Origin of the sequence: Enterobacter sp. MALB-1 (assembly GCF_041021625.1) — a bacterium.
Classification (GTDB): Bacteria; Pseudomonadota; Gammaproteobacteria; order Enterobacterales; family Enterobacteriaceae; genus Enterobacter; species Enterobacter oligotrophicus.
In genome coordinates, this window is sequence record NZ_JBDPJL010000001.1 from 2,521,754 (window position 1) to 2,633,534 (window position 111,781).

Consider the following 111,781-nt stretch of genomic DNA (forward strand, 5'->3'; position numbering starts at 1 on the left):
CGGACGAGGAACAGCATTATCACATGCTGCTTGGTCTGCTCTTCGAACGCTAACGTTATGAACAGCAGTGACGCAGAGCGACTGATTGACCAGCTTATCGGAGACGCTGTTCTTTCTCTTCTGAAAGAGTGGGAACCGCTGACCATCGATCGCTTAGTTCAGCGCCTGCGGGATATGAAAGCACATGAACATAATCCCCAGCGGCGGGAGACTCTCGCGAAGGCGATCGCCGAAATCGGTGAGAACATTATCGCCTTCAGACGCGGCAGAACCGCACAGGGAAGAACCCTCAGAGAGGGACCTCTCAGAGATAACAAAGACAATGTAGTGCCGTTATTGGGTAATGGAAAACCATCCGATCCAAAGAAAATACATTGACTACCACTTTACAGCTACGGTGAAAAGAAATGAGACAACACATTCAGCTTCAACCCAAATACCATTCCGCCTTTTTAGATAGCGCGTTATCGGAGTATTTCCGTCACGCCGGCGATCGTTTTGCTGAAGAGTCCGCCATTTTTGCTACTGCAGTACGTTGTGTTCTTGCTTCCGAAGGCCACCTTACCAATAAAGCGATCATTCTTTGGCTGATCCAGACGCTGGAAACAACTGACGACGTTGTGAAGGCGGATGTTATTCGTAAAACGCTGGAAATTGTCGTGGGTTATACCATGGATGATCTGTAACCTCCCCTTCACCAACCCTTGCTAACGTGTCATCGTCAGTTTTGACGAAGCGCCTGACGATGACACGCTCCCCCTCTTCATAACTCCCTGTAAAACAACAAAAGACAATGTGGCATGGTTTCTGCTAGCTCTCCCCTACGGGACTGGGCTATCCAGTTAAACATCGCTTCATTTCTTAACAGGTCTGTTATTGATGAAAAAAATCGCTAGCGTCTGCCCTTACTGTGGTGCGGGCTGTAAATTAACTCTCGTTGTAGAAAATAACCGCATTATCCGTGCCGAAGCCGCGAATGGTGTAACCAATCAGGGCACCCTGTGTCTGAAAGGGTATTACGGTTGGGACTTCCTGAACGATACGCGTCTGCTGACTCCCCGCTTAACGCAACCCATGATCCGCTATCATAAAGGCGCTGCTTTTACGCCTGTTACATGGGAAGAAGCTATCCGCTATACCGCGCAAAAACTCAATAATATCAAAGCCCAGTTTGGCCCCCGCACAATCATGACGACGGGTTCATCAAGGGGAACCGGGAATGAAACCAACTATGTCATGCAAAAATTTGCCCGCGCGGTGCTTCACACCAATAACGTCGACTGCTGCGCGCGCGTCTGCCATGGCCCCTCTGTTGCTGGTTTACAGGAAACGCTCGGCAACGGGGCGATGAGTAATTCCATAAATGATATTGAACACTCAAAGTGCCTGCTGGTGTTTGGCTACAACTGTGCTGATTCCCATCCGATCGTCGCCAGACGGGTGCTTAAAGCGCGCGAGAACGGCGCGAAAATCATCGTCTGCGATCCGCGTCGCATTGAAACGGCACGCATCGCCGATCAGCATCTGCAACTGAAAAACGGCAGTAATATGGCCCTGGTCAACGCGTTTGGCTATGTGCTGCTGGAGGAAGAGCTGTACGACAAAAACTACGTTGCGCGCTTCACGGAAGGTCTGGATATGTATCGCCAGATGGTCAGCGATTACGCGCCGGAGAAAGTGGAACACCTTACAGGCATTCCTGCGCAGGAGGTTCGTCAGGCGATGCGTACCTTTGCCGCAGCGCCTTCCGCAACGGTGATGTGGGGAATGGGCGTAACGCAGTTTGGTCAGGCAGTGGACGTCGTGAAAGGTCTTTCCAGCCTGGCGCTATTGACCGGCAACCTGGGTCGCCCTGCCGTGGGTGTCGGCCCGGTTCGCGGGCAGAATAACGTTCAGGGTGCCTGTGACATGGGCGTTCTGCCCAATATGTTCCCCGGCTATCAGGACGTTACTGACCCGGCAGTCAGGCAAAAGTTTGCCGATGCGTGGGGGATAGACGTCAATAACATGGACGATCGTGTCGGAACGCGTATCACAGAAGTACCGCACCTTGCGCTGGAGGGGAAGGTCAAAGCCTACTACATCATGGGGGAAGATCCGCTTCAGACCGAGGCCGATCTCGGCCTGGTCCGCCGCGGTTTCGAGGCTCTCGATTTTGTCGTCGTGCAGGACATTTTCATGACCAAAACGGCGGAAGTGGCGGATGTGCTGCTGCCTGCAACCTCCTGGGGTGAACACGGCGGCGTCTTTACCTGCGCTGACCGGGGCTTTCAGCGTTTCGGCAAAGCCATTGACGCCAGCGGTAACGTGAAGCGGGACTGGGAAATCATCAGTCTGCTGGCCACTGAGATGGGCTACCCGATGCAGTACAGCTCTAACCAGCAGATCTGGGATGAGATGCGCGAGCTGTGCCCGCTGTTCTATGGCGTTACGTATGAGAAAATGGGCGAGATGGGCCATGTGCAGTGGCCGTGTCCGACGCTCGATCATCCGGGGACGCCGTACCTGTATAAAAATAATCAGTTCGATACGCCGACTGGCAAAGGACAGCTTTTCGCCGCCGCCTGGCGCGCACCGGCTGAAACTCCGGATATGGATTATCCGTTAGTGCTGTGTACCGTGCGCGAGGTCGGTCATTACTCCTGTCGTTCAATGACCGGTAACTGCGCCGCGCTGCAAAGCCTCGCCGATGAACCCGGTCAGGTGCAGATCAACCCTGCCGATGCGGATAAACGGGGCATTGCCGATGGTCAACTGGTATGGGTACGTTCACGCCGGGGTAAAGTCATCACGCGCGCCAGCATCAGCGAACGCATTAATACCGGTGCGGTGTATATGACCTATCAATGGTGGATTGGCGCATGCAACGAACTGACGCAGGATAATCTCGACCCGGTCTCCAGAACGCCGGAAACGAAGTATTGTGCAGTACAACTGGAGGCGATTGAGGACCAGCGCCGGGCGGAAGATTTTGCGGCTTCGGCGTACCAAACTATGAAATCACGGCTGATCAGCGCCGTGAACGTTTAAGGATATTGCCGGGTGAGGCGTAGCCGCCACCCGGCAATACCGTATAGCGCTTTCGCAGTCACCTCACGTTCTGTGATTCTTCGCCTGGCGCAGTCTCCCCACCGCAGGCCTGACGTACAGACGTTTCTGCATCGCTTTCTTCACTGAAATCTTTTTCCAGATAGTCACGGAAAACGTTAGGGTGACTGTTTTTTGCAACCAGCCTGTTGAGCAAAGCGATCAGTTCATAATCGCTTCGCAGGTCAAATTTCTGCATCAAAATATATTTATGGGTAAATACCGTTTTATCGCTTATCCGCAACGCTTCAGCTATCTGCATAACTGATAAACCCCGGTAAAAACTCACCATAATTCTGACTTGCTGTGGTGATAAGACTCTATGTTGACAATTCAGACAGGTATTTTTATTCCAGCTATATCCAGGTAATTGCATTTTAAGCCATGCAATAAAGAGCGTCTCGCTCACCTGGTCAAGAGAAGCGTTACGGGAAATAAATATAATATCCTGAAAACAGGATGACATCGCCTGGAAGCGAAACGCATCGTCAACCAACCCTATCACAATGCCTTTTTTGCGGTATTTAAACTCAGGGAAGCAGGTCAACATCTCACCATTACATAAAGAAAGAACGACAATATCGGCCATACTGACGCTGTCAGCCGTAAATACATAATTAAACTGGAGATGATGCTTAAAATTACGGGAAAAGAAATCCACAAGAAAATATTGTAATCCGGCTCTAAAAAACAGATCCGTTTCTTTAATCAAAATATTCAACATAGATCGTACCGATGTATCGTAATAAAAAAGACGAACAGTTCTCTTCCACTTAATTGTATTGCAGCGTAACCATCACAACTGCACTTATGCTTCCTGGCGCTACCCCACCCGATACAGATTTAACCAACGCCTGCATTGGCATAGTTGCGGTTCTGTCTGCCGCGATGTTTTGTGAGATGCTGGAACCCGTCCCCTTGAGCATGCCAGACGCCCGCTCTCTCATTGCCACCGCAACATTGGTGGCCGAACCGCTGTTCATATAATAGTCCGCGCCTGCAACAGGATCGGGCGTTCCGGTAAAGCTGGCGGTGACGGTACGCGTACCCACCGGACAATGGGTAAACACAAAATTAAATGTGACCGGATCGGACGTTGACCCTGGCGTCGCCATATTTATCGCCTGAATATTCCCAAGGTTCACATCAAGATTTGAATTCCCGCCGTTAAATACACAGGGCGAGGCCACAATATTTCCCGTGACGCTGACATTCACACCGTCTGCGGCATAGACGTTCCAGCACAATAAAGCGAGAAAGAGAAATTTCTTATATTGTATTTTCATTATCTCACCTGTTACTGGTAGGTCAACGTCAGCGTTGCTGAGGCATTTGCTGAGCCCGGTTCAATGCTCGTTAACGTTTGATAATAGCGAGCCGTTAATGGTAACGTCTCTTGCCCACCCGCAGATTGTTTTAACAGAATCCGGCTATTCATGACCAACGGTGAACCGTTATATAAAAGCTGCACACCAACGCCTTTTGCCGTACCTGCATTCCCTTGTCCTGTTAACGCCATTACGCTTGTATCAGCCACATCCGGGTTTTGTATACCACTCAGTGAAACGTTGATATTGGTTCCGGCGGAACAACTTAGTCCCAGATTTTGCGTATTCTGCGCCCCTGCCGGCGTTGTTCCCACAACAGAACCGAACATTGAAACAGGAATATCACCCATCGGAAACGTTAACTGAGACGAACTGATACTGCATGCCAGCGCGTTGATAGTCCCATCGTTAAGCTGCGTGGTGAGACCTTCGCGGTAAACTCCATCAGCCCCCTGCAGCATAACTACGCCAATGACACCAGGCATTAATACGCCTGACGACACCGGGCCGGTTACAATCAATTCAATCTTTCCGCCAAACCATTCGACATAGGATGTCTGGGCGTTATACGTAAATGTATTATTCGGACTCTCAAAGTAATTCCCGGAGGAAAACCGTATTCCAATGCCACTGATATTAGTGGCGTATACGTGGTTGCCAAAACCACTCGGTATTGCATTATTATACCGCATACTGAATCCCAACATTAACGGATTGGAACACCCCGTTAAATACGAAGTTGTCCTTGTCGCTGCACGGGAAAATATCACTGTACCGACAGGTGTATCGCGCTGAACGTTAATCGTACCGACAGACAGCGTAGAAAGTTGCGGCGTAATCGTTGTACAGGTTCCGGCATGGGCAATATTCCAGCCAGTAAACGAACACAGCAAAAATATAAAGGTTGCAATTTTCATTTTAACGGTCCTGAAGGCACTGTGCGTTTACTTCTGTTATGCCCCCATAAGATGATTGTTTTGGCAAGCTGAACTCAGCCCGACACCGTTGACCAGGTTGATTTCCCCATGTTGCTAATATTGCTCCCTGCTCGCGCATACCCGTTAAGTACACCTGTCCGCGATCGCCCACGATAAAACTGCTCTGGCTATCACCTGAGAGCGTGACCACCGCGCCAAATGGAACAAAATGGTTATTATCCGATAAGGTCATCAGAACCCGGCGACCCACTTTAGAGATATATTCGGCTTTAACCAGCGCTCCCCGCGTCGGTATTACCGTTCGGGTATTAATGTCCAGTTCAACATCGTCAGGCATATTTTCCGGATCGAGAATAACGTCATTTTTCCGGTAAACTGAAAGATTGCTGACCACCGTATAGCCTTTGTAATCCGTGCGGACACCCGGCTGATTTCGAATATCCACGCCATGAGCGCCGGGTGCTTTTACCAGTACATTTGTTTCCCCCAGCGGCTGAGAGAGTGTCACACCGTCACCATGAAGGATGATCCCACCCTGCAAACCATAATTCAGACGTGTACTGTTTTTATCGTAGCTATACCCCACCGAGGCTTCGCCGTATGTTCCTTTATAGTCACCGTTTACATTACCTGTATAACCCACGCCATCCGTACCGTAACCCTGTTGCATGTTCCAGCTCAGAGCCCGGTTCTCCAGCGCCACGCCGTTCATACCAATATTGTGCGTCGTGCCGCGATCCTTGCTCGCGTTCACGCCATAGTTAGCCCAGGTTTGCGGCAGGAATTTCTCCAACGGCACGCTGACATTAAAAGCCAGGAGCTGATCGTGGTCATAGGTTTTAGCGCTCTCGTTATTTGAGGCAGAGTGGCTGTTTTTACTGTATGTCCATGTCACGCCATAGCTGATGTTGTGCCAGTAATTGTTGTATCCGACGCTCCAGGAGACCATCGATTGAGGGGAATTCCAGTAATCTTCACGCGCAGCGCTAAGCGTCAGAGCGCCGAGGTTTCCCCCCAGCGTCTGGCTCATTGTCAGCTCCGCACGGTTACGTCTTCTGTCCTGCAGTGCAGTGCTGTCCCCGTATGAATCCAGCACGTCCTGCATCCCGTAATAGCCACTGGTCGAATAGCGGTATCCCGCAATGGAAAAATTCGTCCCGCTATTCACAAAGTTCTTGCTGTAACGCGCTCGCCAGGACTGGCCGCGCGTTTTTGCTGTTTTATTCGGTGTGGACCATGCCTGGATCACGTCTGCGGACAGTGCGCCAAAATCGCCCATGTTTTTACCTGTACCGAAAGCAAGCGACTGATATTTGCTTGATTCCTGCAGTCCCCCGTAGAGGGTAATGCCATGCTTCAGGCCATATATTCCGGTGATTTGTCCAAACGGGGTGTTATCCACACTGCTGTTATATGAGCGATATTGTCCTCCGGTGAGGGCATATTTCAGCCGCCCCTCACGCTGCAATACGGGCAGGGAGGCATAAGGCAGAGTGAAATGTTGCTCGCTTCCATCGGCTTCTTTAATCGTCACCTCAAGATCCCCTGCGCCTCCGGTGGGATACATGTCCACAATTTCAAATGCGCCAGGCGAGACATAGCTTTGATAAATCTGATACCCGTTCTGGCGCACCACAACCTGAGCATTGGTACGCGCGATACCGCGTACCACCGGCGCATAGCCTTTCAGTGAGTCTGGCAGCATGTCGTCGTCCGATGCCAGCTGTCCACCACGAAAAGGCATGCTGTCAAACACATCGGCAGGCGCAGTGCTGTCCCCTACCGTTAGCTGCGCTTTCAGGGGAATAATGGCACGCTGAACGTAGGTATAGACGGTGTCCCATTGATCCTGGCCGGATGCATCACGCGACCACGTGGAGTAATTTCGTAAACGCCACGGGCCAATATTTATCCCCGGACGCAGGTTTGCGTACTGGCTATCGCTGTTAGTGCCATTGCGCGTTTTCGCCCAATTGTTCGCGCCACTCAGACTGTAATTGAGCATTGCAGCCTGTATACCCTCATCCCACATCTCCGGCGGTACAGAGCCTCTTGCAGGCAGGCTAATTGCAGCCTGGGGGATACTGATGACCAGCCGCTGAGTGCCAAACTGAAAATCTGTGCTGGCTTGTGGAATTGCCTGAAGATTAGCGCAAACACTGTTGTCGGCTGCAATATCAGGAAAAAGATCGGTTTTCACTCCCCAGCGTTTGAGCTGTTCCACATTCAGGCAAGGCTGCAATTTTTCATTGCCATCAACGTCTTTAAGGGTATTAAAGGGGATATCAACGGTCTCGATTAACTGGTCGTCAAGAATGACGTCAACATGGTACGTTCCAGGCATCTGCGATCCTGATTCAAAGGCAGATAAATCTGCCCTGCCCATTCCAGGATTATCCAGTTCAACCAGTTCGGAATTAAACGTCTCGCTGGCATACAGAGGCTGTGCTGAACCTGTAAGCGCGATGGCGATATACGTCGCCAGGCGAGCAGGCCGCATCTTATTATTTTTTATTGTCATTGTTATAAGCCTAATCAGTACAGAAGCGCCGCTTTTTAACACTCACAAGCTGGCTTGATGTGATTTTCCGGGGCTGCCATAGTCGTTGATAATTTTAAATATGAGCGAGTTGCCACGAGCCCCTGCGGGTAATGGGAAGCGGGCTGATTCTCCTGGCAAAACATATGTCACATCGTCAATGTTTTGGCCGCCAACACTCACTTCATTAAAATTGATCACATAGCGTGTTGGGTTAGTGACCTGAAGTTCATTTCCTGTTCTTTGCCAGGTTAATTTCGTCGCTTGCTCTTCCGGTGTTGACGCACGAAGATCCTCAGGCCGATAAATGAGCTTAATACGTGTTTTAACGGCGATTTGCAGAGAATTAGCCTGGCTGGATGCAGCCGGAATGGCTTTAATATTTAGCCAGAACAACGTTTCTTTATCCTGCGGCAAGGTTCCTGTCATCACGATACGTTCCACGTTTTGTTGCCCGCCATCCAGACGGTATAAAGGTGGTGTGATAATAAAAGGCGTTTTACCGGAATGACCGTCTTTTAAATCAATCCAGGACTGAATTAAATACGGAGTGCTGTCAGGGTTAGTGACACCTATTGACGCTTCCTTTTTCGCACCATCAAAAATGATACGCGTGCCGCCAATAATCACTCCGGCATTGGCCCCTGAAAATATTAGCGGTAACGATACCGCGGCCAACCCGATTGTTCTGATAAAACGCATGTGATTCCTCATAAAACAAAGGGGCCGGGAAGCCCCCCCTTTTAATTGCTGCAAATGGCTTAGTTGTAAACAACAGAGAAATTAGCGACTGCGTTAGCCGGACCCGCCGTCACCGCTGACGCTGTTGAAATATACTGGGCATAAAAATCAAGGACATTTTCCGTCGCGCTGTTGAGCACGTAGGAGAACCCGTTGTTATCATGAAGAGGTAGATCGGCTTTATCTGCGGTCATCAGGTTAATCGCCACACCCGTTGCCGCACCAGTAATGGAGGAATCAATAGCAAGCAAACTGCTATTGGTTACATCAGGCGTACCGTCAAAGCGCACCTTTGCAGTAGTTACTGATACCGGACAGTTTTTCAGAATAATATTGAATTTTTTCGCGGCCGTTCTGGCACCTGTCGATGAAAATTCCGTTTTATTATAATCCCCCAACACCACTACCTGGTTCTGGGATGCCACATCAACATCACAGGCAGAATCCAGAATATTTCCATTAAAATTCACGGTGCCCGCTGCTGCGAAAGCGTGAGTCATTGTCAATGCAGAACTTGCTGCGAGCATAGCAATGATAATTTTCTTTTTCATGATGCCATATCCTGTATTACTTTATTTATTACTGATATTCAGGCAAAAAACATTTAATGGTTCATTCACCATTTGCGTTTTGTCCATTGTTATTTATATGCAGACAGAAACAGAACAAAATGAGTATTGCTGATACAATAAATTTCTGGCGCTCCTGTCGGCCTGATAAAACTTATCCTACTCCCTACCTGCAGACAATGTGTTTTGGAGTCTAGCTGTAGACTCGAATTTAACAAAAATAAAACATTATTATTTAGGATAATCTCAAGCCCGCCAAAAACGGTCCACTTTTAGACTGACGTAACAAAACCTATTATTTCAAACGGTTAAGGCCCTCTTTTCTGTAGGTCTATTATTAGACTCGCGCCTGATATTCCATGAGTTGCTGGTTTTTAAGATAATTCTTGGGTCGATTAGAAAGATAGTCTCTGCTGGCGAGGTAACCAATGAACACGCGAATCGCACCTGTACTCGGCGATGAACAATCTACTGTACTTGGATTAAAGCCCTATAATCACATTGAAAAAATAATTGATAACGTACTTCCATTTACTGAACGGCTCATTCTTGCAAAAGGTGAAATTATCCATTATTTCAACAATGAAATTCGTCAATGTTTTTTGCTGATACATGGCAGCGTGGCTTTACATCGTCGCGGTGACGGGATTGTTTTGAATTCAGAATCCTCACCGTTTATTCTTGGCGTAAGCAGTCAATTATCTTCAGAGCACCTTTATGTCAGGGCGGTTGAAACCTCGGAGGTAGCGAGCGTACCTCTGGAATGCTTTAATCGTGTGATTGCAGAGCATAACCTCTGGGAACATTTCTCAAACCTGCTTATCTATACTGCATCCCGTGTTTATGAACATTGCGCTCAGATTTCCCAGATGTCTGCTTATGACATCATTCGCTTTCAGCTTGTGGAATTGATGCAAGAGCCTGACGCAATAAGACAAAATATCACCGCGGCTGCTTATATTAAAAGCCGAACCTACCTCTCTCGTAGCGGTATTATGAGGATACTGGCGGAGCTGCGCACGGGAAAATACATCACAATGGAACGCGGCGTATTGCTTGATATCCACCACCTGCCGCGGAAGTACTGACCGTCAATTTATATCTGGAGATAGCTGAAGATAAGAGCGAAACTATAACGTATACGTTCTTCTCAAAGGTTATAGCCATGTCCGCTTCAGACCAGCCATTTCGCGGTTCTCCTTATGCACAGGAACTTATTTCTCATTTCTGGCCATACTGCACTCCCCGCAGAACAGGCCGCGGTGAGCAACTTGACCTTCAGGTAAACGGCCAGGCAATGTGTTATTTAATTACGGAAGGCACGATTGCAGTATACCGAAGAAGCGACAACATGATGCTTTCAACGGCGCGCAGTCCCGCGCTTTTTGGCCTGGCTAACCTTACCGGCACCTACTTCAATGACTATCTTAAAACCGTCAGCCCTTGTCTGATCGGCGTGCTTACTACCGAACGGGCAAATGAAATCATCAAAGAAAAAGGGTTATGGGGGCTTATCTCTAAGCAACTGATGTTTGTCTATGGCCGCCTTTATAACAACGTAATGCCTCAGGGTGCGCCGACCGCGTATGAGATGATTCGCCAACAGTTAATCAAGCTAATGGATGAAGATGAGAGCTACCGTTGCAGCGTAACGGCGGAAAGGTATATCAGAGAGAAAACGCAGCTTTCCCGTAGCGGCGTAATGCGAATTCTGGCGGATTTAAAAACCGGCGGGTTTATCGAAATGGATGAAGGCAGGCTTATTAAAATCAACAAACTTCCTGCTAAATACTGAATTTCAGAGACAAAAAAGGCCGCAACCGCGGCCTTTTCTTTAGCGCTTAATGGACGTGAACGCCCAACCGCCAGGCAAAGTAGATCTCTTCTTTCAGTTCATTTGAAGAGAGCGCCAGCAAATCAGCAAACTCCAGCTCAAGCTGTTTCAGTTTTTTCAGGTACTGCGCCGGAGACAGGTTGCTCTTATCGCGACGTAAATATTCGATTGCCAGTTGGGTTGGGGTTATTTCAGTATCCATGATGTCCTCGCTTATGTTCAAAACCTGACCAGTATACCACAATGCGCTGGTTAGTTTTTGACCAAAGGCAAGGCATCCGGAAACTTTACACAACCGCCGTCGTCAGACGGGACGAACAACACAGGCGTTCCTGTTCATCCAGAATATCAATCTGCCACACCTGATGACGGCTCCCGGCATGAAGCGCGCGACAAATACCGCGCACGCGGCCCCTGCGCACCGAGCGAATGTGGTTGGCGTTAACCTCCAGCCCGACGACCTTCTGCTCCCCTTCCGTACACAGATAACCCGCCACCGAGCCCAGCGTTTCAGCCAGCACAACGGACGCACCGCCGTGCAACAAGCCAAACGGCTGGTGAGTACGGTTATCGACCGGCATCGTCGCCTCCAGTTCGTTCTCACCAATACGGGTAAACTGAATATCCAGCAAACCCACCATATTCCCCTCGCCCATGGCATTCAGCGCCTGTAGCGTCACTGCACGTTTCCAGATCATCCTATAATCTCCAGTAAAGCCTGTAATGGATGGCGGACACCGTTACCCTCAACGCGTTTCACCTGGCTGCGGCAGGAGTAGCCCGTCGCCAGACAGCGGTTTCTCGGTAAGCGCTGCATCGCCTGGTGCCACGACAACTCGTAGATACCCAATGAATTAGCATGATTTTTAACTTCATGCCCGTATGTCCCCGCCATCCCGCAGCAGCCGACGCTGACGCTTTCCAGTTTCGCGCCAAAACGGGCAAAAATAGAGGCCCACTGTGCCGGTGCGCCTGGCAGCGCGGTGACTTCAGTGCAGTGGCCAAACAGATACCACGGTTCGCCGCTGACCTCTCTGTTGTCCGTCTGCTCCAGGGCGGCAGGCAGCCACTCATGCACCAGCATAACGTGGAAATCGCCGCGTTTGTCACCGAGCGTCTGCTTGTACTCATCGCGATAGCAAAGCACCAGTGCCGGATCAACACCGACCATCGGCATCCCGAGCTGCGCCACGCGGTTCAGGAAGTCCGACGTTTTCTGCGCGGTTTTCGCAAAGCGGCTCAGGAAACCTTTAATGTGCTGCGCCTTGCCGTTCGGTGAGAAGGGCAATACCACCGGCTGCCAGCCAATTTTCTCCGCCAGTCGCACAAAATCCGCCACCACCTGCGCGTCGTAGTAGCTGGTGAACGGGTCCTGAACCACCAGCACCACATTCGCTTTTTGCTCAGGGCTTAGCGCCTCAAGCTGCTCCAGCGTCATGTTCGCAGAGTGGTGCCCCACCAGCTGGCGCTGCAGCGATGGCGCAGACAGCAACGGCAAATCCACCATCCCGATATGTTTTTCGGAAAGTTTGCGCACCAGCGGTTGATTGATAAAGAAGTTAAAGGTTTTTGGCGCGCGCGCCATGAGTGGCGCATAGCTTTCCACAGTCGCCACCAGGTGGTCGCGCATCGGGCGCAGATAGCGCGTGTGGTAGAGCTGCAGGAAGCGCGAACGGAACTCCGGCACGTCTATCTTAATCGGGCACTGGGTTGAACAGGCCTTGCAGGCCAGACAGCCGGACATTGCCTCTTTTACTTCATGCGAGAAATCGTATTCGCCCTTATTCGCATGCCAGCTGTTCCGGGTACGTTCGATAAGCGAGCGCAAACTGGCCCGTTTTTCCGGCAGTTCCTGCTCAAGTTTCAGTGGATCGACGCCACGGTCGGCCAGCAGACGCAGCCATTCGCGCACCAGCGTTGCACGGCCTTTGGGGGAGTGAATGCGATTGCTGGTGATCTTCATCGACGGACACATCGGGCTTTTCACATCGAAGTTAAAGCACAACCCGTTGCCGTTACATTCCATCGCGCCGCGCCAGGATGTACGGACCGCAATCGGGATCTGACGATCGTAAGTACCACGTTTGGTGGCATCGACGCGCAGCATTGGCGCATCAACCCCTTCAGGCGGGCAAATTTTACCAGGGTTAAGACGGTTATCCGGATCGAATGCCGCTTTGACTTTGCGCAGCTCACCAAACAGTTGCTCACCGAAGAATGCCGGGCTGTATTCGGCGCGGAACCCTTTGCCGTGCTCGCCCCACAGCAGACCACCGTATTTTGCGGTTAAGGCCACTACGTCATCCGAGATCGCCTTCATCAGGATCTCCTGCTGCGGATCGCACATATCCAGCGCCGGGCGCACGTGCAGCACACCCGCATCAACGTGCCCGAACATACCGTAGCTCAGGCCGTGGCTGTCCAGCAGCGCGCGGAACTCCACAATGTAATCCGCCAGATGTTCAGGCGGCACGCAGGTATCTTCAGCAAACGGGATCGGCTTGGCGGCACCTTTGGCGTTGCCGAGCAACCCCACCGCCTTTTTGCGCATCGCGTAGATACGCTCAATACCGGAAAGATCGTTGCACAGCTGCCAGCCAATGACGCCACCTTCCCCCGCAGCAATAAGGTCGTCCAGACGCTGGCAGAGCGTACTCACCTGGCTTTCAATCAGTTCGGCGTCATCACCTGCAAATTCCACAATGTTCAGACCGAGCATCTCTTTATCTGGCACATCGGTAATCAGCTCGCTGACGGAATGCCAGACGATATCTTCGCGGGCCAGGTTAAGCACTTTCGAATCGACGGTTTCCACCGACAGCGCCCGTGCCTCCACCATAAACGGCGCATTGCGCAGTGCAGAATCGAAGGAGTTATATTTAACGTTCACCAGGCGGCGCACCTTCGGCAGCCGGGTGATATCCAGACGCGCCTCGGTGATAAACGCCAGCGTGCCTTCCGAGCCGGTCAGCACGCGTGTTAAATCGAACTGGCTCAGATCATCATTAAAGACGTGGCGCAGATCATAGCCCGTCAGGAAACGGTTCAGTTTCGGGAATTTATCGAGGATAAGCTGGCGGTTGTCGCGACAGCGTTCCAGCACGGTGCGATAAATTCGCCCGATCGTGGTGTTCTCTTTACCGAGCGTTTCGGCCAGTTCGACCGGCATCGGCTGGGTATCAAGGATATCGCCCCCCAGCAGGACCGCACGAACCCCCATCACGTGATCTGAGGTTTTCCCATAGACCAGGGAACCTTGTCCGGACGCATCGGTATTAATCATCCCGCCAATCGTGGCGCGGTTGCTGGTGGAAAGTTCCGGTGCAAAGAAGTAGCCGTAGGGTTTCAAAAATTGATTGAGCTGATCTTTGATTACGCCCGCTTCCACGCGTACCCACCCCTCTTCAGGGTTGATCTCTATGATGCGGTTCATATAGCGCGACATATCAATAATAATGCCCTGGTTCAGCGCCTGTCCGTTGGTGCCCGTACCGCCACCGCGTGGGGTAAATACCAGAGAGGTGAACCGCTCCTGCGACGCCAGACGGGCAATCAGCGCCACATCTGCGGTTGAGCGTGGAAAAACGACTGCATCGGGAAGAAGCTGGTAAATACTGTTATCGGTCGCCATCGTCAGCCTGTCGGCGTAATCCGTGGCGGTATCACCTGTAAAACCCTGTTGCTCCAGTGACTGCAAAAAATTAAGCACCAGCTGAACGACGCCAGGTGCCTGAGAAATCTGTGGGATCATTACGGTCGACCCTAATTAGAGGTGTGAAATCGTTTGCGTTGTGTCTGGAAAGTTTTATCACATTTTTTTCTTATACGCTCAGCAGAATTACAGGCAGAATCCGCCTGTCAAAAATCGCTGAAATCACTAATGATTAGTAAGACGCGGTTTACGTTTCCGTCAGCCATGCTGACGTTCATTAAAGGAAAGTTTCATTTATGGTCAATCTTCGTCAGCCCAGGGATGTTGCGCAAATTTTGCTGTCGGTGCTGTTTTTAGCCATCATGATAATTGCGTGTCTGTGGATTGTTCGCCCCTTCGTGCTCGGCTTTGCCTGGGCCGCGACCGTTGTCGTCGCCACCTGGCCCTTGCTGCTGCGTCTGCAGACGTTACTGTTTGGTCGTCGCGGGTTAGCGGTGCTGGTAATGACACTGCTGCTCTTCCTGCTGTTCATTATTCCGATTGCGCTGCTGGTGAACAGCCTGGTTGATTCCAGCGGCCCGATTATTCGTGCTGTTACCAGTGGCGACCTGACTCTGCCGGATCTCGCCTGGCTTAACAGCATTCCCGTCGTCGGGGCAAAACTCTACAGCGGCTGGCACAACCTGCTGGAGATGGGTGGCAGCGCCCTGATGGCAAAAGTGCGCCCCTATATCGGCACCACCACCACCTGGTTTGTGGGACAGGCGGCGCATATTGGTCGCTTTATGATGCACTGTACGCTGATGCTGGTCTTCAGCGCCCTGCTGTACTGGCGTGGAGAGCAAGTTGCGCTGGGTATTCGTCATTTTGCAACCCGTCTGGCGGGTAAACGTGGCGATGCCGCCGTCCTGCTGGCTGCACAGGCCGTGCGCGCGGTGGCCCTTGGCGTCGTGGTGACGGCACTGGTACAGGCGGTGCTGGGCGGTATCGGTCTCGCCATTTCAGGCGTGCCTTACGCAACCGTCTTTACCGTCGTGATGCTGATGACCTGTCTTGCGCAACTGGGGCCATTGCTGGTTCTGGTGCCGGGCATTATCTGGCTCTACTGGACAGGCGATACCACCTGGGGGACCGTTCTGCTGGTCTGGAGCTGCGTTGTCGGCACCATGGATAACGTGATTCGCCCGATACTGATCCGCATGGGGGCTGATTTGCCGCTGATCCTGATCCTCTCAGGCGTGATTGGCGGCTTAATCGCTTTTGGGATGATCGGTCTGTTTATTGGTCCGGTGCTGCTCGCCGTGACCTGGCGTCTGTTTTCTGCCTGGGTGCATGAAGTCCCACCACCGGGAACCGATCCGGACGTGATCCTCAGCGAGCTTGAAGAGCTGGAAGACAAGAACAAGCAGTAACAGCGTTGCCGGGTGGCGCTACGCTACCCGGCTTTGATTTCCTTCAGCAATACTTAAACACCGCTAAACTATTTATTCCCTGCACACTGGTCAGACCCGCCATTTCGCCCGTAAGACTGCCATTCACTCTACGAAATCTTTACGTCTCTTTAACTATTGAGACGAATCTGATCGACGCAAAAAGTTAGCATGCCTACTATTAGGACACGGTTATAAATCAACACCTTGATTTATAAGCATGGAAATCCCCTGAGTGAAAGAACGAATTGCTGTGTGTAGTCTTTGCCCATCTCCCACGATGGGCTTTTTTTTCAGTAATTTACAGTGCTATGTAGGGCTTTAGTGTGCAACTATGCGATGAGCAAAAAGTGCTATCATTCTTGTTCCCATAAAATATCAATAGCTTACGCTGTGTGCATATTGTTTCTGGTTGTTTGACAAACACAACAAGCCCCAAAAAATGGAAGCTCCAGAATCTCTTTGAACTCCTGTTCTTTCATTGTCTAGAAAGTTCCCCTGCATTCAAATTCATTAATCTTAGGCATAACAGGACCAAACACAGTGACAATAGTTAAACCATCATTCACCCAATGGACATAAAGCCTATTCTGTTCATCAAAGGTAAAGACGCTACTACCATCCTCAGCGGTTCCAGAGTGATAGTATTGCTTGCCAGCATGCTCCATAAATTCACCCTGCTTATCAGTGCCATTTTCAATAGTGGCTTTATTCCCGTTCATATCCTTACAGACAAAAGCAGAAGCGTTAGCACCTAAGGAAGCAAGTAGTGTGGCGGCAATAATGAAATGCTTCATCTTAATCCTCAACAACATAAGGAAAGTCTTTGATGAAATTATCAAAGTCAGCACGTAAGCGCATTTTCTGTTTATCAGAGCAGCCCTTATAACTACCTTTGATTATCTGGGCACTAGAAACAAATCCTTTCTCACGTTGCTCTTCATTAGGTATAAATACATCAGCTTCGTAGAAGCTATTGGTGTGAGGCTCAAAGGTGAATGTATTAGAGTTACTAGAATCCCCAGTGTTAATAATATGAGAGTCAGGCATAGCTCCCAGATAAGTGATTCCCATTAACATTGTATGGTCTACAGGGTTAATTGGCTCATAGAAAAGCTTGCCATTTGTTTTCATGAAAATTTCAGCGGATGTGTTTTTATGCAAATCCTCCTTACTTACACCCTTAGCATTACTTACGGTCCAGTCATTAAAAGTAACGACGCGGCAGAAATCAGAAGCTGTAGCTGCTGTAGACATAGCCATTAATAATACCAAAATACTCTTATTCATTTCCATCCCCTGCGAATGCCATTAAACAAACTGTAAGCCCTGCTCATGCGTTTTATTATTAACAGGGCTACAAGAGTGCTTAGTTTGATTAGATTGTCTCTGTAGTCTTTCAGCGTTTCCCGCATGGATTGGAAAGGAGCAGCAAGCGCTTCAAGTTCCATGAGTCGAATTGTTAACGCTGCTGCTCTGGGCGTGGCTAACCCCCGTGTTTTGGAATGCAGTACGATTTCAATCATTCTCTTATCGTAACGCTTCTTCCAAAAGTAGCCTTTCTTGTCTGTGTGCATTAAGTGTGCAAACTGTGTGCTCATCACTAAACCCCGAGGTTTCTAAGGATTCATTGTAAGCACCGCCATTACAGACTTCTTAGCTTTGGATGTTGCCCTTAAAGTGGGCAAGTATCCTTTTTGCCCATCTCCCACGATGGGCTTTTTTTTAAGCTGATTACGCGCGGCTGATATGACAGGTACTCAACATCCGCCACTCTTCAGGCAGCACCCGCGTCTCCCCACGCACATTCACCGTCACCACCTTGCGAATATCCGCCGACGATGCGCCAACCTGCAACTCAAATTCCCCAGGTTCGACGATTCGCTTCCCGTCCCGGCGCGTGAAATTCAGCATCTCGACGGGCAGCGTGAAGGTCAGCGTGGCGGTTTCACCTGGCGAAAGCGTAACGCGCTGGAACGCTTTTAACTCCTGCAGTGGCCGCACCTGCGTGGCGACTTTATCCCGCACGTAAACCTGCACCACTTCGCTACCACTGCGCTCGCCGGTGTTAGTGATATCAACGCTCAGCACAATATCACCTTCGACAGGCACACGGTTTTCAGCCACGCGCACCTCTCCCCAGTGGAACTGCGTCCAGCCGAGACCAAAACCAAACGGATACCGCGAGCCAAAATGGAACGCAAACGGCGTACCGCCACTTTTCAGCTTGTGGTTGTAATAATAGGGCATTGCGCCCGCACTCTTCGGCACGCTCACCACCAGCCTGCCCTGTGGCTCTGCGCGCCCCGTCAGTATATCTGCAATCGCCCAGCCCCCTTCCTGCCCCGGTGCCCAGGCCATAATCAGCGCGGCGACCTTATCTTCCAGCCCCTGCAGGTTGTACGGGCGTCCACCGGTCATAACGACAATCACTGGCTTACCGGTTGCCACCAGCGCTTCCAGTAACTGCTGCTGTACGCCTGGCAGGTTCAGGCTGTCCGTATCCGAACCTTCCCCCACGGTGCCGCTCTGGAACAATCCGGCGAGATCGCCGACGCAAGCCACCACCATGTCACTCTCTTGCGCAGCGTTTACAGCCTCGGGAATCAACGCAGCACTTTGTGAAACCGGCGATTGCTGCATCGGTTTTCCGCCGCTGTCGCCAGGGAAGACCGGCGCACCCGCCATCCTTTTTTCGATGATGTGGCACCCTTTGGCATAGCGCACCTGCGATGTGCCCAGGTACTGCTCCAGCGCTGCGCGCGGGGTCGTCACCTGAGGAGTCTCTTCAACCATATCGCTGATAATCAAGTGCACCGGGAAGCTGTAGCCGCTCAGCAAGGCAAGCGGATCGTCTGCTGTCGGTCCCACTACCGCCACGCGAGGTTGGCCACCGAGGGGCAAAATGCCGTTGTTTTCCAGCAGCGTTATCGATTTTGTTGCGACATCCCGCGCAGCCTGCCGGGTAACCTCATTTTGCAGGTCAATGCCATCTTCATCGACATACGGGTTTTCAAACAGTCCAAGACGGAATTTTTCAGCCAGAACGCGCGTCACAATCTCATCGATTTTCGTCATTGCGATCAGTCCGCGCTCTACCGCTTCCGCCAGGTGCCGCGCACAGTCATCTTTCGGCAGTTCAACATCCAGCCCGGCATTAAACGCCAGCGCTGCAGATTCAGCAGCATCATGGGAAATACCGTGATGCTGGTGCAGCAGACTGACGCCACCATAATCCGCCACGATGATCCCGTCGAATCCCCACTGTTCACGCAAAACGGTGGTCAGCAGGAAGCGATCGCTGTGCCCCGGCTGATTATCAATATCGTGGTAAGCGGGCATCACCGAACCGGCATTTGCCAGCTTCACCGCCATTTCAAACGGCAGCAGGAAGGTGTCGTTCAGCTCGCAAAAACCCAGATGTACCGGCGCATGGTTGCGCGCCCCTTCGCTGAACGAGTGACCGACGTAATGCTTAAGGGTCGCCAGCAGATCGCGTTTCTTCCCCTGTAACCCTTTGACATATGCCGTTGCCATGACGCCAACAAGCCACGGATCTTCACCGAACGTCTCTTCGGTGCGCCCCCAACGCACATCGCGGGAGACATCCAGCACCGGAGCCAGCCCCTGCTGACAGCCGACAGACCGTGCCTCCTTGCCAATCTGCTCAGCCGCATGCTGCACGAGGTCCGGGTCCCAGGTTGAACCGTAGTTCAGTGAGGACGGGAACAGTGTCGCGTCTTTGCACAGCAGGCCAACCAGACACTCTTCATGGAACAGCGCCGGAATGCCGAGCCGCGTCTCTTCAACCATCATGCGCTGCAGGCGGTTTGCCGCGCGCACGCCGGTTTTTGCATCGACGATGTGCGTACCCAGCGGGCGCGTGATCTGCCCAACGCCCAGCTTCAGACGCGCTTTTAGCGAAGCCTGTTCACTGACACCGGCAAATTCATCACTCAAATCGCTCCGCTCGCGGTGGTCGCCATTTTCATCGAGGATCAACCAGTACGCATGCATCTGGGCAAATTTCTCTTCCGGGGTCATACGCGCCAGTAGATCAGCGACGCGCTCGTGCACGGGGCGACCCGCGTCCTTATAAATAGCCGTCATGTTTTACTCCTGTATTGCGGAATGGGTTGCCGGGCTGAAGGATTCTGCATCGGGCCGTTCGTCACGTTTGCGGGCCAGTTCCCGTGCGATGGAATCCACCAGACGACTGTTCAGTTTGTAGATGGAAAGGAGCGCGACCATGCAGAGGAACAGCGCGCAAGGTATGAGGGTAAACAGCGCATTGATGGTGGAAAGTACGTGCGGTGTCTGGGTCGTCTGGCCTGGCGCGTAATCCACCATTCCCAGAACCCAACCCACAACAGCGCCCCCCAGCGCAAGCCCAAACTTGATGGCAAACAGCGCAGTTGAAAAGACCAGGCCATCCAGCCTGCGACCGCTGCGATGCTCTTCGTAATCCACCACATCCGAGAACATGGTCCACTGTAGCGGCGTGGTCAGGTTTTGAATAAAACTAAAGACGATGTTCAGGCCAAATATCAGCCAGACCTGTGACGGAGGAATGAAGAAAATCAGCGCACCGAAAATAACAAAGGAAATAATGGTCCACTGATAGGCACGCACGCGGTCATATTTCCCCAGTAAACGTTCAGATAATAATGCACCGCTTAATGACGCCACCATTCCTGAAACAATAAAAGCGAAGACCAGTTCCGGGCGCAGCAGTACATAGTTGACGTAATACATGGTCGCAGAGCCGCGCGTCACCACGGCAGTTAACAACAAAATATTAAACAGAAAAACGATACGCCACTGGCTATTTCCCGCCAGCAGTTTTAAATCTGTGAGCATGGAGCCGGAGGTATCATTACGCGGAGAATAACGTTCGCGGGTCATGAAAAAACAGCAGAAAAATAAAACGATACCCAGTAAGCCCATCAGACTCATGGCATAAAAATATCCTTTTTGCACGTTACCCTGGCCTAAATGCGAGACCAGCGGTAAGGCGATCACCGTGACGATCAACCCGCCGATAAACGACAGGCCAAAGCGCCAGGACTGCAGGGAGTGGCGCTCACGCGGGTCCAGCGTCAGTGCACCCGGCATAGCGCAGTAAGGCACATTAATGGCGGAATAGATCAGGCTTAAAATGGCATAGGTGACGCAGGCATAAACAATTTTTGCCGTTGCGCCCACATCGGGAACATAGAAGGTAATGAGACAACTTACGCCAAACGGAATGGCAAACCACAGCAGCCAGGGACGGAACCGACCGTGGCGCGTCCGGGTGCGATCCACCAGCGCACCAATACAAGGGTCGACAAAAGCATCGACCGCGCGAACCACTAAAAACATGGTTCCCATAATGGCCGCGGGTAAACCGAAAACGTCCGTATAGAAATACGCAAGAAATAACGTTGCCGTTTGCCAGACCAGCGCGCTGGCCATGTCACCTAAGCCATAGCCTATTTTATCTTTGGTACGCAAAACAGAGGAGATTGTCATTGTTATATGCCTTTTTATCAGGTTAAAACGTATTTCAACCATTTCCGCATTACGTACATCTCATGCGAAGTCAAGGCTCAAGTATTAGCAACGCGTTGCGCACTAACAATTGTCTAAATTAACAGACAAATTATGATATTTGGTTTTTTGTTTTATTTGTGATGAGGTGCAAATAAGAGGAAAAATAAAAGGGTGAGGACTATCGCCTCACCCTGAGTTTTTGCAGCCCCGTAAAACGTTACTTATTCAGTTCCGCCAGGCTTAGCCAGGTTTGCACCACGGTGTCCGGGTTCAGAGACAGGCTATCAATCCCCTCCTCCATCAGCCACGCGGCAAAGTCTTCATGGTCGGATGGACCCTGACCACAAATCCCGACGTATTTACCCTGTTTCTTCGCCGCGCGGATGGACATCGACAGCAGCGCTTTCACCGCTTCGTTGCGTTCGTCGAACAGCTCAGAGACCACGCCGGAGTCACGATCCAGCCCCAGCGCCAGCTGCGTCATATCGTTCGAGCCGATAGAGAAGCCATCGAAATGTTCCAGGAACTGCTCGGCCAGCAGGGCGTTGGAGGGGATCTCACACATCATGATGATCTTCAGCCCGTTCTCACCGCGCTTCAGCCCCTGACGCGCCAGCTCGTCCACCACCGCTTTCGCCTGATCCACGGTACGCACGAACGGGATCATGATTTCCACGTTGGTCAGCCCCATGTCGTTACGCACGCGTTTCACCGCCTCACACTCCAGGGCAAAGCAGTCGCGGAAGCTGTCAGACACGTAGCGTCCGGCACCACGGAAGCCCAGCATCGGGTTCTCTTCTTCCGGCTCGTAACGCTCACCACCCACCAGGTTGGCGTATTCGTTGGACTTGAAGTCCGACAGACGCACAATCACGCGTTTCGGGTAAAACGCTGCCCCCAGCGTGGCGATCCCTTCGGTCAGACGGCCGACGTAAAACTCTTTCGGCGAGTCGTAGCCTTTCATCATCTCGCGGATTTCATTCTGCAGTTTCGCATCCTGGTCATCAAACTCCAGCAGCGCGCGCGGGTGAACGCCGATCATGCGGTTGATGATAAACTCCAGACGCGCCAGACCAACGCCTTCATTCGGCAGGCAGGCAAAGTCAAACGCACGGTCCGGGTTCCCGACGTTCATCATGATCTTCAGCGGCAGATCCGGCATGGTATCGACGCTGGAGCTTTTCACGCTGAAGTCGAGGATATCGGCATACACGTAACCGGTATCACCTTCGGCACAGGAGACAGTGACTTTCTCGTCGTCCTTCATGCGCTCGGTGGCATCGCCACAGCCGACAACCGCAGGAATACCCAGCTCGCGGGCGATGATCGCCGCGTGACAGGTACGGCCACCACGGTTAGTCACGATAGCCGCAGCTTTCTTCATGATCGGCTCCCAGTCCGGGTCGGTCATGTCGGTCACCAGTACGTCGCCCGGCTGAATGCGGTTCATCTCGCTGATATCGTGGATCACTTTCACCGGACCGGCACCGATGCGGTGGCCAATCGCGCGGCCTTCCGCCACGATTTTGCCCTGCGCGTGCAGCGTGTAGCGCTCCATCACCTGACCACGAGAACGCACCGTTTCCGGACGTGCCTGCACAATAAACAACTTGCCAGTGTGACCGTCTTTCGCCCATTCGATATCCATCGGACGGCCGTAATGTTTCTCGATCTGCACCGCCTGCTTCGCCAGCTCCTGCACTTCAGCATCGCTCAGTGAGAAGCGATCGCGCTGCTCCTGCGGGACATCTTCAATCGTGACCTGCTTGCCATGCTCCTGCGTCGGGGCATAGATCATGCGGATTTTTTTCGAGCCCATGGTGCGGCGCACCACCGCCGGACGGTTTGCGGCAAGCGTTGGTTTGTGTACGTAGAATTCGTCAGGGTTCACGGCCCCCTGCACCACCATCTCACCCAGGCCCCACGCGGAGGTGATAAACACCACCTGGTCGAAGCCGGATTCGGTATCAATGGAGAACATCACGCCGGAGGAGCCGACATCAGAACGCACCATGCGCTGCACGCCAGCGGAGAGCGCCACGCCACGGTGGTCATAGCCCTGGTGCACACGGTAGGAGATGGCGCGGTCGTTAAACAGGGAAGCAAACACATGCTTCACCGCCACCAGCACCGCATCGTAGCCCTGGACGTTGAGGAAGGTCTCCTGCTGTCCGGCAAACGACGCATCTGGCATATCTTCAGCGGTGGCAGAGGAGCGCACGGCAAAGGAGGCCTGCGCATCGTCCGTGGAGAGCTGGTTGTAGGCGTCGTGGATGGCTTTTTCCAGTTCCGGCTGGAAAGGTGTGTCGATAATCCACTGGCGGATTTGTGCCCCGGCTTTCGCAAGCTCGGTAACATCATCAATATCCGTTTTATCCAGCAGGTCGTAAATGCGCTGGTTTACGCCGCTCTGGTCTAAAAACAGGTTAAACGCATCGGCAGTTGTGGCAAACCCGTTTGGTACGGAGACACCCATACCGGACAGATTTGTAATCATTTCACCCAGGGAGGCATTTTTGCCCCCAACTCTGTCTACATCATTCATGCCGAGTTGGTTATACCAAAGCACCAGCGGTGACGAGCCATTGTTGGACATCGAAACAATCCTTTTGTGATATTTGATCGGAGTAAGAAACACCTGACTACGTATTTATACTGGCATAATTATTTGCGCTAAAAAAACGGTGAATCGTGTAAGCAATTTAAATTTTCAACTTTTCGGACACTTTCCTGTTCCGCGCTAACCCGATGATTCCTAAAGAATCCGCAAAAAACCACAGAAACAAAGCCGCTATTTGAAAAATGAAATCCACTTTTCAGGAAAATTAAAAACACCATTTCATTTATAATTAGGATAAGTTCTTTGCTGTGGTTTTAACTTTTTTAATTTATGCTTTCAGGCAATTAGGTACGCTATTCAGGGTGGATAAAATGGATAATGCTGTCGATCGCCACGTTTTTTATATTTCTGATGGTACGGCAATCACCGCCGAGGTACTGGGGCATGCGGTGATGTCGCAATTCCCCGTTTCGATTAACAGCATCACGCTGCCGTTTGTGGAAAATGAGAGCCGCGCCAAAGCGGTTAAAGATCAGATTGACGCGATTTTCCAGCAAACCGGCGTGCGCCCGCTGGTTTTCTATTCCATTGTTATCCCTGAAATTCGCAACATCATTCTGCAAAGTGAAGGTTTTTGTCAGGATATTGTGCAGGCGCTGGTTGCGCCGCTGCAGAGCGAACTGAAGCTCGATCCAACGCCAATTGCCCACCGAACCCACGGGCTGAACCCCGGTAACCTGACCAAATACGATGCACGTATCGCTGCCATTGACTACACCCTGGCGCACGATGATGGCATTTCGCTGCGCAATCTGGACCAGGCGCAGGTGATCCTGTTAGGCGTATCACGCTGCGGTAAAACGCCGACCAGCCTCTACCTGGCGATGCAGTTTGGTATTCGCGCGGCAAACTACCCCTTTATTGCCGATGACATGGATAACCTTGTCCTGCCCGCTGCGCTCAAGCCGCTGCAACACAAGCTGTTCGGCCTGACCATCAACCCGGAGCGGCTGGCCGCTATCCGTGAAGAGCGCCGCGAGAACAGCCGCTACGCCTCAATGCGCCAGTGTCGGATGGAAGTCTCTGAAGTTGAAGCCCTGTACCGCAAAAACCAGATCCCGTGGCTGAACAGTACCAACTACTCGGTAGAAGAAATTGCGACCAAAATCCTTGATATCATGGGACTGAACCGTCGCATGTACTAATATGCTAGTACATTATTTGAGATTCAGTTATCATTATGCCCATCATCGGGGCGAATTCGCCCCGAACTTGAAATCAGCAGGGATTGGTTTAAGGTGATGCCCATCACTTCCCGGTAGTCTGCCGATGAAGCAAAAAATTTCTGAGATATCCCATGAATAAAACCGACGAACTCCGCACTGCGCGCATTGATAGCCTTGTCACTCCGGCTGAACTGGCACAGCGGCATCCCGTTTCCGCAGGCGTTGCGGAACATGTCACCGCGTCCCGCCGACGCATTGAAAAAATCCTCAATGGCGAAGACAACCGTCTGCTGGTGATCATCGGGCCGTGCTCGATCCACGATCTGGATGCGGCAATGGATTACGCCAAACGCCTTCAGGGGCTGCGTGAAAAATATCAGCATCGCCTTGAGATTGTGATGCGTACCTACTTTGAAAAACCGCGTACCGTGGTGGGCTGGAAGGGGCTGATTTCCGATCCTGACCTCAACGGCAGTTACCGCGTGAATCACGGTATTGCGCTGGCGCGCAAGCTGCTGCTGCAGGTGAACGAGCTGGGTGTACCGACCGCAACCGAATTCCTCGATATGGTGACCGGACAGTTTATCGCCGATCTGATCAGCTGGGGAGCCATTGGCGCACGCACCACCGAAAGCCAGATCCACCGCGAGATGGCGTCTGCGCTCTCCTGCCCGGTCGGCTTCAAGAACGGAACGGACGGCAACACCCGTATCGCCGTGGATGCCATTCGTGCCTCCCGCGCCAGTCACATGTTCCTCTCGCCGGATAAGAGCGGCCAGATGACCATCTACCAGACCAGTGGCAACCCGTACGGCCATATCATTATGCGCGGTGGTAAAAAACCGAACTACCACGCGGAAGATATCGCCGCGGCTTGCGAAACGCTGGCCGAGTTTGATCTGCCGGAACACCTGGTGGTGGATTTCAGCCACGGAAATTGCCAGAAACAGCACCGCCGCCAGCTGGATGTCTGCGATGAGATCTGCCAGCAGATCCGCAGCGGTTCCACTGCCGTTGCGGGCATTATGGCCGAAAGTTTTCTTAAAGAAGGTACCCAGAAGATTGTGGCCGGGCAGCAGATGGTTTACGGCCAGTCGATTACCGATCCCTGCCTGAGCTGGGAAGACAGCGAGCTGTTGGTGGAGAAACTGGCGGCGGCGGTTGACTCGCGCTTTTGATGTGATTGTCGGGTGGCGCTGCGCTTACCCGACCTACGGTTCGTGCCCCTCTCCCTCTCCCCTTGGGAGAGGGTCGGGGTGAGGGCATCAGGCCTCACCTCCCCTTCCAAATTTGATCCCGTCACACAATTTTCACAAAAACGCTTGCCGTGAATTTGCAGTTTATTGATAATGATTATCATTGTTACATTGATTGCTATTTATAAACATTATGTCACGTACGGCTAACAGTGCGGCAACGCCAGCAAATAACCACACAGCCTCTTCCCCCGCGCCTGGCGATCGCCGAATCGACAGCAAAACCCTGTTGGGTGACGAAGGGCGGGTGATCATCGAGCATGACGGCCAGCACTACCTGCTGCGCCAGACGAATGCCGGAAAACTGATCCTCACAAAATAAACTAAACAAAAAATACGCCAGCCACCCAGGTGATCCCCAGGCAGCCAGCGCTTTCGATTCTTAATGGAGAGTTGCTATGCCACACCTGCATTCCGCGTCTTTACGTCCGTCACTCCTGGCTCTGGCGATTGTCAGCACCCTGCCGGGCGTCGCGTTTGCTGCCACAGATGATATTACCGTCACCGCCACGGGCAACGCCCGTAGTGCCTTTGAAGCGCCAATGATGGTCAGCGTGATTGATGCTACCGCCCCGGAAAATAAAACGGCCAGCTCTGCCGCCGACCTGCTGCGTAAGGTGCCAGGCCTGACGCTGGACGGCACTGGCCGCACCAACGGTCAGGATGTCAACCTGCGTGGTTACGACCGCCGTGGCGTGCTGGTGCTGGTTGACGGCGTGCGTCAGGGCACCGATACCGGCCACCTCAACAGCACCTTCCTTGACCCGGCGCTGATCAAACGCATCGAAGTGGTGCGCGGCCCGTCTGCCCTGCTGTACGGCAGCGGTGCGCTGGGCGGCGTGATCTCCTACGACACTGCCGATGCCAAAGACCTGCTGGAGCCGGGGAAAAACAGCGGCTACCGCGTATTTGGTACGGGTGCGACCGGCGATCACAGCATCGGTATGGGTGCCAGCGCGTATGGCCGTACTGATACCCTGGACGGCCTGGTCGCGTGGTCGAGCCGCGATCGCGGTGATATCCGCCAGAGCGATGGCGCTACGGCCCCTAACGATGAATCGATTAACAACATGCTGGCGAAAGGGAGCTGGAAGATCGACCCGGCGCAAACCCTGAGCGGCTCCCTGCGCTACTACAACAACGACGCGCAGGAACCCAAAAACCCGCAAACCACCGACGCGGACGACAGCAGCAACCCGATGACCGACCGCTCCACCATCCAGCGCGACGCGCATCTTGGCTATAAAATAGCGCCGGAAGGTAACGACTGGCTGAACGCCGACGCGAAAGTTTACTGGTCTGAAGCCCGTATTAACGCCCAGAACATCGACGGCACCGGTGAATTCCGTAAGCAGACCACCAAAGGGGGGAAAGTGGAAAACCGTACCCGCCTGTTCAGCGACTCCTTTGCCTCGCACCTGTTGACCTACGGCGGAGAGTATTACCGTCAGGAGCAGAATCCGGGTGGCACTACAACCGGCTTCCCGGAAGCAAAAATCGATTTCAGCTCCGGCTGGCTGCAGGATGAGATCACCCTGCGCGACCTGCCTGTGACCCTCCTCGGCGGTACGCGTTATGACAACTACCGTGGCAGCAGCGAAGGCTATGACGATGTCGATGCGGATAAGTGGTCATCACGTGCCGGATTAACCGTCAGCCCAACCGACTGGCTGATGCTGTTCGGCTCTTACGCACAAGCGTTCCGCGCGCCGACGATGGGCGAGATGTATAACGACGCCAAACACTTCTCCATCGGCAGTTTCTACACCAACTACTGGGTGCCAAACCCGAACCTGCGTCCGGAAACCAACGAAACCCAGGAGTACGGTTTTGGTCTGCGCTTTGACGATCTGATGCTCGCCAACGATGCGCTGGAGTTCAAAGCCAGCTACTTTGATACCAAAGCCAAAGACTACATCTCCACCACCGTCGATTTTGCGGCAGCGACCACCATGTCCTATAACGTCCCTAACGCCAAAATCTGGGGCTGGGACGTGATGGCGAAATACTCTGCCGACCTGTTCAACCTCGACGTGGCCTATAACCGCACGCGCGGTAAAGACACCGATACGGGCGAGTACATTTCAAGCATTAACCCGGACACCGTGACCAGTAAGCTGGATATTCCGGTGGCGCAAAGTGGCTTCTCCGTGGGCTGGATCGGTACCTTTGTCGATCGCTCAACGCATATCAGCAGCAGCTACAGCAAGCAGCCTGGCTATGCGGTTAACGACTTCTACGTGAGCTATCAGGGTCAGGAGCAGTTCAAAGGCATCACCACCACTCTGGTGCTGGGCAATGCCTTCGATAAAGAATACTGGTCACCTCAGGGTATTCCGCAGGACGGCCGTAACGGTAAGATTTTTGTGAGTTATCAGTGGTAATCCCCTCGCCCCGGTTCGCCGGGGCATTTATCCGGAAGGAAGAGACAATGAATCACTACACACGCTGGCTTGAGCTAAAAGAAGAAAACCCAGGTAAGTACGCGCGTGACATCGCAGGCTTAATGAATATCAGCGAAGCGGAGTTGACCTTCGCACGCGTGGGCCACGATGCCTGGCGGCTGCACGGCGACATTCGCGAGATTTTAGGCGCGCTGGAAGCCGTGGGTGAGACAAAGTGCATCTGCCGTAACGAGTATGCCGTTCACGAACAGGTTGGCACCTTTACCAATCAGCACCTCAACGGCCACGCCGGGCTGGTACTGAACCCACGTGCGCTGGATCTGCGTCTGTTCCTCAACCAGTGGGCAAGCGTGTTTCACATCAGTGAAACGACCGCGCGTGGCGAGCGCCAGAGCATTCAGTTTTTTGACCACCAGGGCGATGCACTGCTGAAGGTATACACCACGGACAATACCGACATCTCCGCCTGGGGCGACGTGCTGACCCGCTTTATCTTTGCCGATAATCCGCCACTGGAACTGAAAGCAGCCGAAGCACCGGCTCACGCCGAATATGTCGACGCAGGCACTGTGGACAAAGAGTGGCGCGCCATGACCGACGTACACCAGTTCTTCAGCCTGCTGAAGCGTCACAACCTGAGCCGCCAGCAGGCGTTCCGTCTGGTGGGTGACGATCTCGCCTGCAGGGTAGACAACAGCGCACTGGCGCAGTTACTGGATACTGCACGTCAGGACGGCAACGAAATCATGGTGTTTGTGGGCAACCGCGGTTGCGTGCAGATTTTCACCGGCGTGGTGGAAAAGCTGGTGCCGATGAAAGGCTGGCTGAATATCTTCAACCCGAACTTTACCCTGCATCTGCTGGAAGAGACCATTGCGGAAACCTGGGTGACCCGTAAACCAACGGCTGACGGTCACGTTACCAGCCTGGAGTTATTCGCCGCCGACGGCACACAAATCGCGCAGCTCTATGGTCAGCGCACCGAAGGCGAGCCTGAGCAGAGCCAGTGGCGCAGCCAGATCGACGCCCTGACACCAAAAGGGCTGGCCGCATGAAAAAATGGCTTGCTCTGCTAAGTGCCTTACCGTTTGTCGCCTTTGCCTCTGCGCCGGAGAGGATTGTCTCTCTCGGCGGCGATGTCACAGAGATTGTCTATGCGCTTGGCGCGCAGTCTTCTCTGGTGGCGCGCGACAGTACCAGCCAGTGGCCGCAGGCGGCGAACGACCTGCCTGACGTAGGGTATTTGCGCCAGCTCAACGCCGAAGGGATTTTATCCATGCGCCCCACGCTGGTCCTGGCGAGCGCACAGGCACAACCGTCTCTGGCGTTAAAGCAGGTTGAGCAAAGTCATGTGAAGGTGATCACCGTCCCCGGCAGTAACGACCTGAGCGTCATCGACGAAAAAGTGCGGGTGATTGCTGACGCAACGCATCGCGAAGCGCAAGGGGAAACTCTGCGCAATACGCTTCGTCAGGCGCTGGCAGCGCTGCCCTCTTCACCGCTGAACAAGCGGGTGCTGTTTATCCTCAACCACGGCGGGATGACCGCGATGGCCGCCGGACAACAGACCGGTGCAGATGCAGCCATCCGCGCAGCGGGTTTGCAGAATGCGATGCAGGGTTTTACCCGCTACCAGCCGCTCTCGCAGGAAGGCGTGATCGCCAGCCAGCCGGATCTGGTGGTGATTTCGCAGGATGGCATCAACGCACTGGGTGGTGAAGCGAATCTGTGGAAGCTGCCAGGGCTGGCGCAAACCCCGGCGGGACGCAATAAGCAGGTACTGGCAATCGATGATATGGCGCTGCTGGGTTTTAGCGTGCGGACGCCACACGCGATCCAGCAGTTGCGCGCCAGAGCGGAGCAACTGCCCTGATGTCCCGGCGGGTCACGTTGTCGCTGTGGGTACTGGCTGCCCTGCTGACCGTCATGACGCTAATGGCGACCGGTTTTGGCGCGTTGCGCCTGCCGGTCAGCCTGCTGTGGAACGGCAGCGATGAGGCGCTGCGCCAGATCTGGCTGACTATCCGCCTGCCCCGCGTGTTGCTGGCACTGGTGATAGGTGGTTCGCTGGCGCTGGCAGGCTGCGTGATGCAGGGGCTGTTTCGCAACCCGCTTGCCGATCCTGGCCTGCTCGGGATCAGCAGCGGTGCGGCGCTGGCCGTTGCTCTGTGGGTGGTGCTTCCCCTCTCCTTGCCTGCGCTGGTGATGCTCTACGCCCCGATGCTCGCGGCGTTTATTGGCGCACTGGCAGCAACGGTCGTGATTTTCCTGCTCAGCCAGCAGCGTGACAGTTCCCTGTCGCGTCTGTTGCTTATCGGCATCGCCATCAACGCACTGTGCGGTGCAGCAGTCGGCGTGCTGTCCTGGGTCAGTAACGATGCTCAGTTGCGTCAGCTTTCACTCTGGGGCATGGGCAGTCTCGGCCAGGCGCAGTGGTCAACACTGCTGGCCGTCACCTCGCTGATGGTGCCCACGGTACTGGTTGTCTGGCGTCTGGCCAGCGCGCTCAATTTGCTACAGCTGGGCGAAGAAGAGGCGCATTACCTTGGCGTGGATGTCGCCGTTGTCCAGCGGATACTGCTACTGTGCAGCGCCTTGCTGGTGGCGGCCGCCGTCGCCGTCAGCGGCGTGATTGGTTTTGTGGGGCTTGTCGTACCGCACCTGATGCGTATGTGGCTGGGAGCCGATCACCGGGCCGTTATTCCAGGCTCGGTGCTGGCGGGTGCATCACTGCTGCTTGTCGCTGACACGGTAGCACGCACGTTGGTTGCCCCGGCAGAGATGCCGGTCGGTTTGTTGACCAGCATTCTCGGTGCGCCGTGGTTCCTGTGGCTTATTTTTCGGCGGGGAAGCCAGCATGGCTGAACGTTATACCGCGGAGAACGTCTCCTGTACGCTTTCCGGGCGAACGCTTATTGATGATGTTTCGCTGTCGCTATCCCAGGGAGAACTGGTGGCGTTGATTGGCCCCAACGGTGCAGGGAAATCCACACTGCTGCGGCTGCTGACCGGCTACCTGAAACCCGCCAGCGGACGATGTCTTCTGGCGGGAAAATCCCTCAGCGAATGGCACCCGGAGACGCTGTCCCGTTACCGGGCGGTCATGCGCCAGCATACGCAGCTCGGCTTTGACTGGCCGGTTGAAGGTGTCATTGGGATGGGACGAGCACCGTGGGGCCGCCAGCCCGATCGGTCTATCGTTCACGACGTGATGCAGTTGACCGGCTGTCTGCCGCTGGCAGGCAGACAGTACAATGCGCTGTCTGGCGGTGAGCAGCAGCGCGTACAGCTTGCCCGCGCGCTGGCACAGATCTGGCGCGACGGTGCTCCTCGCGGCTGGCTGTTTCTCGATGAACCCACCTCCGCGCTGGATCTTTACCACCAGCAGCATCTGCTGCGGTTGTTGAAATCGCTGACCCGTCAGGGGCATCTCCACGTCTGCGTGGTGCTGCACGATCTCAATCTGGCGGCGCTGTGGGCGGATCGCATCATGCTGCTGCACAACGGCAGGATGGTCTCCCACGGCACGCCGGAGCAGGTGCTGCAGGCTGACGTACTGGCGCGCTGGTATGGCGCGCAGGTACACGTCGGCAGGCATCCGTCCCACACCGCCCCGCAGGTTTTTCTTGCACCTTAACTTGAGCAGCTCACCTCCAGCCGCTTGCCCCAGTCTGGCGGGCGGCTGACATAATCATCCTCCCGATCGGCAAACGGCGTGCGCAACGCGATATGCAGACGGTGTAACTCGTCGTAATCGCCCCGCTCTGCCTGCTCAATCGCACGCTGTGCCAGCCAGTTTCGCAGCACCATCGCCGGATTGGCCGCCATCATTTTTGCCTGACGGGTAGCATCATCAATCTGCTCTTGCTGCAGACGCGCCCGGTATACGGTAAACCAGTCGTCAAAGGCCTGACGGTCAATAAACTCGTCGCGCAGCGGTGAGGCGGCGCTGTGTTGCTCGGTATGACCCAACATGCGGAAAGTACGGGTGTAATCGCTGCCTTCGCGCGCCATCAGCGAGAACAAGGCGTTAAGAAGGTCGTTATCGCCTTTCTCCTGCGTCAGCAGCCCCAGCTTGTTGCGCATGAGCGCACCATACTCCCGCAACAAAACCGCCTGGTAACCGTCGAGCGCATCATTCAGCGCGTCAACATCAATAAACGGCGACAAGGACTGCGCAAGGCGCTGTAAATTCCACAGCCCCACGGCAGGCTGATTATCAAAGCTGTAGCGTCCCTGATAATCTGAGTGGTTGCAGATATAGCCCGGCTGATAGTCATCCAGAAAGCCGAACGGGCCATAATCGAAGGTCAGGCCCAGCAGAGACATGTTATCGGTGTTCATCACGCCGTGTGCAAAACCCACGGTCTGCCAGCGGGCGATCGTTGAGGCGGTACGGGCAACAACATCACGGAACCAGAGGACGTATTTATCCGCCTCATTCTGCAACCGGGGCCAGTGGCGTCGGATGGCGTAATCCGCAAGCTGGCGGACTTTCTCCGGCTCGCGGCGATAGTAGAAATGTTCAAAGTGTCCGAAGCGCAGATGACTTTCAGCCACGCGCATCAGCATCGCGCCCTGCTCCATCGTCTCGCGTGCAACCGGCGTATCGCTGGTGACGACCGATAACGCGCGGGTGGTGGGAATGCCAAGTGCATGCATCGCTTCCGAGGCCAGACTTTCGCGGAGGGTTGAACGCAGCACCGCCCGGCCATCGCCCATCCGTGAATATGGCGTCAGACCAGCGCCTTTCAGATGCCAGTCGACGGTATCACCACCGGTGAGCTGTTGTTCGCCCAGCAAGATCCCCCGGCCATCACCCAGTTGTCCCGCCCAGACACCAAACTGATGTCCGCTGTAGACCTGAGCCAGAGGTTGCATTCCTGGAAGGAGCGTTTCGCCGCCCCAGACGCCAGCGCCATCGGCAGGCTGAAATAAGGCAGGCGGAATACCCAGCGAATCCGCCAGCATATCGTTGTGCCAGATCAGACGAGCATTCTGTAACGGTGTTGGTTTAAGCGCGGTGTAAAAACCTGGCAATTCATCATGCCAGTGAGCAGTAAAAGACAGGGTCATAAGTCCTCCTGCTTTTAGTGTAGAGGGTTTACCTGCACTTAAACACGGGCGAAGAAAAGGGTTATCACTGAACGAGCGTCGTTACCTGTTCTGCCGGAACCGCAGGCCAGAGATTGCCCTGCATTGCACCAACGTTAAATGACAATACGCGTTGCAACAGGTTGTGATCGTCTATACCGGAGAGGATAACGGACTGACAATGAGGCGTAATTTGCCAGAGTATCGCGCGCATAAAAGGTTCAAAAGAGAGCTCGGACGCACGCTGCTGGATAAAACCTTTATCCAGTATTACCCGTTTAAACAAACCGTCATAAACCGCTTTGAGGGTGGCGATGCCCGCACCAAAGTTAGCCAAAACCAGAGGGAAATGGATCGCCATTCTTGCCAGCATCAGATCGTCTTTGCCGTTATTTAAACCTGGATAGTTCTCATTAACACTAAACTCCAGAAATGGATAGCGTTCAAGTATTGAAACAGCGTTCCCGTCAGTTAATAAAAACTCAACAATTACAGGTGTAATATTGATCCACGCAATTAACTGATGCTGAATAAAGAACAGTTTACAGGTATCGAGCAATTGCAGTTTCTCATGAAACAGCACTAACTCTTCTTCCGGTGAAAGGTGCGGAGTAACCAGTTCAGTTGGGATTCTGACATCCGTACCTACGCCAGTAAAGTTAACCATAATTTCTAAACCTTTAAGCTCACCTGCACTATTTCGCGCCGGAAGCAGTAAAAGTTCAGACTGGTAAGCATTATCTAGCGTGACAATCATCGCGCTCGCCCCACATTAAAGATGAAAGAGGACATCCTGGAGCAATTGCAGGCACAATTCCACTGGCTTGATTTTAATAAGATTAATTTCATTCGTTCCGTATTAATTTTCAGATTTATCCCTGAATCTAAAATAATCTTATCCTGGTTACTGAATAATAGCCAGTTTTAGATAAAACAGACACATACAGACATATGTAATTCATCAGAAATTTAACTTTAATCATCCCGATGAAGAAAACCTGGCGCGGTTTATTAGACGCCAGGTCAACAGAACGGCCACACGTACATTGTCCTAAATACGTCTGGCTTGCCAGAAGTTTTTACGCCAGTAAACATTATCGAGAGAGGAGCGCATCACTCCACGACTGGTCGACGCATGAATGAACTGGTTATCGGTGTCATAAATGCCAACATGAAGGCCGCTTTCACCCGAGCCTGTTTTGAAAAACACCAGGTCGCCGGGGAGTAAATCCCCTTTATCGATTTCCGTACCAATTTCTGCCTGCTTACGCGTTTCGCGAGGCAACTGGAGATCAAATTTATCGCGAAAAGTCATCAGGACGAAGCCAGAACAATCGACACCGCCCCGGCTCATACCACCGTAACGATAAGGCGTACCGCGCCAGTTGCTCAACTGGTCGTTCAGGCTGGCAATAACCGTAATAGAATCGGAGAGCCGCGGATTAGGCGGAGGCGCACGATGGCTACTGCATCCCGCAAGAATTAATGTTGCCACAAGGAGAAACCAGCCTCGCATTTTCAGACGAATCCTCTGCTTTTTTTGCTCTTTCCGTAATTTAGCGTGCAAATGTGCACCTGCGCAAGAAACGGTTACTCCGCAGTAGTGGAAATCAGCATCTTATGCCCCTCAATATCCAGCCGACGGAACAACATGTTATACGCGGTGGCAAGGTTTGGTGGGGTCAGTACGGTATCGCGCGTTCCACTGGCAATGAGCTTGCCCCGTGCCAGCAACCACACCCGATGCGCATGGCGCAGCGTATGGTTCAAATCATGGCTGCTCATTACCACCGCCACCCCTTTGCGGGACAACGCGCTGAGCACCCTGTCCAGCGCGGCCTGCTGAGCAACGTCCAGGCCGCTCATCGGCTCGTCCAGGAGCAACAGGCAGCCGTGCGGATTGCCTGCCGGATGGATCTGCAGAATAACCGCCGCCAGACGCACGCGCTGCCACTCCCCGCCAGAAAGCTGGCTGGCGTGACGGGTGAGCTTATCTTCCAGCCCCAGCGCCGCAGCCACTTCGGTAAGCAGCGCCGTGTTATGTTTATCATGCAAATGCAGCAACAGATAGTGCCAGACAGGCATCGCAAACGGCGGTATCTGCTGTTGCACTAAATAGCTCCGCCGGTGTGCCAGCGCCACTGGTGACCAGTCGGTAAGCGCATGGCCGAGCAACGTTATCTCTCCTTGCCCGGTGGTCATGCCCGCCATGCGCGCCAGCAGCGTGCTCTTGCCTGCGCCATTCGGCCCCACAAGATGCACGATCTCTCCCGCATTGATTGTCGCAGTTATCGGCTCCAGACGCCCCTTCCCGGCGACGTCCGTGAGCTGCATCAGCAAGGTCATTATTTTGCCAGCGCCAGCTTGATAGACTCCATGACAATCGGGTCTTCAGGCGTCATATCCGGGGAAAAACGCTGGACAACCTGGCCGTCACGCCCAATCAGGAACTTCTCGAAATTCCACAGGATATCGTCAGGATAGAGCGGCGCACGCCCTTTGCTCGCCATACGCTCGTAGAAACCGCTACCCTCAGGCGCAACGGCCGTCGGCGCTGCAGCAACCAGTTTCGCATACAGCGGATGACGGTTCTCACCGTTGACATCGATTTTGCTGAACATCGGGAACGTCACGCCATAGGTGGTGCTACAGAACGTTTTGATCTCCTCTTCGCTGCCCGGCTCCTGGCCCAGGAACTGGTTGCACGGGAAGCCCAGAACGGTGAAACCGTCTTTCTCCCAGGCTTTCTGAATGTTTTCCAGTTGTTCGTATTGCGGTGTCAGACCGCATTTAGACGCCACGTTCACGATGAGCAAAACGTTGCCTTTGTAGCCTTCAAGCGTGATTTTCTCGCCGTCGATGGTGGTCACTTCGGTATTCAGAATATCAGACTGCATAGCATTCCCTCAGGTTGTCTTACGGGTAGTGATTTAACGTCCGGCTTTTAATAGTAGCCAGATAAATACCGGCGCGCCCAGCGTGGCGGTGACGACCCCGATGGGTAATTCGGCCGCCGTCAGGGCGAGCCGGGCGATAATGTCGGCGACCAGCAAGGTTGCAGCGCCTGCAACCGCCGAAGCCGGGAGTAAGATGCGGTGATCCGTTATTCCGCACAGACGCAGCATATGCGGGATGACCAGCCCGATAAAACCAATCGCCCCCGCCAGCGCCACGCTGACGCCAACCATCCAGCCGATGGCTATCACCAGTACGTTGCGCCATAACCCCAGCGACATACCGAGCTGACGGGCTGACGTTTCACCCAGCGCGAGGGTATTTAACGGCTGAGCCTGAAAACAGGTCCAGAGCATGACCGGGATCAACAGCGTCATCAACCAGCCCTGCCGCCAGTCAACGCCACCGAAGCCGCCCATCATCCAGTACATTAACTGGCGCAGATCAAAGGAGGTAGAGAAGTAGACTGCCCAGGTCATCAGCGCGCTGCAGATGATCCCCAGCGCCACCCCGGCAAGGAGTAACCGGCTTGTTGATAAATGTCGCCGGGCAAAGCGCAGTAAAATGACCGTTATCAGCAGTGCGCCGGAAATGGCGCTCAGGCTAATCCCCCAGGCGGACAGTTCGCCACCACCCAGCATGACAGCAGCAATCAGCCCTACGCCAGCGCCATTCGACACGCCGAGCAGCCCCGGTTCCGCCAGCGGATTTTCAAACAGCGCCTGCATCATTGTGCCGCACAACGCCAGCGCGGCACCGACCAGGATCACCGCCAGCGTTCGCGGCAGGCGGATCTGCCAGACAAAGAGCTGTCCGTCAGGGCTAAACCAGCTTTCCGGCCCCAGCCACCGTTCGCCCGCACACAGGCTGACCACGGCGGATGCCACAAGAAACAGCACGAGCATCCCCAGGCGGCGTCGATCGGAACGGTGCTGTTGGCGGACGAAATCAAGCATAGGCAGTGTATTTTCAGGAGTCAGATATCATTGATTTTACGGCGGGTTTGCCGGGCAGAGCAAAGAAAAAAGGCCGCTAATGCGGCCTTTTTGGTTAGTTCATATTACTCTGCTTTGGGCGTTGCGTTTTCGACACGGCTTTTTAACTTCTGGCCGGGTCTGAAGGTCACCACGCGGCGGGCTGTAATGGGAATATCTTCCCCCGTCTTCGGGTTACGGCCCGGACGTTGGTTTTTGTCTCGCAAATCAAAATTGCCAAAGCCGGAGAGTTTTACCTGCTCACCATTTTCCAGAGCACGACGGATCTCTTCGAAAAACAGCTCTACCAGCTCTTTAGCATCCCGTTTGCTAAGCCCTAGCTTATCAAACAGATATTCTGACATTTCAGCTTTTGTAAGCGCCATAGGTTCAATCCCTCAATGATGCCTGGAATCGCTCTTTTAATGCCTCTACACATTTGGCGACGGTAGCGGCAATCTCCTCTTCTTCGAGTGTACGGCTGGTATCCTGAAGGATAAGGCTAATAGCGAGGCTCTTGAAACCTTCTGCTACGCCCTTGCCGCGGTACACGTCAAATAAGTTTACGCCAACTACCTGATTTACGCCAACTTTCTTACATTCGGCCAAAATATCTGCTGCAGGCACGTTTTCCGCGACCACAACCGCGATATCGCGGCGGTTCGCCGGGAAGCGGGAGACGTCCTGCGCCTGAGGAATGACGCGGTCTGCGACCGGGTTCCACTCCAGCTCGAACACGATGGTACGGCCGTTCAGATCCAGTTTACGTTCCAGTTCAGGGTGAACAACACCAATGAAACCAACACGTTTGCCGTCTAAATAAATTGCCGCACTCTGGCCCGGATGCAGGGCTGGAATGGCTTCTGCACGGAATTCAATTTCAGATAATTTACCGGTCAGATCGAGAATCGCTTCCAGATCGCCCTTCATATCGTAGAAATCAACGGTGCCTTTTGCCAGGTCCCAGTGCTCTTCATAGCGGTTGCCGCTAATTGCACCAGCCAGCATGAGATCCTGACGGATGCCTAAATTTGCCTGATTATCCGGTACAAAGCGTAAACCGCTTTCAAAAATTCGCACACGGTTTTGCTGGCGATTCTGGTTATACACGATGGTGCCAAGCAGACCCGTCCACAGAGAAAGGCGCATTGCAGACATTTCGCTGGAGATCGGGCTTGGCAGAATCAACGCTTCCTGGCCTAGGTGGATTAGCTGCTGCAGCTTAGGGTCCACGAAGCTGTAGGTGATCACTTCCTGATAGCCTTTGTCGTTCAGCATGGTTTTCACACGCTTCAGGGACAGATCAGCTTCACGGTGGGAGCCCATCACCAGACCCGCCTGCACCGGCTCGTCAGGAATGTTGTTGTAGCCGTATACGCGAGCCACTTCTTCCACCAGGTCTTCTTCGATCTCCATGTCGAAACGCCAGGATGGTGCAACGGCTTTCCACTCGTCCTGACCTTCAGTCACTTCACAGCCCAGACGCGTCAGAATATCGGTCACCTGTGCATCGGCAACATGGTGGCCAATCAGGCGATCCAGCTTGCTGCGGCGCAGGGTGATGGTGGCGCGTTTCGGCAGAGTTGCTTCGTTGGTCACATCGATAACCGGACCGGCTTCACCGCCACAGATGTCGATCAGCAGGCGAGTCGCACGCTCCATCGCTTTGTACTGCAACGCCGGGTCAACGCCGCGCTCATAGCGGTGAGAGGCGTCGGTGTGCAGGCCATGACGACGTGCACGACCAGTGATAGAGAGCGGGCTGAAGAATGCGCATTCCAGCAGGACGTTTTGCGTTTCGTCGTTGACGCCAGAGTGTTCGCCACCGAAGATCCCGCCCATTGCCAGCGCTTTGCTGTGGTCAGCAATCACCAGGGTGTCGGCGTTCAGTTTCGCTTCGCTGCCGTCCAGCAGAACCAGGGTTTCGCCCTCTTTCGCCATACGCACAACAATCCCGCCTTCGATGCGATCTTTATCGAACGCATGCATCGGCTGGCCCAGCTCCAGCAGAACGTAGTTGGTCACGTCAACCACGGCATCAATGGAACGGATACCGCAGCGACGCAGTTTCTCTTTCATCCACAGTGGAGTTGGCGCTTTAACGTTGATACCTTTCACCACGCGGCCGAGGTAGCGCGGGCAAGCGTCAGCGGCTTCAACCTGGATTGGCAGCGTGTCGCTGATGGTGGCGTCAACCGGGGCAATTTCCGGCGCGTTCAGCTCAGCCTGGTTCAGCACGGCAACATCGCGCGCCACGCCGATAATCCCTAAACAGTCGGCACGGTTTGGCGTGACGCTGATTTCGATGGTGTTGTCATCAAGGTTCAGATATTCGCGAATATCGGTGCCAACTGGCGCATCCTGCGGCAGCTCAATAATACCGCTGTGATCGTCAGAAATACCCAGCTCGGAGAACGAGCACAGCATGCCTTCAGACGGTTCACCACGCAGTTTCGCCGCTTTAATTTTGAAATCACCCGGCAGCACCGCACCAACGGTTGCTACAGCCACTTTCAGTCCCTGGCGGCAGTTTGGCGCGCCGCAGACGATATCCAGTAAGCGATCGCCGCCGACATTCACTTTTGTCACGCGCAGTTTATCCGCGTTTGGGTGCTGACCGCACTCAACCACTTCACCCACAACCACACCGTTGAAAGCACCTGCAACCGGCTCGACGCCATCAACTTCCAGACCCGCCATGGTGATCTGGTTGGAAAGCGCTTCGCTGTCAAGCGTGGTGTTCACCCATTCGCGTAACCACAGTTCACTGAATTTCATTGTTCTGTCCTGCCCTTATTTAAACTGTTTGAGGAAACGCAGATCGTTTTCGAAGAACGCACGTAAGTCGGTCACGCCGTAGCGCAGCATGGTCAAACGCTCCATACCCATACCGAACGCAAAGCCGGAGTAAACTTCCGGATCGATGCCCACGTTGCGCAGCACGTTTGGATGCACCATGCCACAGCCCAGCACTTCCAGCCATTTGCCGTTTTTGCCCATGACGTCAACTTCCGCAGACGGTTCGGTGAACGGGAAGTAGGACGGACGGAAACGAACCTGCAGATCTTCCTCAAAGAAGTTATTCAGGAAGTCATGCAGCGTGCCTTTCAGATTGGTAAAGCTAATGTTTTTATCAACAATCAGACCTTCCATCTGGTGGAACATTGGGGTGTGCGTCTGGTCGTAATCGTTACGGTAAACGCGGCCAGGAGCGATGATGCGAATTGGCGGTTCCTGATCCTTCATGGTGCGGATCTGAACGCCGGAGGTCTGGGTACGCAGCAGACGCGTGGCGTCGAACCAGAAAGTGTCGTGGTCAGCACGTGCCGGATGATGGCCTGGAATGTTCAGGGCGTCGAAGTTGTGATAGTCATCTTCGATTTCCGGGCCAGTCGCCACGGTAAAGCCGAGCTCACCGAAGAAACTTTCAATACGATCAATGGTACGGGTGACCGGATGCAGACCACCATTCTCAATACGACGGCCAGGCAGAGAGACGTCGATGGTTTCTGCCGCCAGACGCGCATTCAGCACTGCGCTTTCCAGCTCGGCTTTACGCGCGTTCAGCGCCTGCTGTACCTGCTCTTTGGCTTCGTTAATCACCGCACCCGCTGCCGGACGCTCTTCAGCAGGCAGCTCACGCAGGGTAGTCATTTGAAGGGTCAGATGCCCTTTCTTACCCAGATATTCGACGCGGACATTGTCTAACGCGGCAACATCTGAGGCCTGGTTAATGGCAGCCGTTGCACTGGCAACCAGCTCTGCGAGATGTGACATGGTTTTCCTCATTATGTCGGTGCAGACACCGAATTGTTGGACTTATTCTCTCGAATTCAGGCACAAAAAAAGCCTCCATCGGGAGGCTTATCTGGCGCTGTTTTTCGTTTCATCTTTCACGCGCTAGCCTCCTGAGTTCAGGTGCTAAAGTAAAAGAAGAAGCGGAAAATAGCAGCATTCATGCTTGCGTTACCTTGTGTGGTAAAAAACCGTTAAGACCTTATTGAAAAGCCTGCACGGATAAATGTCAATCTTCTGATAGTGTTAAATGAAAAGAGGGAGCTAAGCCCCCTCTCTCAACTGGCTTATGCCAGTGCTGCTTTCGCTTTTTCGACCAGAGCGGTGAACGCTACTTTGTCGAATACTGCGATGTCAGCCAGGATCTTACGGTCGATTTCAACAGAGGCTTTTTTCAGGCCGTTGATGAATTTGCTGTAAGAAATACCGTTCTGACGTGCTGCTGCGTTGATACGCGCAATCCACAGTTGACGGAACTGACGCTTACGCTGACGACGGTCACGGTAAGCGTACTGACCTGCTTTGATAACAGCCTGGAAGGCAACGCGGTATACGCGTGAACGCGCACCGTAGTAGCCTTTAGCTTGTTTCAAAATTTTCTTGTGACGTGCACGTGCAATTACACCACGTTTTACGCGAGCCATGTGTGCTCTCCTGTATCTATTCTAAGTTAAAAAAGTTAAACGTTAACGACTTATGCGTACGGCAGGCACGCGATGACCAGGCCCAGATCGCCTTTAGAAACCATGGCTTTTGGACGCAGGTGACGTTTACGCTTGGTAGCTTTCTTAGTCAGAATGTGACGCAGGTTAGCGTGCTTGTGCTTAAAACCACCTTTACCGGTTTTTTTGAAGCGCTTAGCAGCACCGCGTACGGTCTTAATTTTTGGCATTTTAATAACTTCCACTTCGCATTGTTAAATAAACGAAACATAGGCGAACAAAACCTATGAAGCCCGAAGGCTCCACAGATTTTGCTGCTTGAAGGCCTTACTGTTTCTTCTTAGGAGCGAGCACCATGATCATCTGGCGGCCTTCGATCTTCGTAGGGAAGGATTCGACTACTGCCAGTTCACTCAGATCGTCACGGACGCGGTTAAGCACTTCCATACCAATCTGTTGGTGGGCCATCTCACGACCGCGGAAACGCAGTGTGATCTTGGCCTTATCGCCATCTTCCAGAAAGCGAATCAGGCTGCGGAGTTTTACCTGATAATCGCCATCGTCGGTACCAGGGCGGAATTTGATTTCCTTAACCTGGATAACTTTTTGCTTCTTCTTCTGTTCCTTAGAAGACTTACTCTTTTCATAAAGGAACTTGCCGTAGTCCATGATACGACAAACTGGCGGTTCGGCGTTAGGGCTGATTTCAACTAAATCTACTCCAGCTTCTTCAGCTTTTTCGATCGCTTCTCTCAGACTCACAATCCCCAGCTGCTCGCCTTCCAGACCTGTTAAGCGAACTTCCTGGGCGCGAATCTCGCCATTGATACGATTCGGACGTGCCGTTTGAACTCGTTTTCCGCCTTTAATACCTTATTCCTCCAGTTGTTGAAGACTGCGGCTGCGAATCTCTTGTTGCAGCTTCTCAATCACTTCACTTACGTCCAGGCTGCCCAGGTCTTTACCACGGCGGGTGCGAACGGCCACTTTGCCTGCTTCCACCTCTTTATCACCACAGACCAACATATACGGGACACGACGTAAAGTGTGCTCGCGGATTTTAAAGCCAATCTTCTCATTTCTCAAGTCCGCTTTTACGCGAATGCCCGCATTTTGTAGTTTCTGCGTCAATTCTTTAACGTATTCAGACTGAGAATCGGTAATGTTCATCACCACGACCTGCACTGGCGCGAGCCAGGTTGGGAAGAAGCCCGCAAACTCTTCAGTCAGGATGCCGATGAAGCGCTCCAGAGAACCGAGAATTGCACGGTGAATCATAACCGGCACCTGACGCTCGTTATCTTCGCCAACATAAGAGGCGCTTAAACGCTGCGGCAGGGAGAAGTCCAGCTGTACAGTACCGCACTGCCATGCGCGATCGAGGCAGTCATACAGGGTAAATTCAATTTTCGGACCGTAGAATGCGCCCTCGCCCAGCTGGTATTCAAACGGGATACCGTTCTCTTCCAGCGCCACGGCGAGATCCGCTTCTGCGCGATCCCATGTCTCATCGCTACCGATACGTTTTTCCGGGCGCGTTGAGAGTTTGACCACGATCTTCTCGAAGCCAAAGGTGCTGTACATATCGTAGACCATACGAATACAGGCGTTAACTTCATCACGTACCTGATCTTCAGTACAGAAGATATGCGCATCATCCTGGGTAAAGCCACGAACACGCATCAGACCGTGCAGCGCACCTGATGGCTCGTTACGGTGGCAGCTACCGAATTCCGCCATACGCAGCGGCAGATCGCGGTAGGATTTCAGACCCTGGTTGAAGATCTGAACGTGGCCAGGGCAGTTCATTGGCTTGATGCAGTATTCACGGTTCTCAGACGAGGTGGTGAACATCGCATCTTTATAGTTGTCCCAGTGGCCGGTTTTTTCCCACAGCACACGGTCCATCATGAACGGGCCTTTTACTTCCTGATACTGGTACTCTTTCAGCTTCGAGCGCACGAAAGTTTCCAGTTCACGGAAGATTGTCCAGCCGTCGTTATGCCAGAACACCATGCCCGGCGCTTCTTCCTGCATATGGTACAGGTCAAGCTGCTTACCAATTTTACGGTGGTCACGCTTCGCCGCCTCTTCCAGGCGCTGCAGGTAGGCGTTCAGGGCTTTTTTATCTGCCCACGCCGTACCATAAATACGCTGCAACATCTTATTGTTGCTGTCGCCACGCCAGTAGGCACCGGCGATCTTCATCAGTTTAAAGTGATGACAGAAGCGCATGTTCGGCACGTGCGGTCCACGGCACATGTCGACGTATTCTTCGTGATGGTACAAGCCCGGCTTGTCATCATGCGAAATGTTTTCGTCAAGAATAGAGACTTTATAGCTCTCGCCACGCTTCACGAAGGTTTCACGCGCTTCGTGCCAGCTGACTTTCTTCTTGATAACGTCATAGTTGGTTTCAGCGAGCTCGTGCATACGTTTTTCGAGCGCGTCGATATCTTCCTGGGTCAGGGTGTGGTCAAGGTCAACGTCATAATAAAAACCGTTGTCAATAACCGGGCCGATCGCCATTTTGGTGTTTGGCCACAGTTGCTTGATAGCATGACCTAACAGGTGCGCGCAGGAGTGACGAATGATCTCCAGACCTTCTTCGTCTTTCGCGGTGATGATAGCAAGCGTAGCATCGTTTTCGATCAGGTCGGATGCATCAACCAGCTCACCATTTACACGGCCAGCGATGGTCGCTTTCGCGAGTCCAGGGCCGATGTCCAGGGCAACATCCATTGGGCTAACAGCGTGGTCGTAATGGCGTTGGCTGCCATCAGGAAGAGTAATTACAGGCATTTTATATCCTTATTTGCAGTGATGCCCCACACATAAGAGCATATACAAAGAAAATAATCGTGATTTAACAGTAGATTACGAAACCATCTGACCAACAATCGTCAAATTGGCTCGTCATCATGCACCCGCCAAAATCAGACAAAGGCGGATTTACGGCAAGCGCTCCAATGGTAACACTAATAACAAGGCGAATGCATCCTCTGCGGCCAGTTTGAGTCACTCATCCTTTCGTATGAGTTCACTTACTTTCGCTACCAGAGGCTCGCAATTCAACATTGCTGAGCTATTCTTGAACAGGGTCTTACACCTCCAGGAGGGCATCAAATGAATGTATCCAGTAGAACCGTTGTGATATTGAATATACTTTCAGCGGCAGGGTTGGTTTTGATTCTTGCCGACAGATTCCACTGGTTCTAGCCCGGACCGATCATATTGCATAACCTTCCGTCCCGGATAATGCGCAATCTGCCGCATGTTTTGGTAGACTGGAACAATTAACGGACAAGGATTAGGTTATGCCAACGAAACGATTTGCTGTGAAGCACTGGAAGATGGTGGTGGTATTAATTGCCATTTGTGGCGCGATGTTGCTATTGCGATGGGCCGCGATGATCTGGGGTTAGTGCATTCGTCTGCCATCAAGAGAGATAAATAAAAATTAACTGTTGCGAATAAATGTTAAATACTTTTGCAGCGATAACGCGTCAAAAAACCGGTACATCTCTATCCGGTTTTTGGCGGGTTGATTATTGAGTGATATTCAACACAGTAACACGCTTATCAGGACCACTCACCCGCAACCAGTTTATGAACATCAAATGCGTCGTTCATCGACTGGCCGGTAGATTGTGACCCTGGCGCGAGGTTAGAACCCGCTTCAACGTCAGAGGCTTTAGTCATGCCGATTTGGCTATTGGCGTCACTGGCAGGTGTGGTTTCGGCATCAGCAGCGAATACGCCAAAAGAGAGTGCGGAAAGCACTATTGCTGCTGCAGCGGTTTTGATTTTTTTCATAATGATTATTCTCTTACTGAATTAAAGCAGAATGACTTAAGGCATAAATTTGCCTGTGTTTTTAGTGTAGATCTGGATCACACTTCTGCCTAGTCAATTTATTTATCAATTCGTGTCAAATAAATTGAATATCTATATCAAAGCGTAATTATGAAGAAATTATGGAGAAAGCTGCGGACCAATTATTTTAAAACGCTGTTTATTATAAAACAGCACAGTTTCTGAAAATAAAAAACGGGCCGATAATATTTCGGCCCGCTTCAATTACATTTTGTAGCCAAGAGAAACGGTGGTTCGGCGGTCGGTATGATCCGGCGCAGAGGCTGGAGGTGAAGAGTTCCAGGTCACGTTATAAGCCACTTTCAAACCGAAGTGTTCATTGATGGCAACGTTCAGCGCACTCTCAGAGTTCAGCGTTGTATCATCAGCACCAAACACCGATACACCCTGCGTAAATTTGGTGGTGTCGGTCATCTGCCAGGCATAGGTACCCGATGCATAACCTAACGGTTGGGTTTTGGTATCGCCATCGGTGTACTCGTCATAACGGACACCAGGACCGAATTCAAAACGGAAGCTGTGCACCGGTCCGTTCAGGAACTGGCGGCCATAACCTGCGGTAAAGACATCGCGCTGACGGTAGCCATTGTAGCGGTCAGTTAACCAGCTCGCCTGGCCGAAGAGATAGTCATAATCGGTCATGTTATAACGGCTACGCCCGCCTACGGCATATTTCTCCGAAGAACGTTCGTCGTTAGCGGACGTGTTGCTGGCATTCCCCCACAGTGACCAGGCGGTGGTGTTGCCGTACCAGGTCAGCGTGCTGTCTGCCGTCAGGGAAGAGCTTTTTGTGTTACCAGATTGCGCCAGATACCCTGCGTTCAGGTTACCTTCAAAGGGTTTTTGCGCCGTAGCAGGATCGTCCATGACAGTAAAAACGGAGTCATCGGCGGTTGCATTCATTGATGCAAACACACCACCCGCCAGCATCAGTGCAGCAGGAACTGTCTTCAAAAGCTTCATTTTATTAAGGAGTCCATACAACAAAAAAAGAGACCGTCACGGTCTCGGAAACTTTCTTGAGGATCAATGACAAGGCGTCCAGAGAAAGGTAACAAATTATAAAAAGCCGCTAATAACATAGCAATGTTTTCTTATTTCGTTTTTTGAATAAGAACGATCTCAAAACATGTTTTAATTTATATATCTGCAGCGGAGACTTCGTCAGTATTCATATTTAAAATCATACTGTTATTTACATTGCCTTCCTGCCGATCGGTGCCAGGCTTAAAAGAACCCATGCTAAAAGGAGGTAATGATGGTTTCTATCTACACGTTGACACTCTCCCCTTCCCTCGATTCCGCCACCCTAACCCCGCAAATTTACCCGGAAGGTAAATTGCGCTGCAGTGCCCCGGTATTTGAGCCTGGCGGCGGCGGCATCAACGTGGCGCGAGCCATTACGCACCTGGGCGGCAAAGCCACGGCCATATTCCCGGCCGGGGGAGCCACGGGTGAACATCTTGTTTCTCTGCTGCTGGATGAGCAGGTTACCGTGCAGACCGTCGATGCCAAAGACTGGACCCGACAGAATCTGCACGTACACGTTGAATCTTCCGGTGAACAGTACCGTTTCGTTATGCCCGGTGCGAAGCTAAGTGATGATGAGTTTCGCCAGCTCGAAGAGAAAGTGCTGGCAATTGAGAGCGGCTCAATGCTGGTCATTAGTGGAAGCCTGCCGCCGGGGATCAAAACTGAAAAACTGACGGATCTTATCCGGGCGGTTCAGAAACGCGGGATTCGTTGCATTGTCGACAGCTCCGGCGAAGCGCTACTTGCGGCGTTAGAGCCGGGGCATCTTGAGCTGGTCAAACCGAATCAGAAAGAGCTGAGCGCACTTGTCAATCGCGAGCTAACCCAACCGGATGACGTTCGTACAGCCGCTCAGGAGCTGGTGAAGCGCGGCAAAGCACTTCGGGTCGTCGTCTCGCTTGGCCCTCAGGGGGCGCTGGCTGTAGACGAAACCGGATTTGTCCAGGTCGTCCCGCCGCCCATGAAAAGCCAGAGTACCGTTGGTGCAGGCGACAGCATGGTGGGTGCAATGGCGCTGAAACTGGCTCAGGGTGCTTCGCTTCTGGAGATGACGCGCTACGGCGTTGCTGCGGGCAGTGCTGCAACCATTAACCAGGGCACACGGCTCTGCTCGCTTGCCGACACGCAGAAAATCGTCGACTACCTGTCCCGTAATTAACGCATTTTCCCCTTCGTCATGAAGGGGAAAGGCGCACCATAGTCGCCAAACGCGTACTATCGGCTATGCTAAGAAAACTTTCATGATAACAATGAGGTGAATTATGAGCAGTGGTGACATCACCCGCTACGTCGTAACCGTGAATATTCATGAAGCGTCACTGACTGAACTTAACGAACTCAACAACGCTTTTACCCGGTCCAACTTTCTGCTCACGCTGACGGACGAGGAAGGCAATATCCATGACCTGGGAACCCTGTCATTCGGCCTGATCAGCGCCCTCAGTAAGGATGACGTTAACGCGCTGGCATGCCGTCTGGTTGAGAGCGCGACCGACAAAGCAGCCGAAATTGAGGTGGAAACCTGGGAAAACTGGCAAAAAAAAGAACAATAAGTGCCCTGTATGAAACTAAACCGCTCAGGTGTGCGTTAGTTCGTATTTTTTTACAGCCGTTTTGCGCTAACTTTATGATCTGGCAGACAACATGGGAGAGACATCATGTGGCAGGCTATCAGTCATCTTTTAAGTGAGCAACTGGGTGAAGGTGAAATTGAACTGCGTAACGAACTGCCAGGCGGAGAGATCCACGCCGCGTGGCATTTACGTTACGCGGGTCGCGATCTTTTCGTGAAGTGCGATGAACGAGAGCTTCTCCCTATCTTCACTGCCGAAGCCGATCAACTGGAACTGCTGTCGCGCAGCAAAACGGTTACCGTCCCGCAGGTGTGGGCAGTTGGCAGCGATCGTGATTACAGCTTTCTGGTGATGGAGTATCTCCCGGCCCGCCCGTTAGATGCGCATAATGCGTTCATTCTCGGCCAGCAGATTGCCCGCCTGCATCAGTGGAGCGATCAACCGCAATTTGGCCTTGATTTCGATAACGATCTCTCCACCACGCCGCAGCCGAATGCCTGGCAGCGTCGCTGGTCGACCTTCTTTGCCGAACAGCGTATCGGCTGGCAGCTGGAACTGGCCTCCGAAAAGGGAATGGAGTTCGGTAATATCGATGCCATCGTCGAACATATTCAGCAGCGTCTGGCCTCGCATCAACCTCAGCCTTCGCTGCTGCACGGTGATTTGTGGTCTGAAAACTGTGCGCTGGGGCCAAACGGGCCGTACATCTTCGACCCTGCCTGTTACTGGGGAGACAGAGAGTGCGATCTGGCTATGCTGCCCCTGCACCCCGAGCAGCCTCCGCAAATTTACGACGGGTATCAGTCGGTTTCGCCCCTGCCATCGGATTTCCTCGAACGCCAGCCAATTTATCAGCTTTATACCCTGATTAACCGGGCCATTCTGTTTGGTGGCGAACATCTGGTAAACGCGCAGCGCGCCCTGGATCGCATCCTGGCAGCCTGACGGCAACACGGGTGGTCACACACCACCCGTTTTACGCTTAAATAAAACCGAGCAGAGAGAAGAAGAAGTATCCGGCCACGATAATGATCGCTGGCAGGATATAGAGCGGGAAAATCTGCAGTAAAATCGTATGGCGCGGCACCACAATGCGCGACTCAATCTGTTGACGACTCAACCCTTCAGGCCCTTTGGCCTTCTCCAGAATCAGCTGATCTTCCACGCCTTCACGCAAAAAGCGCGTTTGACGGCTCATGCGAGCGCCGGATGCCTGCAACGCTAAGGCAATAAAGATCAGCGCGTAGATAATCCAGAATCCAACGTTTAACTGCTGATGAAAATCCGGCGTGGGCGAGTTGAACCAGAAAAAGTTCAAGAACGGCGTGTTAAAGCGCATCATTTCAATCATGACATGAGCAAAATCAAGCATTACCGCATTGATACCCGGCTGTTTTTCACTGTGATCGTACATAAATTTGAGCACGGAAATCAGCGTGGAAATCACGGCCGGAATAAAAATGACCCAACCGGCAATACGTTTTAAGACAGCGATGCGTCCAGCTTGTTGATACGTCATCAGTTCCCCTTCAAAAAGACGCGTTATTTGTGCCTAAGTCTACCTGCTGCCCATCATTTTCGCCCGCTCTTTAAAAGCAATATGCTAAATTGCTTGTGCTTAGCACCGATCGTCTGTCGAACACCTGAGAGAAGGAGACGTTGTGATGTCGACACCGCGCCAAATACTTGCCGCTATTTTTGACATGGATGGGTTGTTGATTGATTCCGAGCCCCTGTGGGATCGCGCTGAACTGGATGTCATGGCCAGCCTGGGCGTAGATATTAGCCGTCGTAACGAACTGCCCGATACGCTTGGGCTGCGCATTGATATGGTCGTTGAGCTGTGGTACGCCCACCAGCCGTGGGCAGGGCCCGATCGCGATGAAGTCACCGCACGCATTATCCAACGCGCCATTACGCTGGTCGAAGAGTACAAACCTCTTTTACCTGGCGTTCGGGAAGCCGTCGCGCTGTGCAAAGCACAAGGGCTTAAGGTCGGGCTGGCCTCGGCCTCACCGCTGCACATGCTGGAAAAAGTGCTGACTATGTTTGAGCTGCGTGACAGCTTCGACGCGCTGGCCTCCGCCGAAAAACTCCCTTACAGCAAGCCGCACCCGCAGGTTTACATGGACTGCGCCGCTAAACTGGGCCTCGATCCCCTGACCTGCGTGGCACTGGAAGATTCCGTTAACGGCATGGTCGCCTCAAAAGCCGCACGTATGCGCTCCATTGTTGTTCCGGCTGAAGAAGGCCGCCACGATCCCCGTTTCGCGCTGGCTGATGTAAAACTGACATCGCTTGCCGATCTGACTGTTCAGCATCTGCGCGGCGAATAATACGCATCTACAGGCAGCGTTCGCTGCCTGAAATTAAAAATAAAACATCGTTTCATGTTATTTGCTTTTCCTGCGCCCGCCTCCTATCCTTACGTTCAGAACGACAATAACCCTATATCTGAGGCGCGTATGATACTGGATACCTTCACTCTTTCAGGCAAAGTGGCCCTTGTCACCGGATGCGATACCGGTCTGGGACAAGGAATGGCGCTCGCACTGGCGCAGGCCGGATGCGATATCGTTGGCGTAAACCGTAAAGTTCCCGAAGAAACTGCCGCCCTCGTAACCGCATGTGGAAGACGATTTATGGCAATTCGTGCCGATCTCGGTCAGCAGGAGAATATCCAGAGCGTGGTGGAAAGCGCCGTCGGGGAGATGGGACGCCTTGATATCCTGGTGAATAATGCCGGGACTATCCGTCGACAGGATGCGCTGGCGTTCAGTGAAAAAGACTGGGATGACGTCATCAATCTGAATCTCAAAACGGTGTTTTTCCTCTCTCAGGCTGTAGCGAAGCAGTTTATTGCTCAGGGCCAGGGAGGAAAAATCATCAACATCGCCTCCATGCTTTCTTTCCAGGGTGGGATTCGCGTTCCCTCTTATACCGCGTCCAAAAGCGGCGTACTTGGTATCACGCGTCTGCTGGCAAACGAGTGGGCGGCGCATGGCATCAATGTGAACGCCATCGCGCCGGGTTATATGGCAACGAATAACACGCAGCAACTGCGCGATGACGAGCAGCGCAGCCAGGAGATCCTCGACCGTATCCCCGCCGGACGCTGGGGGCTCCCGGATGACCTGCAAGGTCCGGTGGTGTTTCTCGCGTCAGCGGCATCGGATTACGTCAACGGGCACACGCTGGCCGTCGACGGTGGCTGGCTCGCGCGTTAACGCCACATTGTGACAAAGAGTTACACCGTCACCTCTTTCGCGCACTGTATAAAAACCCTATACTGTATGAATCGACAGTTTTCTGGGTTTTATCATGACGGCGGAAGGCCACCTGCTTTTTTCAATTGCATGCGCGGTGTTTGCAAAAAACGCTGAACTGACCCCTGTGCTGGCACAGGGGGACTGGTGGCATATTGTCCCTTCCGCCGTATTGACCTGCCTGCTGCCGGATATTGACCATCCGAAATCGTTTCTCGGGCAACGGTTAAAGTGGGTATCCAAACCCATTGCCAGAGCTTTCGGCCATCGCGGATTTACCCACAGCCTGCTGGCCGTGTTTGGCTTGTTAACCCTCTTTTACCTTAAGGTTCCTGAAAGCTGGATTGTGCCTGCCGATGCCATTCAGGGAATGGTGCTCGGCTATTTAAGCCACATTCTTGCGGATATGCTGACGCCTGCAGGCGTTCCGCTGCTCTGGCCCTGCCGCTGGCGCTTCCGTTTCCCTATTCTCGTCCCGCAAAAAGGGAACCAGCTGGAGCGCGTTCTGTGCATGGCGCTTTTTGCTTATGCCGTCTGGATGCCACAAACATTGCCCGAAAATGGTGCAGTTCGCTGGTCATCACAGATGATTAATTCGCTGCAGTTTCAGTTCAATCGTTTTATTAATCACCAGATCGAACATTAAACCGACAAAACAATCACATTTGTCATAATTCATTCCATTTGGATATAAGCGCGACATCACACTTCTGCTAACCTTGCGCCAACAGGTTCGGGTAAACCGACCACATAATAAATCAGGAGAACGGGGATGAATTTTCCACTCATCGCGAACATTGTCGTGTTCGTTGTATTGCTATTGCTTCTTGCGCAGGCGCGCCACAAACAGTGGAGCCTGGCGAAGAAAGTGCTGGTTGGTCTGGGCATGGGTGTCGTATTTGGTCTGGCATTACAGGCTATTTACGGTTCCGATAATCCGGTTCTGAAAGACTCTATCCAGTGGTTTAACATTGTCGGTAACGGCTATGTTCAGCTGCTGCAAATGATCGTTATGCCACTGGTCTTTGCCTCAATTTTGAGCGCCGTTGCCCGTCTGCATAACGCCAGTCAGTTGGGAAAAATCAGCTTCCTGACCATCGGTACACTGCTCTTTACCACGCTGATTGCAGCGCTGGTCGGTGTACTGGTGACCAACCTGTTTGGCCTGACCGCCGAAGGTCTGGTGCAGGGCACAGCGGAAACGGCTCGTTTGACGGCGATCCAGACCAACTATGTGGGTAAAGTTGCCGATCTGACCGTTCCGCAGATGGTGCTCTCCTTCATTCCGAAGAACCCGTTTGCTGACCTGACCGGCGCAAGCCCAACCTCCATTATCAGCGTGGTAATCTTCGCTGCATTCCTCGGTGTGGCAGCACTGAAGCTGCTGAAAGACGACGCGCCGAAAGGCGAACGCGTACTGACCGCTATTGATACGCTGCAAAGCTGGGTGATGAAACTGGTTCGTCTGGTGATGCAGTTAACGCCATACGGCGTGCTGGCGCTGATGACCAAAGTGGTTGCGGGCTCTAACCTGCAGGACATCATTAAGCTGGGCAGCTTTGTGATTGCCTCTTACCTCGGTCTGGGCATCATGTTTGTGGTACACGGTATCCTGCTGGGCGTGAACGGCGTAAGCCCGCTGAAATACTTCCGTAAGGTCTGGCCGGTCCTGACCTTCGCCTTCACCAGCCGCTCCAGCGCCGCGTCTATTCCGCTGAACGTTGAAGCGCAGACGCGTCGCCTGGGCGTGCCGGAGTCTATCGCCAGCTTCTCTGCCTCTTTCGGTGCCACCATTGGTCAGAACGGTTGCGCAGGCCTCTACCCGGCCATGCTGGCGGTAATGGTTGCGCCGACGGTGGGTATCAACCCACTGGACCCGGTCTGGATTGCCACGCTGGTTGGTATTGTCACCATTAGCTCCGCAGGTGTTGCGGGTGTGGGCGGTGGCGCGACCTTCGCAGCGCTGATTGTTCTGCCAGCTCTCGGCCTGCCGGTAACGCTGGTTGCGCTGCTGATCTCCGTTGAACCGCTGATCGACATGGGCCGTACCGCGCTGAACGTCAGCGGCTCCATGACCGCCGGGACGCTGACCAGCCAGTGGCTGAAGCAGACGGATAAAGCGATTCTGGAAAGTGAAGACGACGCCGAACTGGCTCACCGCTAATCACTGCTGAAATAAAAAAACCGCCTGATGGCGGTTTTTTTATGATTGTTATTCTTCAACTTCCTCGTCCTGACGGGTCTGTACCGCCCATCGCTGCGCCGATTCCGGCATCGAAAAAGCAGGAGAACGGCGAAAATGCTCACCAATAAGGACAAAGGCGACGTATTTGCCCCGTAATTGCCACACATCGCGAAAACCATCTACCTTCAGGGCGTGTTCAGGCGGCGCAGGTTCGACGCGGGGCACGTAGCTAATAACAGGACGGTTTTGTTGACGAAATGGTTTCATAAGCGACTGGTTCACTAAAGCACATTCTTGAAGCAGGAAATTTCTATCATAGCCGATTCTCCCCCCATGCGTCGCGCCTTCCATGCTGCAGAAAGCCCCTTTCGCTAAGCAAGTCTTCTGAAAACTCTTAGTTCGCCTGTCATCTCACGACATTGTTCTATCCTTAATAGGGTTTTTGGCAATGAATAAAGGAGAAGCGTGCAATGTCGAACAAAGATAAACCACATCAATCACCCATTCATGGCACTGAAGAATCTCAGCCGGGTATGGACTCGCTGGCTCCCGCTGACGGATCTCACCGCCCTTCCCCAGGCCCATCGGCTCCAGGCGATCAGCCCACTGCACCGGGAAGCATGAAATCCCCGGAGAACGGAAATGAAAAGCTCAACGCACTTGAACCTCATCGTAAAGGCGGAGAAGGCTTTGCGCTCACCACCAACCAGGGGGTGCGTATCGCTGATGACCAAAACTCCCTGCGCGCAGGCAACCGGGGGCCGACACTGCTGGAAGATTTTATCCTGCGTGAAAAGATCACCCATTTTGACCACGAGCGCATACCGGAACGTATCGTTCACGCGCGTGGTTCCGCCGCACACGGCTATTTCCAGCCCTACAAAAGCCTGAAAGCGATCACCAAAGCGGACTTCCTCTCCGATCCCGATAAAATCACGCCCGTGTTTGTGCGATTCTCCACCGTGCAGGGTGGCGCAGGCTCGGCCGACACGGTGCGCGATATTCGTGGCTTCGCGACCAAGTTTTATACCGAAGAGGGGATTTTCGACCTGGTCGGCAATAACACGCCGATTTTCTTCATTCAGGATGCGCATAAATTTCCTGACTTTGTCCATGCCGTAAAACCGGAGCCTCACTGGGCTATACCGCAGGGACAAAGTGCGCATGACACCTTCTGGGACTACGTTTCCCTGCAACCAGAAACATTACACAACGTGATGTGGGCAATGTCTGACCGTGGGATTCCGCGCAGTTTCCGCACTATGGAAGGGTTTGGCATCCATACCTTCCGCCTGATCAACGCCGAGGGCAAAGCGACGTTTGTCCGCTTCCACTGGAAGCCGGTTGCAGGTAAAGCCTCGCTGGTGTGGGATGAGGCTCAAAAGCTGACCGGACGCGACCCGGACTTCCACCGTCGCGAACTATGGGAATCCATTGAAGCTGGGGATTTCCCGGAATATGAACTGGGACTTCAGCTCATCCCGGAAGAAGACGAGTTTAAATTCGATTTCGACCTGCTTGATCCTACCAAGCTGATTCCGGAAGAGCTGGTGCCGGTACAGCTGGTGGGCAAAATGGTGCTCAACCGCAACCCGGATAACTTCTTTGCGGAAAACGAGCAGGCTGCGTTCCATCCGGGTCATATCGTTCCCGGTCTGGATTTCACCAACGACCCGCTGCTTCAGGGACGCCTGTTCTCCTACACTGATACGCAGATCAGCCGTCTTGGTGGCCCGAACTTCCACGAAATCCCGATTAACCGCCCAACCTGCCCGTACCATAATTTCCAGCGTGACGGGATGCATCGTCAGGATATCGACACCAATCCGGCAAACTACGAACCGAACTCGATCAACGATAACTGGCCGCGCGAAACACCGCCAGGCCCGAAACGCGGCGGGTTTGAGTCGTACCAGGAACGCGTCGACGGGGCAAAAATTCGTGAACGTAGCCCGTCGTTCGGGGAGTATTACGCCCATCCTCGCCTGTTCTGGAACAGCCAGACCCCAATTGAGCAGCAGCATATTATCGGCGGGTTCAGTTTCGAACTGAGCAAAGTGGTGCGGACGTACATCCGCGAGCGCGTGGTCGATCAGCTGGCGCATATTGATATTCAGCTCGCCCAGAGCGTGGCGGATAACCTCGGCATTACCCTGACCGATGAGCAACGCAATCTTGCACCGCCGAAAGAGGTTAACGGTGTGAAGAAAGATCCGTCGCTGAGCCTTTACGCGGTGCCGGGTGGTTCGATTAAGGGCCGCGTGGTCGCCATCCTGCTGAACGACAAAACCCGCGCCAGCGACGTGCTGGGGATTATGCAGGCGCTGAAAACCCAGGGGGTGCATGCGAAACTGCTTTATTCCCGTATGGGCGAAGTGACGGCGGACGATGGTTCAGTGCTGCCGATTGCCGCGACCTTTGCCGGCGCGCCATCGCTGACGGTGGATGCGGTGATTGTGCCATGCGGCGATATTGCCAGCCTGCTGACCAACGGTGACGCCGTATATTATCTGCTGGAAGCCTATAAGCACCTGAAACCGATCGCGTTGTCCGGCGACGCGCGTCAGTTTAAGGCGCAACTGAAGGTTGCCGAGCAGGGTGAGGACGGTATTGTCGAGGGAGATAACGTTGACGATGCGTTTATGACGAAGCTGTTTGATTTGCTTGCGGCGCACCGCGTCTGGTCGCGCAGCAGTAAGATTGATCGGATCCCGGCGTAAAACCATTCCCGGTTGTGCGGCCTGATGCCCTCACCCCGCCCCTCTCCCACGGGAGAGGGAGAAAACAATAAAAACGGTAACCCAGGTTACCGTTTTGCTTTTACCTCGCCACCGGGCTTTATCTCAAAGATCCCCAAACGTCCCCAGACGATACCCGCGCTCGGCAATCGCATATTTCAGCGACGCCGACGTCAGCACATCCAGCTCCGTCAGGCGCGGCCAGCAATAAGCACTCTTACGCACGATGTTATCGACAAACGCAGGATGCGCCATCACCTCCAGCGAACATTCACCTCGCGCGGCTGAGGCATCCAGCACTTGCAGGAACAGCGCTTCGTCGATCGCATCGCCGTAAAATGCACTGCTGAACCCCTCCGTTGTTGTCACGGCGAACTCCGGCAATCCGCGCACCTCTCGATCCACACGCATCGCCACGCCCTTTCGTTGAGCAAATTCCACAACAATCGGGAAAATCGCCGGGATCATATGCACATGATGGTGGCTGTCAATGTGCGTCGGCTCACGACCAAACAGGTCAACAAAGCGGTTAAACTGGCAATCCAGCTCGCGGGCAATCTCATCGAGCGGCAGAGCATCCTGCTCTGCCAGTTCCCAAATCCATTTCCCCAGCTGTCCGTCGCGCGTCAGACCCGGCATCGGTGACAGCGGCATTCCCAGCGTGAGCACAAAGTGCATCCCCACGCCCAGGCCCGGCGCTTCACGGCTCAGTTGGGCGGCATGTTCAATCGCCTCACCGTTGACTAATGCCGTTGTGGAGGTCACTACCCCCCGACGACAGGCTTCAATAATGCCGTAGTTCTGCCCTTTCGACAGGCCAAAATCATCGGCATTTACGATCAGCAGGTTTTCCATTGCTCATCCTCTTAACGGTGTTTGAACTTCAGTTTCTCAACCGTTGCAGCAAAGTTTGGCAGCCATTTTTCGTGCGCCAGGATCATCTCACTCGCCAGCTGTTCTGCATCACGGTCAGAATGGACCAGCGGGCTGAGGTTCAGCGCCAGAAGTACGTCGTTCAGTTCACCGCTCAGCGCCGCATGGCTTGCCGCCACTTCAAACCCTTTGATGGTGTGAATGAGGCCCATCACCTTTTCATCGAAGTGGGTGATGCGCGGATGCGGTGTTGCACCATCACGACCGAGGATACAGGTCATCTCAACAGCCCAGTCTGCCGGAATATTGTCGATGTGCCCGTGGTGCGGCACGTTGACGTAGTGCTCAGCCTGCTTGTCATTGTAAATCGCGTTGATCACTTCGCACGCCGCGTCCGAGTAATACGCCCCGCCACGCTGCTCCAGCTCTTTCGGTTTAACGTTCAGGTTCGGATCTTTATACAAATCAAATAGCTGCTTCTCAACTTTCTGTACCACCTGAGCACGCGCACCGCCCTTATAATACTCGCCCATTTCAATGGCCAGCATCTCTTTCTGCTTGAAGTAGTAGAGCAGATAGGAGCACGGCAGCAGATTCAGCGAGCGGATCAGTCCTTCACTGAACGGCAGATCGAAGATGTTTTTCACGGACGCCGCAGTCAGGCGGCCAGATGCCACGCCGTCGAGCAGTTCGGCGAAGCGCGATTGACCATTCACCATCACATCTTTGATAAACACCATGTGGTTGAGGCCGAACAGGTCGATAGAAAGATCGTCGCTGTCGGACAGTTCCAGCACATCGCGGATAAACATCTTCATGCCAATCGGGATATTACAGACGCCAATAAAGCGTTTGAAGCCGGTGTGACGATAGACTGCCTCGGTCACCATCCCGGCCGGGTTGGTAAAGTTAATCACCCATGCGTTCGGGCAGATCTCTTCCACATCTTTGATGATGTCGAAAATCACCGGAATGGTACGCAAACCTTTGAACAGGCCGCCCGCGCCGTTGGTTTCCTGGCCCAGATAGCCATGACTCAGCGGAATACGTTCGTCCAGCTCACGCGCTTTCAGCTGGCCAACGCGCAGCTGGGTTGTCACGAAGTCAGCATCTTTCAGCGCCAGTCGGCGATCGAGCGTTTTATGCACGGTTAATGGCACACCCGCTTTTTCAACCATGCGTTTGCACAGGTCGAAAATAATATTCAGCTTCTCCTGCCCTTCCTCAACGTCCACCAGCCATAATTCACTGACCGGCAGTTCATGATAACGTTTCAGGAAACCTTCCAGTAATTCCGGGGTATAGCTGCTGCCGCCGCCAATGGTTACGACTTTTAATTTCTGTTGCATAATATCTCCCTTAGCGTATCAGGTTAACCGCCTGCAAGGTATAGCGTTCTCTTCCCGCTATTTGGGCAAGCAATTAAGTCAATATTCGTGGCGGATAACTCCGCCGAATGTTAATTAATTACCGTCAGATTTTTCCGGTAACTGTTCGGTGTGAATGAAGTAAATTTTTTAAAGGTCTTAATAAACAGGCTGGGGCTACTGTAACCGGACTCATAAGCAATGTCGGTGACAGAATAGTTAGTAATCTCCAGCTGTTTCTTGGCAAAATTAATGCGGATCTCATTAATAATTTGCACGGGCGTTTTGCGATAATAACGCTGAGTGGCGCGGGTTAAATATTCCTGCGATTTACCCGACAGTGCGACCATATTTTCCAGTGCATTGTCGCTGAACTGTCCTTTGTCGTGCATCAGCTCAACGGTGCTGCGCAGCCACTGCGGGATATCGTCAATCACCTGTTGCTCTTCACGGTGGTGACGCAGGCGGTTCATTACGTAGAACGTCACGGTTTCAATAAATTCATCAAACTCGTTGTCGCGGAAATTCAGCGAGGCGATGACCGTTTCGATCCAGGTCATAAACTCGTTTTTCACGCGATACACCTGTGAGGCCACAAAACAGAACGGCACCAGCGGCAGATAATGTTTTTCAAAGAAGCGTCTGCTCACGCCGACATTAAGAATGCGCGTGGCACCAAATTCATAAAAGCTCTGGTGGTAAGACCCCATCGGCAGGAAGACAAAGTCACCGCGCTCCAGCAGGACGCGCTTGCCGTTGATCTCCTGGTAGTAGCGTCCGGTCAGAACAATCGTGAACTCGTAGTAGTCATGCTGGTGCAGACCACTGGCGCTCTCCGTCTTGTTGTAGATAACCACGTGAAAATTTTTGCCATTAAACAGTTGCTGCTCAAGTGCGGTTTTAATTTCCATCGCGCTGACCTCCTGCTGCTAAAACTGACCTACTGCATTTTCTCGTGAAGCTCGATAAGCTCCGCCACCAGCTCGCGCGCCAGCATGGAGGTCATCAAATGATCCTGCGCATGCACCAGCACCAGGCTCACCTTCATCTTCCCTTCGCCCTGGTCACCTTCGATGAGCTTCGTCTGAACCAGGTGAGCTTCATTTAAGGCGGTACGGGACTGATCCATCATGGTTTTCGCTGCAGCGAAATCGCCCTGCTTAGCCTGTTTAAGGGCGGCATACGCCAGGCTGCGCGCTTGCCCTGAGTTAATGATGAGACCCATCACCACCTCTTCCAGATCGTTCTCTGCGGCCTCTTCTGCGACGATACTATCCAAATCTAACATCTTTTTGCTCCTTTTCGCTGGCGCGGGTTGCCCCGCGCCGTGCAATTTTAGAATTTCAGTGCGAGGGCGATATCCTCTTCGCTCTCTTCTTCATCGATAACCGTTGCGGCTTTATTCGCAATCGCCACGAATGGCATGTAGAGCAGTGTTGCAATCCCGAGGTTAAATATCGCCAGCAGGAAGGCAGCGACGCTACCGTTAGTGTTGAAGAACGCACCCAGACCGGCTGGCATTGTCCACGGTGCAATGTTGGTCACCGGCGGGATAATACCCAGGTAGTACGCCGTCAGGGTAATCGCGGCCAGCAGCGGCTGCACCAGGATAAACGGAATGAACATGACCGGGTTCATGATGATTGGCAGACCAAACAGAATCGGTTCGTTAATCTGGAAGATACCGGACGGTAGTGCCAGCTTCGCAACCTGACGATGGTCAGCGCGGCGAGAGACAATAAAGACCGCGATGATCAGACCCAGCGTCGCCCCGGTACCACCCAGGAAGATATAGGAGTCAAGCATCGGCTTCGCCCACACATGGAAGGTTTTACCGGCTGCCAGCGCCGCATCCACGGAGCCGTACTGCTGGTAAAGCGCAACGTTTTCCAGTGCCCACGGGGTCATAATGCCGCTGTCCAGCGCCGCCAGTGCCAGTGAACCATGCACGCCGAAGAACCACAGCAGGGAGGTAAAGATGACATATGCCCAACCGACCACGCCACCCATCGACGCCAGCGGCGTAGAGATGGAGTCCATGATGATCTGGTGGAAGTTTGTCCCCCAGTGAGAGAGCGCCCAGGCGATAATCCCCATAATGGAGAGAATAATGAAGCCTGGAATCAACGCGGAAAATGAACGAGAAACGGAGGCCGGGACGCTGTCCGGTAAACGGATCACCCAGTTACGACGAATAATGAAGGTGAACATCTCAGCAACCACCAGCCCGATAACAATACCGGAAATAATGTTTGCCCCACCCAGCCAGTTGGCTCCCACAGCATAAGCCTCGCCCACGCTGTACGGTGTCACCGTCATAAAGGCCGCGACGGATAATAAACCCGCCGCCAGAGGATCGACTTTTCGCTCTTCAGCCAATGCCATTCCAATAAAGAAAGGTGCCATCAGCGACATAATACCCAACGTACCGTTGTATACATTGCCGCCGATGGCTTTAAAGCCATTGAGGGTCTCAATAGTCGAAGCGTCTAATCGAATTCCTAATGAATAAAAGAAGGAACCTTCACCAAAGCTCAGAAAAACGTTGTTAATTAAAACGAACATTGCCCCGGCCAGCGTCAACGGCATTAATTTAATAAAGCCGTTTTTGATGGCATTAACGTGAGGCTGCTTTCCTATTTTAACAGCAAAAGGAAGGAGTACCTTTTCAAGTGAAGCGATGACTTTACTCATAGGAAAATACCCTTAAATGCCGCAACGAGAGTTACGGCGTATTGTGTGTGAAATTACTCTTTGACGGGAAAAATAAAAAATTAATTTGCAGCTTTCTTAATCGCCGCAACAGCAGCTTTTAATACACCTAAACCATCGATCTTGCCGTACAACCCGGAGTCAATGACTTCAACCGGCTTGTTTGGCAATAAACGTTGAATTTCTGGCAACATGTAAGCGATTTGTGGCCCCAGCAAAATAACATCTGCAACCTGGCCCTTTTCGCCCGCCAGCGTCTCTGGAAACGCTTCAATCACCACAGGGACTTCATACTTTTCAGCCTGCGCACGCATCTTTGACACCAGAAGCGAGGTTGACATGCCCGCAGAGCAGAACAGATAGATATGTTTCTTTTCCATAGTAACTTCCCTCTTGTATAACCGCTCGCCGTCGCACTCTCACTCGACTCGCTATCCTGGCAGACGGGCGGTTTGCTTACTGTTGTTTATCGTTGAAGTGAGTATACGCAATGGTACAAGGAGGGGATAATTCTGGATAGAGACAAATTGTCTCTCATTGACCTGGCGTGTTGACTACCTTCACATTTCAGGCAAATAATTCGCGCAAAGAAATAAGATTTACGTATGAATAAAAAAACCGGCACAAAGGCCGGTTTTTTAACATCCTCAGGCAAGCAGGTTACTGTGCCTTAGGTGCCTGCGGGTCGGTATCGTACTCAGCACAGGTCTGATAACCGGAATTGATCACATGACCGGTATCATCCAGGGCGACGAAATAGGTCTCAGTCTTACCATCACGTTGACCCAGGATGTATGTCTGGCACGTACCACGTGCATGGATCATGGTCACTTCAGAGGAAGGCTTACCCGCAATCGCAGCAACCTGTGAACGCGTCATCCCTTTTTTGACATCTTTCACCACAGGCTGTGTGAATTGATCTTTGGTGCGATCGTAAGCCGTACACCCTGCCAGCATAGTCAGTACCGCCGCTGCACTTAGAATTCCTGCTACATTCTTGTTCATATTCCGTCCTCTTGTTTATCAGCGTGTTATCTAAGCATGGAATAAAAGATACTATTGTTCAACTTTGCGAGTAACGCCAGACGAATTTCGGAAAATTCTAATAAAACAACGATAAGCTGCTAAATCGTCGTAATTAAGCGCACTTGAAACTGTGATCCTTGTCGTTTTCCGCCCAACGGGTTAGTTTTAACAGATAACTCTTTTTGTTTAGTTCTGCATATGGAGGGCGTAATGGCTCTGCAACAAGACATTATTCAGGCGCTGGGCGCGAAGCCAGCGGTAGACGCAAATGAAGAGATCCGTCGAAGCGTCGATTTTTTAAAATCCTATCTCAAAGCGCACCCCTTCCTGAAGTCTCTGGTGCTCGGCATCAGCGGCGGCCAGGACTCCACCCTGACGGGCAAACTGTGCCAGATAGCCATCTCCGAACTGCGTGACGAAACGGGCGATAACGCCCTGCAGTTTATCGCAGTGCGCCTTCCGTATGGCGTACAGGCAGATGAGCAGGATTGTCAGGACGCCATCGCCTTTATCCAGCCGGACCGCGTTCTCACGGTCAATATCAAAGGTTCCGTGCTGGCAAGCGAGCAGGCGCTGCGCGAAGCAGGCATTGAACTGAGTGATTTTGTGCGCGGCAACGAAAAAGCCCGCGAGCGCATGAAGGCGCAGTACAGCATTGCAGGCATGACGAAAGGCGTTGTTGTGGGGACCGATCACGCAGCAGAAGCGATTACCGGCTTCTTCACCAAATACGGTGACGGCGGTACGGATATTAACCCGCTGTTCCGCCTGAACAAGCGTCAGGGCAAACAGCTCCTTGCCGCTTTGGGCTGCCCGGAACACCTTTATAAGAAAGCGCCAACGGCCGATCTGGAAGACGATCGCCCTTCCCTCCCGGACGAAGCGGCGCTGGGCGTAACCTACGAGAACATTGATGATTACCTGGAAGGCAAAAAGCTGGATGAAGGTACGGCGAAAATTATTGAAAGCTGGTATCTGAAAACCGAGCACAAGCGTCGTCCGCCGATTACCGTGTTCGACGATTTCTGGAAACGTTAGTCACAAGCGAGGCGGGCAGCACCCGCCTCTTTTTTAACCATCCGACACCTGCTACACTGTATGCCTGAACAGTATAGGGAGTGTTGTGTGAGCAGGCGTCAATCAGCCCCGCGTCTTGAATTCGAAGCGGCGGCCATCTATGAATATCCCGAACATCTTCGCCCCTGGCTTGAGGCTCTGCCGAAGCAACCTGGCGTCTATTTCTTTCACGGTGAAAGCGACACCATGCCGCTGTATATCGGTAAAAGCGTCAATATTCGCAGCCGGGTTATGTCTCACCTGCGCACGCCAGACGAAGCGGCGATGCTTCGACAGTCGCGGCGTATCACCTGGATACAGACAGCAGGTGAGCTGGGTGCGCTGCTGCTGGAGGCCCGGCTGATAAAAGAGCAGCAGCCGCTGTTTAATAAGCGCCTGCGCCGTAATCGCCAGCTCTGTTCTTTACAGATCAACGCCGGTAAGCCTCAGGTGGTGTATGCCCGTGAAGTCGATTTCTCCCGTGCACCCAATCTTTACGGTCTGTTTGCCAACAAACGCGCTGCGCTGCAAACCCTGCAATCCCTGGCCGATGATTTACAGCTTTGTTATGGGGTGTTAGGGCTGGAAGCCGTGACGCGCGGACGCGCCTGCTTCCGTTCTGCGCTCAAGCGCTGTGCGGGTGCTTGTTGCGGGAAAGAGAGCGTTGAGGAGCATCATGCACGGCTCCTTAGCGGGCTGTCTTCCATTAGCGTCAACTGCTGGCCGTGGGAAGGTGCCGTTGCGCTGAAAGAGAGCCGGGATGAAATGACGCACTACCATATCATCCATAACTGGCTGTGGCTGGGTGCCGTTGAAAACGTAAGCGACGCCGATGCCCTGTTGCGCACTCCCGCCGGATTCGATCAGGACGGCTACAAAATTCTCTGTAAACCCTTACTGACCGGTGAGTATGAGATCATACCGCTCAATGGCCCGGCAGCCAGCGAATTTCGCTGAACAGCAGGGTTCCTTCAGATTCCAGTAAACGCAGCGTGTGAGTTCCGCCTTCCCAGCAGGCTCCCTGATCGGCCGTCAGCAGTTTTTCACCCAACTGCCACGCGCCGCTTAGCACGAAAACCACACCGCCACGCGATCCGAACGTGGTAAAGGTCCGGTCTGCCACACGCACCTTCGCATGGCAATGGTCCCGTCGGGTCATGATGTTGAAGTCCATCGACATCTGACCGTCGGTCAGCAGCGCTTTTACCGGCAGGTCACCTGCAAAACTATAAGGTTGATGATGTTTCAGGGTATGGCTAAACGCCTTTCCCGCATCCAGTGTGACCTCGCCACCCTCCAGCAACGTGATCACGCGGTCAACGCCGGGAAAAGAGGAGAATTCGCCATTGCTGGCAATGGACGCAATACTGGCGCGCCAGGAAAAATCACGCGTTGCGGGAGGAAAACAGCAAATCTCACGTGTTTCGCCAGCACCATTACGCCAGAGACTGACCGGCATTTTACGGATATCAAAATACTCCATCACCACTCCTGAAGGGCACAACATGTGCCAGGGCAACGGTATCGCTACCGCTGCGATCTTGATTGTTATAGTCAGGTAATCACGAACGTATTATCGGCAGCAGAGCAGACATGCCTTAGCCTGCGTGGATAAAAAAATATAACGCTATGACTCTGTTAGACATTATCTGAAGCGACTACAGGAGAATACCGCGCTTCTGGCAACAGACAAGAGGGTGTGAAAGAAAAAACCGCCGGTCCTGTCCACAGCGATTTCGCTTTTGTAGACAGGAGCCCGGCGGTCTTAAGAGAGTGAACCGATTATTCGGCTGGTGCTGGCATTTTACCTTCCGGTGCGCGACGTTCTGTCAGACGCTTCTCAAAATTGGCATTAAACTGTTTTTTCTGTTCCGGCGTCAGAATGTTGTAGATCTTATTCTGGGTTTCCATACGAGCCAGCATGCTTGCTTTATGCTGTTCCGCCATTTTGTCGATCTGCGCTTCGGCTTTTGCTTTATCGAAGCTGTCGCTGGCGATGATGTCATGCATTGCACGGCGTTCTTCCAGTGGAGGACGTTTCATCTGGTCGCGCTGGCTTTTCATGATCTCGCGAACCTGCTGTTTCTGTGCATCGGTCAGGTTCAGATCTTTAAACATCATGTCGTGGTGCATACCTGGCTTGCCTTTATGATGCATCATCATTTTACCTTCAGCAGGTGCTGCTGTGGTGGTCGCCGTATCTGCAGCGAACGCCATGCTGGTCGCGCCCAGAGCCAGGGTAGAAGCAACAAACAGTGCAGTTAATTTACGCATAATGTATTTCCTTACTTTCAGTTATTCTTCGGCGCTATGCCGTGTTGACGAGATTAACTTTACGGGGTTTATCGTCAATTAGTCAGAGCAACGGTAAAACAATGAAAGTATAAAAAACACATTTTCACCAAATATGGAGAAATTAAGGAAAAAGCGTGGAGAGTTGAAACAATAATATTCAACAGGATGATTTTAAAGAGATTATGAAGAAGTATAACGAAGCAACGGGTAATAATAAAGCAATTATCCAGGAATAATCCGCAAAAGAAACGTGACCGCCTTAATCGCTAAGAAAATAGTGCTCCTTTCCCCCTCACCAGTAAAAGAGGGGGAATCAGTCAGGACAATTTTTCCAGCATCAGTCCTGCTCTCAGGCCAAATGCCACAGAGGGATTCGGGAATAAGACATACTCAGTGCTTTTCTGCACCTCATAGCGCTCCTCTCCGTCTTCTGCCAACAGCACGCCCTGGCGGAATGGCGTAAAGTTCAGGGTATGCGCTGCCATGTGCAACTGGAAGGCGTCGCTGCGACGGGTAATCTGCTGCACTACACGGTAACGCGCAACGGGCTCCGGATTATGTTCCGGCGTCGTTCCACCGAGCAATGCCCTGAGCGCAGCATGCGTGGGCGCAAAGCGTGTGAGATCGTTATGCCCGAACGGCAGCGCTTTGCCCAGTTCCAGCGTGCAGGCCAGCGCACCGAAATGTTCACAGGTAAAGTGGGTAAAAGTGCCGCCTGGCGACTGGTGGAACACCAGCGCCTCCAGCCCTGCATCACCGAGCCAGGACAAAAAGTCTTCATCCCACGGCAGGCTACGCTGCGGCAAAACGCCAAAACGCAGATGGTACGAGGCGCGGATCGCCGTGTGCAGATCGAGGTGCCAGCGGCATGGCCCGGCAGCGGTAAAAAACGCCGTCACCGTCTTTTCCAGCCACTGCGCGCGCGCCGTTTCGTCACTTTGCGGGAACTGCGCCCAGCGACCGCCGAACATGCGGTTAATATCGCTCACCAGATAACGTTTATTTTGCGCCAGCGCAGGTGGATTGCCGAGAATCACCAGCAGACGACATTTCAGGGTAATGTCGCCGCGGTACAGGGCATGAAGCAGCAGATCGACAATCTCAACGGGTGCCGTTTCGTTACCATGAATCCCCGTTGAAAGCAGAACCGACAAACCGGCATCCGCGAATGGCGTCAGTTCGAGCACGCCACGCCCGATCCACCGCCAGTTGAACGACGGGCCTTCACCCTCGCGCTGCTCCGGCACGTTATCGGCCAGCGTCAGCGCCAGTAAATTTTCCATACCTTCTCCTTTAGCGCTGGAACGGATAAACAGAGCCCAGGTGCAGGATTGTCGACAACGCATCCAGCGCCTCGCGGCCCTCACGCAGAAGCTGCGGGTCAACCAGATCGGCCTGGGTCAGCCTGTCACGATAGTAACGATCCACCCAGTCGTTCAGCGTGTTAAACAGCGTGTCGTTCATCATCACGGCAGGGTTCACGGCCTGCATTTCGCTTTGCGTCAATACCACGCGAAGACGCAAGCACGCCGGGCCGCCTCCGTTGGCCATGCTTTCGCGCAGGTCAAATACGCGCAGTTCATCGATCGGGTTATCAGCCTTCACCAGTTCGCTCAGGTAACGCCACACGCCATCGTGATTGCGGGACTCCTGCGGCAGCACCAGCATCATGCTGCCATCATCACAGCTCAGCAACTGGCTGTTGAAGAGGTAGGTTTCCACCGCATCCTGCACGCTGACGGCCTGCGTCGGAACCTGAATGGGCATAAAACCGGGCACCCGCTCATGCAGCGTGGCGAGCAGCTTCTCCTGGTGAGCAAACGCCTGTTCATGGCAGAACAGCACCTGACGGTTGGAGACGGCAATCACATCGTTGTGGAACACGCCCTGGTCGATCACCTGTGGATTCTGCTGAGCAAAAATCACCTGCGAAGGATTAACCTGATTCAGGCGCGCAACCGCCTGGCTTGCGGCCAGGGTCTGGCGGGCCGGATAACGCGTCGGGGCTGAATAACCGCCCTCTTCCCGCCCGTAAATAAACAGCTGCAGACCCGGCTCGCCATAATCACCGCCCAGGCGGTTATGGTTAGCGGCCCCCTCGTCACCAAACATCGCCACCTGCGGCAGCGCCTGATGCACGCTGAAATACGTTTCATCACTGAAGATAGCGCTCAGCACACGTTCGGTGGTATCCGCCTCGGTAGCGCGATGGAATTTGTTATTCAGATTCGCCACGGTCAAATGCACTTTGCCATCCAGCGTATCTGCCGACGGCGCGACGGTTGCCGCATTTGCCACCCACATTGAGGAGGCGGAGCTGGCCGCAGAGAGCAGCTGTGGTGTCTGCGTACCTGCTTTCTCAACCACCTGCTCATCGCTGCCGCTAAACCCAAGCTGGCGCAGCACCGCCACATTCGGGCGCTCCTGCGGCGGGATCACCGCCTGCGGGAAACCGGCATCCGACAGCGCCTTCATTTTCAGCAGCCCCTGCTTCGCTGCCAGCTTTGGATTAGAGATCTGGAAACGGTGCTTCGTCGAGGCTTCATTACCAAACGACAGACCGGCATAGTGGTGCGTCAGCCCCACCAGCCCGTCGAAATTAACCTCACGCGCTTTCATGGGCGTCTCCCTGAGTGAAATCCAGCCCCGGATTCAGCGTCTCCGGCAACGTCAGCGCTGGCGTTTCCAGGCTCGCCATCGGCCACGCGCAGTAGTCAGCGGCATACCACGCGCTGGCGCGGTGGTTACCGGATGCCCCTACGCCGCCAAACGGCGCGGTGCTCGCTGCACCGGTGAGCGGTTTATTCCAGTTCACGATCCCTGCGCGCGCTTCAAGCAGCAGTTGATCGAATTTCTCGCGTTGCGGCGAAATCAAACCGCTCGACAGGCCATAGCGGGTGTTGTTCGCCATTGCGATGGCGCTGTCAAAATCGTCATAGCGCCAGACGCACAGCAGCGGACCAAAGACCTCCTCATCCGGCACGTTGCGGGCGTCGCTCATCTCAATAATCCCTGGCGTCAGCAGCGAAGTGCCTGGCTGGGTCTGCTTTGGCTCCAGCAAGGTTTTCGCGCCGCGCGCAACGTGGTCCTGCCAGGCTTTCAGCACGTTCTGCGCGGCCTGCGCGGAAATCAGCCCACCGATAAACGGCTGTGGTTCGGCATCCCACGGCGCGGGCACCAGCCGCGCCGTAACGTCCACCAGTCGCGCCAGGAACGCGTCACCTTGTGCCCCGCGCTTCACCAGCAGACGACGCGCACAGGTACAGCGCTGCCCGGCGGTAATAAACGCTGACTGAATGGTCAGGTGCACAGCCGCATCAATATCGTCAGGATCTTCGACAATCAGCGGGTTATTACCGCCCATCTCCAGCGCCAGAATTTTTTCCGGCTGCCCTGCCAGCTGGCGATGCAGCTGATAGCCCGTTCCGGCGCTGCCGGTAAACAGCAGGCCGTCAATATCACTCAGCGCACTCAGCGCCTGGCCGGTTTCACGCCCGCCCTGTACCAGGTTGAGCACGCCCGGCGGCAGACCAGCCTGTTCCCACAGCTTCACCACCGCTTCACCGGTTAACGGCGTTAACTCACTCGGCTTGAAGATAACGGTATTACCCGCCAGCAACGCAGGCACAATGTGTCCGTTCGGCAAATGGCCGGGGAAGTTATACGGACCAAACACTGCGAGCACACCGTGCGGGCGATGGCGTAGCGTGGCCGCACCGTCGGGCATCTCAGTGTGATGTTCACCGGTGCGGGTGTGGTATGCCTTCACCGAAATGGCGATTTTGTTGATCATCGCCGTCACTTCGGTTGTCGCCTCCCAGCGCGGTTTGCTGGTTTCCGAGGCGATAACCTGGGTCAGCTCAGCTTTATTCGCCTCCAGCAGAGCAGCAAATTTTTCGACAATGGCCTGGCGCACGGTAAAAGGCTGTTTCGCCCATGCCGGGAAGGCGCGGCGAGCAGCGTTACAGGCCTGCTCAACCTGCCCAGCACTGGCATCGTTCCCCTGCCACAGCACCTCTTTACCCACCGGATTGGTTTTTACGCGCGGCTCGCCTTCACCCGTAACCCAGTCACCGTTAATCCATAAAGTCATGCTGTTTTCTCCTCAGGGCAGAGTCGCACCAGACGAACCGTGTCGCCGGCGTTACATTTCAGGGCATCCAGTTGGGCGGGCGTCAGCACCAGCCGCTCGCATTTCGGGTTCGTCCGCACTAGCATGGCGCGGAAATTGTCGTATTGTTCGTTCGCCACCAGACAGGCCGGCCATTCGCCCGGTGCAGGTTGCCCCTCAGAGACCTTCACCAGACGGCTTTTACGGATGGCACGCACGCGGTCAATGTCACACTCAAGCGTTGGGCCGCCGTCAAAGATGTCGACATAGTTACGGTAGCGGAATCCTTCTTTCTCCAGCACCGCGCGGGCAGGTGCGGTTTGCGGATGCACTTCGCCGATCACCGCCTGTGCTTCAGGGCTGAGGAAGTGGGTATAAATCGGGTGTTTTGGCATCAGTTCAGCGATAAAGGCTTTTTGACCGGTCCCGCACAGGTAATCCGCCCGGCTAAACTCCATCGAGAAGAAGCGTTCGCCCAGGCTCTCCCAGAACGGGGAGTAGCCTTTGTCGTCGATAACACCGCGCATCTCGGCGACCACTTTTTCATTGAAGCGATCGCGGAAGGCGGCCATAAACAGAAAGCGCGATTTGGAAAGCAGATAACCGTTGCCTTCTTTGCGCCAGGCCGGGTCAAGGAACAGCGTACAGAGTTCGCTGCTGCCGGTGTGATCGTTACTGAGGAACAGCGTTGGCAGCGCATTGTAGACATTCAGCTCTTTCGAGGCGTGAACCAGCGTGCCTACCCGGTAGTTGTACCACGGGTCGTTAAGCCCCACGGCCACTTCAATGGCGCAAATCCCGGCCACGGTGCCGGTGTCGGTATCTTCGAGTACGAACACATAACCCTGTTCGCTTTTCGGCAACGTCCCTTGCCAGGTCTGCAGGGCGCGCTCAATACGCGCCGACAGCGTCGTTTCATCGGCAGGGAGCGACGTTAGCCCGCCTCCTGTCTTACCGGCAAGCTGCATAAGCCCGGCGAGATCGCCGCGCTCAACGGGACGGATGACCATCATGATGACACCCCTGACTTCACCTGTTCACAGGCCTGCGCAAAACGGTCTAAACCGGTCTGAACCTCTTCCTCACTGACAATCAGCGCGGGGGCAAACCGCACCACGCTGGCACCCGCAATCAGCACCATCACGCCCATTTTTGCTGCTTCCTGTGAGATAAGTTTAGCTTTTCCGGCAAACTCAGGCGTGAGTTCGCAGCCAATTAACAGCCCCAGACCGCGGATCTCTTTAAACAGGCCCGTCTTGTTGTTGATGGCGGTTAAACGCTCGACAAACCAGTCATGACGCTGCTTCACACCGTGAAGGACCTCCGGCGTGTTAATGATATCCAGCACCTGTCCGGCCACGGCAGATGCCAGTGGGTTGCCGCCGTAGGTGGTGCCGTGAGTGCCCACCGTCATCACGCTGGCGAACTTATCGGTCGTCAGCATCGCGCCAACCGGGAAACCACCGCCCAGCGCTTTTGCAGTGGAAAGCACATCCGGCGTGACGCCATAGTGCATATAGGCATACAGCTCACCGGTGCGGCCAACGCCTGTCTGAACCTCGTCAAAAATCAGCACCGCGTTGTGACGATCGCACAGTTCCCGCACCCCTTGCAGGAAGGCTTTTTGCGCCGGAAGCACGCCCCCCTCGCCCTGCATCGGCTCGACGATCACCGCACAGGTGGTATCGTCAATCAGCTCGCTCGCGGACTGCAGATCGTTATAAACAGCGTGACGAATATCCGGCGGCAGCGGCGCAAAATCCTGCGAGTACGCTGGCTGGCCGCCCGCACTGACGGTAAACAGCGTGCGGCCATGAAAGGCATTTTTAAACGCGACGATACCGCTCTTGTGTGCGCCAAATTTATCGTGCGCATATTTGCGCGCCAGCTTCAGCGCGGCTTCGTTCGCCTCCGCACCGGAGTTACAGAAAAAGACTTTCTCTGCGAAGGTGGCGTCAATCAGTTTTTTCGCCAGACGCAGTGCCGGTTCGTTGGTATAGCCGTTACCGGTATGCCAGAATTTTGCCGCCTGATCGTTCAGCGCCTGACGCAGCGCCGGGTGCGCATGCCCCAGCGCATTCACCGCAATCCCACCCGCAAAGTCGATATACTCTTTGCCCTGCTGATCCCACAGGCGCGAGCCTTCCCCACGTACCGGAATAAAAGCCGCCGGAGCGTAAACCGGCATCATCCATTCATCGAAATTTCCACGCGTAATTGACAGAGACATAGCGACCTCATCCGGTAAATAAAAGGTTGTTTAAATGTTAAATTATTGAGTGTTTGCACTGTGAATGTAGATTGCAGAGTTCGTGCCAGCCAGCGATAAAAATGCATAAACGGGTTGGGAGGACAGAATATCAATGAGTTACAATATGGAATTATTCACTGTTATTGCATAAAAAGTGAATATTTTTACAGCAAGCGGCGCTTTGCCGCATGAAAACCAGAAAGAGTATGCACAGGCCAAATATAATTCTGGAATTGTGATCGCTGGCGAAATTTATCGGCCGTTTATGCCCCATTTGAGGGCGAGGCGCGTCGGAATGGTGCAAATATTGCACTACTGGCCATATCTGTCGCAGTAATTGGGCGAAGCGGATAACAGACGACGCAATTTCTGCTACCATCCATGCACTATTCACCTTGCACTGGCAGCGACTATGAAATTTGTCTCTTTTAATATCAACGGCCTGCGTGCCCGCCCTCACCAGCTTGAAGCGATTGTTGAGCAACATCAACCCGATGTGATCGGCCTGCAGGAGACAAAGGTCCACGACGATATGTTCCCCCTCGAAGAGGTGGCGAAACTGGGCTATAACGTCTTTTATCACGGGCAGAAAGGCCACTACGGCGTTGCGCTGCTGACCAAAGAGACGCCCGTTTCCGTGCGCCGTGGCTTCCCTGGCGATGACGGCGAGGCGCAGCGCCGTATCATTATGGCGGAAGTGCCCTCAGCATTGGGCAATATCACGGTGATCAACGGCTATTTCCCACAGGGCGAGAGCCGCGATCATGAAACCAAATTCCCGGCCAAAGCGAAGTTCTATCAGGATCTGCAGGATTACCTGACTACCGAGCTGAAAAAAGAGAATCCGGTGCTGATCATGGGCGATATGAACATTAGCCCGACCGACCTGGACATTGGCATCGGTGAAGAGAACCGCAAACGCTGGCTGCGCACCGGCAAATGCTCTTTCCTGCCGGAAGAGCGCGAGTGGATGGAGCGGCTGCTGGGCTGGGGCCTGGTGGATACGTTCCGCACCGCTAACCCGGAAACGCAGGACCGCTTCTCGTGGTTTGACTACCGTTCAAAAGGTTTTGATGACAACCGGGGTCTGCGTATAGACCTGCTGCTGGCGAGTGCGCCACTGGCGGACCGCTGCATTGAAACGGGCATTGACTACGCGATTCGCAGCATGGAAAAACCCTCTGACCACGCACCTGTGTGGGCGAAATTTAAGCTGTAAACCGTGTGAACACTCAAAAAATACTCTTCCTGTGCGCCCTTCTGGGCGCATTTGCGCTGGCATTCACCGTCCTCCCGCCAGGGACGCTTTCTCTGGATACCATAAAAACACACCAGCAGACGTTACTCGCTCAGGTAGAGCGGGCTCCGCTCCAGAGTGCGCTGGTCTATTTTGGGCTTTATGTGGTGGTCTCCGCGCTCTCTATCCCCGGCGCAGCAATATTAACGCTGCTGGGCGGGGCGCTGTTTAGCCTGTGGGAAGGCGTGCTGCTGGTGTCATTGGCCTCCACGCTTGGCGCAACGTTCGCCATGCTCGCCAGCCGTTATCTGCTGCGCGATTGGGTACAGCGGCGTTTTGCGCGCCAGATGCACACTATCAATGCCGGAATGGCTCGCGACGGCGCACGTTATCTTTTTGCCCTCCGCCTGATGCCGCTGTTTCCGTTCTTCCTGGTCAACCTGCTGATGGGCCTCACCCGTCTCAGCGCGATCCGCTACGGATGGATTAGCCAGCTTGCCATGCTCCCTGCGACGGTGCTTTTTCTGAACGCCGGACGTGAGCTGGGTGAACTGACGTCGCTACGCGATATTCTGTCGCCGGGAGTGTTATTCGCCTTTACACTATTAGGGTTATTACCGCTGGTCACTCGCTGGCTGTTTTCCCGTTACACCTCCTCTTTTAAAAAGTGAGGCATTATGCGCCGTGTGCGTTTTTGCGCGTTTCTGACAGCTCTGCTGCTGACCGCCCCTGCATTTGCTACAGATAGCTGGCAATCCCTTCAACAACAGGCCAAAGGCCAGACCGTCTGGTTTAATGCCTGGGGCGGCGATCAGGCGGTCAATCGTTATCTCGACTGGGTGAGTGGTGAAATGAAAACGCACTACGCCATCGACCTTAAAATCGTTCATCTGGCCGATGCCGCCGATGCCGTTAAACGTATCCAGACCGAGGCGGCCGCAGGGCGAAAAACTCACGGCTCGGTCGATCTGTTATGGGTTAACGGGGAAAACTTCCGCACGCTGAAAGAGGCAAACCTGCTGCAAACCGGATGGGCACAGGCTCTGCCAAACTGGCGATATGTCGATACCCGTAAACCGGTCACGGAAGATTTCGCTATCCCGACCGACGGAGCAGAATCCCCATGGGGCGGCGCGCAGTTGAGCTTTATTGCCCGCAAAGCAAGCATACCGACACCACCGGAAAATCCTCAGGCCTTGCTGGAATATGCAAAGCAGCACCCAGGCAAAGTGAGTTATCCGCGACCGCCTGATTTTACCGGCACCGCGTTTCTTGAGCAGTTGCTTCTGGCGCTGACCGCGCAACCTGAAGCATTAAAAAAAGCGCCAGATAATACCTTTGCGCAGGTCTCCGCCCCGCTATGGGATTACCTCGACAAGCTGCATCCGCTGCTGTGGCGTGAAGGAAACGATTTTCCGCCCTCACCTGCACGGATGGATGCCCTGCTGGCAAGCGGAAGCCTGAACCTGTCGCTGACCTTTAACCCGGCCCATGCGCAGCAGAAGGTAACCCGCGGCGAACTGCCTGCCGACAGCTACAGCTTCGGCTTTCACGACGGGATGATCGGCAATGTCCATTTCGTCACCATTCCGGCCAATGCCAGCGCGAGCGCCGGAGCAAAAGTGGTCGCTAATTTCCTGCTTTCCCCGCAGGCGCAGATCCGCAAAGCCGATCCGACAATCTGGGGCGACCCGAGCGTGCTTGACGCAGCAACCCTGCGTGCTGAGGAGGCCAAACAACTTAGCGCCCACACGCCCGCAGGTTTACCCCCTGTCCTCCCGGAGCCACACGCCGCCTGGGTTAACGCACTGGAACAGGAATGGCTGCGCCGTTACGGCACCCGCTAAGCGGCCTCGTCTGGCTGGCGATGGCGGTGATTTATCTGCCGCTGATCCCCACCGGTGCCATGCTCCTGGCACCGGTATTTTCTGTTGCCAACTGGCAGTCGCTGCTTAGCGATCCACAGCTACCTCAGGCGCTGGCCGCCACGCTGGTGTCTGCGCTTACCGCGACGCTGGGTGCTCTGTTTATTGCTCTGAGCCTTGTCACGCTACTGTGGCCAGGGAAACAGTGGCAACGCCTGAGCACCCGTCTGCCATGGCTGCTGGCGATCCCGCACGTTGCCTTCGCTACCAGCGTGCTGCTGATGTTTGCTGAAGGCGGCCTGTTCTACCAAATCTGCACGTTCTGCTCGCCGCAGCTTGACCGGTTCGGTATTGGGCTGGGTCTGACGCTTGCCGTCAAAGAGAGCGCGTTTGTGCTGTGGGTGATTTTCGCCGTGCTGCCGGAAAAGCGTCTGAGACAGCAGAAAATTGTCTTGCAAACCCTCGGCTACGGCCGCATTCAGGCGGTAAGCTGGCTGATTCTGCCAGCCATCGCACCCGCGCTGGGGGCGGTGATGCTGGCGGTACTGGCCTGGTCGCTTTCCGTTGTGGATGTCGCAATCGTTCTGGGACCAGGGAACCCGCCAACTCTGGCGGTGCTGGCCTGGCAATGGCTCAGCCAGGGGGACGCGCAGCAGCAGGCAAAGGGCACACTCCTGTGCCTGATCTTACTGGTGTTGCTGGTCATACTTTCGGCGCTCGGCTACGGCATCTGGACACGGTGGCGACACACGCTGCCAGACCTTACCGGTATTCGTCGCCGTTCGCCTGCCGTGCTGCCTGAGCGTTTGTCTGGCTGGCTGCTCCCGGCATGTGGGCTGCTCTGCAGCGCGGTGCTGTTGCTGCTGGCGCGACAGGACGACATCGGCCCTGTCGGTACCAGCCTGTCATTCGGGCTGGCCTCCAGTCTGATTGCCCTTGTGATTATCTTTCTCTGGCTGGAGTGGGGACCGCAGCGCGGCGCACTGTGGGTGTGGCTGCCGCTTGCGCTCCCGGCGCTGCCGCTTGTTTCCGGGCAATATGTTGTGGCGCTGTGGCTGGGTATCGACGGGCAATACGTCGCCGTGCTGTGGAGCCATCTGCTCTGGGTATTGCCGTGGATGTTGCTGGTGTTGCAACCCGCGTGGCGCAGGCTCGATCCACGGCTTATCCTGACCGCCCGAACGCTGGGCTGGGGACAGGCTAAAATTTTCTGGCTGCTGAAATGCCCACTGCTGGTGCGCCCTGCGTTACTGGCCTTTGCGACCGGCTTTTCGGTGAGCATGGCGCAGTACATACAGACGCTCTGGCCGGGCGCGGGACGCTTCGCCACCCTCACCACGGAGGCCGTCGCGCTCAGCAGTGGCGGCAGCGTCCCGATTCTGGCAAACCGGGCACTGGGACTCTTGTTGTTGACGGGTATCGTGTTTGGCCTTGCCGCGCTGCTTTCCCGGCTCGCAGGCCGCTACCGACAAGGATTACGTTAATGCTGAAAGTAAAAGATCTCACCATTGAGCCGCTGTTTCGGCAGGTCAGTTTCTGCGTCCCGCGTGGAGAAATTGTCACGCTAATGGGGCCATCCGGTAGCGGTAAATCGACGCTTTTCTCCTGGATGGCGGGCGCGCTGTCGGCTGATTTTCAGGCTCACGGTGAACTGTGGCTCAACGATCGTCGCTGCGATTCGCTTCCCGTGGAAAAACGAGGGTTAGGGATTTTATTTCAGGACGCCCTGCTGTTTGACCATTTCAGCGTCGGGCAGAATTTGATGGTCGCACTTCCGGCGCAGATTACCGGACGCGCACGGCGGTCTGCGGTTGAGCAGGCGCTGAATTCAGCCGGGCTGTTTAACCATTACCACAGCGATCCGGCAACGCTCTCTGGTGGCGAACGCGCCAGGGTGAGCCTGCTCCGCGCCCTGCTCGCCCAGCCGCAGGCGTTACTGCTTGATGAACCGTTCAGCCGTCTGGATAAGGCGCTACGCACGTCGTTCCGGGCGTGGGTATTCGAGGTGGTTCGTGCGCGCAATATTCCGGTGGTGCTGGTCACGCATGACGAAGACGATATTCCACCGGGCGGCAAGGTGCTCAGTATTTCTCGCTGGCAATAATGTGCTAACGCAATGTTTTCTGTTTCAGGAGAGACGACAATGCCCACCTCATTTACTGACGTCAGGCTTTTCGATGAAACGTGTTTCTCAACTGACCGCGCTGGCCCTGATTTGCGGCCTCGCCTCATTTTCCTCCATGGCGGCTGATATGCCCCACTCTCTCACGCTGGCACAGCTACAGGAACAGCACGGCGCGGTAATCGATACCCGCATCAGTGCGTTTTATAACGGCTGGCCAACGCTGAGCGGAACATCCGGCCATGAACCCGCCGCGCTGAACCTGTCTGCCTCCTGGCTTGGGGCGATGAACGATGACCAGCTCAGCGGCTGGGCGAAACAGCACCAGCTTACGCCATCAGCGCCGATTGCACTTTATGGCAGCGATAGCGATAACCAGGCCGTCAAAGCGCGCCTGGAAAAAGCCGGGTATAGCCATATATCCACGCTGAGCGATGCCCTGCAGACGGCCGACCGTTTGCAGCGTTTACCCCACTTTGAACAGCTGGTTTACCCGCAGTGGCTCCACCAGTTACAACAGGGTAAGCAGGTTGCCGCCGCCCCTTTGGGCGACTGGAAAGTCATTGAAGCCGGATGGGGCACACCGAAGTTTTACCTGCTTAACCATATTCCCGGCGCGGGCTATGTCGATACCAATGACGTCGAAAGCGAGCCGCTGTGGAATAAAGTGTCCGACGATAAGCTAAAAGCGATGCTGGCAAAGCACGGTATCCGTCACGACACCACGGTGATTCTGTATGGTCGTGACGTTTATGCCGCCGCACGCGTGGCGCAGATTATGCTGTATGCGGGTGTGAAGGATGTACGCATGCTGGATGGCGGCTGGAAAACATGGTCCGATGCGGGTCTGCCGGTTGAACGCGGCATGCCTGCGAAAGTGAAACCCGCACCTGATTTTGGTGCGCCGATCCCTGGCCAGCCGCAGCTGATGGTGGATATGGAACAGGCCCGCGATATGTTGCATCGCCAGGATGCCTCGCTGGTCAGCATTCGTTCGTGGCCGGAGTTTATCGGTGAAACCAGCGGCTACAGCTATATTAAGCCAAAAGGCGATATTGCAGGCGCACGCTGGGGCCACGCGGGGAGCGACGCCACCCATATGGAGGATTTCCATAACCCGGATGGCACCATGCGCAGCGCGGATGATATTGCCGCCATGTGGAAAACATGGCATATCCTGCCGGAACAGCACGTCGCGTTCTACTGCGGTACGGGCTGGCGCGCGTCGGAAACCTTTATGTACGCGCGCGCCATGGGCTGGAAGAATATCGCCGTGTACGACGGCGGCTGGTACGAATGGAGCAGCCACCCGCAAAATCCGGTATCGACCGGCGAGCGCGGGCCTGAGCGTTCCCTCTAAGGGCTGAGTGACTTCAGCGTCACATAACCGCTCCAGATGCGCGTTGTGGTGGTCAGCCAGCACAACGCGCCAAATACCCAGGCGAACAGCGTAAAGTGCGCCGGAAACAGGCAGCACAGCACAAACAGCGCGATCGTCTCCGTCCCTTCCGTTAACCCGCCAATGTAATAAAACGACTTGTGCGCATAGCCAGGGTTATTGATGTCATACTTCGCGGCCAGCGCAGCAAACGCCAGAAAGCTACTCCCGGTACCAATAAACGCAAACAACAGCCAGGCGGCGGCCAGCGCATTTTCTGCGGGTGCGGCCAGGGCAAAGCCAAACGGCACCAGCGCGTAGAAGAGAAAATCGAGCGCGATATCCAGAAATCCTCCCGCATCCGTCAGCCCCCGGCGTCGCGCCAGCGCGCCGTCCAGACCATCCAGCAGGCGATTCAGCACGATGGCAATCAGCACCGCCGGATACCAGCCCAGCGCCAGAAACGGCAGCGCCAGCACGCCGATAGCAAACCCGGTCAGCGTTAATCCATCGGGTGAGATAAAGGGTTTATCCAGCGCGACAGCAAGCTGGTTTAACGCCGGTTTCACACGGGGATGCAGGTATTTATCCAGCATGCGGTTTCTCTTTAAACGTGGCGCAAAGCCCCTGTTCCGGGATCTCAAGGGCTGCATTAAAGCGCGCTGAGAGATTTTGAAACGCAATCAGCGCCGTCATTTCGGTAATAGCTTCATCCGTAAAGTGATGTTTTAGTTGCGCTTTAATGGCCTCATCCACCTGCGGCGGCGTGGCGGTGACCGCCTCAGCAAATGCCAGTGCGGCACGCTCCTCATCGCTGAACAACGCGGAATGCTGCCAGTCGTTGACGGCCTGAACTTTATCCAGTGCGCCCGAACGCCCGGCAAGACGTAAGCTATTGGCATCAATACAGAATGCACAGTGACAAAGCTGCGAGACGCGGGTCATCAACAGTGAACGCAGTACGGGGGAAAGACGCGCGTTTCTTCGCTCCAGAAACCCCACAAACAGCGCCACCAGCCAGAACAGACGCGGCATTCGGCCCCACCAGCGCGTAGGGTTAAGCACCGCACCAAAGTGTTTTTTCTGCATGGCGGCAATCGGTTTTAGGCTGGCGGGAATGGATTCGATGGGTGCAACCCAGGTGGATGTCTCTTTCACCTGATTCTCCTGATGACTGGACTCTTTGAAAGGGCACGATAATATGTCGTTTTTCGCTATCAATTATTGACGACCATGCTGAAAACACTCGATGTCGTTGCCGCTATCATCGAAAAAGACGACAAAATTTTACTGGCGCAGCGCCCGGCTCATGCCGACCAGCCCGGCATGTGGGAATTTGCCGGTGGGAAAGTCGAAGCCGGAGAAACGCAGCCCGACGCGCTGATCCGCGAACTGCGTGAAGAACTTGGCATTGAGGCCATGCCTGAGCAATACGTGGCGAGCCACCAGCGGGAAGTCTCACAGCGGTTGATTCATCTGCACGCCTGGCATGTCCCCTTCTTCAGCGGAGAGCTGAAAGCGCACTACCACAGTGCGCTGGTGTGGTGTACGCCAGAAGAAGCCCTTATGTACGATTTAGCCCCGGCAGATATTCCCCTGCTGGAAGCGTTTATCCTTTTACGCGCCGCCAGACCAGCGGGTTCGTGCTGATGGTGCGTTCATCGCGCTGGCACTGCAGCAGCACGCCATCCGCTTTAATGACCGCCCCTTCCGAATAGTTTTGATCCTGGTAAATGCAGCACTGGTTACACGGCTGCGCACGCTGGCCGCTGGTGCTAAAAACATCCGGCGGCACATTCACTTCCACATCCGGGCGAATGCGGTCGGCCTGAGCACCTGCGGATAACATCAAACATAACGCGGTCATTACGTAACGGTTCATAGACTTATCTTCCTGTTGTGTCCTGATAATGACTATAACGGTAAACCGGAGCCGAACCTTTAATTTATCCCGTCATCGTTTTTAGTTATGACAAACGCCCCGTGATGAATTTCCCTTTCGACATAAATTTCTGCTTGCCTCACAAAGCACTGCGGGTGGTATAGTCAAAAAAACAACACAAATCGCTTAAGCAACAAACATAAAATATTATAAGAGGTTCTTATATCTATGGATCAGACACGCTCTCTGGAAAGTTTCCTTGCCCACGTCCAGCAGCGCGACCCGCATCAAAGCGAGTTCGCGCAGGCTGTTCGTGAAGTCATGACAACACTGTGGCCATTCCTTGAGGAAAACCCGCGTTACCGTCAAATGTCTTTACTTGAGCGCCTGGTTGAGCCAGAGCGCGTGATCCAGTTTCGCGTGGCGTGGGTGGACGATCGCAACCAGGTGCAGGTCAACCGTGCGTGGCGCGTGCAGTTTAACTCGGCTATCGGCCCGTTTAAGGGGGGGATGCGCTTCCACCCTTCCGTGAACCTCTCCATTCTGAAATTCCTCGGTTTTGAGCAGACGTTTAAAAACGCCCTTACCACGCTGCCAATGGGCGGCGGCAAAGGCGGCAGCGATTTCGATCCAAAAGGTAAAAGCGAAGGTGAAGTGATGCGCTTCTGCCAGGCGCTGGTGACCGAGCTGTATCGTCACCTGGGGCCAGACACCGATGTACCTGCCGGTGATATCGGCGTGGGCGGCCGTGAAGTGGGCTTTATGGCCGGGATGATGAAAAAACTCTCTAATAACAGCGCCTGCGTCTTTACCGGCAAAGGATTGTCGTTTGGCGGCAGCCTGATTCGCCCGGAAGCGACCGGATACGGTCTGGTCTACTTCACCGACGCAATGCTTAAGCGTCATGGACTGAGCTTCGAGGGAATGCGCGTGGCGGTTTCAGGCTCCGGCAACGTGGCGCAGTATGCCATCGAGAAAGCTATGCAGTTTGGCGCGCGCGTCGTGACCGCCTCTGACTCCAGCGGCACCGTGGTGGATGAATCGGGCTTTACGGCTGAGAAGCTGGCGCGCCTGTGCGAAATTAAAGCCAGCCGCGACGGTCGCGTGGCGGATTATGCCCGTGAGTATGGGCTGACCTATCTGGAAGGCAAGCAGCCGTGGTCAGTGCCAGTGGATATCGCCCTGCCGTGCGCTACCCAGAACGAGCTGGATGCAGACGCGGCTCGCACGCTTATCGCTAACGGCGTGAAAGCCGTGGCTGAAGGGGCCAATATGCCAACCACCATTGAGGCGACCGATCTGTTCCTGGAAGCAGGCGTTCTGTTTGCGCCGGGGAAAGCCGCGAACGCAGGCGGCGTGGCGACGTCAGGCCTGGAAATGGCGCAGAATGCCGCGCGTATGGGCTGGAAGGCAGAGAAAGTGGATGCCCGTCTGCACCACATCATGCTGGATATTCACCATGCGTGCGTTGAGTACGGCGGTGAGGCGTCGCAGACCAACTACGTGCGCGGCGCGAATATTGCCGGGTTCGTGAAGGTGGCGGATGCGATGATCGGGCAAGGGGTCATCTGATTTTCTCGTTGTGCCGGGTGACGGAAGTGTCGCGCCACCCGGCGATCATTCAAGCCTGTTAATGAGTTCACGGGTCCGCTCTATCATTGCCAGAGAGTGCCGATCGTTAAGCTGTAGCAGGCCAACGAATAATAAATCTGTTATGCAGTTTTGCGCGGTTCGGGAAGAAATCGACGAACTGCGCCACTGATCTTCGTTCGACACCGTCTCTAAAATATAATCAGCAATGTCACGCAACGGATTTTTTGCCAGAGAGGTAATGGCTATAATCTTTGCGCCTTTCGCTTTTGCTGCTTCGGCGGCAATCAGGATCTCTTTTTTTCGGCCCGAATACGACAGCGCAATTTGTATATCGCGTTCTGTTAACGCCTGCGCAACCGATATTTGTACATGCGAGTCAATCTCGCAGGTCACCCGAAAGCCAATTTTCATTAATTTAAACGCCAGGTCTTTAGCTGCCAGTGCAGATCCCCCGAGCCCCACTATCTGTATCTGTTGTGCTTTGTTAATTATTCCGATGATTTTTTCCAGCTTAGTGAAATCAATCGTCTGGGTTGTCTCTCTTAATGCCTGTACTTTTTCTATTATCAATTTCTCAGCAATGACATTGAGCGAGTCGGAACGCTGAATAGTGCTGTGCAAACTGTGATCGGTCTTTGCACTTTTTTCCCGGCTGTACTCTTCTATCAACAGCATTTTTAACTCAGAAAAACCCTGCGCCCCCAGTTTTTGAGCGAATTTCGAGATGGACGATTGCGCCACACTCAGTGCAATCGCGATGGAATGGGAAGAGCAGCCTTTGAAAATATCAAGATGGTTAATGATATAGAGCGCTATTTTCCTCTCCGTTTCCGTGTAATTTTCATAATCCATTCTTATCTTTTTCAAGTAACTCATAGACCACCCCTATAACATTTTAAAAGACAATGTATTTCCCTTCAAAGATAAAAGCAACATATAACAAAAAAATTCCCTGCGATAAATTTTGACACCCATCACAAACATTTAAAAGGAATTTATGATTCCATTTAAAATAAAAATAAAACGATCAACAATTCCCATCGCAATTAATATTACACCTCCATCCCCTATAGGATTAGTTTATGAAAAACGGACTTAAATATTTATCCGGATTATTCATTATGCTGGCGTCTGCAGGCCATGCCGCCGTTATCTATCAGGCTAATGATGGCTCGAACATAGACCTTTACGGACGCCTTGGTTTTAACGTTTCAGATAAAAAAACGGGCGACGTTTCAGGTGATTTTGACGGGCGAATCGGCTTCTCGGCACGACAGATGATCAACGACAAGTTCGCCGTTATCGGTTTTACGCAATACCAGGTAAATGCCGCTGAATACGCAAACAATATCAAAGCGGAAGACCCCGACGATCTGACTGCGCGTTACGTCTGGGCAGGCGTCGATTTTGCGGAGTACGGTAAAATCACCGCCGGACGTGTTTCATCCGGTCTGATTATGTTTACCGACATTGGTGATGTGTTCGCCTCTTCAGATGTCGCGATGGCACGGCAGGCGAACGCTATCGACCCTACCGCGGTGCAGGTTTTCCGTCAGGACGGTACGATTCAGTACCAGAACACGTATGGAAACGTTGATATTTCCACTGCATGGATCATCGGCAACAACTCCTCCGATCTGGATTACGGCGTCAACACAGCCCTGCGTTATACACTCGACCTCGGTGCGGCAGGGAAATTACAACCGGTTATTGCAGCCCAACAGTCGCAAGCCAGCCATGATGAGACGTCTGCACAGTCAGATGACGACGCCGATAAATACCAGATGTGGGGAGTCGGCACGCGTTACTATCTCGGTGATGTCATGTTAGGCCTGCTGTATGCCGAAGACACGGTCGAATATCTCGATGGCCGCCCGGACAGCACAGATAAAGACTACGAAGCGACGCTTGTCTGGTCGATGACGCCCGAATGGTGGTTCCGGACCGGTTACCGTCACTTAGAAAACAGCGACGGTGACGGGCTCAAACTTCGCGATGCCACTTTCGAAGTGCAGTACAAAGCCACCGCCAAAAGTTCTCTCTACGCCTCTTATTCCTGGCGCAATGGCGAAGCCGGAACCAACAGAGTCACCGGCGATACCGTCTCTTTTGGTGGTAGCGATCCTGAGGATGATTATTTTCACCTCGGCCTGCGGTATGAATTTTAATATTTCATAGCCATTAATCCCCCACAGATAAGGGCAATAAACGTGCCCTTTTTCCAGGAGTCGTCTGTGAAAAATTCTATCTTTATGCTGCTCTTTATTATTTCGGGTTCTGCAGCGGCCAACGTCACGCTGGAGCTTGGCGAAAACATCGTTGCGCTGGCGGCAAAAGACGCCAAAGTGTCAATGTTTTCCAGAAGCATTTCATTACCCGATGAAGAGCAAAAACTGGTTATAAAATTCGATAGTTCCGTGAATCCTGAATCCGTCAACCAGGGCAAAGGGAGAATAACCTCCGCACCGTATATTTTCACGTTTAACTATAAAGGCAAAGAAAAAATCACCCTGACCACGCCCGTCGTCACCGATGAAAAAGAAGCCAAAAAGCAGGCTGAAAATCCACAATTCAGTTTACGGGCAAATAATGCCGCTATTCCCTTCACGCTGATAAAAGTAGATCCGGAGAGCGTGACTATTTTTTCTGATTTCAGGTCATTACTGGCGGGTGAAAAGCATGACGCCGGGGAGATAAAACAAGAAAGTCAGGATGCGCTTGAGCAGGCCAAAGTCGCTTATCTGGCGTTATCTGATAAACAGAAACTCTCATTCATGAAATGGTTGTTAAAAAATTAAGAGGTTATAATGAATTTTGATTTGAGCGGGAAGGTAACCTCATGGCAATTAATAAGGAAGTGGAATCATGTCTAAACAGATCAGCAACGATTTGCTGGAAAAAATAATCACGCTGGCAGGAGGCAAGGGCAACATTCAGCATTGTGGCAACTGCATGACCCGCCTGCGTCTGCGAGTGGGTGATACATCGTTAATAGCCAGCAATATCAAAGAACAACTCGCAGGCAGCGTCAGCGGCGTGGTCATTAATGGTAATGAAGTTCAGGTTATTTTTGGCGTCGGAAAAGCACAACGCGCAGCCGAAAGCATGAACCATCTGCTGGGGATTAAAGATCTGACGGCTATTGCAGCAGAAACCAAAAGCCAGATGAAAAGTAAGCAGCAATCATCTTTGCAGCAATTCCTGGCGAATTTTGCCACCATATTTACCCCTCTGATTCCGGGTTTTATCGCGGCAGGTCTGATGCTGGGCATCGCAACGCTGGCCGGAACATTAATGCACATCGCGCCAGAGGCAAAAGGCGTATTACCTGACGCGCTGAATTTCTTAAAAGTATTCAGCAAAGGGCTCTTCACGTTCCTCGTTATTTTAATTGGCTACAACGCGCAAAAGGCTTTCGGCGGCACAGGTGTAAACGGCGCAATCATCGCTTCGCTGTTTATTCTTGGCTACAACCCGGAGGCAACCGTGGGCTACTACTCCGGCTTACAGGACTTTTTTGGTCACACCATTGACCCACGCGGGAATATCATTGGCGTGTTGCTGGCGGCCTGGGCCGGTGCGAAGATCGAGCGATTCATCAGAAACGTTATTCCTGATGAACTGGATATGATTTTAACCTCAATGCTGACGCTGATCCTGACGGCCACACTGACTTACATCGTTATCATGCCTGTCGGCGTGTGGCTATTTCAGGGAATGTCGTGGCTGTTTATGCACCTGAACAGTAATCCTCTGGGCTGTGCTGTACTGGCGGGCGTTTTCCTGATTGCGGTGGTCTTTGGTGTTCACCAGGGATTTATTCCCGTCTACCTCGCGCTAATGGACTCGCAGGGCTTTAATTCTCTCTTCCCTATTCTCTCGATGGCCGGTGCCGGACAAGTTGGTGCGGCCCTGGCGTTATACTGGAAATCCGATGCAGCCTCCACGCTGCGGGTGCAAATCCGGGGCGCAATTATTCCCGGTGTCCTCGGCGTGGGTGAGCCACTGATTTACGGTGTGACCCTCCCGCGAATGAAGCCCTTTATTACGGCGTGTCTGGGCGGCGCGGTTGGCGGACTCTTTATAGGGACTGTCGCATGGTCCGGACTGCCTATTGGCCTCAACAGCGCTTTTGGTCCTTCCGGACTTGTCGCGTTGCCGCTCATGACCTCTGACGAAGGTATTCTGCCAGCCATTGCCGTTTATGGCGCGGGGATACTTATTTCGTGGCTGTTCGGCTTTATTATTACCGTCTTGTTTGGTTGCAAGAATGTGGACTTACAGTGAGGGATCGATAATGAAACGACGTGCAATTTTTGCTGCTCTGCTGGCGTTATCAGCCTCGGCGTTTGCGACCGATTACCCGGTACTGACGAATGCGCAGCCGGAAAGCGTAGGCTTTAATGTCAAAAAACTGAACACGCTCGATCGCTGTATTCAGGAGCAAATTGATGCCGGCTATCCAGGCATGAATGTGTTAGTGATCAAAGACAATCGTATTGTTTTTCAGAAAGCCTGGGGCTATGCCAAAAAATATGATGGCTCTCTTTTAACCCGCCATCCGATAAAAGCCACAACGGACACGCTGTACGACCTGGCCTCCAATACCAAAATGTATGCAACAAATTTTGCGCTACAAAAACTGGTGTACGAAGGCAAGGTAAATGTGAACGATCTTGTCACGAAATATATTCCCGGATTCACGGATAAACCCACTGACAAGATTAAGGGAAAAGATTCCCTGCGCATTATTGATATTCTGCACCATACCGCAGGTTTCCCGGCCGATCCGCAATATCCAAACAAGCGCGTCGCCGGTGATCTCTATTCCCAGGATAAACAGACCACGCTGGAGATGATTAAGCGAACGCCGCTTGATTATCCGCCAGGGACAAAACACCTCTACAGTGATGTCGATTACATGATCCTCGGATTTATCATTGAATCCGTCACCGCAATGCCGCTTGATGTCTATGTTGAGAAAACGATTTACCGGCCTCTCGGCCTGAAGCACACGGTATTTAATCCGCTGTTAAAGGGCTTTAAACAGCAGCAGATTGCGGCAACGGAACTCAACGGTAATACCCGTGATGGTGTTATCCACTTCCCGAACATTCGCACAACCACAATCTGGGGCCAGGTACATGATGAAAAGGCCTGGTACGCCATGGGCGGAGTTTCCGGTCATGCGGGGCTGTTCTCGGATACGCATGATATTGCCGTTCTGATGCAGACCATGCTGAACGGTGGCGGTTATGGCAACGTAACGCTGTTTGACAAGAACACCGTGAGCGAGTTTACCCGTAGCTCAACAGCCGATGTCACCTTTGGGCTGGGCTGGCGGGTTAACGGCAATTCATCAATGACACCGACCTTTGGCGTCCTCTCCGGCCCGCAGACTTACGGCCACACGGGCTGGACCGGCACGCTCACCGCCATTGATCCCGTTAAGCATATGGCGATTGTCATTCTGGGCAACCGCCCCCACTCTCCGGTGGCCGATCCCAAAACGAATCCTAATGTTTTTGTCAGCGGGACGTTGCCTGCGGCGACTTACGGTTGGATAGTTGATCAGATCTATGGCGCACTTGAAAATTAAGTGCCGCCATTCTGGAATGCACAGCCCTCAGGATGAGGGCTGCGCAGAATTGTTATCCCCGACGCGGGATTTTTTTCCGGAACGTTTGAATGGTGCTTTCTTGCCCGCCCCCGGCGCAACCATGCCTCTGAACCGCTTCACCGGCGTACTGCGCGCCTGATCGATCAACTGATAAAGCGTCCCCACCAGCGGCTGCATAAAGTCCTGGTAACGACACTGCTTTTCGCTGATTTGCGTCAGTACCGATTCCCAGTGTGCCGTCATGTCTGGCCGCGCGGCCAGCTCCGGCAGCGAATGGATTAACGCCCGGCCCGGTTCCGTCGAATGGATATAGCGCCCTTTCTTCTCAAGAAAACCGCGCTTAAACAGCAATTCGATAATGCCTGCGCGGGTCGCCTCCGTACCTAAACCATCGGTGGCGCGCAGGATCTTCTTCAGATCTTTATCCTGAACAAAGCGAGCGATACCGGTCATTGCCGAGAGTAACGTCGCATCGGTGAAATGGCGCGGAGGCTGCGTCTGGCGCTCCACCACTTCGCCCTTCTCACAGAGCAGTTCATCGTCTTTGGCGACGACCGGCAGCGGCGTGCCGTCGTTCTCTTCGTCACGCTCTTTGTTGCCCAGCAGCGTGCGCCAGCCCGCTTCCGCCAGGAAACGCGCTTTGGCAACAAACTTGCCTTTGGCGATTTCCAGCTCGATCACGCATTTGCGGAACACCGCATCCGGGCAGAACTGCATGAGATACTGACGGGCAATAAGGTTGTACACCTTCGCTTCGTTTTCCGTCAGGTTGACATTGCTGGCGCGCGCCGTCGGGATAATCGCATGGTGGGCATCCACCTTTTTATCATCCCAGCAGCGATTATGGGTATCCGGGTTCACCGCCGGTTGCGGCAGCAGATCCGGCGCGTGAACGCCGATGGCGTTCATTACCGAGTGACGTCCGGCAAAGTGTTCTTCCGGCAGATAACGGCTATCCGAACGCGGATAGGTGATCAGCTTGTGGGTTTCGTAGAGCTTCTGGCAGATATCCAGCACGTTCTGCGCGCTAAGGCCAAACTTTTTGGCCGCCTCAATCTGCAGCGCCGAAAGCGAGAACGGCAGCGGCGCGGGTTCCGATTCCCGTTTATCGTTATAGCTGGTGACGATGGCGGGCTGACCGGTAATGCGGTTGACCACGTGCTCCGCCAGCGGGCGATGCAGCAATCGCCCCTCTTCGTCCTGGTACGATTCGCAGGCATCGCTCGGCTGCCAGACAGCGGTAAAGCGTTCGTCTTTAGGGGTGACGATATGCGCTTTCACTTCAAAGAAATCTTTGGCGACGAAGTTCTCGATCTCTTCATCACGACGTACCACCAGCCCCAGCACCGGCGTTTGCACGCGGCCCACGGAAAGCACGCCCTGATAACCCGCGTTGCGCCCAAGAATGGTGTAGGCGCGGGTCATGTTGATGCCGTACAGCCAGTCGGCGCGCGCACGGGCTAATGCGGAGACGCACAGCGGGATAAATTCGCTGTTGGCGCGCAGACGCGAAATCGCGCGCTCTACCGCCTGCGGGTTGAGGTCGTTAATTAAACAGCGCTGTACCTGCTGGCGTTTTTCCGGTGCCAGCTCCAGGTAATCCAGCACTTCGTCCACCAGCAGTTGCCCTTCCCTGTCCGGGTCACCCGCGTGGACGACTTCAGACGCCTCATGCAGGAAACGCTTAATAACGTTGAGCTGTTTAGTGACGGAGGGACGCGGCTGCAAACGCCACTTTTCCGGCACGATGGGCAGATCGTTCAGGTTCCAGCGGGCGTAGCGGCTGTCATAAACATCCGGCTGCGCCTGCTCAAGCAGGTGACCGATACACCAGGTGACCACCTGCCCGTTACCGCATTCGATAAAGCCGTCGCCTTTGCGATGCGGTTTAGGCAGCACATCGGCAATAGCACGCGCCAGGCTCGGCTTTTCGGCAATAAACAACCGCATCGAATTAACGGATCTCAATCATCGGTCGGCCACCGCGCGCGGTCACCAGCTCACCGATTGCCGTCAGCGTGATGCCGAACTCAGCGGCGGTCGCCTGAACGTCGGCTTCGGATTCCGGCGTGACCGCCAGCAGCAGGCCACCGGAGGTTTGCGGATCGCACAGCAGGTTACGCCATGCTTCCGGCATGTCGCCCATCAGGTGACCGTAGCTGGCGAAGTTACGCTGAGTACCGCCCGGCACCGCGCCCTGAGCAATATACTCTTCTACACCCGGCAGCTTCGGCACGTCCTGATACCAGACCTGCGCCTGTACGCCCGCGCCCTGACACACTTCGCTCAGGTGACCCAGCAGGCCAAAACCGGTGACGTCCGTCATCGCCTTCACGCCGTCGATGCTGGCGAAGGCCGCACCCGCGAGGTTCATCTGGCACATGACTTCCGTTGCCAGGCCAATATGCTCTGGTTTCAGCAGAGATTTTTTCTCAGCGGTAGTGAGTACGCCAATGCCCAGCGGTTTGGTGAGGAACAGTTTGCAGCCCGCCTGCGCGGTGCTGTTGCGCTTCACGCGCTCGGTAGGCACCACACCCGTGACGGCCAAGCCGAAAATCGGCTCCGGGGCGTCAATGGAGTGTCCACCGGCCAGCGCAATCCCCGCCTGCTGGCAGGCGAAACGCCCGCCATCAATCACCTCGCGGGCAATTTCTGGAGCGATCGTGTTGATCGGCCAGCCCAGAATGGCGATCGCCATAATCGGCTTGCCGCCCATCGCGAAGATATCGCTGATAGCGTTGGTAGCCGCAATACGCCCGAAATCGAACGGATTGTCGACAATCGGCATAAAGAAATCGGTGGTACTGATAATGCTGGTGCCGTTACCTAAATCATAAACCGCTGCATCGTCACGCGTTTCGTTGCCGACAAGCAGGTTCGGGTCGACAAACTTCGCCTGTTCACTGTGCAGGATGGTTTCCAGCACTTTCGGGGAAATTTTACAACCGCAACCGGCTCCGTGGCTGTATTGCGTTAAACGAATGGTTTGCTCGCTCATGGACATCTCCTGTCATTGCAATCGCGCTATGGTAGCGCTCATTCCATAAAGAGGTAAGTATGACTGTCTGAATTCTGCGGCAGATGCTCAGAATCCAGACAGTTTAGCGCGCGTTATCAGAAACGGCTGACGAAAGGCGTGGTATCCGGCACGCTGATTGTGCTGGAGGCTTTAAGCTGAGGCGTGCCGAGGTAAAGGAAGCCGACGATTTTATCGTGTTCACCGCAGGATAATCCCTCGCGTACAGCGGCGCTTTCAGTCAACGGTCCCGTGCGCCAGATGCCATTGAAGCCTTGCGCGACCGCGGCCATTTGCATCGCCATCACCGCGCAACCGGCAGACATCTCCTGCTCCCAGAGCGGTACTTTATGGTCAGCCTGGCATTTTGCCACCACCGCAATGATCATCGGCGCTCTGAACGGACCGCTGCGCGCTTTTTCAATCCCTTTTTCATCCTGCCCCGCGGCAACCGCACCTTTTTCCAGCAGTGCACTGAAGCGCTCGCGACCTTCACCTTCAATAATAAAGAAGTGCCACGGCTGAAGCGTGCCATGATCCGGCGCGCGCAGACCGGCGCGCAGAATGTTTTCCAGCTGCTCGCCCGCAGGCGCAGGATCGGCCAGACGTGAAGCGCTACGACGGTTAACAAGCAGTTCAAGTGCATCCATTGGTTAACTCCTGTCTTGAAATTTACTCACAAAATTAACACGGCGGCAGATTTTGTTACAGCGCAGCAGGCGATTCCTGCTGACAAGAGGCGGTTGGGTCATTACGATAACCCCACATTACCGTCCAGTGGCGACGGAAACAGTCATTTTCTGGTTAGGGAGAATACATGCGAACCCTTTGGCGAATCTTTGCCGGTTTCTTTAAATGGACGTGGCGACTGCTCAACTTCGTCCGCAACCTGGTGATGAATATCTTCTTCATCTTCCTGGTTCTGGTTTGCGCGGGCGTCTGGATGCACATCAGCAACGCGAATCAGTCGCAGCATTCGACTCGCGGGGCGCTGTTGCTCGACATCACTGGCGTCATTGTTGATAAGCCCTCCACCAGCAATCGTCTGGGCGTGATTGGCCGTCAGCTGTTTGGTGCAACGTCTGACCGTCTGCAGGAAAACTCCCTGTTTGATATCGTTGATACCATTCGTCAGGCCAAAGACGATCGTAACATTACGGGCATCGTGCTGGATCTGAAAGATTTCGCCGGAGCCGATCAACCGTCAATGCAGTACATCGGCAAAGCGCTGCGCGAATTCCGCGACAGCGGCAAGCCGGTGATTGCGGTAGGCGATAGCTACAGCCAGGGGCAATATTATCTGGCCAGCTTTGCGAATAAAATCTGGCTCTCTCCACAGGGCACGGTTGACCTGCATGGTTTTGCGACCAACGGCCTGTACTACAAATCCCTGCTCGACAAGCTGAAAGTCACGACTCACGTTTTCCGCGTCGGCACGTATAAATCCGCCGTTGAACCGTTTATCCGTGATGATATGTCCCCTGCCGCCCGTGAAGCGGACAGCCGCTGGATTGGCGAGCTGTGGCAGAACTATCTGGGCACCGTTGCCGCGAACCGTCAGATCACGAAGGAGCAAGTGTTCCCTGGCGCTCAGGGCGTGCTGGAGGGGCTGCGCAAGGTTGATGGTGATACCGCGAAATATGCGCTCGATAACAAACTGGTCGATGCACTGGGAACCAGCGCGGAGATCGAGAAATCCCTGAGCAAGCAATTTGGCTGGGACAAAGAGGATAAAAACTACAGCGCCATCAGCATGTATGACTACGCAGCGAAGAAACCGGATGACAGCGGTGACAGCGTCGCGGTGGTCTTCGCCAATGGTGCGATTATGGACGGCCAGGAGACGCCGGGGAACGTCGGCGGCGATACTACGGCGTCGCAAATCCGCGATGCGCGTCTTGATCCGAAAGTGAAAGCGATTGTTCTGCGCGTGAACAGCCCTGGCGGTAGCGTCAGCGCCTCCGAAGTGATCCGCGCTGAACTGGCCGCGGCTCGCGCGGCGGGCAAGCCTGTAGTGGTGTCAATGGGTGGAATGGCGGCATCTGGCGGTTACTGGATCTCCACGCCAGCGAACTATATCGTCGCTAACCCAAGCACGCTGACCGGCTCGATTGGTATTTTCGGCGTGATCAACACCGTTGAAAACAGCCTCGATTATCTGGGCGTGCATACCGACGGCGTTGCCACCTCGCCGCTGGCGGATGTGTCGGTCACCAAATCACTGCCGCCGGAAGTCTCGGAGATGATGCAGCTCAGCATTGAGAGCGGCTATAAGCGCTTTATTACTCTGGTCGCAGATTCCCGTAAAAAAACGCCTGAGCAGATTGATCAGATTGCTCAGGGCCACGTCTGGACCGGGCAGGATGCGAAAAGTAATGGCCTGGTAGACAGCCTCGGTGACTTTGATGACGCCGTGAAGAAGGCGGCTGAACTGGCAAAACTCAAGCAGTGGCATGTGGATTATTACCAGGACGAACCGACGTTCTTTGATATGGTGATGGACAGCATGTCCGGCTCCGTGCGCGCCATGCTGCCGGAAGCGCTGCAGGCTTACCTGCCTGCGCCTGTGGCATCCGCCGCAAACGCGATGAAAGCGGAGAGCGATAAACTGGCCGCGTTTAATGATCCACAAAGCCGTTATGCGTTTTGTCTGACCTGCGCAAACGTGCGTTAATACCCGTCCCCTCTTCGCCTGAAGAGGGGATTTTTCTTTGAAGCACAAGAACTCACTATCATGCAGAAGAAATCGATTTATGTAGCCTATACCGGCGGTACTATCGGTATGCAGCGCTCTGAAAACGGCTATATCCCTGTCTCCGGCCACCTGCAGCGCCAGCTTGCGCTAATGCCTGAATTCCACCGCCCAGAGATGCCGGACTTTACCATTCACGAGTATGATCCACTGATGGACTCCTCTGATATGACGCCGGAAGACTGGCAGCATATTGCGGATGATATTAAGGCTAATTACGACCAGTATGACGGTTTCGTGATCCTGCATGGCACCGACACCATGGCGTTCACCGCCTCGGCGCTCTCCTTTATGCTTGAGAACCTGAGCAAACCGGTTATCGTCACGGGCTCGCAAATCCCGCTGGCGGAACTGCGCTCTGATGGTCAGATTAACCTGCTTAACTCCCTGTATGTGGCGGCCAATTATCCGGTTAATGAAGTGTCGTTGTTCTTCAACAATCGACTGTATCGCGGCAACCGTACCACCAAAGCGCATGCCGATGGCTTTGACGCCTTTGCGTCGCCAAACCTTCAGCCGCTGCTGGAAGCGGGTATTCATATTCGTCGTCTGGGAACGCCGCCTGCGCCACACACCGCAGGCGAGCTGATAGTCCACCCGATCACCCCACAGCCAATTGGCGTGGTGACGATTTACCCAGGGATCTCTGCCGACGTGGTGCGTAACTTCCTGCGCCAGCCGGTGAAAGCGCTGATCCTGCGCTCTTACGGCGTGGGTAATGCGCCGCAAAACGGTGAATTCCTGAAAGAGCTGCAGGAAGCGAGCGACCGCGGAATTGTGGTGGTGAATCTGACGCAGTGTATGTCCGGCAAGGTCAATATGGGCGGCTATGCCACCGGGAATGCCCTGGCGCACGCGGGCGTAATCAGCGGATTCGATATGACCGTTGAGGCGACGCTGACTAAACTTCACTATTTACTGAGTCAGGATCTGGACGTTCAGTCCATTCGCAGCGCGATGATGCAAAATCTGCGCGGTGAACTGACCCCGGACGAATAAGGAGTTCTCATGAAGCAACGCGCTCTGTTACTGGTCGATTTACAGAATGATTTTTGTGCGGGCGGTGCGCTGGCCGTCGCCGAAGGTGACAGCACGGTAGACATTGCAAATACGCTGATTGACTGGTGCAAATCACGCGGTGAAGCGGTTGTCGCAAGCCAGGACTGGCACCCGGCGAATCACGGCAGTTTTGCCAGCCAGCACGGCGTTGAGCCCTACAGCCAGGGTGAACTCGACGGGCTGGCGCAAACGTTCTGGCCCGATCACTGCGTGCAGCAGACGGAAGGCGCAGCGCTGCATCCGCTGCTGAATCAGAAAGCCATCGACGCGGTGTTCCATAAAGGCGAAAACCCGGCTATCGATAGCTATAGCGCGTTTTTTGATAACGGGCATCGTCAGAAAACCGCGCTGGATGCGTGGTTACGTCACCATGAAATCACCGAGCTTATCGTGCTCGGACTGGCAACGGATTACTGCGTGAAGTTTACGGTGCTGGATGCGCTTCAGCTTGGCTACAGCGTTAGCGTGATCACCGACGGCTGCCGTGGGGTGAATATTCAGCCGCAGGACAGCGCGCAGGCGTTTATGGATATGGCCTCCTTTGGCGCGACGCTGTACACGCTGGAAGACTGGCTGGAGACGCAGGCGTAACCTTTTAGCCGGGCGGCGGCTGCGCCTTACCCGGCCTTCTTCTTTGGTTTTGTAGGCCGGGTAAGCATCAGCGCCACCCGGCATTTCTTCCTCAATCCCCATAAAGTGAACTCCCTCGCATCTCAGGCGAAGCGGCAATGCTATTCTTTTCAGGCTGTTTTTTCGCCACGCCTTTTCTGTGGCGTGGTTATTTTTATTAAGTCAAAGAGGAACATGTATGAAACGTTTGCCCTTGCTGGCAGCATTACCCTTGCTTTGCGCGTCAGTTGCTTCCGCCAGTACCCTGATGTCCGTGGGCTACTTTAACGGAGGTGGCGATGTCACCGCCGGACCGGGTGGCGATATCAATAAACTCGACGTTCGCCAGATCACCCATCTGAACTACTCGTTTGGTCTTGTTTATAACGATGAGAAAGACGAAACCAACGCCGCGCTGAAAGATCCGGCGAAACTGCACCAAATCTGGCTGTCGCCAAAAGTCGCTTCCGACCTTGCGTTAATTCCTGCCCTGCGCAAACAAAACCCGAACCTTAAAGTGCTGCTTTCCGTGGGTGGCTGGGGCGCGCGAGGTTTCTCTGGCGCGGCAGCAACTAAAGAGACACGCGCCGTGTTTATCCGTTCCGCGCAGGAGATTGTCGAAAAATACGGCCTCGATGGGATCGACCTCGACTGGGAGTATCCGGTCAACGGTGCGTGGGGGTTAGTAGCGAGCACGCCGGCCGATCGGGATAATTTCACCGCGCTGCTGAAAGAGATGCGCGATGCCTTCGGGCAGAAAAAGCTGGTCACCATTGCGGTAGGTGCGAATGCAGAGAGCCCGAAAAGCTGGGTGGATGTGAAAGCGATCGCCCCACTGCTCGATTATATCAACCTGATGACCTACGACATGGCGTACGGCACCCAGTATTTCAATTCCAACCTGTATGATTCCAGCGCCTGGCCGACGGTTGCCGCTGCCGATAAATACAGCGTCGATTTTGTGGTGAATAACTATCTGGCCGCCGGGCTGAAGCCACAGCAGATGAATCTCGGGATTGGTTTCTATGGCCGTGTGCCGAAACGTTCTGTTGAACCGGGTATTGACTGGACGAAACCGGATGCGCAAAAAAATCCTGTCACTCAGCCTTACTTTGGTCCGCAAGAAATTGAACTGTTTAAATCGCTTGGTTATGACCTGACCAAAGATACCTACGTGAAGTACAACGATATTGTGAAAAAGCTGCTGAACGATCCGCAGAAGCGTTTTACCGAACACTGGGACGACCAGGCAAAAGTACCGTGGCTGTCAGTGAACGCTGCCGACGGGAAAGCGCTGTTTGCCCTCTCCTACGAAAACCCGCGCTCTGTGGCTATTAAAGCGGACTACATTAAGGAGAAAGGCCTTGCCGGGGCGATGTTCTGGGAATACGGCGCAGATGACGAAAACCTGCTAGCGAAGCAGCTGGCAGAGTCGCTCGAGATCCCGCACAAGTAGTGAGGCAATCAAGCCCTCTCCCGTGGGAGGGGGCATCAACCCGCGCGGTTATTGCATTTTCATGGTCGCAATCGGCTTCGGCGTAATACCAAAATCTTCTTTCAGCTCGCGCTTGCTCTTCATTACCATCTGACCCTGGGTGTCGATCGTCATGTGCTGTGCGTCAGTATTGTTGCGCGCCTGCCATAACATCACCAGCTGCAGGCTGTTCTCTTTCTGCTCCGCCGTGAGCGCCACACCATCCGGCCATTTTCCCAGTTCAACGGCAGTAACCAGACGCTGATATATTTCCGGTGTCATACCCGTAATCATGTCATCAATATTCATGATCTCTCCCTTTCAAAGGAATAATTTGCTGAATCGTTTTTTCAGCCTTTGGTCTGGTCGCCGTTTTCATCATCGGTGAAGCTCATCGATGCTGAATTGACGCAGAAACGTTCGCCTGTTGGCTGTGGACCATCCGGGAAGACGTGACCGAGGTGTGCGTCACACTTTCCGCAGCGAATTTCGGTGCGCACCATACCGTGCGACGCGTCGGTCAGATAGCGGATTGCGTCATCGCTGACCGGCTCATAAAAGCTCGGCCAGCCACAGCCAGAGTCGTATTTTGTTTGCGAACTAAACAGCGGCGCATCGCACACCAGGCAGTGGTAGACACCGTCCCGCTTGTTGTGCAGCAAACGCCCGGTAAAAGGCGGTTCAGTACCGTGATTCTGCGTCACGTAAAACTGCATTTCTGTGAGGTTTTTTTTCAAATCATCAGGGTTACGTTGGTTCGACATATGCTTACATCTCGCTGTAGAAACAGACATCTTTTAACCCAGATTCTAACAAAACATTAACACCTGCGCGTGCACTTTTGTTCTAAACTTATTTGTCGCGAAAAGGCGGACAGGCAATTGTGATCGGTTTCACATTTTTATCCTGCAAGGCCTTTAAAATTCCGGGCGCAGCCCCCATGTGGTTGCTAGCTCAAAGGGAAAGTGAGGCGAGTCAGTCGCACAAACGTTAGTCACAGGATTGATTTGTCGCAATGATTGACACGATTCCGCTTGACGCTGCGTAAGGTTTTTGTAATTTTACAGGCAACCTTTTATTCACTAACAAATAGCTGGTGGAATATATGACTATCAAAGTAGGTATCAACGGTTTTGGCCGTATCGGCCGTATTGTTTTCCGTGCTGCTCAGAAACGTTCTGACATCGAAATCGTTGGTATCAACGATCTCCTGGACGCTGAATACATGGCGTACATGCTGAAGTACGACTCAACTCACGGTCGTTTCGACGGCACCGTTGAAGTGAAAGACGGCCACCTGGTTGTTAACGGCAAAACCATCCGCGTTACTGCTGAGAAAGACCCAGCTAACCTGAAATGGAACGAAATCGGTGTTGACGTTGTTGCTGAAGCAACCGGTATCTTCCTGACCGACGAAACCGCGCGTAAACACATCACTGCGGGTGCGAAAAAAGTTGTTCTGACTGGTCCTTCCAAAGACAACACCCCAATGTTCGTTCGTGGTGCTAACTTCGAAACTTACGCTGGCCAGGACATCGTTTCTAACGCATCCTGCACCACCAACTGCCTGGCACCGCTGGCTAAAGTTATCAACGACAACTTCGGCATCATCGAAGGTCTGATGACAACTGTTCACGCGACCACTGCGACTCAGAAAACCGTTGACGGCCCGTCTCACAAAGACTGGCGTGGCGGCCGTGGCGCGGCTCAGAACATCATCCCATCCTCTACCGGTGCTGCTAAAGCAGTAGGTAAAGTGCTGCCAGAACTGAATGGCAAACTGACGGGTATGGCGTTCCGCGTTCCAACCCCTAACGTATCCGTTGTTGACCTGACCGTTCGTCTGGAAAAAGCTGCTTCTTATGAAGAAATTAAGAAAGCGATCAAAGCTGCTTCCGAAGGCCCAATGAAAGGCGTTCTGGGTTACACCGAAGACGACGTTGTATCTACCGATTTCAACGGCGAAGTGTGCACTTCTGTGTTCGATGCTAAAGCAGGTATCGCACTGAACGACAACTTCGTTAAACTGGTATCCTGGTACGACAACGAAACCGGTTACTCTAACAAAGTACTGGACCTGATCGCTCACATCTCTAAATAAGTTGAGATGAGAATCTGATCCAAAAAGGCGACTTCGGTCGCCTTTTTTATTGTTTCAAGACAGAGGATTGCTTAATGATTAATAAAATTTTTGCACTTCCGGTAGTCGAACAACTTACCCCTGTGCTCTCCCGCCGTCAGATTGACGGAGCCGACATTATCGTCGTTGACCACCCGCGCGTAAAAGCCTCCGTAGCGCTGAATGGCGCTCACCTGCTCTCCTGGAAACCAGAGGGTGAAGAAGAAGGGCTGTGGCTGAGCGAAGCGACCTCATTCAAAAAAGGGGCAGCAATCCGCGGCGGCGTACCGATCTGCTGGCCGTGGTTTGGCCCGGCTGCGCAGCAGGGTTTGCCTGCTCACGGTTTTGCGCGTAATCAGCAGTGGACGCTGAAAGCACACAACGAAGATGACAACGGCGCAGTGCTGACTTTTGAACTGCAGGCGAACGATGAAACCCGCGCGCTTTGGCCGCATGATTTCACCCTGTATGCCCGTTTCAAGCTGGGTAAAACCTGCGAAATCGAACTTGAAGCCCACGGCGAGTTTGAAACCACTTCCGCCCTGCATACCTACTTTAACGTCGGCGACATCAGTGCGGTAAAAGTGAGCGGCCTTGGCGATACCTTTATCGACAAAGTGGATAACGCGAAGGAAGGGAAACTGAGCGACGGCGTGCAGACGTTCCCGGATCGCACCGATCGCGTCTACCTGCATCCGGAAGCATGCAGCGTGATCCACGACAGCGCCCTCAACCGGGGTATTGAGGTGGTTCACCACCATCACAGTAACGTCGTGGGCTGGAACCCTGGCCCGGCGCTCTCTGTCAGCATGGCGGATGTACCGGACGACGGCTACAAGACGTTTGTCTGCGTGGAAACCGCATGTGTGACTGCGCCGCAGAAAGCGAGTGAAGAGAAACCGTCTCGTTTAGGGCAGACAATTAGCATTGTAAAACGCTAAGACGCCGCTCGCCCTCTCCCCTGTGGGGAGAGGGGATAATCCGTACAGATTTAAACGACATCTAATGGCGTTTTGACTGCAGGGGCCTGAAAAGCCCTGTCCAACAAAAGCAGTTCTTCAGCAGTAAGCGTAATGTCTAATGCCCCCGCGTTTGCTTTTACGTGTTCAATGGATGCCGCTTTCGGAATGGCGATGACGCCTGGATGGCTAATCACCCACGCCAGCAGAATTTGCGCGGCGGTAGCATGATGGCTGCGCGCGATCTCATTGACGACCGGGTGGTTCATCAGCCCTGAACGTAAACACCCGGCCTGTGCAAGTGGGCAGTAAGCCATTACCGGCATCGCCTGCTGCTGGCACCATGGCAGGAGATCGTATTCGATGCCACGCGAAGCAAGATGGTAGAGCACCTGATTGGTCGCGCAGGCAGAACCGCCCTTCACACTCCAGAGCGCCTGCATGTCATCGTAATCCAGATTCGACACCCCCCAGCGCCCGATTTTGCCCTGCTGCTGAAGTTTTTCCATCAGTTCCACGGTTTCAGCCAGCGCGTAATTCCCGCGCCAGTGAAGCAGGTAAAGGTCGATATGATCGGTGCCGAGACGCCGCAGACTCGCTTCACACGCGGCCAGGCCTTTCTGACCACCTGCATTCCACGGGTACACTTTGGACACCAGAAAAACCTTATCACGCTGGCCCTTAATAGCCTCGCCGACCACCTCTTCCGCCCCGCCTTCGGCATACATTTCAGCGGTGTCAATCAACGTCAGCCCCAGGTCAATGCCCGCACGCAGTGCATCTGCCTCGGTTTTACGCAGGCCAGCCTTTTCGCCCATATACCAGGTGCCCTGCCCGATTGCGGGAAGCGGGCGGCTGCCGGAAAATGTTACGGTTTTTACGCTCATCTCACTCTCCTGTTTTGTTGCACCAGGTTAAAGCAAACGGGGCGCAAGCGCCCCGTTATCATGCACAGATTGCACTGTAATAATGCACAATCAGAACTTGTAGGTTACACCCACAGAGAAGATGCCGGACCAGGACTTATCGACCATCGGGCTATCTTTCACTTCATCGCTCAGACGGATATAACGGCCGGTGCCGTAAACGCTCCAGTCACCGAGGAAGTTATAGCTCGCGCTCAGTTCCAGGTACGGGTCCCAGCCGTCATCAGCGCTGTAACTGTTCAGACCACTGTGGCGAGATTCTTTTTTGGATACGCCATAATAGTAGTCGTTATAGTTTTCGCTGCTGTACTGCACACCAATACCTGGTGTCAGCGTCAGCGCCCCGTTGGTGTAGCGATAAAGCCACGCCAGATCCCAGATAAAGCCGTCGTTGTTATCCAGAGTATCGCCCGCCAGTGCGGTACGCAGGAAGCCATACTCGGTGTTGTGGACGTAAGAGAGACCCGCCATCAGTGAGCCTCTGCGCTTGTCAAGCTGGCGAAGCGCATGGCTGTCGCTGTCGCCTGGCTTGAAGTGCGTCGGATCATAGTACGCCATGATCGAGAGCTTATCGGCCGTATCGTTCCACAGATAGTATCCGCCGCCCAGGCCACGGAACCAGAAGTTATCGCCTTCATAGGTGACAACGGGAACGGGATAAACATCGCGGTCATACTGCTTGTACGGGCTATTAATTACGCCAGCGCCCGCGCCAACAGTCCACTGACCTTCCGCTTGTGCGGTGCTAACGGCGGTAGCGGCAAGGATGCCTAATGCCAGAAGTTTGAGTTTGGTCACAATCCATTCTTTCCTGTAGTCAAATAATCAGCGGGTGAAGTGTAACCGCCATTCCCGAACATCCCAAAACTTTTTGCCTGCTAATGAGTTTGATTAACCCGCTATTTTTCACTTTTCAGATGACAGCCCGCTTTCATTTATGTGACTGCAGCATGAAAAACACACTTTCACCTTATAACAACAGTGGATTTTTTTGGATGAGTTATTGATATGTCATTGAAATTAGATTTTCCCGGCATGCAAGTTTTGCAAATGCCATCTACGCTTTAATTTAAGAAGAGATTTTGCAAAACACCCTGCGGTTCTTAGCGTCTGACCTGGCACACAGGTTGCTGCTCTGGCAGTGAGGTGCGAGAAATTCTCTTCCGGGAGCCTCCACTACTCATACGAACGGCTCTTTTCCTGTGCTAAAAAACGAAAGGACGGCATGCCATGAATATATTCGATCACTATCGCCAGCGCTATGAAGCTGCCAAGGACGAAGAGTTCACACTGCAGGAGTTTCTTACCATTTGTCGGCAAGATCGCAGTGCCTATGCCAATGCGGCAGAACGGCTATTGATGGCTATTGGTGAGCCAAACATGGTTGATACTGCCCTGGAACCACGGCTTTCCCGTCTCTTTTCGAATCGGGTGGTTGCCCGATATCCTGCGTTTGAAGAGTTCTATGGCATGGAAGATGCCATTGAGCAGATCGTCTCCTACCTGAAGCATGCCGCTCAGGGCCTGGAAGAGAAGAAACAGATCCTCTATTTGCTGGGACCTGTGGGTGGCGGTAAATCCTCTCTGGCGGAACGCCTGAAAGCCCTGATGCAGCGCGTGCCGATTTATGTGCTGAGTGCGAACGGTGAACGCAGCCCGGTAAATGACCATCCCCTGTGCCTGTTTAATCCGCAGGAAGATGCGCAGATTCTGGATAAAGAGTTTGGCATCCCGCATCGCTATCTCGGTACGATTATGTCGCCGTGGGCCGCGAAACGTCTTCATGAATTTGGTGGGGATATCACCAAATTCCGCGTGGTAAAAGTGTGGCCGTCTATCCTGGAACAGATCGCCATCGCCAAAACAGAACCGGGCGATGAGAACAACCAGGATATTTCGGCGCTGGTTGGTAAAGTCGATATCCGTAAACTGGAACATCACGCGCAAAACGACCCGGATGCGTATGGCTATTCCGGTGCCCTGTGCCGTGCGAACCAGGGGATTATGGAGTTCGTCGAGATGTTTAAAGCGCCAATTAAGGTGCTGCATCCGCTGTTGACCGCCACCCAGGAGGGGAACTACAACGGGACAGAAGGCATCTCTGCCCTGCCGTTTAATGGGATTATCCTGGCGCACTCCAACGAATCTGAGTGGGTGACGTTCCGTAACAATAAAAACAATGAGGCGTTTCTTGACCGTGTTTATATCGTCAAAGTGCCTTATTGCCTGCGGATCTCAGAAGAGATCAAAATTTACGAGAAACTGCTTAACCACAGTGAGCTTATGCATGCGCCCTGCGCGCCTGGCACACTGGAAACACTGTCACGTTTCTCTATCCTGTCGCGTCTGAAAGAGCCGGAAAACTCCAGCATCTACTCAAAAATGCGCGTCTATGATGGCGAAAGTCTGAAAGATACCGATCCAAAAGCGAAGTCATATCAGGAATATCGTGACTACGCCGGGGTCGACGAGGGGATGAATGGTCTTTCCACGCGCTTCGCGTTTAAGATCCTCTCCCGCGTCTTTAACTTCGACCACGCAGAAGTGGCGGCGAACCCGGTTCATCTGTTCTATGTCCTGGAACAGCAGATCGAGCGCGAACAGTTCCCACAGGAGCAGGCTGAACGTTATCTTGAGTTCCTGAAAGGCTACCTGATCCCGAAATATGCCGAGTTCATTGGCAAAGAGATCCAGACGGCCTATCTGGAATCCTATTCGGAATACGGGCAGAACATTTTCGACCGTTATGTCACCTATGCCGACTTCTGGATACAGGATCAGGAGTATCGCGACCCGGATACCGGCCAGCTGTTTGACCGTGAATCCCTGAATGCGGAACTGGAAAAAATCGAGAAGCCTGCCGGGATCAGTAACCCGAAAGACTTCCGTAATGAGATTGTGAACTTCGTCCTGCGCGCCAGAGCGCATAACAACGGACGTAATCCGAACTGGACCAGTTACGAAAAACTGCGCACGGTTATTGAGAAGAAAATGTTCTCGAATACCGAAGAGCTGCTGCCGGTCATTTCGTTTAACGCCAAAACCTCAACCGATGAGCAGAAAAAGCATGACGATTTTGTCGACCGTATGATGGAGAAAGGCTATACCCGCAAACAGGTTCGCCTGCTCTGCGAATGGTATCTGCGCGTGCGTAAATCGTCTTAAAACAAGTGCCCGGTGCGCGAATGCTTACCGGGCCTACAAAATGCAAGTTGGCAAATGCAGTACGGGGGGCATATGACCTGGTTTATTGACCGGCGTCTTAACGGCAAAAACAAGAGCACGGTAAATCGCCAGCGCTTCTTGCGTCGTTATAAAGCGCAAATTAAACAGTCGATCTCCGAGGCCATCAACAAACGCTCGGTAACCGACGTCGACAGCGGCGAATCTGTCTCCATCCCCACGGATGACATCAGCGAACCGATGTTTCATCAGGGGCGTGGCGGGCTTCGCCATCGCGTCCACCCAGGTAATGACCACTTTGTGCAGAATGACCGAATCGAGCGTCCGCAAGGCGGAGGCGGTGGTTCAGGAAGCGGTCAGGGACAGGCCAGTCAGGACGGCGAGGGCCAGGATGAGTTTGTCTTCCAGATTTCCAAAGACGAATATCTCGACCTGCTGTTTGAAGATCTGGCACTGCCGAATCTGAAAAAGAACCAGCACCGCCAGCTTAACGAATATAAAACCCATCGCGCCGGTTATACCGCTAACGGCGTGCCCGCCAATATCAGCGTTGTGCGTTCGCTGCAGAATTCACTGGCGCGCCGCACGGCAATGACGGCCGGCAAACGACGCGAGCTGCGTGAGCTGGAAACCAGCCTGAAAGTGGTGGAAAACACCGAACCGGCGCAACTGCTTGAAGAGGAGCGGCTGCGTAAAGAGATTGCAGAGCTGCGGGCGAAGATTGATCGGGTGCCGTTTATCGACACCTTCGACCTGCGTTATAAGAACTACGAAAAACGTCCTGAGCCTTCCAGCCAGGCCGTGATGTTCTGCCTGATGGACGTTTCGGGTTCGATGGATCAGGCCACTAAAGATATGGCGAAGCGTTTTTACATTCTGCTCTATCTGTTCCTGAGCAGAACGTATAAGAACGTGGAAGTGGTCTATATTCGTCACCATACTCAGGCCAAAGAGGTGGATGAACATGAGTTCTTCTACTCGCAGGAGACCGGTGGGACCATCGTGTCGAGCGCGCTGAAATTAATGGATGAGGTGGTGAAGGCGCGTTACGATCCGGCACAGTGGAACATTTACGCTGCGCAGGCATCGGACGGTGATAACTGGGCGGACGACTCGCCGCTTTGTCATGAGATCCTGGCGAAGAAAATTTTGCCGGTGGTGCGTTATTACAGCTATATCGAAATCACGCGTCGTGCGCACCAGACGCTATGGCGCGAATATGAGCATCTGCAATCGATGTTTGATAACTTTGCGATGCAGCACATTCGCGACCAGGACGACATCTACCCGGTGTTCAGAGAGCTGTTCCACAAGCAATCGTCCACCAGCAATGCCTGACTGAGCAGCCAGCGATCCCGCTGGCTGTTTTTTTAATTGCTGACGTTAATACAGTCGAGGTTTTTAGTAATGAGCATGGTGCAGTTTCGCCCGCCGTGTTTGCCTCTGTACAACGCTATATCGGCCCTTTCCAGCACTTCGCGCAGCGATTCCCCCTGATGAACCCGCGTTAAACCTGACGTAAAGGTAATGCGCAAAGTATGTTCGCCGGACACGGTCTCTGTCCCGGCAATGGTCCGCCGTAAACGTTCGGCTACCGCGCTGGCTTCGCGATCGTTTTTTGCCTGCAGAAGAATGATAAATTCCTCTCCGCCGTAGCGATACACCGACTCCGAACGGCGAACGTTGTCCTCAAGGTGCAGCGCAAGCGAACGCAGTACCGCATCCCCCGTCAGATGGCCGTAATTGTCATTCACCTTTTTGAAATGGTCGATATCAAGCAGCAGCAGGTATAACCCGGCATCATTCTGCCCCATGTTCAGGGAGTCGAAGGATTCATCGAGAATTCTGCGCAAGGGTAAACCCGTCAGCGCATCGTAACTGGTTCTCAGCTGGAGCAAATGCACTTTAAAGCGCGACAACGATTCGGTAAATGCCAGCAACGCAGCTTCAAACGCATCATAAGATGGCGAAGCAACTTCCCGCCGGTCTATGGAGTCCATGATGTCACGGCAGGCCTGGTGAACGCGCTGGTGGCGGGCTGAAATATCGACCAAAAAATGACGGTCATCCCTCTCCTCCTGTAACTGAATATTCAGCCATTGCCCAAACTCACAGCGATGATGCGCGTCATCATGCGTGATTTCGGGTAATTCAACGTCCCGGTTAGTCACATACCGTAATACAGTGACCAGCCATTTAAAATGCGCATCCGTTGAATGATTTAAACCGTTCAGGGTTTCGTCAATATCTCTGAACTTCCTGTTCACAAGCACTCCTGTTATTGAATTGGTCACCAGCAATGATAATAACAAGGGGTATCTTTATATTTGTCAATAAGGCGTATATAACCTTGAGGGTGAATGGCCCGCAGTCGAAATGAAATGTGCTACTGTAAAAGCCCGATATCATCTGCTACAGGTAATACTCGCATGTCTGAAGAGGTAAAAGGCACCGCCACCCACCGGCAGTTAATTTCGCTGTTGTCTGACCAGGGGGCGAAATACCGCGTTGTGGACCACGAACCGGTTGGGAAATGTGAAGCGGTGAGTGAAATTCGCGGTACAGCGCTGGGACAGGGCGCAAAAGCGCTGGTCTGTAAAGTGAAGGGAAACGGTGTAAAAAAACACGTTCTGGCGATCCTGGCCGCCGATCAGCAGGCCGATTTAAGCCAGCTTGCCAGCCATTTTGGCGGACTCAAAGCCTCTCTTGCCAGCCCGGCGGAGGTCGATTCCCTGACCGCCTGCGTGTTTGGCGCTATTCCGCCTTTTAGCTTCCATCCCGATCTTACGCTGGTCGCCGATCCGCTGCTGTTTGCACGTTTTGATGAAATCGCGTTTAACGCCGGTCTGCTGGAAAAATCCGTCATTATGGACACGCAGGATTACCTGCGTATTGCCCGCCCTGAGCTGGTGTCATTCCGGAAAAATTAAACCGCAAGGCTGGCAAATTTGTCAGCCGTTTTTTTCCAGGAACAGCACCGACGCGACCAGAATAATGGCAATGGTAAAAAACGATGAAGAGATAATCAGCGTTTCAAGAAACATTTGATCGTTCATCATGCATACCCTTTTGCTGTGTCTGGTGCTGTTTTATCTCTCGCAAATGACAACGACATGACAGAGATAAGATCCTTTTTTAACAGCTGCCAGCATCCGGTTTTACACGTAAAGTAAGCAGGCTGACTTTTTTCTGGCAAGGATGACTCATGTTTGATCCAACCCTCTTAATACTTATGGGACTCGCGGCGCTGGGCTTTATCAGCCATAACACCACCGTTGCCGTATCCATACTGGTCCTGATTATCGTGCGCGTGACACCGCTGAACACCTTTTTCCCCTGGATTGAAAAGCAGGGCCTGACGGTCGGGATTATCATTCTGACAATCGGCGTGATGGCCCCCATTGCCAGCGGCACATTACCTGCCTCAACGCTGCTGCACTCGTTCGTCAACTGGAAATCGCTGGTTGCTATCGCGGTAGGTATATTCGTCTCCTGGCTCGGCGGGCGAGGTGTCACATTAATGAGTTCCCAGCCGTCGCTGGTCGCCGGATTGCTGGTGGGAACCGTACTGGGCGTGGCCCTCTTCCGGGGTGTGCCGGTTGGCCCGCTCATTGCTGCTGGTCTGGTTTCACTCTTTATTGGGAAGTCATAGACAAACTGGCGACATAGCGAGCAGGGGTTTGCCCTAGCCCCTTTTTGAACATGGTGATAAACGCGGTGGTTGAATCATACCCCAGTGCTTGCGCTACCTGCTGGACTGACTTGCCACCAATCAATAGCTGCAGCGCCACAATCAGTTGCAGCTGATGTCGCCAGCGACGAAAATTTAACCCCGTCTCTTTTACCACCAGCCGTGCCAGGTTGCGCTCGCTCATGGCAAAGTGGCTCGCCCATTGCGCCAGCGTCTGCCAGGCGGCGGGTTCCTCAGCCATTTTCTCGCTCATCAGACGGATTTTGGGATGGGGAGAAACCGGCAACTGTAAATGTTCCTGGGGCTGAAGCGGCAGCTCATCAAACAGGACATCGACCAGACGCGATACCGCGGGCTGGTGCAACTGCTCAGGCGATTTTCCCGCCAGCGAGAGAATCAACTCCCGTACCAGCGGCGAGATTTTTAGCGTACAGCACCGATCCGGCAGAGCGACAGCACCGGGTTCAATAAACAAAAAGCAGAGTTGCGCGCTCGGCGTGGCCTTATTGCTGTGCGGTAGCTGGCCGGGTATCCACACCGCATACTGCGGGGGAACCATCAGCATGGCGTTTTCCACTTCGCAGGTAATCGCGCCCGCCAGAGCCAGAATCAGCTGGCCTTTTCGGTGCTGATGCAAGGGGATGTATTGCTCCTCTGCGACAACGCGAATACGAAACGCCACCGCCGCATCATGTTGACTATCGGGTTCATAGCCATCCAGTCCCAGACCGATCATTAATTTGTCCGATATTAGCGATAAACTGTCATTTTAGCCTGATTTCAACCGCCAGGAAAATCGGTATTGTGTGCGCTCGCTTGAACGTAAGAGATAACAATGACTACTGCTATTCGACCTTCAGGAAAACAAGGCGCGCTGCTGATTGCAGGCATCCTGATGATTGCCACAACGCTTCGCGTCACCTTTACCGGTGCCGCCCCACTCCTCGACACCATTCGCCATGACTATGGCTTAAGCACCGCGCAAACTGGCATGCTGACAACACTGCCGCTGCTGGCCTTTGCATTCATCTCCCCGCTTGCCGCAGGCGTTGCTCGCCGCATGGGTATAGAGCGAAGCCTTTTTGTCTCCCTGCTGCTGATTTGCGCCGGGATTGGCATTCGCTCTATGCCGTCCGCCGCGATGCTGTTTACCGGTACGGCGGTCATTGGCTGCGGTATCGCTCTGGGAAATGTACTGTTACCCGGTTTAATCAAACGAGACTTTCCGGGCCAGGTGGCTAAACTCACGGGAGCCTACTCCCTGACGATGGGAGCAGCGGCAGCATTAGGTTCAGCGCTCATTGTACCGCTGGCTCAGGGTGACGCAGGCTGGCACGGCGCGCTGCTCATGTTGATGGTCTTCCCGATAGTGGCACTGCTGCTCTGGCTGCCGCAATGGCGTCAAACGCCTGCCGCGACGGTGACGGGCGCGGGAACGTTGCACAACCGCGCAATCTGGCGCTCCGCCCTCGCCTGGCAGGTAACCCTCTTTCTGGGCATTAACTCGCTGATTTACTACATCATTATCGGCTGGCTACCGGCAATTTTGCTCAGCCAGGGCTACAGCGAAACGCAGGCAGGCTCCATGCATGGTCTTCTGCAGCTGTCTACCGCTGTACCCGGCCTGGCCGTTCCGTTGATCCTCCATCGGCTTAAAGATCAGCGCGGGATCGCCGGGCTCGTTGCCCTGATGTGTGCCGTCAGCACCGCCGGGTTGTGGTTTGCCCCTGGCCTGGCCGTCATATGGTCGCTGGTGTTTGGCTTTGGCTCCGGAGCCACGATGATCCTCGGCCTGACATTCATCGGCCTGCGCGCCAGCTCTGCGCATCAGGCTGCGGCTCTGTCGGGAATGGCGCAATCAATTGGCTATCTGCTGGCCGCCTGTGGGCCGCCGTTAATGGGGAAAATACACGATACCGCAGGCGACTGGCGTATTCCGCTCATCGTCTGCGGGCTGGCCGCCGTGGTAATGGCCATTTGCGGGATGCTTGCCGGGCGTGACCGGGAGATCACGCTCCGTTAAAGACGATGGCAGACGTTAAAGTCTGCCCTTTTTTATTCGCGCGCCGCGCGCAGCATCGCCTGCACCAGCACAACCGGCCTGCCTTCCAGCGCCGCACGTTCATGCTGGAACAGAGTAATAACGAAGAACGGATGGGTAACCAGCTCCGCGGCACGAATCTCGCCCTGCTCGTCCCAGCCCGTCACTCGCATATCGCCACTTTCAAGCGCCTGCGCAAACGCCGGTGATACGCCGTAATTGCAGTGATATCCCTCTTCAATTTCGGGTTTGCCGTAAGCTCTGGCGATCAGCGTATTGTTACGCAACTCAATGACGTCGGTTTTTTCCACCAGCGAGCAGGCCAGTGGTGTAATAACCAGGGTGCCTTCAGTGTCGGTTTCAGCATGCCCTGCATCATGCCAGCCCAGCACATTGCGGGCGTACTCAATCAGCGCATGCTGGAATCCACCGCAGGTCCCCAGGAAAGGAATACCGTTTTCACGGGCATAGCGTGCGGCAATAAAGGCCGCCGCGGCGTTTTTATAGGGGCTTGCAGGAACCAGCCAGATGGCATCGTAACCCACCAGATCTTCGGGACTGGTTAGCTCGGTCGTGGCAAGCCAGTCATAATCAGCAGTGAGATCCAGTACAGCAGCGGCGTCGTCAATGGCCAGCGGGATCGCCTTGTGCGCAACTACATCGGGATTGTAATCACCCACCAGCGCAATGCGCAGCGTCGTTTTAACCGGGGAGAGTTCCATGAAAGGTTCCTTATGCCAGAATATTATCAGACAACATAAGGAACCTCAGACTACCGATCTTCTGCAATTATCACAATACCTTAAATTGGGTGGGTAAAAACGAAGTGCTATAGTAACCAGGCTAAGGAGGGAAAATGATTCAATGCAAACGCGTATATGAACAGGCAAGTCCTGATGACGGATACCGTGTCCTGGTGGACAGGCTATGGCCGCGAGGGATGAAAAAAACCGATCTCATCTTCGATGAGTGGTGCAAAGTGCTGACGCCGTCCAGCGAACTGCGCAAAGCCTTGCATAGCGAGACGATCGATTTTACGACCTTCAGCAAGGCGTACCGGGACGAGCTGGCGCAGCAGCAGGAGGAAGGGAGACGTCTTGCTGAACGCGCTAAAAAGCAGACCGTAACGCTACTTTATGGCGCGAAAGACACGCAGCAGAACCACGCGCGGGTATTAGCTGACTGGTTGCGCCATTTGTAATCAAGACAGCATCATTTCGTCGAGCGTTTGTGACGCCTCGTCCGGTGAAATCGGCATCAAATGTTCCGGGCGAACAAAGGCAAAACCATGCTGATTATCAAACGCGTAAACG

The 111,781-nt window shown here is 53.7% G+C and carries 113 protein-coding genes, 1 other RNA gene, 1 pseudogene and 1 other annotated feature (2 of these 116 cut by a window edge); of the genes and pseudogenes, 52 read left to right on the forward strand and 63 right to left on the reverse strand.

Annotation, left to right across the window (positions count from 1 at the left end; translation table 11 throughout):
- The 4 genes from ycgZ to fdhF form a co-directional block, all read left to right on the forward strand.
- Positions 1-53 carry the 3' end of a regulatory protein YcgZ gene (gene ycgZ, locus ABGB15_RS12035; RefSeq protein ID WP_152084344.1) on the forward strand. The gene continues 187 nt to the left of window position 1, outside the view, so the window shows 53 of its 240 coding nt (coding positions 188-240); its start codon lies beyond the left edge, outside the window; it ends in the stop codon at positions 51-53.
- Positions 54-57: 4 nt separating this feature from the next.
- Positions 58-378 carry a hypothetical protein gene (locus ABGB15_RS12040; protein ID WP_313327038.1) on the forward strand — a complete coding sequence of 107 codons (321 nt, stop codon included), beginning with the start codon at positions 58-60 and terminating at the stop codon, positions 376-378.
- A 29-nt stretch (positions 379-407) separates the two neighbouring features.
- A complete protein-coding gene (locus ABGB15_RS12045) occupies positions 408-686 on the forward strand; it encodes a biofilm/acid-resistance regulator YmgB/AriR (RefSeq protein WP_152084342.1) in 279 nt (92 codons plus the stop codon).
- A gap of 193 nt (positions 687-879) precedes the next feature.
- Positions 880-3,030 (forward strand): formate dehydrogenase subunit alpha, encoded by a 2,151-nt coding sequence (fdhF, locus tag ABGB15_RS12050; RefSeq protein WP_313327035.1) that lies wholly within the window; start codon positions 880-882, stop codon positions 3,028-3,030.
- A 58-nt stretch (positions 3,031-3,088) separates the two neighbouring features.
- On the opposite strand, the gene ABGB15_RS12055 is transcribed toward fdhF, so the two are convergent.
- From ABGB15_RS12055 to ABGB15_RS12080, 6 genes are read right to left on the reverse strand one after another with little or no spacing between them, the layout of a single operon-like run.
- A complete protein-coding gene (locus ABGB15_RS12055; RefSeq protein ID WP_215723201.1) occupies positions 3,089-3,811 on the reverse strand; it encodes a LuxR C-terminal-related transcriptional regulator in 723 nt (240 codons plus the stop codon).
- Positions 3,812-3,860: 49 nt separating this feature from the next.
- On the reverse strand, positions 3,861-4,373 hold the full coding sequence (locus ABGB15_RS12060; RefSeq protein ID WP_215723200.1) for a fimbrial protein: 513 nt from the start codon (positions 4,371-4,373) through the stop codon (positions 3,861-3,863).
- An 11-nt stretch (positions 4,374-4,384) separates the two neighbouring features.
- Positions 4,385-5,332: a fimbrial protein gene (locus tag ABGB15_RS12065; RefSeq protein WP_215723199.1), complete on the reverse strand. Its 948-nt coding sequence runs from the start codon at positions 5,330-5,332 to the stop codon at positions 4,385-4,387.
- Position 5,333: 1 nt separating this feature from the next.
- Positions 5,334-7,874: a fimbria/pilus outer membrane usher protein gene (locus ABGB15_RS12070; protein WP_215723198.1), complete on the reverse strand. Its 2,541-nt coding sequence runs from the start codon at positions 7,872-7,874 to the stop codon at positions 5,334-5,336.
- A gap of 42 nt (positions 7,875-7,916) precedes the next feature.
- Positions 7,917-8,594, reverse strand: a complete 678-nt coding sequence (locus ABGB15_RS12075; protein ID WP_215723197.1) for a molecular chaperone — start codon at positions 8,592-8,594, stop codon at positions 7,917-7,919.
- 59 nt (positions 8,595-8,653) lie between these two features.
- Complete coding sequence (locus ABGB15_RS12080) at positions 8,654-9,184, reverse strand: fimbrial protein (protein WP_152084335.1); 531 nt, start codon at positions 9,182-9,184, stop codon at positions 8,654-8,656.
- 446 nt (positions 9,185-9,630) lie between these two features.
- Here ABGB15_RS12080 and ABGB15_RS12085 point away from each other — a divergent pair, with 446 nt between their 5' ends.
- Both ABGB15_RS12085 and ABGB15_RS12090 read left to right on the forward strand, forming a co-directional pair.
- Positions 9,631-10,290, forward strand: coding sequence for a winged helix-turn-helix transcriptional regulator (locus ABGB15_RS12085; protein ID WP_152084334.1), 660 nt, complete (start codon positions 9,631-9,633; stop codon positions 10,288-10,290).
- A gap of 77 nt (positions 10,291-10,367) precedes the next feature.
- Positions 10,368-10,997 carry a winged helix-turn-helix transcriptional regulator gene (locus ABGB15_RS12090; RefSeq protein ID WP_152084333.1) on the forward strand — a complete coding sequence of 210 codons (630 nt, stop codon included), beginning with the start codon at positions 10,368-10,370 and terminating at the stop codon, positions 10,995-10,997.
- 46 nt (positions 10,998-11,043) lie between these two features.
- Here ABGB15_RS12090 and ABGB15_RS12095 read toward each other — a convergent pair whose 3' ends face one another.
- The 3 genes from ABGB15_RS12095 to ABGB15_RS12105 all read right to left on the reverse strand — a co-directional run bounded on the left by ABGB15_RS12095 (position 11,044) and on the right by ABGB15_RS12105 (position 14,787).
- Positions 11,044-11,238: a YdiH family protein gene (locus tag ABGB15_RS12095; RefSeq protein ID WP_010430192.1), complete on the reverse strand. Its 195-nt coding sequence runs from the start codon at positions 11,236-11,238 to the stop codon at positions 11,044-11,046.
- A gap of 85 nt (positions 11,239-11,323) precedes the next feature.
- Positions 11,324-11,734, reverse strand: a complete 411-nt coding sequence (menI, locus tag ABGB15_RS12100; protein ID WP_215723195.1) for a 1,4-dihydroxy-2-naphthoyl-CoA hydrolase — start codon at positions 11,732-11,734, stop codon at positions 11,324-11,326.
- On the reverse strand, positions 11,731-14,787 hold the full coding sequence (locus ABGB15_RS12105) for an FAD-binding and (Fe-S)-binding domain-containing protein (protein ID WP_215723194.1): 3,057 nt from the start codon (positions 14,785-14,787) through the stop codon (positions 11,731-11,733). Before ABGB15_RS12105 ends, menI begins: the two co-directional genes overlap by 4 nt.
- Positions 14,788-14,984: 197 nt before the next feature.
- Between ABGB15_RS12105 and ydiK the strand changes: the two genes are divergently transcribed.
- Together ydiK and rprA are read left to right on the forward strand one after the other, a co-directional pair.
- Positions 14,985-16,100 carry an AI-2E family transporter YdiK gene (ydiK, locus tag ABGB15_RS12110; RefSeq protein WP_152084330.1) on the forward strand — a complete coding sequence of 372 codons (1,116 nt, stop codon included), beginning with the start codon at positions 14,985-14,987 and terminating at the stop codon, positions 16,098-16,100.
- A gap of 206 nt (positions 16,101-16,306) precedes the next feature.
- Positions 16,307-16,414: antisense sRNA RprA (rprA, locus tag ABGB15_RS12115), an RNA gene on the forward strand.
- Between the two features lie 189 nt (positions 16,415-16,603).
- Here the strand turns inward: rprA and ABGB15_RS12120 are convergent.
- From ABGB15_RS12120 to ppsA, 6 genes are all read right to left on the reverse strand, one after another.
- Positions 16,604-16,915, reverse strand: a complete 312-nt coding sequence (locus ABGB15_RS12120) for a hypothetical protein (RefSeq protein ID WP_215723193.1) — start codon at positions 16,913-16,915, stop codon at positions 16,604-16,606.
- Between the two features lies 1 nt (position 16,916).
- The gene (locus ABGB15_RS12125; protein WP_215723192.1) at positions 16,917-17,408 is read right to left on the reverse strand and encodes a hypothetical protein; all 492 of its coding nucleotides are present in this window, start codon (positions 17,406-17,408) and stop codon (positions 16,917-16,919) included.
- On the reverse strand, positions 17,405-17,719 hold the full coding sequence (locus ABGB15_RS12130) for a hypothetical protein (protein ID WP_215723191.1): 315 nt from the start codon (positions 17,717-17,719) through the stop codon (positions 17,405-17,407). Before ABGB15_RS12130 ends, ABGB15_RS12125 begins: the two co-directional genes overlap by 4 nt.
- 133 nt (positions 17,720-17,852) lie before the next feature.
- Positions 17,853-20,228, reverse strand: coding sequence for a glycoside hydrolase family 3 N-terminal domain-containing protein (locus ABGB15_RS12135; protein ID WP_215723190.1), 2,376 nt, complete (start codon positions 20,226-20,228; stop codon positions 17,853-17,855).
- Between the two features lie 3 nt (positions 20,229-20,231).
- The gene (locus tag ABGB15_RS12140; RefSeq protein WP_152084328.1) at positions 20,232-21,632 is read right to left on the reverse strand and encodes an MFS transporter; all 1,401 of its coding nucleotides are present in this window, start codon (positions 21,630-21,632) and stop codon (positions 20,232-20,234) included.
- A gap of 238 nt (positions 21,633-21,870) precedes the next feature.
- A complete protein-coding gene (gene ppsA / locus ABGB15_RS12145; RefSeq protein WP_215723189.1) occupies positions 21,871-24,249 on the reverse strand; it encodes a phosphoenolpyruvate synthase in 2,379 nt (792 codons plus the stop codon).
- A gap of 335 nt (positions 24,250-24,584) precedes the next feature.
- Between ppsA and ABGB15_RS12150 the strand changes: the two genes are divergently transcribed.
- The 8 genes from ABGB15_RS12150 to ABGB15_RS12185 all read left to right on the forward strand — a co-directional run bounded on the left by ABGB15_RS12150 (position 24,585) and on the right by ABGB15_RS12185 (position 32,737).
- Positions 24,585-25,418, forward strand: coding sequence for a pyruvate, water dikinase regulatory protein (locus ABGB15_RS12150; protein WP_152084326.1), 834 nt, complete (start codon positions 24,585-24,587; stop codon positions 25,416-25,418).
- A gap of 152 nt (positions 25,419-25,570) precedes the next feature.
- Positions 25,571-26,617: a 3-deoxy-7-phosphoheptulonate synthase AroH gene (gene aroH / locus ABGB15_RS12155; RefSeq protein WP_152084325.1), complete on the forward strand. Its 1,047-nt coding sequence runs from the start codon at positions 25,571-25,573 to the stop codon at positions 26,615-26,617.
- Positions 26,618-26,828: 211 nt separating this feature from the next.
- Entirely contained in the window at positions 26,829-27,017 is a 189-nt protein-coding gene (gene hemP, locus ABGB15_RS12160; protein WP_152084324.1) for a hemin uptake protein HemP, read from the forward strand.
- Between the two features lie 76 nt (positions 27,018-27,093).
- On the forward strand, positions 27,094-29,079 hold the full coding sequence (locus tag ABGB15_RS12165; RefSeq protein WP_215723188.1) for a TonB-dependent hemoglobin/transferrin/lactoferrin family receptor: 1,986 nt from the start codon (positions 27,094-27,096) through the stop codon (positions 29,077-29,079).
- A 47-nt stretch (positions 29,080-29,126) separates the two neighbouring features.
- Positions 29,127-30,155, forward strand: a complete 1,029-nt coding sequence (gene chuS / locus ABGB15_RS12170) for a hematinate-forming heme oxygenase ChuS (RefSeq protein WP_215723187.1) — start codon at positions 29,127-29,129, stop codon at positions 30,153-30,155.
- Positions 30,152-30,973: a hemin ABC transporter substrate-binding protein gene (locus ABGB15_RS12175; protein WP_152084321.1), complete on the forward strand. Its 822-nt coding sequence runs from the start codon at positions 30,152-30,154 to the stop codon at positions 30,971-30,973. The genes chuS and ABGB15_RS12175 overlap by 4 nt, the downstream gene beginning before the upstream one ends.
- The gene (locus tag ABGB15_RS12180; protein ID WP_369064186.1) at positions 30,973-31,965 is read left to right on the forward strand and encodes a FecCD family ABC transporter permease; all 993 of its coding nucleotides are present in this window, start codon (positions 30,973-30,975) and stop codon (positions 31,963-31,965) included. The genes ABGB15_RS12175 and ABGB15_RS12180 overlap by 1 nt, the downstream gene beginning before the upstream one ends.
- Positions 31,958-32,737, forward strand: coding sequence for a heme ABC transporter ATP-binding protein (locus ABGB15_RS12185; protein WP_215723186.1), 780 nt, complete (start codon positions 31,958-31,960; stop codon positions 32,735-32,737). Before ABGB15_RS12180 ends, ABGB15_RS12185 begins: the two co-directional genes overlap by 8 nt.
- Here ABGB15_RS12185 and selO read toward each other — a convergent pair.
- From selO to thrS, 14 genes are all read right to left on the reverse strand, one after another.
- Positions 32,734-34,176 (reverse strand): protein adenylyltransferase SelO, encoded by a 1,443-nt coding sequence (gene selO, locus ABGB15_RS12190; protein ID WP_215723185.1) that lies wholly within the window; start codon positions 34,174-34,176, stop codon positions 32,734-32,736. The two genes, ABGB15_RS12185 and selO, sit on opposite strands and share 4 nt — an antisense overlap.
- A gap of 64 nt (positions 34,177-34,240) precedes the next feature.
- Entirely contained in the window at positions 34,241-34,951 is a 711-nt protein-coding gene (locus tag ABGB15_RS12195) for an EAL domain-containing protein (protein WP_152084317.1), read from the reverse strand.
- Positions 34,952-35,245: 294 nt separating this feature from the next.
- On the reverse strand, positions 35,246-35,710 hold the full coding sequence (locus ABGB15_RS12200) for an NlpC/P60 family protein (RefSeq protein ID WP_152084316.1): 465 nt from the start codon (positions 35,708-35,710) through the stop codon (positions 35,246-35,248).
- A 74-nt stretch (positions 35,711-35,784) separates the two neighbouring features.
- On the reverse strand, positions 35,785-36,540 hold the full coding sequence (gene btuD, locus ABGB15_RS12205) for a vitamin B12 ABC transporter ATP-binding protein BtuD (protein ID WP_215723184.1): 756 nt from the start codon (positions 36,538-36,540) through the stop codon (positions 35,785-35,787).
- Positions 36,540-37,091 carry a glutathione peroxidase gene (locus ABGB15_RS12210; RefSeq protein WP_215723183.1) on the reverse strand — a complete coding sequence of 184 codons (552 nt, stop codon included), beginning with the start codon at positions 37,089-37,091 and terminating at the stop codon, positions 36,540-36,542. The genes btuD and ABGB15_RS12210 overlap by 1 nt, the downstream gene beginning before the upstream one ends.
- Before the next feature lie 33 nt (positions 37,092-37,124).
- Complete coding sequence (gene btuC, locus ABGB15_RS12215; protein WP_152084313.1) at positions 37,125-38,105, reverse strand: vitamin B12 ABC transporter permease BtuC; 981 nt, start codon at positions 38,103-38,105, stop codon at positions 37,125-37,127.
- 104 nt (positions 38,106-38,209) lie between these two features.
- Positions 38,210-38,509 (reverse strand): integration host factor subunit alpha, encoded by a 300-nt coding sequence (gene ihfA / locus ABGB15_RS12220; protein ID WP_003857805.1) that lies wholly within the window; start codon positions 38,507-38,509, stop codon positions 38,210-38,212.
- 4 nt (positions 38,510-38,513) lie between these two features.
- Positions 38,514-40,901: a phenylalanine--tRNA ligase subunit beta gene (pheT, locus tag ABGB15_RS12225; protein ID WP_215723182.1), complete on the reverse strand. Its 2,388-nt coding sequence runs from the start codon at positions 40,899-40,901 to the stop codon at positions 38,514-38,516.
- A gap of 15 nt (positions 40,902-40,916) precedes the next feature.
- Entirely contained in the window at positions 40,917-41,900 is a 984-nt protein-coding gene (gene pheS, locus ABGB15_RS12230) for a phenylalanine--tRNA ligase subunit alpha (RefSeq protein ID WP_033145275.1), read from the reverse strand.
- A 62-nt stretch (positions 41,901-41,962) separates the two neighbouring features.
- Positions 41,963-42,087, reverse strand: a sequence feature (Phe leader region).
- Positions 42,038-42,082 carry a pheST operon leader peptide PheM gene (gene pheM / locus ABGB15_RS12235; RefSeq protein WP_001386830.1) on the reverse strand — a complete coding sequence of 15 codons (45 nt, stop codon included), beginning with the start codon at positions 42,080-42,082 and terminating at the stop codon, positions 42,038-42,040. Its footprint overlaps the feature before it by 45 nt.
- A 118-nt stretch (positions 42,088-42,205) precedes the next feature.
- A complete protein-coding gene (gene rplT / locus ABGB15_RS12240; RefSeq protein WP_000124850.1) occupies positions 42,206-42,562 on the reverse strand; it encodes a 50S ribosomal protein L20 in 357 nt (118 codons plus the stop codon).
- Positions 42,563-42,612: 50 nt separating this feature from the next.
- Positions 42,613-42,810: a 50S ribosomal protein L35 gene (gene rpmI, locus ABGB15_RS12245; protein ID WP_001124225.1), complete on the reverse strand. Its 198-nt coding sequence runs from the start codon at positions 42,808-42,810 to the stop codon at positions 42,613-42,615.
- A 97-nt stretch (positions 42,811-42,907) separates the two neighbouring features.
- Positions 42,908-43,450, reverse strand: a complete 543-nt coding sequence (gene infC, locus ABGB15_RS12250) for a translation initiation factor IF-3 (RefSeq protein ID WP_023616141.1) — start codon at positions 43,448-43,450, stop codon at positions 42,908-42,910.
- Between the two features lie 3 nt (positions 43,451-43,453).
- Positions 43,454-45,382, reverse strand: coding sequence for a threonine--tRNA ligase (gene thrS / locus ABGB15_RS12255; RefSeq protein WP_152084311.1), 1,929 nt, complete (start codon positions 45,380-45,382; stop codon positions 43,454-43,456).
- 324 nt (positions 45,383-45,706) lie between these two features.
- On the opposite strand from thrS, the gene yncL reads away from it, so the two are divergent.
- Positions 45,707-45,799: a stress response membrane protein YncL gene (gene yncL, locus ABGB15_RS12260; protein ID WP_071985389.1), complete on the forward strand. Its 93-nt coding sequence runs from the start codon at positions 45,707-45,709 to the stop codon at positions 45,797-45,799.
- Positions 45,800-45,897: 98 nt separating this feature from the next.
- Positions 45,898-46,005 carry a small membrane protein YniD gene (gene yniD, locus ABGB15_RS12265; protein WP_003857815.1) on the forward strand — a complete coding sequence of 36 codons (108 nt, stop codon included), beginning with the start codon at positions 45,898-45,900 and terminating at the stop codon, positions 46,003-46,005.
- Positions 46,006-46,162: 157 nt separating this feature from the next.
- Here yniD and ABGB15_RS12270 read toward each other — a convergent pair whose 3' ends face one another.
- Both ABGB15_RS12270 and ABGB15_RS12275 read right to left on the reverse strand, forming a co-directional pair.
- Entirely contained in the window at positions 46,163-46,396 is a 234-nt protein-coding gene (locus ABGB15_RS12270; protein ID WP_152084310.1) for a hypothetical protein, read from the reverse strand.
- Positions 46,397-46,660: 264 nt separating this feature from the next.
- Positions 46,661-47,419, reverse strand: coding sequence for a YdiY family protein (locus ABGB15_RS12275; RefSeq protein ID WP_152084309.1), 759 nt, complete (start codon positions 47,417-47,419; stop codon positions 46,661-46,663).
- A 295-nt stretch (positions 47,420-47,714) separates the two neighbouring features.
- Here ABGB15_RS12275 and pfkB point away from each other — a divergent pair, with 295 nt between their 5' ends.
- The 3 genes from pfkB to ABGB15_RS12290 all read left to right on the forward strand — a co-directional run bounded on the left by pfkB (position 47,715) and on the right by ABGB15_RS12290 (position 50,007).
- Positions 47,715-48,647, forward strand: coding sequence for a 6-phosphofructokinase II (gene pfkB, locus ABGB15_RS12280; RefSeq protein ID WP_215723270.1), 933 nt, complete (start codon positions 47,715-47,717; stop codon positions 48,645-48,647).
- Positions 48,648-48,750: 103 nt separating this feature from the next.
- A complete protein-coding gene (ghoS, locus tag ABGB15_RS12285) occupies positions 48,751-49,041 on the forward strand; it encodes a type V toxin-antitoxin system endoribonuclease antitoxin GhoS (protein ID WP_152084308.1) in 291 nt (96 codons plus the stop codon).
- 105 nt (positions 49,042-49,146) lie between these two features.
- The gene (locus ABGB15_RS12290; RefSeq protein WP_152084307.1) at positions 49,147-50,007 is read left to right on the forward strand and encodes a fructosamine kinase family protein; all 861 of its coding nucleotides are present in this window, start codon (positions 49,147-49,149) and stop codon (positions 50,005-50,007) included.
- A 37-nt stretch (positions 50,008-50,044) separates the two neighbouring features.
- Here ABGB15_RS12290 and ABGB15_RS12295 read toward each other — a convergent pair whose 3' ends face one another.
- The gene (locus ABGB15_RS12295) at positions 50,045-50,581 is read right to left on the reverse strand and encodes a YniB family protein (RefSeq protein WP_152084306.1); all 537 of its coding nucleotides are present in this window, start codon (positions 50,579-50,581) and stop codon (positions 50,045-50,047) included.
- A gap of 145 nt (positions 50,582-50,726) precedes the next feature.
- On the opposite strand from ABGB15_RS12295, the gene hxpB reads away from it, so the two are divergent.
- The 4 genes from hxpB (at position 50,727) to tcyP (ending at position 54,492) form a co-directional block, all read left to right on the forward strand.
- Positions 50,727-51,398, forward strand: a complete 672-nt coding sequence (gene hxpB / locus ABGB15_RS12300; RefSeq protein ID WP_152084305.1) for a hexitol phosphatase HxpB — start codon at positions 50,727-50,729, stop codon at positions 51,396-51,398.
- Between the two features lie 129 nt (positions 51,399-51,527).
- Complete coding sequence (gene kduD / locus ABGB15_RS12305; protein ID WP_369064187.1) at positions 51,528-52,289, forward strand: 2-dehydro-3-deoxy-D-gluconate 5-dehydrogenase KduD; 762 nt, start codon at positions 51,528-51,530, stop codon at positions 52,287-52,289.
- A gap of 94 nt (positions 52,290-52,383) precedes the next feature.
- Complete coding sequence (locus tag ABGB15_RS12310; RefSeq protein WP_152084303.1) at positions 52,384-52,974, forward strand: metal-dependent hydrolase; 591 nt, start codon at positions 52,384-52,386, stop codon at positions 52,972-52,974.
- A 126-nt stretch (positions 52,975-53,100) separates the two neighbouring features.
- Positions 53,101-54,492, forward strand: coding sequence for a cystine/sulfocysteine:cation symporter (gene tcyP / locus ABGB15_RS12315; RefSeq protein ID WP_152084302.1), 1,392 nt, complete (start codon positions 53,101-53,103; stop codon positions 54,490-54,492).
- 48 nt (positions 54,493-54,540) lie between these two features.
- Here tcyP and cedA read toward each other — a convergent pair whose 3' ends face one another.
- Positions 54,541-54,795, reverse strand: coding sequence for a cell division activator CedA (cedA, locus tag ABGB15_RS12320; RefSeq protein ID WP_198440052.1), 255 nt, complete (start codon positions 54,793-54,795; stop codon positions 54,541-54,543).
- 188 nt (positions 54,796-54,983) lie between these two features.
- On the opposite strand from cedA, the gene katE reads away from it, so the two are divergent.
- Entirely contained in the window at positions 54,984-57,233 is a 2,250-nt protein-coding gene (gene katE, locus ABGB15_RS12325; protein ID WP_215723180.1) for a catalase HPII, read from the forward strand.
- A gap of 123 nt (positions 57,234-57,356) precedes the next feature.
- On the opposite strand, the gene chbG is transcribed toward katE, so the two are convergent.
- The 7 genes and pseudogenes from chbG to osmE form a co-directional block, all read right to left on the reverse strand.
- Positions 57,357-58,106, reverse strand: a complete 750-nt coding sequence (gene chbG, locus ABGB15_RS12330; RefSeq protein WP_215723179.1) for a chitin disaccharide deacetylase — start codon at positions 58,104-58,106, stop codon at positions 57,357-57,359.
- A gap of 11 nt (positions 58,107-58,117) precedes the next feature.
- The gene (locus tag ABGB15_RS12335; protein WP_152084298.1) at positions 58,118-59,473 is read right to left on the reverse strand and encodes a 6-phospho-beta-glucosidase; all 1,356 of its coding nucleotides are present in this window, start codon (positions 59,471-59,473) and stop codon (positions 58,118-58,120) included.
- A gap of 110 nt (positions 59,474-59,583) precedes the next feature.
- Positions 59,584-60,414, reverse strand: a pseudogene (gene chbR, locus ABGB15_RS12340) (transcriptional regulator ChbR); the annotation flags it as partial.
- 17 nt (positions 60,415-60,431) lie between these two features.
- Positions 60,432-60,779: a PTS N,N'-diacetylchitobiose transporter subunit IIA gene (gene chbA, locus ABGB15_RS12345; protein ID WP_006174844.1), complete on the reverse strand. Its 348-nt coding sequence runs from the start codon at positions 60,777-60,779 to the stop codon at positions 60,432-60,434.
- A gap of 47 nt (positions 60,780-60,826) precedes the next feature.
- A complete protein-coding gene (chbC, locus tag ABGB15_RS12350) occupies positions 60,827-62,185 on the reverse strand; it encodes a PTS N,N'-diacetylchitobiose transporter subunit IIC (RefSeq protein ID WP_152084296.1) in 1,359 nt (452 codons plus the stop codon).
- A gap of 80 nt (positions 62,186-62,265) precedes the next feature.
- A complete protein-coding gene (chbB, locus tag ABGB15_RS12355) occupies positions 62,266-62,583 on the reverse strand; it encodes a PTS N,N'-diacetylchitobiose transporter subunit IIB (protein ID WP_152084295.1) in 318 nt (105 codons plus the stop codon).
- 280 nt (positions 62,584-62,863) lie between these two features.
- Positions 62,864-63,208, reverse strand: coding sequence for an osmotically-inducible lipoprotein OsmE (osmE, locus tag ABGB15_RS12360; protein ID WP_152084294.1), 345 nt, complete (start codon positions 63,206-63,208; stop codon positions 62,864-62,866).
- 231 nt (positions 63,209-63,439) lie between these two features.
- Here osmE and nadE point away from each other — a divergent pair, with 231 nt between their 5' ends.
- Together nadE and cho are read left to right on the forward strand one after the other, a co-directional pair.
- Positions 63,440-64,267, forward strand: coding sequence for an ammonia-dependent NAD(+) synthetase (nadE, locus tag ABGB15_RS12365; protein ID WP_215723178.1), 828 nt, complete (start codon positions 63,440-63,442; stop codon positions 64,265-64,267).
- Between the two features lie 87 nt (positions 64,268-64,354).
- The gene (cho, locus tag ABGB15_RS12370) at positions 64,355-65,242 is read left to right on the forward strand and encodes an excinuclease Cho (RefSeq protein ID WP_215723177.1); all 888 of its coding nucleotides are present in this window, start codon (positions 64,355-64,357) and stop codon (positions 65,240-65,242) included.
- Here the strand turns inward: cho and ves are convergent.
- From ves to ABGB15_RS12405, 7 genes are all read right to left on the reverse strand, one after another.
- Entirely contained in the window at positions 65,211-65,768 is a 558-nt protein-coding gene (ves, locus tag ABGB15_RS12375; protein ID WP_215723176.1) for an environmental stress-induced protein Ves, read from the reverse strand. The two genes, cho and ves, sit on opposite strands and share 32 nt — an antisense overlap.
- Positions 65,769-66,067: 299 nt before the next feature.
- Positions 66,068-66,559: an ATP-independent periplasmic protein-refolding chaperone Spy gene (gene spy, locus ABGB15_RS12380; protein WP_152084290.1), complete on the reverse strand. Its 492-nt coding sequence runs from the start codon at positions 66,557-66,559 to the stop codon at positions 66,068-66,070.
- Positions 66,560-66,897: 338 nt separating this feature from the next.
- A complete protein-coding gene (gene astE / locus ABGB15_RS12385; protein WP_215723175.1) occupies positions 66,898-67,863 on the reverse strand; it encodes a succinylglutamate desuccinylase in 966 nt (321 codons plus the stop codon).
- A gap of 10 nt (positions 67,864-67,873) precedes the next feature.
- Positions 67,874-69,199, reverse strand: a complete 1,326-nt coding sequence (astB, locus tag ABGB15_RS12390) for an N-succinylarginine dihydrolase (RefSeq protein WP_215723174.1) — start codon at positions 69,197-69,199, stop codon at positions 67,874-67,876.
- Positions 69,186-70,673 carry a succinylglutamate-semialdehyde dehydrogenase gene (gene astD / locus ABGB15_RS12395; RefSeq protein WP_215723173.1) on the reverse strand — a complete coding sequence of 496 codons (1,488 nt, stop codon included), beginning with the start codon at positions 70,671-70,673 and terminating at the stop codon, positions 69,186-69,188. The genes astB and astD overlap by 14 nt, the downstream gene beginning before the upstream one ends.
- On the reverse strand, positions 70,670-71,704 hold the full coding sequence (gene astA, locus ABGB15_RS12400) for an arginine N-succinyltransferase (protein WP_215723172.1): 1,035 nt from the start codon (positions 71,702-71,704) through the stop codon (positions 70,670-70,672). Before astA ends, astD begins: the two co-directional genes overlap by 4 nt.
- Positions 71,701-72,921, reverse strand: a complete 1,221-nt coding sequence (locus tag ABGB15_RS12405) for an aspartate aminotransferase family protein (RefSeq protein WP_215723171.1) — start codon at positions 72,919-72,921, stop codon at positions 71,701-71,703. Before ABGB15_RS12405 ends, astA begins: the two co-directional genes overlap by 4 nt.
- A 433-nt stretch (positions 72,922-73,354) precedes the next feature.
- Here ABGB15_RS12405 and xthA point away from each other — a divergent pair, with 433 nt between their 5' ends.
- The 6 genes from xthA (at position 73,355) to ABGB15_RS12435 (ending at position 79,526) form a co-directional block, all read left to right on the forward strand.
- Positions 73,355-74,161 (forward strand): exodeoxyribonuclease III, encoded by an 807-nt coding sequence (gene xthA / locus ABGB15_RS12410; RefSeq protein WP_152084284.1) that lies wholly within the window; start codon positions 73,355-73,357, stop codon positions 74,159-74,161.
- A 5-nt stretch (positions 74,162-74,166) separates the two neighbouring features.
- Complete coding sequence (locus ABGB15_RS12415; RefSeq protein ID WP_215723170.1) at positions 74,167-74,850, forward strand: TVP38/TMEM64 family protein; 684 nt, start codon at positions 74,167-74,169, stop codon at positions 74,848-74,850.
- Positions 74,851-74,865: 15 nt separating this feature from the next.
- Positions 74,866-76,026 carry an ABC transporter substrate-binding protein gene (locus ABGB15_RS12420; protein ID WP_215723269.1) on the forward strand — a complete coding sequence of 387 codons (1,161 nt, stop codon included), beginning with the start codon at positions 74,866-74,868 and terminating at the stop codon, positions 76,024-76,026.
- Positions 75,999-77,528: a thiamine ABC transporter permease gene (locus ABGB15_RS12425; protein ID WP_215723169.1), complete on the forward strand. Its 1,530-nt coding sequence runs from the start codon at positions 75,999-76,001 to the stop codon at positions 77,526-77,528. The genes ABGB15_RS12420 and ABGB15_RS12425 overlap by 28 nt, the downstream gene beginning before the upstream one ends.
- Positions 77,528-78,148 carry an ATP-binding cassette domain-containing protein gene (locus tag ABGB15_RS12430; protein ID WP_215723168.1) on the forward strand — a complete coding sequence of 207 codons (621 nt, stop codon included), beginning with the start codon at positions 77,528-77,530 and terminating at the stop codon, positions 78,146-78,148. Before ABGB15_RS12425 ends, ABGB15_RS12430 begins: the two co-directional genes overlap by 1 nt.
- 73 nt (positions 78,149-78,221) lie before the next feature.
- Positions 78,222-79,526, forward strand: coding sequence for a sulfurtransferase (locus ABGB15_RS12435; RefSeq protein WP_215723167.1), 1,305 nt, complete (start codon positions 78,222-78,224; stop codon positions 79,524-79,526).
- On the opposite strand, the gene ABGB15_RS12440 is transcribed toward ABGB15_RS12435, so the two are convergent.
- Together ABGB15_RS12440 and ABGB15_RS12445 are read right to left on the reverse strand one after the other, a co-directional pair.
- Complete coding sequence (locus tag ABGB15_RS12440; RefSeq protein ID WP_215723166.1) at positions 79,523-80,140, reverse strand: CDP-alcohol phosphatidyltransferase family protein; 618 nt, start codon at positions 80,138-80,140, stop codon at positions 79,523-79,525. The two genes, ABGB15_RS12435 and ABGB15_RS12440, sit on opposite strands and share 4 nt — an antisense overlap.
- Positions 80,130-80,702, reverse strand: coding sequence for a carboxymuconolactone decarboxylase family protein (locus ABGB15_RS12445; RefSeq protein ID WP_152084278.1), 573 nt, complete (start codon positions 80,700-80,702; stop codon positions 80,130-80,132). Before ABGB15_RS12445 ends, ABGB15_RS12440 begins: the two co-directional genes overlap by 11 nt.
- A 75-nt stretch (positions 80,703-80,777) precedes the next feature.
- Between ABGB15_RS12445 and ABGB15_RS12450 the strand changes: the two genes are divergently transcribed.
- Entirely contained in the window at positions 80,778-81,194 is a 417-nt protein-coding gene (locus tag ABGB15_RS12450) for a pyrimidine (deoxy)nucleoside triphosphate diphosphatase (RefSeq protein WP_275950665.1), read from the forward strand.
- On the opposite strand, the gene ABGB15_RS12455 is transcribed toward ABGB15_RS12450, so the two are convergent.
- Positions 81,154-81,426, reverse strand: coding sequence for a YnjH family protein (locus tag ABGB15_RS12455; RefSeq protein ID WP_215723165.1), 273 nt, complete (start codon positions 81,424-81,426; stop codon positions 81,154-81,156). The two genes, ABGB15_RS12450 and ABGB15_RS12455, sit on opposite strands and share 41 nt — an antisense overlap.
- A 228-nt stretch (positions 81,427-81,654) precedes the next feature.
- Between ABGB15_RS12455 and gdhA the strand changes: the two genes are divergently transcribed.
- Positions 81,655-82,998, forward strand: coding sequence for an NADP-specific glutamate dehydrogenase (gdhA, locus tag ABGB15_RS12460; protein ID WP_152084275.1), 1,344 nt, complete (start codon positions 81,655-81,657; stop codon positions 82,996-82,998).
- 45 nt (positions 82,999-83,043) lie between these two features.
- Here gdhA and ABGB15_RS12465 read toward each other — a convergent pair whose 3' ends face one another.
- Complete coding sequence (locus ABGB15_RS12465; RefSeq protein WP_152084274.1) at positions 83,044-83,895, reverse strand: SIS domain-containing protein; 852 nt, start codon at positions 83,893-83,895, stop codon at positions 83,044-83,046.
- A gap of 206 nt (positions 83,896-84,101) precedes the next feature.
- On the opposite strand from ABGB15_RS12465, the gene ABGB15_RS12470 reads away from it, so the two are divergent.
- The 4 genes from ABGB15_RS12470 (at position 84,102) to pbp4b (ending at position 88,618) form a co-directional block, all read left to right on the forward strand.
- Positions 84,102-85,187 (forward strand): porin, encoded by a 1,086-nt coding sequence (locus tag ABGB15_RS12470; protein ID WP_152084273.1) that lies wholly within the window; start codon positions 84,102-84,104, stop codon positions 85,185-85,187.
- Between the two features lie 42 nt (positions 85,188-85,229).
- A complete protein-coding gene (locus ABGB15_RS12475) occupies positions 85,230-85,817 on the forward strand; it encodes a DUF2057 family protein (protein WP_369064188.1) in 588 nt (195 codons plus the stop codon).
- Positions 85,818-85,884: 67 nt separating this feature from the next.
- Positions 85,885-87,306 (forward strand): PTS N-acetylmuramic acid transporter subunit IIBC, encoded by a 1,422-nt coding sequence (gene murP / locus ABGB15_RS12480; RefSeq protein WP_215723164.1) that lies wholly within the window; start codon positions 85,885-85,887, stop codon positions 87,304-87,306.
- Between the two features lie 10 nt (positions 87,307-87,316).
- The gene (gene pbp4b, locus ABGB15_RS12485) at positions 87,317-88,618 is read left to right on the forward strand and encodes a penicillin binding protein PBP4B (RefSeq protein WP_215723163.1); all 1,302 of its coding nucleotides are present in this window, start codon (positions 87,317-87,319) and stop codon (positions 88,616-88,618) included.
- 27 nt (positions 88,619-88,645) lie between these two features.
- Here the strand turns inward: pbp4b and ABGB15_RS12490 are convergent, their stop codons facing one another.
- The 3 genes from ABGB15_RS12490 to ABGB15_RS12500 form a co-directional block, all read right to left on the reverse strand.
- Entirely contained in the window at positions 88,646-90,589 is a 1,944-nt protein-coding gene (locus tag ABGB15_RS12490) for a DNA topoisomerase III (RefSeq protein ID WP_152084270.1), read from the reverse strand.
- 4 nt (positions 90,590-90,593) lie between these two features.
- Positions 90,594-91,637, reverse strand: a complete 1,044-nt coding sequence (selD, locus tag ABGB15_RS12495) for a selenide, water dikinase SelD (protein WP_215723162.1) — start codon at positions 91,635-91,637, stop codon at positions 90,594-90,596.
- Between the two features lie 116 nt (positions 91,638-91,753).
- Positions 91,754-92,305, reverse strand: a complete 552-nt coding sequence (locus ABGB15_RS12500; RefSeq protein WP_152084268.1) for an NAD(P)H nitroreductase — start codon at positions 92,303-92,305, stop codon at positions 91,754-91,756.
- Positions 92,306-92,472: 167 nt separating this feature from the next.
- On the opposite strand from ABGB15_RS12500, the gene sppA reads away from it, so the two are divergent.
- From sppA to ABGB15_RS12520, 4 genes are all read left to right on the forward strand, one after another.
- Entirely contained in the window at positions 92,473-94,329 is a 1,857-nt protein-coding gene (sppA, locus tag ABGB15_RS12505) for a signal peptide peptidase SppA (protein WP_215723161.1), read from the forward strand.
- A 60-nt stretch (positions 94,330-94,389) separates the two neighbouring features.
- Positions 94,390-95,406: an asparaginase gene (ansA, locus tag ABGB15_RS12510; protein WP_215723160.1), complete on the forward strand. Its 1,017-nt coding sequence runs from the start codon at positions 94,390-94,392 to the stop codon at positions 95,404-95,406.
- 9 nt (positions 95,407-95,415) lie between these two features.
- Entirely contained in the window at positions 95,416-96,057 is a 642-nt protein-coding gene (pncA, locus tag ABGB15_RS12515; RefSeq protein ID WP_215723159.1) for a bifunctional nicotinamidase/pyrazinamidase, read from the forward strand.
- 217 nt (positions 96,058-96,274) lie between these two features.
- Positions 96,275-97,531, forward strand: coding sequence for a glycoside hydrolase family 18 protein (locus ABGB15_RS12520; protein WP_152084264.1), 1,257 nt, complete (start codon positions 96,275-96,277; stop codon positions 97,529-97,531).
- Positions 97,532-97,579: 48 nt separating this feature from the next.
- Here ABGB15_RS12520 and ABGB15_RS12525 read toward each other — a convergent pair whose 3' ends face one another.
- Together ABGB15_RS12525 and msrB are read right to left on the reverse strand one after the other, a co-directional pair.
- The gene (locus ABGB15_RS12525; protein WP_152084263.1) at positions 97,580-97,858 is read right to left on the reverse strand and encodes a YeaC family protein; all 279 of its coding nucleotides are present in this window, start codon (positions 97,856-97,858) and stop codon (positions 97,580-97,582) included.
- Between the two features lie 41 nt (positions 97,859-97,899).
- A complete protein-coding gene (gene msrB / locus ABGB15_RS12530; RefSeq protein WP_152084262.1) occupies positions 97,900-98,313 on the reverse strand; it encodes a peptide-methionine (R)-S-oxide reductase MsrB in 414 nt (137 codons plus the stop codon).
- A gap of 341 nt (positions 98,314-98,654) precedes the next feature.
- Here msrB and gapA point away from each other — a divergent pair, with 341 nt between their 5' ends.
- Both gapA and ABGB15_RS12540 read left to right on the forward strand, forming a co-directional pair.
- Complete coding sequence (gapA, locus tag ABGB15_RS12535; protein ID WP_006809136.1) at positions 98,655-99,650, forward strand: glyceraldehyde-3-phosphate dehydrogenase; 996 nt, start codon at positions 98,655-98,657, stop codon at positions 99,648-99,650.
- Between the two features lie 74 nt (positions 99,651-99,724).
- Positions 99,725-100,609, forward strand: coding sequence for a D-hexose-6-phosphate mutarotase (locus ABGB15_RS12540; protein WP_152084261.1), 885 nt, complete (start codon positions 99,725-99,727; stop codon positions 100,607-100,609).
- A gap of 50 nt (positions 100,610-100,659) precedes the next feature.
- Here the strand turns inward: ABGB15_RS12540 and ABGB15_RS12545 are convergent, their stop codons facing one another.
- Both ABGB15_RS12545 and ABGB15_RS12550 read right to left on the reverse strand, forming a co-directional pair.
- Positions 100,660-101,514, reverse strand: coding sequence for an aldo/keto reductase (locus ABGB15_RS12545; protein ID WP_215722887.1), 855 nt, complete (start codon positions 101,512-101,514; stop codon positions 100,660-100,662).
- A gap of 90 nt (positions 101,515-101,604) precedes the next feature.
- On the reverse strand, positions 101,605-102,351 hold the full coding sequence (locus tag ABGB15_RS12550) for a MipA/OmpV family protein (RefSeq protein WP_215722888.1): 747 nt from the start codon (positions 102,349-102,351) through the stop codon (positions 101,605-101,607).
- Positions 102,352-102,783: 432 nt separating this feature from the next.
- Between ABGB15_RS12550 and yeaG the strand changes: the two genes are divergently transcribed.
- Positions 102,784-104,718, forward strand: a complete 1,935-nt coding sequence (gene yeaG / locus ABGB15_RS12555) for a protein kinase YeaG (RefSeq protein ID WP_063449019.1) — start codon at positions 102,784-102,786, stop codon at positions 104,716-104,718.
- A 72-nt stretch (positions 104,719-104,790) separates the two neighbouring features.
- On the forward strand, positions 104,791-106,074 hold the full coding sequence (locus ABGB15_RS12560; RefSeq protein WP_152084258.1) for a YeaH/YhbH family protein: 1,284 nt from the start codon (positions 104,791-104,793) through the stop codon (positions 106,072-106,074).
- Positions 106,075-106,106: 32 nt separating this feature from the next.
- On the opposite strand, the gene ABGB15_RS12565 is transcribed toward ABGB15_RS12560, so the two are convergent.
- A complete protein-coding gene (locus ABGB15_RS12565) occupies positions 106,107-107,003 on the reverse strand; it encodes a diguanylate cyclase (RefSeq protein WP_152084257.1) in 897 nt (298 codons plus the stop codon).
- 162 nt (positions 107,004-107,165) lie between these two features.
- Here ABGB15_RS12565 and ABGB15_RS12570 point away from each other — a divergent pair, with 162 nt between their 5' ends.
- Positions 107,166-107,666 carry a YbaK/prolyl-tRNA synthetase associated domain-containing protein gene (locus ABGB15_RS12570; protein WP_215722889.1) on the forward strand — a complete coding sequence of 167 codons (501 nt, stop codon included), beginning with the start codon at positions 107,166-107,168 and terminating at the stop codon, positions 107,664-107,666.
- A 21-nt stretch (positions 107,667-107,687) separates the two neighbouring features.
- On the opposite strand, the gene yoaI is transcribed toward ABGB15_RS12570, so the two are convergent.
- On the reverse strand, positions 107,688-107,792 hold the full coding sequence (gene yoaI / locus ABGB15_RS12575) for a small membrane protein YoaI (RefSeq protein ID WP_225903495.1): 105 nt from the start codon (positions 107,790-107,792) through the stop codon (positions 107,688-107,690).
- A 149-nt stretch (positions 107,793-107,941) separates the two neighbouring features.
- On the opposite strand from yoaI, the gene ABGB15_RS12580 reads away from it, so the two are divergent.
- A complete protein-coding gene (locus tag ABGB15_RS12580; protein WP_014069842.1) occupies positions 107,942-108,388 on the forward strand; it encodes a DUF441 domain-containing protein in 447 nt (148 codons plus the stop codon).
- Here the strand turns inward: ABGB15_RS12580 and ABGB15_RS12585 are convergent.
- A complete protein-coding gene (locus tag ABGB15_RS12585; protein ID WP_215722890.1) occupies positions 108,372-109,163 on the reverse strand; it encodes a helix-turn-helix transcriptional regulator in 792 nt (263 codons plus the stop codon). The two genes, ABGB15_RS12580 and ABGB15_RS12585, sit on opposite strands and share 17 nt — an antisense overlap.
- Positions 109,164-109,262: 99 nt before the next feature.
- Between ABGB15_RS12585 and ABGB15_RS12590 the strand changes: the two genes are divergently transcribed.
- A complete protein-coding gene (locus ABGB15_RS12590; protein ID WP_215722891.1) occupies positions 109,263-110,450 on the forward strand; it encodes a CynX/NimT family MFS transporter in 1,188 nt (395 codons plus the stop codon).
- Positions 110,451-110,482: 32 nt separating this feature from the next.
- Here the strand turns inward: ABGB15_RS12590 and ABGB15_RS12595 are convergent, their stop codons facing one another.
- Entirely contained in the window at positions 110,483-111,190 is a 708-nt protein-coding gene (locus ABGB15_RS12595; RefSeq protein ID WP_215722892.1) for a CTP synthase, read from the reverse strand.
- A gap of 134 nt (positions 111,191-111,324) precedes the next feature.
- Here ABGB15_RS12595 and ABGB15_RS12600 point away from each other — a divergent pair, with 134 nt between their 5' ends.
- Entirely contained in the window at positions 111,325-111,669 is a 345-nt protein-coding gene (locus tag ABGB15_RS12600; RefSeq protein ID WP_152084252.1) for a DUF488 domain-containing protein, read from the forward strand.
- Here the strand turns inward: ABGB15_RS12600 and ABGB15_RS12605 are convergent, their stop codons facing one another.
- On the reverse strand, positions 111,670-111,781 hold the end of the coding sequence (locus tag ABGB15_RS12605; RefSeq protein WP_152084251.1) for a hypothetical protein. Its footprint extends 194 nt past the window's final position; the window shows 112 of its 306 coding nt (coding positions 195-306); its start codon lies off the right edge, out of view — the gene reads right to left on this strand; its stop codon occupies positions 111,670-111,672.

What these genes read in the sequence shown, in the direction of transcription:
- ABGB15_RS12040 (WP_313327038.1), top strand. Translation starts at nt 58, where the DNA reads ATGAACAGCAGTGACGCAGAGCGACTGATTGACCAGCTTATCGGAGAC.
- ABGB15_RS12045 (WP_152084342.1), top strand. Translation starts at nt 408, where the DNA reads ATGAGACAACACATTCAGCTTCAACCCAAATACCATTCCGCCTTTTTA.
- fdhF (WP_313327035.1), top strand. Translation starts at nt 880, where the DNA reads ATGAAAAAAATCGCTAGCGTCTGCCCTTACTGTGGTGCGGGCTGTAAA.
- ABGB15_RS12055 (WP_215723201.1), bottom strand. Translation starts at nt 3,811, where the DNA reads ATGTTGAATATTTTGATTAAAGAAACGGATCTGTTTTTTAGAGCCGGA.
- ABGB15_RS12060 (WP_215723200.1), bottom strand. Translation starts at nt 4,373, where the DNA reads ATGAAAATACAATATAAGAAATTTCTCTTTCTCGCTTTATTGTGCTGG.
- ABGB15_RS12065 (WP_215723199.1), bottom strand. Translation starts at nt 5,332, where the DNA reads ATGAAAATTGCAACCTTTATATTTTTGCTGTGTTCGTTTACTGGCTGG.
- ABGB15_RS12070 (WP_215723198.1), bottom strand. Translation starts at nt 7,874, where the DNA reads ATGACAATAAAAAATAATAAGATGCGGCCTGCTCGCCTGGCGACGTAT.
- ABGB15_RS12075 (WP_215723197.1), bottom strand. Translation starts at nt 8,594, where the DNA reads ATGCGTTTTATCAGAACAATCGGGTTGGCCGCGGTATCGTTACCGCTA.
- ABGB15_RS12080 (WP_152084335.1), bottom strand. Translation starts at nt 9,184, where the DNA reads ATGAAAAAGAAAATTATCATTGCTATGCTCGCAGCAAGTTCTGCATTG.
- ABGB15_RS12085 (WP_152084334.1), top strand. Translation starts at nt 9,631, where the DNA reads ATGAACACGCGAATCGCACCTGTACTCGGCGATGAACAATCTACTGTA.
- ABGB15_RS12090 (WP_152084333.1), top strand. Translation starts at nt 10,368, where the DNA reads ATGTCCGCTTCAGACCAGCCATTTCGCGGTTCTCCTTATGCACAGGAA.
- ABGB15_RS12095 (WP_010430192.1), bottom strand. Translation starts at nt 11,238, where the DNA reads ATGGATACTGAAATAACCCCAACCCAACTGGCAATCGAATATTTACGT.
- menI (WP_215723195.1), bottom strand. Translation starts at nt 11,734, where the DNA reads ATGATCTGGAAACGTGCAGTGACGCTACAGGCGCTGAATGCCATGGGC.
- ABGB15_RS12105 (WP_215723194.1), bottom strand. Translation starts at nt 14,787, where the DNA reads ATGATCCCACAGATTTCTCAGGCACCTGGCGTCGTTCAGCTGGTGCTT.
- ydiK (WP_152084330.1), top strand. Translation starts at nt 14,985, where the DNA reads ATGGTCAATCTTCGTCAGCCCAGGGATGTTGCGCAAATTTTGCTGTCG.
- ABGB15_RS12120 (WP_215723193.1), bottom strand. Translation starts at nt 16,915, where the DNA reads ATGAAGCATTTCATTATTGCCGCCACACTACTTGCTTCCTTAGGTGCT.
- ABGB15_RS12125 (WP_215723192.1), bottom strand. Translation starts at nt 17,408, where the DNA reads ATGAATAAGAGTATTTTGGTATTATTAATGGCTATGTCTACAGCAGCT.
- ABGB15_RS12130 (WP_215723191.1), bottom strand. Translation starts at nt 17,719, where the DNA reads ATGAGCACACAGTTTGCACACTTAATGCACACAGACAAGAAAGGCTAC.
- ABGB15_RS12135 (WP_215723190.1), bottom strand. Translation starts at nt 20,228, where the DNA reads ATGACGGCTATTTATAAGGACGCGGGTCGCCCCGTGCACGAGCGCGTC.
- ABGB15_RS12140 (WP_152084328.1), bottom strand. Translation starts at nt 21,632, where the DNA reads ATGACAATCTCCTCTGTTTTGCGTACCAAAGATAAAATAGGCTATGGC.
- ppsA (WP_215723189.1), bottom strand. Translation starts at nt 24,249, where the DNA reads ATGTCCAACAATGGCTCGTCACCGCTGGTGCTTTGGTATAACCAACTC.
- ABGB15_RS12150 (WP_152084326.1), top strand. Translation starts at nt 24,585, where the DNA reads ATGGATAATGCTGTCGATCGCCACGTTTTTTATATTTCTGATGGTACG.
- aroH (WP_152084325.1), top strand. Translation starts at nt 25,571, where the DNA reads ATGAATAAAACCGACGAACTCCGCACTGCGCGCATTGATAGCCTTGTC.
- hemP (WP_152084324.1), top strand. Translation starts at nt 26,829, where the DNA reads ATGTCACGTACGGCTAACAGTGCGGCAACGCCAGCAAATAACCACACA.
- ABGB15_RS12165 (WP_215723188.1), top strand. Translation starts at nt 27,094, where the DNA reads ATGCCACACCTGCATTCCGCGTCTTTACGTCCGTCACTCCTGGCTCTG.
- chuS (WP_215723187.1), top strand. Translation starts at nt 29,127, where the DNA reads ATGAATCACTACACACGCTGGCTTGAGCTAAAAGAAGAAAACCCAGGT.
- ABGB15_RS12175 (WP_152084321.1), top strand. Translation starts at nt 30,152, where the DNA reads ATGAAAAAATGGCTTGCTCTGCTAAGTGCCTTACCGTTTGTCGCCTTT.
- ABGB15_RS12180 (WP_369064186.1), top strand. Translation starts at nt 30,973, where the DNA reads ATGTCCCGGCGGGTCACGTTGTCGCTGTGGGTACTGGCTGCCCTGCTG.
- ABGB15_RS12185 (WP_215723186.1), top strand. Translation starts at nt 31,958, where the DNA reads ATGGCTGAACGTTATACCGCGGAGAACGTCTCCTGTACGCTTTCCGGG.
- selO (WP_215723185.1), bottom strand. Translation starts at nt 34,176, where the DNA reads ATGACCCTGTCTTTTACTGCTCACTGGCATGATGAATTGCCAGGTTTT.
- ABGB15_RS12195 (WP_152084317.1), bottom strand. Translation starts at nt 34,951, where the DNA reads ATGATTGTCACGCTAGATAATGCTTACCAGTCTGAACTTTTACTGCTT.
- ABGB15_RS12200 (WP_152084316.1), bottom strand. Translation starts at nt 35,710, where the DNA reads ATGCGAGGCTGGTTTCTCCTTGTGGCAACATTAATTCTTGCGGGATGC.
- btuD (WP_215723184.1), bottom strand. Translation starts at nt 36,540, where the DNA reads ATGACCTTGCTGATGCAGCTCACGGACGTCGCCGGGAAGGGGCGTCTG.
- ABGB15_RS12210 (WP_215723183.1), bottom strand. Translation starts at nt 37,091, where the DNA reads ATGCAGTCTGATATTCTGAATACCGAAGTGACCACCATCGACGGCGAG.
- btuC (WP_152084313.1), bottom strand. Translation starts at nt 38,105, where the DNA reads ATGCTTGATTTCGTCCGCCAACAGCACCGTTCCGATCGACGCCGCCTG.
- ihfA (WP_003857805.1), bottom strand. Translation starts at nt 38,509, where the DNA reads ATGGCGCTTACAAAAGCTGAAATGTCAGAATATCTGTTTGATAAGCTA.
- pheT (WP_215723182.1), bottom strand. Translation starts at nt 40,901, where the DNA reads ATGAAATTCAGTGAACTGTGGTTACGCGAATGGGTGAACACCACGCTT.
- pheS (WP_033145275.1), bottom strand. Translation starts at nt 41,900, where the DNA reads ATGTCACATCTCGCAGAGCTGGTTGCCAGTGCAACGGCTGCCATTAAC.
- rplT (WP_000124850.1), bottom strand. Translation starts at nt 42,562, where the DNA reads ATGGCTCGCGTAAAACGTGGTGTAATTGCACGTGCACGTCACAAGAAA.
- rpmI (WP_001124225.1), bottom strand. Translation starts at nt 42,810, where the DNA reads ATGCCAAAAATTAAGACCGTACGCGGTGCTGCTAAGCGCTTCAAAAAA.
- thrS (WP_152084311.1), bottom strand. Translation starts at nt 45,382, where the DNA reads ATGCCTGTAATTACTCTTCCTGATGGCAGCCAACGCCATTACGACCAC.
- yncL (WP_071985389.1), top strand. Translation starts at nt 45,707, where the DNA reads ATGAATGTATCCAGTAGAACCGTTGTGATATTGAATATACTTTCAGCG.
- yniD (WP_003857815.1), top strand. Translation starts at nt 45,898, where the DNA reads ATGCCAACGAAACGATTTGCTGTGAAGCACTGGAAGATGGTGGTGGTA.
- ABGB15_RS12270 (WP_152084310.1), bottom strand. Translation starts at nt 46,396, where the DNA reads ATGAAAAAAATCAAAACCGCTGCAGCAGCAATAGTGCTTTCCGCACTC.
- ABGB15_RS12275 (WP_152084309.1), bottom strand. Translation starts at nt 47,419, where the DNA reads ATGAAGCTTTTGAAGACAGTTCCTGCTGCACTGATGCTGGCGGGTGGT.
- pfkB (WP_215723270.1), top strand. Translation starts at nt 47,715, where the DNA reads ATGGTTTCTATCTACACGTTGACACTCTCCCCTTCCCTCGATTCCGCC.
- ghoS (WP_152084308.1), top strand. Translation starts at nt 48,751, where the DNA reads ATGAGCAGTGGTGACATCACCCGCTACGTCGTAACCGTGAATATTCAT.
- ABGB15_RS12290 (WP_152084307.1), top strand. Translation starts at nt 49,147, where the DNA reads ATGTGGCAGGCTATCAGTCATCTTTTAAGTGAGCAACTGGGTGAAGGT.
- ABGB15_RS12295 (WP_152084306.1), bottom strand. Translation starts at nt 50,581, where the DNA reads ATGACGTATCAACAAGCTGGACGCATCGCTGTCTTAAAACGTATTGCC.
- hxpB (WP_152084305.1), top strand. Translation starts at nt 50,727, where the DNA reads ATGTCGACACCGCGCCAAATACTTGCCGCTATTTTTGACATGGATGGG.
- kduD (WP_369064187.1), top strand. Translation starts at nt 51,528, where the DNA reads ATGATACTGGATACCTTCACTCTTTCAGGCAAAGTGGCCCTTGTCACC.
- ABGB15_RS12310 (WP_152084303.1), top strand. Translation starts at nt 52,384, where the DNA reads ATGACGGCGGAAGGCCACCTGCTTTTTTCAATTGCATGCGCGGTGTTT.
- tcyP (WP_152084302.1), top strand. Translation starts at nt 53,101, where the DNA reads ATGAATTTTCCACTCATCGCGAACATTGTCGTGTTCGTTGTATTGCTA.
- katE (WP_215723180.1), top strand. Translation starts at nt 54,984, where the DNA reads ATGTCGAACAAAGATAAACCACATCAATCACCCATTCATGGCACTGAA.
- chbG (WP_215723179.1), bottom strand. Translation starts at nt 58,106, where the DNA reads ATGGAAAACCTGCTGATCGTAAATGCCGATGATTTTGGCCTGTCGAAA.
- ABGB15_RS12335 (WP_152084298.1), bottom strand. Translation starts at nt 59,473, where the DNA reads ATGCAACAGAAATTAAAAGTCGTAACCATTGGCGGCGGCAGCAGCTAT.
- chbA (WP_006174844.1), bottom strand. Translation starts at nt 60,779, where the DNA reads ATGTTAGATTTGGATAGTATCGTCGCAGAAGAGGCCGCAGAGAACGAT.
- chbC (WP_152084296.1), bottom strand. Translation starts at nt 62,185, where the DNA reads ATGAGTAAAGTCATCGCTTCACTTGAAAAGGTACTCCTTCCTTTTGCT.
- chbB (WP_152084295.1), bottom strand. Translation starts at nt 62,583, where the DNA reads ATGGAAAAGAAACATATCTATCTGTTCTGCTCTGCGGGCATGTCAACC.
- osmE (WP_152084294.1), bottom strand. Translation starts at nt 63,208, where the DNA reads ATGAACAAGAATGTAGCAGGAATTCTAAGTGCAGCGGCGGTACTGACT.
- nadE (WP_215723178.1), top strand. Translation starts at nt 63,440, where the DNA reads ATGGCTCTGCAACAAGACATTATTCAGGCGCTGGGCGCGAAGCCAGCG.
- ves (WP_215723176.1), bottom strand. Translation starts at nt 65,768, where the DNA reads ATGGAGTATTTTGATATCCGTAAAATGCCGGTCAGTCTCTGGCGTAAT.
- spy (WP_152084290.1), bottom strand. Translation starts at nt 66,559, where the DNA reads ATGCGTAAATTAACTGCACTGTTTGTTGCTTCTACCCTGGCTCTGGGC.
- astE (WP_215723175.1), bottom strand. Translation starts at nt 67,863, where the DNA reads ATGGAAAATTTACTGGCGCTGACGCTGGCCGATAACGTGCCGGAGCAG.
- astB (WP_215723174.1), bottom strand. Translation starts at nt 69,199, where the DNA reads ATGAAAGCGCGTGAGGTTAATTTCGACGGGCTGGTGGGGCTGACGCAC.
- astD (WP_215723173.1), bottom strand. Translation starts at nt 70,673, where the DNA reads ATGACTTTATGGATTAACGGTGACTGGGTTACGGGTGAAGGCGAGCCG.
- astA (WP_215723172.1), bottom strand. Translation starts at nt 71,704, where the DNA reads ATGATGGTCATCCGTCCCGTTGAGCGCGGCGATCTCGCCGGGCTTATG.
- ABGB15_RS12405 (WP_215723171.1), bottom strand. Translation starts at nt 72,921, where the DNA reads ATGTCTCTGTCAATTACGCGTGGAAATTTCGATGAATGGATGATGCCG.
- xthA (WP_152084284.1), top strand. Translation starts at nt 73,355, where the DNA reads ATGAAATTTGTCTCTTTTAATATCAACGGCCTGCGTGCCCGCCCTCAC.
- ABGB15_RS12425 (WP_215723169.1), top strand. Translation starts at nt 75,999, where the DNA reads ATGGCTGCGCCGTTACGGCACCCGCTAAGCGGCCTCGTCTGGCTGGCG.
- ABGB15_RS12430 (WP_215723168.1), top strand. Translation starts at nt 77,528, where the DNA reads ATGCTGAAAGTAAAAGATCTCACCATTGAGCCGCTGTTTCGGCAGGTC.
- ABGB15_RS12435 (WP_215723167.1), top strand. Translation starts at nt 78,222, where the DNA reads ATGAAACGTGTTTCTCAACTGACCGCGCTGGCCCTGATTTGCGGCCTC.
- ABGB15_RS12440 (WP_215723166.1), bottom strand. Translation starts at nt 80,140, where the DNA reads ATGCTGGATAAATACCTGCATCCCCGTGTGAAACCGGCGTTAAACCAG.
- ABGB15_RS12450 (WP_275950665.1), top strand. Translation starts at nt 80,778, where the DNA reads ATGCTGAAAACACTCGATGTCGTTGCCGCTATCATCGAAAAAGACGAC.
- ABGB15_RS12455 (WP_215723165.1), bottom strand. Translation starts at nt 81,426, where the DNA reads ATGAACCGTTACGTAATGACCGCGTTATGTTTGATGTTATCCGCAGGT.
- gdhA (WP_152084275.1), top strand. Translation starts at nt 81,655, where the DNA reads ATGGATCAGACACGCTCTCTGGAAAGTTTCCTTGCCCACGTCCAGCAG.
- ABGB15_RS12465 (WP_152084274.1), bottom strand. Translation starts at nt 83,895, where the DNA reads ATGAGTTACTTGAAAAAGATAAGAATGGATTATGAAAATTACACGGAA.
- ABGB15_RS12470 (WP_152084273.1), top strand. Translation starts at nt 84,102, where the DNA reads ATGAAAAACGGACTTAAATATTTATCCGGATTATTCATTATGCTGGCG.
- murP (WP_215723164.1), top strand. Translation starts at nt 85,885, where the DNA reads ATGTCTAAACAGATCAGCAACGATTTGCTGGAAAAAATAATCACGCTG.
- pbp4b (WP_215723163.1), top strand. Translation starts at nt 87,317, where the DNA reads ATGAAACGACGTGCAATTTTTGCTGCTCTGCTGGCGTTATCAGCCTCG.
- ABGB15_RS12490 (WP_152084270.1), bottom strand. Translation starts at nt 90,589, where the DNA reads ATGCGGTTGTTTATTGCCGAAAAGCCGAGCCTGGCGCGTGCTATTGCC.
- selD (WP_215723162.1), bottom strand. Translation starts at nt 91,637, where the DNA reads ATGAGCGAGCAAACCATTCGTTTAACGCAATACAGCCACGGAGCCGGT.
- ABGB15_RS12500 (WP_152084268.1), bottom strand. Translation starts at nt 92,305, where the DNA reads ATGGATGCACTTGAACTGCTTGTTAACCGTCGTAGCGCTTCACGTCTG.
- sppA (WP_215723161.1), top strand. Translation starts at nt 92,473, where the DNA reads ATGCGAACCCTTTGGCGAATCTTTGCCGGTTTCTTTAAATGGACGTGG.
- ansA (WP_215723160.1), top strand. Translation starts at nt 94,390, where the DNA reads ATGCAGAAGAAATCGATTTATGTAGCCTATACCGGCGGTACTATCGGT.
- pncA (WP_215723159.1), top strand. Translation starts at nt 95,416, where the DNA reads ATGAAGCAACGCGCTCTGTTACTGGTCGATTTACAGAATGATTTTTGT.
- ABGB15_RS12520 (WP_152084264.1), top strand. Translation starts at nt 96,275, where the DNA reads ATGAAACGTTTGCCCTTGCTGGCAGCATTACCCTTGCTTTGCGCGTCA.
- ABGB15_RS12525 (WP_152084263.1), bottom strand. Translation starts at nt 97,858, where the DNA reads ATGAATATTGATGACATGATTACGGGTATGACACCGGAAATATATCAG.
- msrB (WP_152084262.1), bottom strand. Translation starts at nt 98,313, where the DNA reads ATGTCGAACCAACGTAACCCTGATGATTTGAAAAAAAACCTCACAGAA.
- gapA (WP_006809136.1), top strand. Translation starts at nt 98,655, where the DNA reads ATGACTATCAAAGTAGGTATCAACGGTTTTGGCCGTATCGGCCGTATT.
- ABGB15_RS12540 (WP_152084261.1), top strand. Translation starts at nt 99,725, where the DNA reads ATGATTAATAAAATTTTTGCACTTCCGGTAGTCGAACAACTTACCCCT.
- ABGB15_RS12545 (WP_215722887.1), bottom strand. Translation starts at nt 101,514, where the DNA reads ATGAGCGTAAAAACCGTAACATTTTCCGGCAGCCGCCCGCTTCCCGCA.
- yeaG (WP_063449019.1), top strand. Translation starts at nt 102,784, where the DNA reads ATGAATATATTCGATCACTATCGCCAGCGCTATGAAGCTGCCAAGGAC.
- ABGB15_RS12560 (WP_152084258.1), top strand. Translation starts at nt 104,791, where the DNA reads ATGACCTGGTTTATTGACCGGCGTCTTAACGGCAAAAACAAGAGCACG.
- ABGB15_RS12570 (WP_215722889.1), top strand. Translation starts at nt 107,166, where the DNA reads ATGTCTGAAGAGGTAAAAGGCACCGCCACCCACCGGCAGTTAATTTCG.
- yoaI (WP_225903495.1), bottom strand. Translation starts at nt 107,792, where the DNA reads ATGAACGATCAAATGTTTCTTGAAACGCTGATTATCTCTTCATCGTTT.
- ABGB15_RS12580 (WP_014069842.1), top strand. Translation starts at nt 107,942, where the DNA reads ATGTTTGATCCAACCCTCTTAATACTTATGGGACTCGCGGCGCTGGGC.
- ABGB15_RS12585 (WP_215722890.1), bottom strand. Translation starts at nt 109,163, where the DNA reads ATGATCGGTCTGGGACTGGATGGCTATGAACCCGATAGTCAACATGAT.
- ABGB15_RS12590 (WP_215722891.1), top strand. Translation starts at nt 109,263, where the DNA reads ATGACTACTGCTATTCGACCTTCAGGAAAACAAGGCGCGCTGCTGATT.
- ABGB15_RS12595 (WP_215722892.1), bottom strand. Translation starts at nt 111,190, where the DNA reads ATGGAACTCTCCCCGGTTAAAACGACGCTGCGCATTGCGCTGGTGGGT.
- ABGB15_RS12600 (WP_152084252.1), top strand. Translation starts at nt 111,325, where the DNA reads ATGATTCAATGCAAACGCGTATATGAACAGGCAAGTCCTGATGACGGA.